Source organism: Methylobacterium sp. Leaf125 (genome assembly GCF_001423085.1).
Taxonomy (GTDB): Bacteria; Pseudomonadota; Alphaproteobacteria; order Rhizobiales; family Beijerinckiaceae; genus Methylobacterium.
The window spans coordinates 1-111,832 of sequence record NZ_LMNU01000003.1 but is presented as its reverse complement, the minus strand read 5'-3'; the positions used below and the strand labels follow the sequence as shown (position 1 = coordinate 111,832).

114 protein-coding genes, 2 tRNA genes, 2 pseudogenes and 1 riboswitch (1 of these 119 cut by a window edge) are annotated in these 111,832 nt (G+C 69.6%); of the genes and pseudogenes, 44 read left to right on the top strand and 74 right to left on the bottom strand.

All coding sequences use genetic code 11. From position 1 onward, the window contains the following. From ASF58_RS07050 to ASF58_RS07035, 4 genes are all read left to right on the top strand, one after another. On the top strand, positions 1–239 hold the 3' end of the coding sequence (locus ASF58_RS07050) for an ABC transporter permease (RefSeq protein ID WP_055949546.1). The gene continues 955 nt to the left of window position 1, outside the view; the window shows 239 of its 1,194 coding nt (coding positions 956–1,194); its start codon lies off the left edge, out of view; its stop codon occupies positions 237–239. Positions 240–362: 123 nt separating this feature from the next. Continuing rightward, positions 363–1,904, top strand: coding sequence for a phytoene desaturase family protein (gene crtI / locus ASF58_RS07045; protein ID WP_055949544.1), 1,542 nt, complete (start codon positions 363–365; stop codon positions 1,902–1,904). Between the two features lie 59 nt (positions 1,905–1,963). Further along, positions 1,964–2,716 carry a lysophospholipid acyltransferase family protein gene (locus ASF58_RS07040; RefSeq protein ID WP_055949541.1) on the top strand — a complete coding sequence of 251 codons (753 nt, stop codon included), beginning with the start codon at positions 1,964–1,966 and terminating at the stop codon, positions 2,714–2,716. After that, positions 2,716–3,846: a glycosyltransferase family 2 protein gene (locus ASF58_RS07035; RefSeq protein ID WP_055949538.1), complete on the top strand. Its 1,131-nt coding sequence runs from the start codon at positions 2,716–2,718 to the stop codon at positions 3,844–3,846. Before ASF58_RS07040 ends, ASF58_RS07035 begins: the two co-directional genes overlap by 1 nt. Here ASF58_RS07035 and cutA read toward each other — a convergent pair. After that, on the bottom strand, positions 3,825–4,157 hold the full coding sequence (gene cutA / locus ASF58_RS07030) for a divalent-cation tolerance protein CutA (protein WP_055949535.1): 333 nt from the start codon (positions 4,155–4,157) through the stop codon (positions 3,825–3,827). The two genes, ASF58_RS07035 and cutA, sit on opposite strands and share 22 nt — an antisense overlap. 160 nt (positions 4,158–4,317) lie before the next feature. On the opposite strand from cutA, the gene ASF58_RS07025 reads away from it, so the two are divergent. Continuing rightward, on the top strand, positions 4,318–5,088 hold the full coding sequence (locus ASF58_RS07025) for an NAD kinase (RefSeq protein ID WP_055949532.1): 771 nt from the start codon (positions 4,318–4,320) through the stop codon (positions 5,086–5,088). Between the two features lie 7 nt (positions 5,089–5,095). Here the strand turns inward: ASF58_RS07025 and ASF58_RS07020 are convergent, their stop codons facing one another. The 3 genes from ASF58_RS07020 to ASF58_RS07010 form a co-directional block, all read right to left on the bottom strand. After that, positions 5,096–6,787 carry a DUF2336 domain-containing protein gene (locus ASF58_RS07020; protein WP_055949528.1) on the bottom strand — a complete coding sequence of 564 codons (1,692 nt, stop codon included), beginning with the start codon at positions 6,785–6,787 and terminating at the stop codon, positions 5,096–5,098. Further along, positions 6,784–7,893 (bottom strand): hypothetical protein, encoded by a 1,110-nt coding sequence (locus tag ASF58_RS07015; RefSeq protein WP_055949525.1) that lies wholly within the window; start codon positions 7,891–7,893, stop codon positions 6,784–6,786. The genes ASF58_RS07020 and ASF58_RS07015 overlap by 4 nt, the downstream gene beginning before the upstream one ends. Before the next feature lie 103 nt (positions 7,894–7,996). Continuing rightward, the gene (locus tag ASF58_RS07010) at positions 7,997–8,470 is read right to left on the bottom strand and encodes a rhodanese-like domain-containing protein (RefSeq protein WP_082512884.1); all 474 of its coding nucleotides are present in this window, start codon (positions 8,468–8,470) and stop codon (positions 7,997–7,999) included. An 86-nt stretch (positions 8,471–8,556) separates the two neighbouring features. Between ASF58_RS07010 and ftrA the strand changes: the two genes are divergently transcribed. Next, complete coding sequence (ftrA, locus tag ASF58_RS07005) at positions 8,557–9,543, top strand: transcriptional regulator FtrA (protein WP_055949523.1); 987 nt, start codon at positions 8,557–8,559, stop codon at positions 9,541–9,543. 81 nt (positions 9,544–9,624) lie between these two features. Here ftrA and ASF58_RS07000 read toward each other — a convergent pair. From ASF58_RS07000 to ASF58_RS06985, 4 genes are all read right to left on the bottom strand, one after another. After that, positions 9,625–9,699: transfer RNA gene (locus tag ASF58_RS07000), tRNA-Gly, on the bottom strand. Positions 9,700–9,808: 109 nt separating this feature from the next. Continuing rightward, a tRNA-Gly gene (locus ASF58_RS06995) sits at positions 9,809–9,883 on the bottom strand. A gap of 135 nt (positions 9,884–10,018) precedes the next feature. After that, positions 10,019–10,495, bottom strand: coding sequence for an NUDIX domain-containing protein (locus tag ASF58_RS06990; protein ID WP_055949520.1), 477 nt, complete (start codon positions 10,493–10,495; stop codon positions 10,019–10,021). 5 nt (positions 10,496–10,500) lie between these two features. Then, entirely contained in the window at positions 10,501–11,199 is a 699-nt protein-coding gene (locus tag ASF58_RS06985) for a fumarylacetoacetate hydrolase family protein (RefSeq protein WP_055949517.1), read from the bottom strand. Positions 11,200–11,344: 145 nt separating this feature from the next. Between ASF58_RS06985 and ASF58_RS06980 the strand changes: the two genes are divergently transcribed. The 4 genes from ASF58_RS06980 to ASF58_RS06965 all read left to right on the top strand — a co-directional run bounded on the left by ASF58_RS06980 (position 11,345) and on the right by ASF58_RS06965 (position 16,059). Then, on the top strand, positions 11,345–12,829 hold the full coding sequence (locus tag ASF58_RS06980) for an FAD-binding oxidoreductase (protein WP_055949603.1): 1,485 nt from the start codon (positions 11,345–11,347) through the stop codon (positions 12,827–12,829). Between the two features lie 237 nt (positions 12,830–13,066). Then, entirely contained in the window at positions 13,067–13,360 is a 294-nt protein-coding gene (locus ASF58_RS06975; RefSeq protein ID WP_055949514.1) for a DUF2218 domain-containing protein, read from the top strand. Between the two features lie 192 nt (positions 13,361–13,552). After that, positions 13,553–14,764, top strand: coding sequence for an aminopeptidase (locus tag ASF58_RS06970; RefSeq protein ID WP_055949511.1), 1,212 nt, complete (start codon positions 13,553–13,555; stop codon positions 14,762–14,764). 419 nt (positions 14,765–15,183) lie between these two features. Continuing rightward, entirely contained in the window at positions 15,184–16,059 is an 876-nt protein-coding gene (locus tag ASF58_RS06965) for an outer membrane beta-barrel protein (protein WP_055949508.1), read from the top strand. A gap of 130 nt (positions 16,060–16,189) precedes the next feature. Here the strand turns inward: ASF58_RS06965 and ASF58_RS06960 are convergent, their stop codons facing one another. The 9 genes from ASF58_RS06960 to ASF58_RS06920 form a co-directional block, all read right to left on the bottom strand. Beyond that, positions 16,190–16,963, bottom strand: a complete 774-nt coding sequence (locus tag ASF58_RS06960; RefSeq protein ID WP_055949505.1) for a DUF1223 domain-containing protein — start codon at positions 16,961–16,963, stop codon at positions 16,190–16,192. 4 nt (positions 16,964–16,967) lie between these two features. Further along, positions 16,968–18,011 carry a lipid A biosynthesis lauroyl acyltransferase gene (locus tag ASF58_RS06955; protein ID WP_082512882.1) on the bottom strand — a complete coding sequence of 348 codons (1,044 nt, stop codon included), beginning with the start codon at positions 18,009–18,011 and terminating at the stop codon, positions 16,968–16,970. A 92-nt stretch (positions 18,012–18,103) separates the two neighbouring features. Further along, complete coding sequence (locus tag ASF58_RS06950; protein ID WP_055949503.1) at positions 18,104–19,126, bottom strand: zinc-binding dehydrogenase; 1,023 nt, start codon at positions 19,124–19,126, stop codon at positions 18,104–18,106. Between the two features lie 109 nt (positions 19,127–19,235). Then, positions 19,236–19,514 carry an SH3 domain-containing protein gene (locus tag ASF58_RS06945; protein WP_055949499.1) on the bottom strand — a complete coding sequence of 93 codons (279 nt, stop codon included), beginning with the start codon at positions 19,512–19,514 and terminating at the stop codon, positions 19,236–19,238. A gap of 13 nt (positions 19,515–19,527) precedes the next feature. Then, positions 19,528–20,307 carry an SDR family NAD(P)-dependent oxidoreductase gene (locus tag ASF58_RS06940; RefSeq protein ID WP_055949496.1) on the bottom strand — a complete coding sequence of 260 codons (780 nt, stop codon included), beginning with the start codon at positions 20,305–20,307 and terminating at the stop codon, positions 19,528–19,530. Next, a complete protein-coding gene (locus ASF58_RS06935; RefSeq protein WP_055949600.1) occupies positions 20,304–21,548 on the bottom strand; it encodes a beta-ketoacyl-ACP synthase in 1,245 nt (414 codons plus the stop codon). Before ASF58_RS06935 ends, ASF58_RS06940 begins: the two co-directional genes overlap by 4 nt. A 151-nt stretch (positions 21,549–21,699) precedes the next feature. Next, entirely contained in the window at positions 21,700–22,839 is a 1,140-nt protein-coding gene (locus ASF58_RS06930; RefSeq protein WP_055949493.1) for a beta-ketoacyl-ACP synthase, read from the bottom strand. A 77-nt stretch (positions 22,840–22,916) separates the two neighbouring features. Further along, a complete protein-coding gene (locus ASF58_RS06925; RefSeq protein ID WP_055949490.1) occupies positions 22,917–23,387 on the bottom strand; it encodes a 3-hydroxyacyl-ACP dehydratase FabZ family protein in 471 nt (156 codons plus the stop codon). A gap of 67 nt (positions 23,388–23,454) precedes the next feature. Beyond that, positions 23,455–23,757, bottom strand: a complete 303-nt coding sequence (locus ASF58_RS06920; protein WP_055949487.1) for an acyl carrier protein — start codon at positions 23,755–23,757, stop codon at positions 23,455–23,457. A gap of 298 nt (positions 23,758–24,055) precedes the next feature. Here ASF58_RS06920 and ASF58_RS06915 point away from each other — a divergent pair, with 298 nt between their 5' ends. Then, a complete protein-coding gene (locus tag ASF58_RS06915) occupies positions 24,056–25,219 on the top strand; it encodes an AI-2E family transporter (protein ID WP_082512880.1) in 1,164 nt (387 codons plus the stop codon). 64 nt (positions 25,220–25,283) lie between these two features. On the opposite strand, the gene ASF58_RS06910 is transcribed toward ASF58_RS06915, so the two are convergent. Together ASF58_RS06910 and ASF58_RS06905 are read right to left on the bottom strand one after the other, a co-directional pair. Further along, entirely contained in the window at positions 25,284–25,934 is a 651-nt protein-coding gene (locus ASF58_RS06910; protein WP_055949484.1) for a DUF1109 domain-containing protein, read from the bottom strand. Further along, entirely contained in the window at positions 25,931–26,485 is a 555-nt protein-coding gene (locus tag ASF58_RS06905; protein WP_055949483.1) for a sigma-70 family RNA polymerase sigma factor, read from the bottom strand. The genes ASF58_RS06910 and ASF58_RS06905 overlap by 4 nt, the downstream gene beginning before the upstream one ends. A gap of 573 nt (positions 26,486–27,058) precedes the next feature. Between ASF58_RS06905 and ASF58_RS06900 the strand changes: the two genes are divergently transcribed. The 7 genes from ASF58_RS06900 to ASF58_RS06870 all read left to right on the top strand — a co-directional run bounded on the left by ASF58_RS06900 (position 27,059) and on the right by ASF58_RS06870 (position 33,165). After that, on the top strand, positions 27,059–27,781 hold the full coding sequence (locus ASF58_RS06900) for a DUF2231 domain-containing protein (protein ID WP_055949480.1): 723 nt from the start codon (positions 27,059–27,061) through the stop codon (positions 27,779–27,781). Positions 27,782–27,948: 167 nt separating this feature from the next. Then, entirely contained in the window at positions 27,949–28,434 is a 486-nt protein-coding gene (locus ASF58_RS06895; protein WP_055949477.1) for a hypothetical protein, read from the top strand. Positions 28,435–28,596: 162 nt separating this feature from the next. Beyond that, positions 28,597–28,884 (top strand): hypothetical protein, encoded by a 288-nt coding sequence (locus ASF58_RS06890; RefSeq protein WP_055949474.1) that lies wholly within the window; start codon positions 28,597–28,599, stop codon positions 28,882–28,884. Positions 28,885–28,931: 47 nt separating this feature from the next. Continuing rightward, the gene (locus ASF58_RS06885; RefSeq protein WP_082512878.1) at positions 28,932–30,461 is read left to right on the top strand and encodes a TolC family protein; all 1,530 of its coding nucleotides are present in this window, start codon (positions 28,932–28,934) and stop codon (positions 30,459–30,461) included. A gap of 40 nt (positions 30,462–30,501) precedes the next feature. Further along, on the top strand, positions 30,502–31,920 hold the full coding sequence (locus tag ASF58_RS06880; protein ID WP_055949470.1) for a copper oxidase: 1,419 nt from the start codon (positions 30,502–30,504) through the stop codon (positions 31,918–31,920). A 163-nt stretch (positions 31,921–32,083) separates the two neighbouring features. Continuing rightward, positions 32,084–32,404 carry a copper-binding protein gene (locus ASF58_RS06875; protein ID WP_055949467.1) on the top strand — a complete coding sequence of 107 codons (321 nt, stop codon included), beginning with the start codon at positions 32,084–32,086 and terminating at the stop codon, positions 32,402–32,404. A 77-nt stretch (positions 32,405–32,481) separates the two neighbouring features. Then, complete coding sequence (locus ASF58_RS06870) at positions 32,482–33,165, top strand: copper-binding protein (RefSeq protein WP_055949465.1); 684 nt, start codon at positions 32,482–32,484, stop codon at positions 33,163–33,165. Between the two features lie 153 nt (positions 33,166–33,318). On the opposite strand, the gene gyrB is transcribed toward ASF58_RS06870, so the two are convergent. The 3 genes from gyrB to ASF58_RS06855 form a co-directional block, all read right to left on the bottom strand. Further along, a complete protein-coding gene (gyrB, locus tag ASF58_RS06865; protein ID WP_055949462.1) occupies positions 33,319–35,766 on the bottom strand; it encodes a DNA topoisomerase (ATP-hydrolyzing) subunit B in 2,448 nt (815 codons plus the stop codon). Between the two features lie 249 nt (positions 35,767–36,015). After that, on the bottom strand, positions 36,016–36,738 hold the full coding sequence (locus ASF58_RS06860; protein ID WP_055949460.1) for a hypothetical protein: 723 nt from the start codon (positions 36,736–36,738) through the stop codon (positions 36,016–36,018). Positions 36,739–36,995: 257 nt separating this feature from the next. After that, a complete protein-coding gene (locus ASF58_RS06855; RefSeq protein WP_055949457.1) occupies positions 36,996–37,640 on the bottom strand; it encodes an MBL fold metallo-hydrolase in 645 nt (214 codons plus the stop codon). Positions 37,641–38,005: 365 nt separating this feature from the next. Here ASF58_RS06855 and ASF58_RS06850 point away from each other — a divergent pair, with 365 nt between their 5' ends. Next, positions 38,006–39,640, top strand: coding sequence for an AarF/UbiB family protein (locus ASF58_RS06850; RefSeq protein ID WP_055949454.1), 1,635 nt, complete (start codon positions 38,006–38,008; stop codon positions 39,638–39,640). Between the two features lie 15 nt (positions 39,641–39,655). Here the strand turns inward: ASF58_RS06850 and ASF58_RS06845 are convergent, their stop codons facing one another. After that, the gene (locus tag ASF58_RS06845; protein ID WP_055949451.1) at positions 39,656–39,955 is read right to left on the bottom strand and encodes a HigA family addiction module antitoxin; all 300 of its coding nucleotides are present in this window, start codon (positions 39,953–39,955) and stop codon (positions 39,656–39,658) included. A 223-nt stretch (positions 39,956–40,178) separates the two neighbouring features. On the opposite strand from ASF58_RS06845, the gene ASF58_RS06840 reads away from it, so the two are divergent. Next, positions 40,179–40,439: a DUF3892 domain-containing protein gene (locus ASF58_RS06840; RefSeq protein ID WP_055949448.1), complete on the top strand. Its 261-nt coding sequence runs from the start codon at positions 40,179–40,181 to the stop codon at positions 40,437–40,439. A gap of 80 nt (positions 40,440–40,519) precedes the next feature. Here the strand turns inward: ASF58_RS06840 and ASF58_RS06835 are convergent. Beyond that, positions 40,520–42,187, bottom strand: a pseudogene (locus tag ASF58_RS06835) (alpha-amylase family protein). Positions 42,188–42,431: 244 nt separating this feature from the next. On the opposite strand from ASF58_RS06835, the gene ASF58_RS06830 reads away from it, so the two are divergent. From ASF58_RS06830 to ASF58_RS06820, 3 genes are all read left to right on the top strand, one after another. Then, entirely contained in the window at positions 42,432–45,563 is a 3,132-nt protein-coding gene (locus tag ASF58_RS06830) for a transglycosylase domain-containing protein (RefSeq protein WP_055949444.1), read from the top strand. An 84-nt stretch (positions 45,564–45,647) separates the two neighbouring features. After that, positions 45,648–46,175, top strand: coding sequence for an RES family NAD+ phosphorylase (locus tag ASF58_RS06825; protein ID WP_200930183.1), 528 nt, complete (start codon positions 45,648–45,650; stop codon positions 46,173–46,175). Positions 46,176–46,329: 154 nt separating this feature from the next. Beyond that, positions 46,330–47,448 (top strand): hypothetical protein, encoded by a 1,119-nt coding sequence (locus ASF58_RS06820; protein ID WP_244477210.1) that lies wholly within the window; start codon positions 46,330–46,332, stop codon positions 47,446–47,448. A gap of 528 nt (positions 47,449–47,976) precedes the next feature. Here the strand turns inward: ASF58_RS06820 and ASF58_RS06815 are convergent. Beyond that, positions 47,977–48,192 carry a hypothetical protein gene (locus ASF58_RS06815; RefSeq protein ID WP_055949441.1) on the bottom strand — a complete coding sequence of 72 codons (216 nt, stop codon included), beginning with the start codon at positions 48,190–48,192 and terminating at the stop codon, positions 47,977–47,979. 226 nt (positions 48,193–48,418) lie between these two features. Between ASF58_RS06815 and ASF58_RS06810 the strand changes: the two genes are divergently transcribed. From ASF58_RS06810 to ASF58_RS06790, 6 genes are all read left to right on the top strand, one after another. Continuing rightward, positions 48,419–48,670 carry a hypothetical protein gene (locus tag ASF58_RS06810; protein ID WP_055949438.1) on the top strand — a complete coding sequence of 84 codons (252 nt, stop codon included), beginning with the start codon at positions 48,419–48,421 and terminating at the stop codon, positions 48,668–48,670. Between the two features lie 193 nt (positions 48,671–48,863). Beyond that, complete coding sequence (locus ASF58_RS06805) at positions 48,864–49,673, top strand: Crp/Fnr family transcriptional regulator (protein ID WP_055949434.1); 810 nt, start codon at positions 48,864–48,866, stop codon at positions 49,671–49,673. 40 nt (positions 49,674–49,713) lie between these two features. Beyond that, complete coding sequence (locus ASF58_RS06800; RefSeq protein ID WP_082512877.1) at positions 49,714–52,080, top strand: PAS domain-containing protein; 2,367 nt, start codon at positions 49,714–49,716, stop codon at positions 52,078–52,080. Positions 52,081–52,166: 86 nt separating this feature from the next. Next, entirely contained in the window at positions 52,167–52,979 is an 813-nt protein-coding gene (locus ASF58_RS06795; protein WP_055949431.1) for a heme ABC transporter permease, read from the top strand. A gap of 64 nt (positions 52,980–53,043) precedes the next feature. Further along, the gene (ccmD, locus tag ASF58_RS24785) at positions 53,044–53,208 is read left to right on the top strand and encodes a heme exporter protein CcmD (protein WP_082512876.1); all 165 of its coding nucleotides are present in this window, start codon (positions 53,044–53,046) and stop codon (positions 53,206–53,208) included. 17 nt (positions 53,209–53,225) lie between these two features. Next, positions 53,226–53,816, top strand: coding sequence for a DsbE family thiol:disulfide interchange protein (locus ASF58_RS06790; RefSeq protein WP_055949428.1), 591 nt, complete (start codon positions 53,226–53,228; stop codon positions 53,814–53,816). Between the two features lie 17 nt (positions 53,817–53,833). Here the strand turns inward: ASF58_RS06790 and ASF58_RS06785 are convergent, their stop codons facing one another. Further along, entirely contained in the window at positions 53,834–54,550 is a 717-nt protein-coding gene (locus ASF58_RS06785; RefSeq protein WP_055949425.1) for a Crp/Fnr family transcriptional regulator, read from the bottom strand. A gap of 849 nt (positions 54,551–55,399) precedes the next feature. On the opposite strand from ASF58_RS06785, the gene ASF58_RS06780 reads away from it, so the two are divergent. Further along, on the top strand, positions 55,400–56,158 hold the full coding sequence (locus tag ASF58_RS06780) for a Crp/Fnr family transcriptional regulator (protein WP_348271570.1): 759 nt from the start codon (positions 55,400–55,402) through the stop codon (positions 56,156–56,158). Between the two features lie 25 nt (positions 56,159–56,183). Here ASF58_RS06780 and ASF58_RS06775 read toward each other — a convergent pair whose 3' ends face one another. Then, on the bottom strand, positions 56,184–56,801 hold the full coding sequence (locus tag ASF58_RS06775) for a septation protein A (protein WP_055949422.1): 618 nt from the start codon (positions 56,799–56,801) through the stop codon (positions 56,184–56,186). Between the two features lie 67 nt (positions 56,802–56,868). Continuing rightward, complete coding sequence (gene ftsY / locus ASF58_RS06770) at positions 56,869–58,302, bottom strand: signal recognition particle-docking protein FtsY (protein WP_055949418.1); 1,434 nt, start codon at positions 58,300–58,302, stop codon at positions 56,869–56,871. Positions 58,303–58,343: 41 nt separating this feature from the next. Here ftsY and ASF58_RS06765 point away from each other — a divergent pair, with 41 nt between their 5' ends. Next, a complete protein-coding gene (locus ASF58_RS06765) occupies positions 58,344–59,057 on the top strand; it encodes an RluA family pseudouridine synthase (RefSeq protein ID WP_055949415.1) in 714 nt (237 codons plus the stop codon). A 23-nt stretch (positions 59,058–59,080) separates the two neighbouring features. Here the strand turns inward: ASF58_RS06765 and mtaB are convergent, their stop codons facing one another. After that, a complete protein-coding gene (mtaB, locus tag ASF58_RS06760) occupies positions 59,081–60,325 on the bottom strand; it encodes a tRNA (N(6)-L-threonylcarbamoyladenosine(37)-C(2))-methylthiotransferase MtaB (protein WP_055949412.1) in 1,245 nt (414 codons plus the stop codon). Position 60,326: 1 nt separating this feature from the next. Continuing rightward, positions 60,327–61,220 (bottom strand): diaminopimelate epimerase, encoded by an 894-nt coding sequence (gene dapF, locus ASF58_RS06755; RefSeq protein ID WP_055949409.1) that lies wholly within the window; start codon positions 61,218–61,220, stop codon positions 60,327–60,329. A gap of 353 nt (positions 61,221–61,573) precedes the next feature. On the opposite strand from dapF, the gene ASF58_RS06750 reads away from it, so the two are divergent. Then, positions 61,574–62,245 (top strand): GyrI-like domain-containing protein, encoded by a 672-nt coding sequence (locus ASF58_RS06750; protein ID WP_244477211.1) that lies wholly within the window; start codon positions 61,574–61,576, stop codon positions 62,243–62,245. Between the two features lie 630 nt (positions 62,246–62,875). On the opposite strand, the gene ASF58_RS06745 is transcribed toward ASF58_RS06750, so the two are convergent. Beyond that, entirely contained in the window at positions 62,876–63,388 is a 513-nt protein-coding gene (locus tag ASF58_RS06745; RefSeq protein WP_055949407.1) for a methylated-DNA--[protein]-cysteine S-methyltransferase, read from the bottom strand. A gap of 462 nt (positions 63,389–63,850) precedes the next feature. Here ASF58_RS06745 and ASF58_RS06740 point away from each other — a divergent pair, with 462 nt between their 5' ends. Together ASF58_RS06740 and ASF58_RS06735 are read left to right on the top strand one after the other, a co-directional pair. Then, positions 63,851–64,777, top strand: coding sequence for a helix-turn-helix domain-containing protein (locus tag ASF58_RS06740; protein WP_162242032.1), 927 nt, complete (start codon positions 63,851–63,853; stop codon positions 64,775–64,777). A 347-nt stretch (positions 64,778–65,124) separates the two neighbouring features. Further along, the gene (locus tag ASF58_RS06735) at positions 65,125–65,661 is read left to right on the top strand and encodes a helix-turn-helix transcriptional regulator (protein ID WP_055949400.1); all 537 of its coding nucleotides are present in this window, start codon (positions 65,125–65,127) and stop codon (positions 65,659–65,661) included. Positions 65,662–65,676: 15 nt separating this feature from the next. Here the strand turns inward: ASF58_RS06735 and ASF58_RS06730 are convergent, their stop codons facing one another. The 5 genes from ASF58_RS06730 to gcvT all read right to left on the bottom strand — a co-directional run bounded on the left by ASF58_RS06730 (position 65,677) and on the right by gcvT (position 72,282). Continuing rightward, positions 65,677–66,909, bottom strand: a complete 1,233-nt coding sequence (locus ASF58_RS06730) for an endo alpha-1,4 polygalactosaminidase (protein ID WP_156375566.1) — start codon at positions 66,907–66,909, stop codon at positions 65,677–65,679. Between the two features lie 109 nt (positions 66,910–67,018). After that, positions 67,019–67,177, bottom strand: a complete 159-nt coding sequence (locus ASF58_RS06725; RefSeq protein ID WP_156375565.1) for a hypothetical protein — start codon at positions 67,175–67,177, stop codon at positions 67,019–67,021. Positions 67,178–67,722: 545 nt separating this feature from the next. Further along, complete coding sequence (gene gcvP, locus ASF58_RS06720) at positions 67,723–70,569, bottom strand: aminomethyl-transferring glycine dehydrogenase (RefSeq protein WP_055949390.1); 2,847 nt, start codon at positions 70,567–70,569, stop codon at positions 67,723–67,725. 175 nt (positions 70,570–70,744) lie between these two features. Beyond that, a complete protein-coding gene (gene gcvH, locus ASF58_RS06715) occupies positions 70,745–71,107 on the bottom strand; it encodes a glycine cleavage system protein GcvH (protein ID WP_055949387.1) in 363 nt (120 codons plus the stop codon). Between the two features lie 44 nt (positions 71,108–71,151). Continuing rightward, positions 71,152–72,282, bottom strand: a complete 1,131-nt coding sequence (gene gcvT, locus ASF58_RS06710; RefSeq protein ID WP_055949385.1) for a glycine cleavage system aminomethyltransferase GcvT — start codon at positions 72,280–72,282, stop codon at positions 71,152–71,154. 51 nt (positions 72,283–72,333) lie between these two features. Continuing rightward, positions 72,334–72,442, bottom strand: a riboswitch (glycine riboswitch). Between the two features lie 257 nt (positions 72,443–72,699). On the opposite strand from gcvT, the gene ASF58_RS06705 reads away from it, so the two are divergent. Both ASF58_RS06705 and trpS read left to right on the top strand, forming a co-directional pair. Next, entirely contained in the window at positions 72,700–73,506 is an 807-nt protein-coding gene (locus ASF58_RS06705) for a Fe-S cluster assembly protein HesB (RefSeq protein WP_055949382.1), read from the top strand. 157 nt (positions 73,507–73,663) lie between these two features. Further along, complete coding sequence (gene trpS, locus ASF58_RS06700) at positions 73,664–74,731, top strand: tryptophan--tRNA ligase (protein WP_055949379.1); 1,068 nt, start codon at positions 73,664–73,666, stop codon at positions 74,729–74,731. A 48-nt stretch (positions 74,732–74,779) separates the two neighbouring features. On the opposite strand, the gene ASF58_RS06695 is transcribed toward trpS, so the two are convergent. From ASF58_RS06695 to ASF58_RS06665, 7 genes are all read right to left on the bottom strand, one after another. Beyond that, complete coding sequence (locus ASF58_RS06695; protein WP_055949377.1) at positions 74,780–75,433, bottom strand: pyridoxamine 5'-phosphate oxidase family protein; 654 nt, start codon at positions 75,431–75,433, stop codon at positions 74,780–74,782. A 216-nt stretch (positions 75,434–75,649) separates the two neighbouring features. After that, positions 75,650–76,669 carry a ketol-acid reductoisomerase gene (ilvC, locus tag ASF58_RS06690; RefSeq protein WP_055949374.1) on the bottom strand — a complete coding sequence of 340 codons (1,020 nt, stop codon included), beginning with the start codon at positions 76,667–76,669 and terminating at the stop codon, positions 75,650–75,652. A gap of 26 nt (positions 76,670–76,695) precedes the next feature. After that, positions 76,696–77,343 carry a TetR/AcrR family transcriptional regulator gene (locus tag ASF58_RS06685; protein WP_055949371.1) on the bottom strand — a complete coding sequence of 216 codons (648 nt, stop codon included), beginning with the start codon at positions 77,341–77,343 and terminating at the stop codon, positions 76,696–76,698. Positions 77,344–77,431: 88 nt separating this feature from the next. Then, the gene (locus ASF58_RS06680; protein ID WP_055949368.1) at positions 77,432–78,070 is read right to left on the bottom strand and encodes a glutathione S-transferase family protein; all 639 of its coding nucleotides are present in this window, start codon (positions 78,068–78,070) and stop codon (positions 77,432–77,434) included. A 189-nt stretch (positions 78,071–78,259) separates the two neighbouring features. After that, positions 78,260–78,802, bottom strand: a complete 543-nt coding sequence (gene ilvN / locus ASF58_RS06675) for an acetolactate synthase small subunit (RefSeq protein WP_055949365.1) — start codon at positions 78,800–78,802, stop codon at positions 78,260–78,262. Positions 78,803–78,919: 117 nt separating this feature from the next. Further along, a complete protein-coding gene (locus tag ASF58_RS06670; protein ID WP_055949362.1) occupies positions 78,920–80,695 on the bottom strand; it encodes an acetolactate synthase 3 large subunit in 1,776 nt (591 codons plus the stop codon). A gap of 325 nt (positions 80,696–81,020) precedes the next feature. Next, positions 81,021–81,293 (bottom strand): PepSY domain-containing protein, encoded by a 273-nt coding sequence (locus ASF58_RS06665; RefSeq protein WP_055949359.1) that lies wholly within the window; start codon positions 81,291–81,293, stop codon positions 81,021–81,023. Positions 81,294–81,486: 193 nt separating this feature from the next. Here ASF58_RS06665 and ASF58_RS06660 point away from each other — a divergent pair, with 193 nt between their 5' ends. From ASF58_RS06660 to ASF58_RS06625, 8 genes are all read left to right on the top strand, one after another. Beyond that, a complete protein-coding gene (locus ASF58_RS06660) occupies positions 81,487–81,990 on the top strand; it encodes a chemotaxis protein CheW (RefSeq protein ID WP_055949582.1) in 504 nt (167 codons plus the stop codon). Between the two features lie 28 nt (positions 81,991–82,018). Further along, positions 82,019–83,512, top strand: coding sequence for a protein-glutamate O-methyltransferase CheR (locus ASF58_RS06655; RefSeq protein ID WP_055949579.1), 1,494 nt, complete (start codon positions 82,019–82,021; stop codon positions 83,510–83,512). Beyond that, positions 83,509–84,057 (top strand): chemotaxis protein CheW, encoded by a 549-nt coding sequence (locus tag ASF58_RS06650; RefSeq protein ID WP_055949356.1) that lies wholly within the window; start codon positions 83,509–83,511, stop codon positions 84,055–84,057. Before ASF58_RS06655 ends, ASF58_RS06650 begins: the two co-directional genes overlap by 4 nt. A 121-nt stretch (positions 84,058–84,178) precedes the next feature. Beyond that, a complete protein-coding gene (locus tag ASF58_RS06645) occupies positions 84,179–85,849 on the top strand; it encodes a methyl-accepting chemotaxis protein (RefSeq protein WP_055949353.1) in 1,671 nt (556 codons plus the stop codon). 120 nt (positions 85,850–85,969) lie between these two features. Then, entirely contained in the window at positions 85,970–88,189 is a 2,220-nt protein-coding gene (locus tag ASF58_RS06640) for a response regulator (RefSeq protein ID WP_055949350.1), read from the top strand. A 53-nt stretch (positions 88,190–88,242) separates the two neighbouring features. After that, the gene (gene cheB, locus ASF58_RS06635) at positions 88,243–89,286 is read left to right on the top strand and encodes a chemotaxis-specific protein-glutamate methyltransferase CheB (RefSeq protein ID WP_055949348.1); all 1,044 of its coding nucleotides are present in this window, start codon (positions 88,243–88,245) and stop codon (positions 89,284–89,286) included. Then, positions 89,283–90,989 (top strand): response regulator, encoded by a 1,707-nt coding sequence (locus ASF58_RS06630; RefSeq protein ID WP_055949345.1) that lies wholly within the window; start codon positions 89,283–89,285, stop codon positions 90,987–90,989. Before cheB ends, ASF58_RS06630 begins: the two co-directional genes overlap by 4 nt. A gap of 2 nt (positions 90,990–90,991) precedes the next feature. Further along, positions 90,992–92,848 (top strand): response regulator, encoded by a 1,857-nt coding sequence (locus ASF58_RS06625; protein WP_055949342.1) that lies wholly within the window; start codon positions 90,992–90,994, stop codon positions 92,846–92,848. 105 nt (positions 92,849–92,953) lie between these two features. Here the strand turns inward: ASF58_RS06625 and rplQ are convergent, their stop codons facing one another. From rplQ to tuf, 31 genes and pseudogenes are all read right to left on the bottom strand, one after another. Beyond that, entirely contained in the window at positions 92,954–93,364 is a 411-nt protein-coding gene (gene rplQ, locus ASF58_RS06620; RefSeq protein WP_055949338.1) for a 50S ribosomal protein L17, read from the bottom strand. 206 nt (positions 93,365–93,570) lie between these two features. Beyond that, a complete protein-coding gene (locus ASF58_RS06615; RefSeq protein WP_055949333.1) occupies positions 93,571–94,590 on the bottom strand; it encodes a DNA-directed RNA polymerase subunit alpha in 1,020 nt (339 codons plus the stop codon). Positions 94,591–94,710: 120 nt separating this feature from the next. After that, entirely contained in the window at positions 94,711–95,586 is an 876-nt protein-coding gene (locus tag ASF58_RS06610) for an MBL fold metallo-hydrolase (RefSeq protein ID WP_055949330.1), read from the bottom strand. A gap of 44 nt (positions 95,587–95,630) precedes the next feature. Beyond that, the gene (gene rpsK / locus ASF58_RS06605; protein ID WP_055949325.1) at positions 95,631–96,020 is read right to left on the bottom strand and encodes a 30S ribosomal protein S11; all 390 of its coding nucleotides are present in this window, start codon (positions 96,018–96,020) and stop codon (positions 95,631–95,633) included. Between the two features lie 170 nt (positions 96,021–96,190). Next, entirely contained in the window at positions 96,191–96,559 is a 369-nt protein-coding gene (gene rpsM / locus ASF58_RS06600) for a 30S ribosomal protein S13 (RefSeq protein ID WP_019904471.1), read from the bottom strand. Between the two features lie 246 nt (positions 96,560–96,805). Next, entirely contained in the window at positions 96,806–97,408 is a 603-nt protein-coding gene (locus ASF58_RS06595; protein WP_055949322.1) for an adenylate kinase, read from the bottom strand. Between the two features lie 113 nt (positions 97,409–97,521). Continuing rightward, a complete protein-coding gene (gene secY, locus ASF58_RS06590; RefSeq protein WP_055949319.1) occupies positions 97,522–98,859 on the bottom strand; it encodes a preprotein translocase subunit SecY in 1,338 nt (445 codons plus the stop codon). Between the two features lie 121 nt (positions 98,860–98,980). Next, positions 98,981–99,484, bottom strand: a complete 504-nt coding sequence (gene rplO / locus ASF58_RS06585) for a 50S ribosomal protein L15 (RefSeq protein WP_055949317.1) — start codon at positions 99,482–99,484, stop codon at positions 98,981–98,983. Positions 99,485–99,495: 11 nt separating this feature from the next. Next, complete coding sequence (rpmD, locus tag ASF58_RS06580; protein WP_055949314.1) at positions 99,496–99,687, bottom strand: 50S ribosomal protein L30; 192 nt, start codon at positions 99,685–99,687, stop codon at positions 99,496–99,498. 12 nt (positions 99,688–99,699) lie between these two features. Beyond that, on the bottom strand, positions 99,700–100,287 hold the full coding sequence (rpsE, locus tag ASF58_RS06575) for a 30S ribosomal protein S5 (protein ID WP_055949312.1): 588 nt from the start codon (positions 100,285–100,287) through the stop codon (positions 99,700–99,702). Between the two features lie 93 nt (positions 100,288–100,380). Next, positions 100,381–100,743 carry a 50S ribosomal protein L18 gene (gene rplR, locus ASF58_RS06570; protein ID WP_055949309.1) on the bottom strand — a complete coding sequence of 121 codons (363 nt, stop codon included), beginning with the start codon at positions 100,741–100,743 and terminating at the stop codon, positions 100,381–100,383. 12 nt (positions 100,744–100,755) lie between these two features. Then, entirely contained in the window at positions 100,756–101,289 is a 534-nt protein-coding gene (gene rplF / locus ASF58_RS06565) for a 50S ribosomal protein L6 (RefSeq protein WP_055949306.1), read from the bottom strand. Positions 101,290–101,313: 24 nt separating this feature from the next. Then, complete coding sequence (gene rpsH / locus ASF58_RS06560; protein ID WP_055881679.1) at positions 101,314–101,709, bottom strand: 30S ribosomal protein S8; 396 nt, start codon at positions 101,707–101,709, stop codon at positions 101,314–101,316. 12 nt (positions 101,710–101,721) lie between these two features. Further along, a complete protein-coding gene (rpsN, locus tag ASF58_RS06555; RefSeq protein ID WP_055949303.1) occupies positions 101,722–102,027 on the bottom strand; it encodes a 30S ribosomal protein S14 in 306 nt (101 codons plus the stop codon). A gap of 40 nt (positions 102,028–102,067) precedes the next feature. Beyond that, the gene (rplE, locus tag ASF58_RS06550; protein ID WP_055949300.1) at positions 102,068–102,634 is read right to left on the bottom strand and encodes a 50S ribosomal protein L5; all 567 of its coding nucleotides are present in this window, start codon (positions 102,632–102,634) and stop codon (positions 102,068–102,070) included. Then, positions 102,627–102,944, bottom strand: a complete 318-nt coding sequence (gene rplX / locus ASF58_RS06545; protein WP_055949297.1) for a 50S ribosomal protein L24 — start codon at positions 102,942–102,944, stop codon at positions 102,627–102,629. The genes rplE and rplX overlap by 8 nt, the downstream gene beginning before the upstream one ends. Further along, on the bottom strand, positions 102,944–103,312 hold the full coding sequence (rplN, locus tag ASF58_RS06540; RefSeq protein ID WP_055949294.1) for a 50S ribosomal protein L14: 369 nt from the start codon (positions 103,310–103,312) through the stop codon (positions 102,944–102,946). The genes rplX and rplN overlap by 1 nt, the downstream gene beginning before the upstream one ends. 237 nt (positions 103,313–103,549) lie before the next feature. After that, the gene (locus ASF58_RS06535; RefSeq protein ID WP_055949291.1) at positions 103,550–104,923 is read right to left on the bottom strand and encodes an ATP-binding protein; all 1,374 of its coding nucleotides are present in this window, start codon (positions 104,921–104,923) and stop codon (positions 103,550–103,552) included. A gap of 197 nt (positions 104,924–105,120) precedes the next feature. Beyond that, positions 105,121–105,381 (bottom strand): 30S ribosomal protein S17, encoded by a 261-nt coding sequence (rpsQ, locus tag ASF58_RS06530; protein WP_055949288.1) that lies wholly within the window; start codon positions 105,379–105,381, stop codon positions 105,121–105,123. Between the two features lie 10 nt (positions 105,382–105,391). Continuing rightward, positions 105,392–105,607, bottom strand: a complete 216-nt coding sequence (gene rpmC / locus ASF58_RS06525; RefSeq protein ID WP_018044221.1) for a 50S ribosomal protein L29 — start codon at positions 105,605–105,607, stop codon at positions 105,392–105,394. A 13-nt stretch (positions 105,608–105,620) separates the two neighbouring features. Next, positions 105,621–106,034, bottom strand: a complete 414-nt coding sequence (rplP, locus tag ASF58_RS06520) for a 50S ribosomal protein L16 (RefSeq protein WP_055949287.1) — start codon at positions 106,032–106,034, stop codon at positions 105,621–105,623. Positions 106,035–106,081: 47 nt separating this feature from the next. Then, the gene (gene rpsC / locus ASF58_RS06515) at positions 106,082–106,822 is read right to left on the bottom strand and encodes a 30S ribosomal protein S3 (protein ID WP_055949284.1); all 741 of its coding nucleotides are present in this window, start codon (positions 106,820–106,822) and stop codon (positions 106,082–106,084) included. A gap of 10 nt (positions 106,823–106,832) precedes the next feature. Beyond that, positions 106,833–107,219 carry a 50S ribosomal protein L22 gene (gene rplV, locus ASF58_RS06510; RefSeq protein ID WP_055949281.1) on the bottom strand — a complete coding sequence of 129 codons (387 nt, stop codon included), beginning with the start codon at positions 107,217–107,219 and terminating at the stop codon, positions 106,833–106,835. Between the two features lie 2 nt (positions 107,220–107,221). Next, the gene (rpsS, locus tag ASF58_RS06505) at positions 107,222–107,500 is read right to left on the bottom strand and encodes a 30S ribosomal protein S19 (RefSeq protein WP_055949278.1); all 279 of its coding nucleotides are present in this window, start codon (positions 107,498–107,500) and stop codon (positions 107,222–107,224) included. Positions 107,501–107,505: 5 nt separating this feature from the next. Next, positions 107,506–108,342: a 50S ribosomal protein L2 gene (gene rplB, locus ASF58_RS06500; protein WP_055949274.1), complete on the bottom strand. Its 837-nt coding sequence runs from the start codon at positions 108,340–108,342 to the stop codon at positions 107,506–107,508. Positions 108,343–108,369: 27 nt separating this feature from the next. After that, entirely contained in the window at positions 108,370–108,666 is a 297-nt protein-coding gene (locus tag ASF58_RS06495; protein ID WP_018044227.1) for a 50S ribosomal protein L23, read from the bottom strand. Next, positions 108,663–109,283: a 50S ribosomal protein L4 gene (gene rplD, locus ASF58_RS06490; RefSeq protein ID WP_055949267.1), complete on the bottom strand. Its 621-nt coding sequence runs from the start codon at positions 109,281–109,283 to the stop codon at positions 108,663–108,665. The genes ASF58_RS06495 and rplD overlap by 4 nt, the downstream gene beginning before the upstream one ends. Beyond that, the gene (gene rplC / locus ASF58_RS06485) at positions 109,283–110,023 is read right to left on the bottom strand and encodes a 50S ribosomal protein L3 (protein WP_055949264.1); all 741 of its coding nucleotides are present in this window, start codon (positions 110,021–110,023) and stop codon (positions 109,283–109,285) included. Before rplC ends, rplD begins: the two co-directional genes overlap by 1 nt. A gap of 50 nt (positions 110,024–110,073) precedes the next feature. After that, positions 110,074–110,382: a 30S ribosomal protein S10 gene (rpsJ, locus tag ASF58_RS06480; RefSeq protein ID WP_018044230.1), complete on the bottom strand. Its 309-nt coding sequence runs from the start codon at positions 110,380–110,382 to the stop codon at positions 110,074–110,076. 90 nt (positions 110,383–110,472) lie between these two features. After that, a pseudogene (locus ASF58_RS24780) lies at positions 110,473–110,633 on the bottom strand (hypothetical protein); the annotation flags it as partial. An 8-nt stretch (positions 110,634–110,641) separates the two neighbouring features. Continuing rightward, positions 110,642–111,832 (bottom strand): elongation factor Tu (gene tuf / locus ASF58_RS06475; protein WP_055949261.1); only part of this gene is annotated, 1,191 nt, incomplete at its 5' end.

The following is a 111,832-nucleotide window of genomic DNA, read 5'->3' as shown; positions in this document are numbered from 1 at the left end:
CCACCTTCGGCGTCCTCCTGCTGTCGGCGGTGGGCGGCAGCATGGTGCCCCGCTTCCTGATGCCGCCCTGGCTGCAGGAAGCCGGCTGGCTCACGCCCAACGCCTGGGCGATCGAGGCCTACCAGAACGCCCTCAGCGAGGGCTGGGCCGCCGCCTTCCCCGCCTGGGGCGTGATGGCCGCCGTCGCGGCGCTGGGGTTGGGGGTCGCGCTGGGGCTGGTGTCGCGGCGGACGACCTAGGACGGGACGGCAAAGACGGCGTTGGTCCGTGCCGCGACCGGTTAGCGCGTTGACCGCGCGGCCATCCGGTCTAGCTTCATGGCAGGGATGGGCTTTTGGACCGGCCCGGGGAGTGACACGAACATGCGGGCTGGGTCTTCGGTCGCCGTCGTCGGCGCAGGGTTGGGCGGCTTGGCGGCTGCCTGCGTGAGCGCCGCGCGCGGCCACAACGTCACGCTCTACGACAAGAACGACTGGCTCGGCGGCAAGGCCGCGGTCCTGCACGAGGGCGGCTTCCGCTTCGACATGGGGCCGACCATCCTCACCGTGCCGAAGGTGCTGGAGCGGATCTTCCAGGAGGCCGGGCGCAACATCCACGACTACCTGGACCTGCGCCGCCTCGATCCGCAATGGCGCTGCTTCTTCGACGACAACACCCATCTCGACCTGATGGCCGACGTGCCCACCATGGCCGCCGACATGGAGCGCTTCGCGCCCAACACCGGTGCCGGCGAAGGCTACAAGAAGTTCCTCGAGATCTCCGAGCACCTGCACGACGTCTCGAACAAGTTCTTCTTCTGGAAGCCGGTCGAGGACCTGTTCGACACGATCAACCTCCGCGCCAACATGAATCCCGGCACCCTGCGGGACGTGCTGTCCCTGCGCATGGGCTCGTCGGTGGCCGGCACCATCCGCTCGAAGGTGAAGGATGCGCGGCTCGCGCAGATGCTCGACCACTTCGTGCAATATGTCGGCTCCTCGCCCTACGGCGCTCCGGCCGTGCTCTGCGCCATCGCGCACATGCAGACGGCGGAGGGGGTCTGGTATCCGATGGGCGGCACCCGCGCGGTGGCCGAGGCCCTGACGAAGCTCGCCGGAGAACTCGGCGCCACCCTGCGGCCGGGCGACGAGGTCACCGGCCTCGCCATCGAGAAGGGGGCGGTCAAGGGCGTGCGGACCGCCTCCGGCGTCACCCCGTTCGACGCCGTGATCTCGAACATGGATTCGGTGCGCACCTACCGCGAGCTCGTCGGGGGCGACGTCGGCAAGTCCTACGAGAAGAAGAGCTTCGAGCCGGCCTGCTCCGGCGTGGTGCTCTATCTCGGGCTGAACAAGCGCTACGAGCACCTGAACCACCACGACTTCGTCTTCTCCCGCAACCCGGAGGAGGAATTCGACTACATCTACCACAAGGGCGAGCCGGCCCCGGACCCGACCGCCTACCTGGCGGCCCCCTCCTCCACCGACCCGTCGGTGGCGCCCGAGGGCGGCGAGGCCCTCTACGTCCTGGTTCACACCCCGTACCTGCGCCCGCACCACGACTGGTCGAAGATGTTCCCGGCCTACCGGCAGGTCATCCTCGACAAGCTCAAGCGCACGGCCAACATGCCCGACCTGGAGGAGCGCATCGTCGTCGAGCGCCACCTCACCCCGCAGGACATCCACGAGCGCTACAAGGTGCTCAACGGCGCGATCTACGGCCTTGCCTCCCACGGCAAGTTCATGGGCGCGTTCAAGCCGGGCAACCGCTCGCGGCAGGTGCGCGGCCTCTACCTCGCCGGCGGCGCGGCCCATCCGGGTCCCGGCATGCCGATGGTGATGATGTCGGGCTGGATCGCGGCGGATGCCCTCGACACCGATGCGCGGAGCGCCGGTGTCGGCGGGGAGGCGCGCGCCAGCGCCTGAAGGCCCGCCGCGTGTCCCGCGAGGACGGCCCCGCCCGATCGCCCGCCCTGTGGCGGTTCATGGTCGGGTACTTCGACCGCTACGTCCGACGCCACCTCAACGCCCTGCGGCTCGCCCGCTGGGGCGTGCCGGCCTGCGCCGACCATCCCGGTCCCGTGGTGGTCTACTGCAACCATCCGGCCTGGTGGGACGCCGCCGTGGTCATCCTCCTGGCCGGACGGCTGTTTCCGCGCCGCGAAAGCTACGCGCCCTTCGACGCGCGGATGCTGGAGAAGTACGCGGTCTTCGCCCGGATGGGGGCCTTCGCGGTGGACCTCGATTCGGCCCGCGGCGCGGCCCAGTTCCTCAGGGCGACGCGGCGCATCCTGGGGGCGCCGAACCGGATGATCTGGATCACCGCCCAGGGTCGCTTCCAGGACGTTCGCGCCCGGCCGCTGGGCCTGCGCGCCGGCGTCGGCCGGCTGCCCGAGATCGCGCCCGACGCGCTGTTCGTGCCGCTGGCTCTCGAATACGCCTTCTGGGAGGAGCGCGGCGGCGAGGCCTTCGCGGCCTTCGGAGCGCCGATCTCCGGCGCCGAGCTGCTGGCCCTGCCCCGGGCCGAGCGCCTCGCCCGGATGGAGGCGGACCTGACCGCCACCCTCGACCGGCTCAGTCTCGACGTAATCGCGCGCGCGGCCGACCGCTTCACGCCGCTCGCATCCGGTGCCAAGGGGATCGGCGGGATCTACGATCTCTGGCGGCGCCTCGGGGCCGTCGTCACGGGGCGGCGCTTCGAGCCGGCCCACCGCCAGAAGGGAGATCCGGTTCCGTGATGCTCGGTCTCGCGATCCTGGCCCTGGCCTGTGCGCTGCTGCCCGCCCTCGTCGCCTGGGTGAACCTCTCGATCCTGCGCACCCCCGAGCCGGACCTCGACGTCCGGGCCCGGGTCTCGGTGCTGATCCCGGCCCGCAACGAGGCTGCGGTGATCGCCACCACCGTGCGGGCCGCCCTGTCGAGCGCCGGCGTCGCCCTGGAGGTGCTCGTCGGCGACGACCATTCCACCGACGACACCGCCGCTATCGTGGCCGCCATCGCTGCCGAGGACCCGCGCCTGCGCCTCGTCCCGATCCCGCCCCTGCCCGAGGGCTGGACGGGCAAGAACCACGCCTGTGCGCGGCTGGCCGAGGCCGCGACAGGAACGCATCTCCTCTTCGTCGACGCCGATGTCAGCCTGGCGCCCGCCGCGGCGGCGGCGCTCGCCGCCCATGCGCGCCGGACCGAGAGCGCCCTGGTCAGCGGCGTGCCGCGCCAGCGCATGGGCTCGCTGGGCGAGCGCCTGACGGTGCCGATGATCAACTTCCTGCTCCTCGGCTACCTGCCGATGGCGATGATGCGGGCCTCCCCGCGCCCCAGCCTCGGCGCCGCCTGCGGCCAGCTCGTCCTCGTCGGACGCGAGGCCTACGCGGCCACCGGCGGGCACGGCGCCGTGCGCACCAGCCTGCACGACGGCGTCGTGCTGCCGCGCCGCTTCCGCCAGGCCGGCTACCGCACCGACCTCGTGGCCGGGCACGCCCTGGCGACCTGCCGGATGTATCGCGGCTTCGCGCAGAGCTGGGCCGGCTTCTCGAAGAACGCCCACGAGGGCATGGCGACCCCGCGGGCCCTGCCCGTCTGGACCCTGCTCCTGGTCGGGGGGCACGTCCTGCCCTGGCTTCTCCTCCTGGCGGCCCTGGTCGGCCTCGGATCCGGCCACGCCGCGTTCCTGGCCTTCGCCGCCGTCCTCGTCTCCCTGGCGACCCGGGCGGCGATCACCCTGATCACCCGCGAGCCCCTGGGGACGGTTCTGCTCCACCCGGCGACGGTGCTGGTCGCCCTGGCGATCCAGTGGACCGCCCTCCTGCGGCGCAAGGGCAGCGGCACGCCCCTGTGGAAGGGCCGGAGCTACCCGATCGGCGGCCCTTGAGTCTCCGCCGCGATCCAGGCCGCGGTGTCGGGGTCGGCCCCCGCCACCGGCAGGTGCAGGATGATCGGCGTCGCGTAGGGGTGGCGGGCCTTCAGGGCGGCGCCGAGGGCGTCGGCGAGGCTCTCGCGGCTCTTCAGGATCGCGACGACCTCCGAGCCCTGCTCCACCGCGCCCTTCCAGGCGTAGACCGAGAGCATTCCCGGCAGGACGTTGACGCAGGCCGCGAGGCGCAGCCGCACCAGCGCCTCTCCGACTTTCAGGGCGGTGCCGGCATCCGGGAAGGTGGTGTAGACGAGAAGCGGCCGCTCCATGCTATGGGTCTCCGACCAGGGCTCTGCCGCTCCACCGGCGGGAGCGGGCCGGCGGGGATGCCGGCAGGGCTGGAATCGAGACGCTGGCGCGAACGCTCCGCGTCGGCAAGGTGGTCGGCAAGGTGGTCGGCAAGGTGGTCGACAGGACGGATGTGAGCCCATGGCCCGGCGTTTCGAACGGCTTGCCTTCGTCGCGAGTCCCACGGAGGACGCCCGCCAGGCGGCCGCGACCCTGATGCGGCGCTACGACCACGTGCCGCCCGACGAGGCCGACGTGGTGGTGGCGCTGGGCGGCGACGGGCTGATGCTCCAGACCCTGCACCGCTTCATGCATGCCGGCACGCCGATCTACGGCATGAACCGCGGCACGGTCGGCTTCCTCATGAACGAGTTCCGCGAGGACGGGCTGATCGAGCGCCTGGAGAACACCAAGCGCAGCATCATCCACCCGCTGATGATGGAGGCCGTGGACACGGAGGGGCGCCGGCACCAGGCCCGCGCCCTGAACGAGGTCTACATGCTGCGCCAGACGCACCAGACCGCCAAGCTGCGTATCTCGATCGACGGCCATGTCCGCCTGCCGGAGCTCATCGCCGACGGCGTGCTCGCGGCGACCCCGGCCGGGTCCACCGCCTACAACCTGTCGGTGGGCGGCCCGATCCTGCCCCTCAACGCCCGGCTCCTGGCCCTGACGCCGATCTCGGCCTTCCGGCCCCGGCGCTGGCACGGGGCCCTGCTGCCGGACTACGCCCGCATCCTCATCGAGGTGCTGGACGCCGAGCACCGGCCGGTGGCGGCGGTGGCCGACCATACCGAGTTCCGGCGGGTCTGCACGGTGGAGACCTGGCTCGACCACGCCACCAACCTGACCCTGCTGCACGATCCCGGTCACAGCCTCGACGAGCGCATCCTGCGCGAGCAGTTCGGCTGAGCGCCCCTCAGGCGGCGAGGCGCGCCCGGTCCTCACGGTAGCGCGCGATCAGCGCCTCGGGGATCGCGTCGAGCACGACCTCGGTGGCGAGGGCACGGCTCCGGGCGCGGCTGCCCTCGAACTCGGCCAGCAGCGCGTCGGAGAGTCCGTCGAGGATCAGGCCCACCGGATCGGTGCGCGCCGTCACGACCTCCGTCGAAGCCTCGGCCGGCACCACGGCCAGGATCTCCGCGACCGCGGCGACCTCCGAATCCCCCGAGGCCGGCCGATTCGTCACGATGGGCAGGGCTTCCGCAGCGGGGTCGACGGCCACCGGAGCGGACGCGTCCGGGGTCACTTCCAGGGTTTCTTCCGAAGTCGCTTCCGAAGTCACTTCCGAGGTCGCTTGCAAAGCCTCCGGCGCCGCCGCGGCGACGATCTCGGCGACCGGTTCTGGGGCGGCGGCGGGGGCTGCCTCGAGGGCCTGCGGCGCGTCCCAGTCTGCGAGGACTTGGCGCTGGGCCTCGCGCCACTCGGCGTCGAGGATCTCGCGCTCGATCCGCAGGATCTCGCTGCGCTCGGCCTCGGCGGCGAGTTCGCGGGCGAGCACCCGGGCCTCGTCGCGGGCGGCCTCGGCCTCGAAGCGGGACAGCAGCGCCATGACGCTCTGGGCCTCCGCGAAGGGCATCGTCTCGCAGGCGGTCAGCGCCCGCTCGATCATCAGGCGCGACAGGCCCGCCCCGGCGCTGGCGATGGTGCCCGCCCCGGCCTCGCGCCAGGCCGACAGCGCGGCGCTGAAGGCCGGCAGCAGCACCGGCGGCAGGCCGGCCTTGCGGTGCAGGGCCGCGAAGGCGGCGGTCGAGGCATCGTGCATCAGGCCGGCCACCCGGCGGACGGGCAGGCCGGCGAGATCGGCCAGGGCCATCTCGGCGAAGGCCATGTTGCCGGACAGGATCGCCCGCAGCAGCAGGCCGGCATTGAGCTGGCCGCAGGCCTTCAGGTGGGCGACCAACCGGGCGAGGTCGACGGGATGGGCCTCGGCGCAGAAGGCCAGGGTCGTGCGCTCCTGCGCCTCGCGGCTGGCGCGCGCGCTGCGGGCCGGGGTGAGCCAGCCGGAGGAGACCGCGAAGGCGGAGAGCGATTCGGCGAGGCGCGTGGTCACGCTCTGGCGCACCTCGAGGGGCAGGTAGGGCCGGGCCAGGATCGCCTCGCGCAGGGCGGCCACGTCGCCGTGGCGCTCCACCATCCGCATCAGGCTGCCGGTGGTGATGTGGGCGCTGCGGTTCCGGGCGAGCACGACCAGGGCCTCGGGCTCCGCGATCTCGGCGAGCGCCCCGGCGACGGCCGGCGACAGGTCGATCCGGCTCGCGATGGCGCGGCGGGCGGCGAGGCACCCGATGGCGACGCCGTCGACGAGGTCGGCGTCGCTCAGCACGGGCGAGCGGGCCAGCACCAGGGTGGCGATCTCGGCCTGGTCGCCCGCCAGCGCCACGATCAGGGGACGCGGGGCGTTCGCGCAGGCGGCGCAGGCCTCCGCCAGGGCCCGGCGCACCAGGCTCGAGGGATCGTCCAGGAGGGCGAGGAGGGCGGCCTCCGCCTCCCAGGCGATATCCTCGCCGAGGCCGTCATAGAGGTAGGCGCGGGCCAGGGCACCCGCGGCCTCCGCCCGTCGCGCCGCGGAAGTGTGCTGCGTCCAGGCGAGGAACTGGCGGATGATCATGAGCCGCTCCGGATCGTGAAGAGGGACAGGTCGAGGGGGGCGCCGGGGCGGGCCGCCTGACTGGAAGCGCCGAACTCCGCCGGACGGCGGGGCGGCAGCGGGGCTCCGACCAGGGCCGTCGCGGCGGCCGGCACGGGGTTCGCAGCGGTCGCCGGTGCGACGGTGGCGGCGGGCGCGCTGCCGGTCACGCTCTCGGTGCCGTCCGAGCGCGGGAAGTAGGTCGGCGCCGCGCGGGCCGGCTCCGTCCGGCTCGCATCGGTTCCGGCGCTGCGCCCCTGCCAGAGGCGGGCGACTCCGGCCGAGACGCCGCCCTGCTGGCGCGGATCCGTCTGGAACATCGAGCGCAGGCCGCCCTCGTTGAGGGAGGCGTAGGCGGTGGTGCCCTCGGGCAGGGTGATCGTGGCGGCGGGCGTGGCCGGCGCCGGGCCGGTGCGGGCCGCGGCGAGGTGGGCGTAGAGTTCGGCCGCGCCGCGCGGGCGCCCGGTCTTGTCGTAGAACAGGCCGCGATTGGCGGCGGCCGCCTCCGGCATGTCGAGGGCGGCGGCCCGGGCCGGGCTCGCCTGCGCGGTGGCGATGAGGGCGGCGGCTCCGCGGGCGCCGAGGACGTGGGCGGCGTAGAGATCGCCGCCGGTGGGCTCGCGCCCGAGGGCGCCGCTCAGCGCTTCCCGGTTCTGCTCGGTCAGGGCGCCCGCCAGGGTGGCGGCGATCCGCGGATCGCGGCGCAGGTCGAGGATGGTCTGCTTGGCCGCCGGATCGCTCACCGCGTAGGTGCCGTCGGCGCTCCGGGTGATCGCGTCCGCGTAGGTCCCGAGGCCGAGGCGGGGACCGGCGGTCTTCAGGGTGCCGAGCCAGGTCTGCTCGATGAACTGGAACAGGCCGGTGGCCGAGGAGGTGCCGGCCTTGGCGGAGGGGTCGAGGGCGGATTCGCGCTGGGCCGTGGCCAGGAGATAGTCGAAGCCCGCGCCGGAGGTCTGCGCCCCGTCGCGGATCGCCTCGATGACCCCGCTCGACGCGCCCGTGCGCCCGGCGGCGCCGTCGCGCGTGCCCAGGTCCCGGCTGGCGCCGGGATCGCGGGCAGTGGCGGGGGGCGTGGTGAAGAGGAACATGGCCGTCCGGCTGGGGGCGGACCCAGGCGCCGCCCCGACGGCAACTTTGTTCTGCCTATGGTAAAGGAAGATTGAACACTGGCCTCGCGAACGATGGCCGATTTCAGGAATGGTCCCCGCCGGACTGGTCTTCACGCGGGAAGGCCAAGTCGCTCGTGGAATCCAAGTCGCTCGTGGAATCCAGGTCGCCCGCGAAAGCCAACCCCTCGTCGGCCCAGCCGGTCAGCACGCCGAGCATGAGCTTGACCGGCCGGCCGAGCTCGGCGAGCCGCAGGGCGGCCCGGTCGGCCCCGTTGCAATGGGGGCCGGCGCAGTAGACCACGAACAGCGTAGCGGCGGGCCAGGCGGCGAGGCGCTCGGCCGTGATCAGGTGGTGCGGCAGGTGCACGGCGCCCGGGATGTGCCGGCGCCGGAACGCCGCCGCCGACCCGACGGCGTGCAGCAGCACGAAGTCGGGCGGTCCGGCGCCCAGGGCGGCCGCCACGTCGGCGCAATCGGTCTCCAGTTCCAGGCGACGCCGGAAGTGAGCCCGCGCGATCGCGGGTGGGCAGGCGGGAATGGCGGTCACGGGGCTCATCGTCGGTCTCCATCGCAGGGGACGGCAGACCTACCAGCGGGCGCGCTGCTTGGCGGCGGCCTGGATTGCCGGTTAGCGTCGCGATCATGCCAAAGTCGCAGGCGCGCCTTTCCCCCGCCGACCGTCTCGTGGTGGTGCTGGCCTATGACGGTCTCTGCACCTTCGAGTTCGGCGTCGCCGTGGAGGTCTTCGGCCTGCCCCGCCCCGAGATGGGGCCGGACTGGTACCGCTTCGCCGTGGCCGGGCTCGATCCCGGGCCGCTGCGGGCCGAGGGCGGCGTGCGCCTCCTCGTCGATGGCGGGCTCGACCTCCTGGATCACGCCGGCACCATCGTGGTGCCGGGCTGGCGCGGTGCGGACAGGCCCGTTCCCCAGGCTCTCGCCACCGCCCTGCGGGCGGCCGCGGCCCGCGGGGCGCGCATCCTGTCGATCTGCTCCGGCGTCTTCGTGCTCGCGGCGGCGGGCCTCCTCGACGGGCGCCGTGCCACCACCCATTGGCGCCATGCCGCGGCCCTGGCCGCGCGCCATCCCGGCATCCGCTTCACCCCCGACGTCCTCTACGTGGACGAAGGTCCGATCCTGACCTCGGCCGGCTCGGCCGCCGGGATCGACCTCTGCCTGCACCTCGTGCGCCGCGACTTCGGGCCGGCCGCCGCCAATGCCGTCGCCCGGCGCCTCGTCGTGCCGCCGCACCGGGACGGCGGCCAGGCCCAGGTGGTGGCGGGTGCGGTGCCGACGCTCCACGAGGCGACGCGGATCGGGCCGCTGCTCGATGCCATGCGGGCGGCGCCGGCCCGCGACTGGCCGGTCGCCCATCTGGCGGCCCGTGCCGGCATGAGCCCGCGGACCCTGCTGCGCCGCTTCTCCGCCGCGACCGGCACGACGCCGGCCCGCTGGCTCCTCGACCTGCGCCTCGCCCGGGCCCGGGATCTGCTGGAGCAGGCGGACCCGCCGCTCCAGGCCGTCGCCGAGGCGGCGGGCTTCGCCACCGCCGCGACCCTGCGCCGGCATTTCCGCCGGCGCTACGCCGTGACGCCCGCGGCCTATCGGGCCGCCGCGCGGCCGCGGGACTGACGCCGCGTCGCCGGCAGGTGACCCGCCCACGAAAAAACGCCCCGGAGGGCGCTGGGTCGGTTCTGGCTGGGTTGGAAGATTTGGAGCGGGCGAAGGGATTCGAACCCTCGACCCCAACCTTGGCAAGGTTGTGCTCTACCCCTGAGCTACACCCGCTCACACCCGTCGTGGCGAAGGTGACCCTCGCGCCGGACGGTTCGTCGTCTCAACGAAGCAAAAAGCCGCCTTGCAGCGGCTGTCGCTCCGGTCGTCTCGTTCGGTCAATTGGAGCGGGCGAAGGGATTCGAACCCTCGACCCCAACCTTGGCAAGGTTGTGCTCTACCCCTGAGCTACACCCGCTCACAACTGCGCCGCTGGTGGGAAAGACCCGCCGGCGGCCCCGGACGGCGTCTCTAAACACCATTCCGCCGGGCGTTGCAAGCGCTGAATCCAGGCGCTCGCCCCGCGGGCCGTTTGCCGGCATCGCACCGCCCCTCAGGGCTGCCACTGCGCGGATGGGGGCAGGCCCTCGCGGATTTCGCGCAGGCGCGCGCGGGTGGCGGCGGTGGTCTCGGCCGGCAGCGCATCGAGGGGGAAGAAGCCACAGGCGGCGATCTCCCGGTCGGGCTGTTTCGGCGCCCGCACCGCGAAGGCGGCGGCCACGTAGAGGGCGACGTGGTCGCGCCCGGCTCCCGCGCGGCTGTGATAGAAGCCGTGCAGCCGCAGGGGCTGCTCGGGATCGACCACGATCTCGGCCTCCTCGCGGAACTCCCGCGCCATGGCCGTCACCGCGCTCTCGCCGGCCTCGATGCCGCCGCCGGGCAGGTGCCAGCCCGCCACGTAGGTGTGGCGGACGAGGCAGACCCGACCCTCGGCGTCGATGGCGACCCCGCGCACGCCCAGGGTCATGCCGCGCGTCGCCAGGGCGCCGTAGTGGATCAGGCGCCGCATCCAGGGGCGTTGCAGGAGCATGCGGCTCAGACGACGCGCAGGCGGATGGCGCCGAGGCCCTCGATGGCGGCCGTCATCGTCTCGCCGCGCCGGACGGCGCCGACGCCCGACGGGGTGCCGGTGAAGATGAGGTCGCCCGGGTGAAGCTCGAAATAGGTCGAGAGCAGCGCGACCTGCTCGGGGATCGACCAGATCATCTCGGAGAGGTCGCCGCGCTGGCGCTCGCCCGCGTCCAGCGCCAGGGTGATGGCGCCTTGCACCGGGTGGCCGATGGCCGAGGCCGGGTGCAGCGGCCCGATCGGCGCCGAGGCATCGGCGGACTTGGCGAGGTCCCAGGGGCGCGCCAGGCGCTTGGCCTCGTCCTGGACGTCGCGCCGGGTCATGTCGAGGCCGACGGCGTAGCCGTAGACGTGGTCGAGGGCGGAGGCCTCCGGGATGTCGCGGCCGCCCAACCCGAGGGCCGCCACCATCTCGACCTCGAAATGGTAGTTCTCGGTGCGCGGCGGATAGGGATGGTCGACGGCCGCCTCGCCGGTGACGATCTGCAGGGCGTCGGCGGGTTTCATGAAGAAGAACGGCGGCTCGCGGTCCGGGTCCTTGCCCATCTCGCGGGCGTGGGCCGCATAGTTGCGGCCGACGCAATAGACCCGGCGGACCGGGAAGAGGTCGTCGCTGCCGACGATCGGAAGGGCGGTGCGGGGCGGGTTCGGGATCACGGACAGCATGGGTCTCCAACCTCTTCATTCGGCGGATGCGGCGCGGCGCCCCGTCGCTCGCCCTGCACAGGACGCCGCGCCATCCCTATCATAGGCGGCAGGTCCGGCCGCGCCATCCCGCCGCGAGCCGAGGCCTGCCGTTGCGAGTTCCGTGGTGACCGACCCTTCCCGCCTGCTGGCGCAACTCGCCGCGCATCTCGGTGCCGCGCACGTCCTCACCGATCCGGCCGACCTCGCGCCCCATCTCGCCGAGACCCGGGGCCTGCGGCGCGGCCACGCCCTCGCGGTGGTGCGGCCCGCCGACACGGAGGAGGTCGCCTGCGTGGTGCGCGCCTGCGCCGAGGCGGGGGTGCCGGTGGTGGCGCAGGGCGGCAATACCGGGCATGTCGGCGGCGGCCTGCCGCAGGGGGGCATCGTCCTCTCCCTGGCGCGCCTGAACCGGCTGCGGGCGGTGGATCCCGTCAATGCCAGCATCACGGTGGAGGCCGGGATGGTGCTGGCCGACGTGCAGGCCGCCGCCGCGGAGGCCGGAATGCTGTTCCCGCTCTCCCTCGCCTCCGAGGGCTCCTGCCGCATCGGCGGCAACCTCTCCACCAATGCGGGGGGCACGGCGGTGCTCGCCTACGGCAATGCCCGCGACCTCGTCCTCGGGCTGGAGGTGGTGCTGGCGGATGGCCGGATCTGGAACGGGCTGAAGGGCCTGCGCAAGGACAATGCGGGCTACGACCTCAAGCACCTGTTCCTCGGTTCGGAGGGGACCCTCGGGCTGATCACGGCCGCGGTGCTGAAGCTCTCCCCCCGGCCCGCCTCGCGGGCCGTGGCCTTCGTCGGTCTCGCCTCGGCCGAGGTCGCCCTCGCCCTGTTCCGGAACCTGCGGGCGGAGGCCGGCCCGGCCCTGACCGCCTTCGAGTACATCGTGCCCTTCGGCCTGGAGATCGTGCTGCGCCACCGGACGGGAGCCCGCCGGCCCCTGGCCGGGGCGCACGCGGCCTACGCCCTGGTGGAAATCGCCACCACCCGCTCGGGCGAGGAGGCCGGCCTCCTGATGGAGGGGTTCCTCGCCGGGGCGCAGGAGGCGGGCCTCCTCGAGGATGCCGCCCTGGCGGCGAGCGAGGCCCAGGCAAACGCCTTCTGGGATCTGCGCGAGAGCCTCTCCGAGGTGCAGAAGGCCGAGGGCGCCTCGATCAAGCACGACGTCTCGGTGCCGCTCTCCCGCCTGCCCGCGTTCCTCGCCGAGGCGACGCGCGCCTGCGAGGCGGCGATGCCGGGCCTGCGGGTCTGCGCCTTCGGGCATTTCGGCGACGGCAATATCCACTTCAACCTGAGCCAGCCCGTGGGCATGGACCGCGCCGCGTTCCTCGCCCACTGGGAGCGCTTCAACCGCATCGTCCACGACATCGTCGCGGAGCTCGGCGGCTCGATCGCGGCCGAGCACGGCGTCGGCCTCCTGAAGCGCGACGAGCTGGCGCGCTACGCCGACCCGGTGGCCCTCGACCTGATGCGCAGCCTCAAGGCCGCCCTGGACCCGGGCAACGTCCTCAACCCGGGCAAAATTCTGACCCCGGCCACGATGGCCCGCGACCGGCCTGCCGACGAGGCCGCGTCATTCGGCTTTTCCGAAGGCTCAACAAAAATTTAGTCGGAACCGGGCCGGACGTGCCCGGATTGTTGTTGTGCGTCGCACAAAGCCTTGCCAGATTGTCGACGGCAATGCGCCATAAATCGGCTCCGCTGCGGGCGGACAAGGGTGCACGACACCGACGGACGGCTGGTTGCAGTGCGGTGGGTTAGCCCGGTCTTAACCCTTCCGCCCTCTCTTGAAGGAGAGAGAACAGATTAGACGTCGCGATCGAAGACCGAGCAGGAGACACGTTCGATGCCGACTTCCCAGGCGAGAGTTCCGACCGCCGAAGCGAGCCGCTACCTGAAGCAGCTCTGCCGCCACTGGAGCCACAAGTTCCCGGTGGAAGCCACCGACGATGCCGGCCGCGTGCCCTTCGGCGAGGACCGGGTCTGCACCTTCGAGGCCGGCCCCGACGCCCTACTGATGCGGGTCGCGACCCCCGATCCGGCCGCCCTGACGCGCCTGGAAAACGTGGTCTCCGACCACCTCCTGCGCTACGCCTTCCGCGAGCACCTCGGCGAGATCACCTGGTCCCGCGCCGCCTGAACCGACGCCGCGGCCGGCCCACCGGGCCTGCGTCCGCCGAGGGTTGACCTGCCGTCCCGAGACCTGATCTTGAGCGCACAGCGCTGAAGGCAGCATCGGGAGACAGGCATGGACGGGATTGCGCAGACAACCGCTGGGTCCACACCGACCAGGGCCGCGTCGCCGCACGGGGCGCAGCATGGCGAGCGCCTGATGCGCCTGGCCGAGGTCGCCGTGAAGGTCGGCCTGGGTCTCCGGCCCGGGCAGGAACTCGTGATCACCGCGCCCCTGGAGACGGTGCCGCTGGCCCGCCTGATCACCGAGCAGGCCTACAAGGCCGGTGCCTCCCTGGTGACCACTTTCTACACGGACGACGCCGCCACCCTGGCGCGCTTCGCCCACGCCCCCGAGGCGGCCTTCGACACCGCCGCCGGCTGGCTCTACAGCGGCATGGCCGAGGCCTACCGCAACGGCGCGGCCCGCCTCGCCATCGCGGGCGACGACCCCTCCCTCCTGGCCGGGCAGGACTCGGCCAAGGTGGCCCGCGCCAACCGCGCCCGGTCGAAGGCCTACGTGCCGGCCCTCGAGCTCATCGCCAACTTCTCCACCAACTGGACCATCGTCTCGGCGGCGACGACCCCCTGGGCCCGCACGGTGTTCCCCGACCTGCCGGAAGCCGAGGCCGTGTCCCGCCTGTGGGACGCGATCTTCGCGGCCTCGCGGGTGGACGGCCCCGACCCGGTGGCGGCCTGGGAGGCGCACAACGCCGCCCTGCACGCCCGCATGGACGCGCTCAACACCCATCGCTTCGCGGCCCTGCGCTTCTTCGGGCCCGGCACGGACCTCACCGTGGGCCTCGCCGACGACCACGAATGGTGCGGCGGCGCCTCGGCCTCCCGCAGCGGCATCGTCTGCAACGCCAACATCCCCACCGAGGAGGTGTTCACCACCCCGCACAAGGACCGGGTGGACGGCACCGTCACCAGCACCAAGCCGCTCTCCTACCAGGGCACCCTGATCGACGGCATCCAGGTGCGCTTCGAGAGCGGGCGCATCGTCGAGGCCACCGCCCGCACCGGCGGCGACGTGCTCGCCAAGGTGCTGGAGACCGACGAGGGCGCCCGTCGCCTCGGCGAGGTCGCCCTGGTGCCGGCCTCCTCGGCGATCTCCGCCTCGGGGCTGCTGTTCTACAACACCCTCTACGACGAGAACGCCGCGAGCCACATCGCCCTGGGCCAGGCCTATAGCAAGTGCTTCCGCAACGGCGGCGCGGATTTCAGCGAGGACGACCTCGCGGCGCGGGGCGCCAACCGCAGCCTGATCCACATCGACTGGATGATCGGCTCGAACCGGATCGACGTCGACGGGCTCTCCGCCGAGGGCCGGGCGATCCCGGTGATGCGCGCCGGCGAGTGGGTGGACTGACGCCGCCGGCGCCGCATCGCCCGCCGGCCCGATCCCACCAGCCATCCGTCCGCGTGCGCCCTCCCCCGTGTGACGGCGCACGCGGATCGCTGCCGTCAAATTGACGTGGGCAAATTTCCCACGCAAGTTCGGGACGTGGTCGCACCGGCCACGGACGCGCGACCGAACGTCCGACGGACATCCGCACAGACCCGCCGCCGCCCTCGGGTGGATCGACATCCGAGTCCGCCGGTCCCGGGTGTCCGGGGCCTAGGCGACGACCCGATCCCCGCCCCCCGTGCCTGCCGGCGCACGGATGCGGGGATCGGGCTGGGCGTATCCCGGTGAATCCGGGGCGCCCGCGGGATGTCCCGCACCGGTCTGCAGCTTGGAACCGTCGTTCGGGGTCGCCATCTCCCCAGGGAGACAACGAGGATCTCATGATCAAGCCCCTTCTCCTGGCCGGCCCGATGGCTGTCCTGCTCGCCGGAGCGGCCTCCGCCGCCGACCTCCCGCGCCGCGTCGCGCCGCCGGTCTTCACCACGGTTCCGGCCTTCAGCTGGACCGGGTTCTATGCGGGTCTCAACGCGGGCTACGGCTTCGATGCCAGCAGCAGCAGCGGCGCCACCGTGATCGGGACCAGCGCCGCTTCCGGCATCATCGCCAACGGCGCCGATCCGGGCCTCGTCGCCTTCAGCAACCGCAACGCCGACAACGGCTTCAGCGGGGGCGGACAGGTCGGCTACAACTATCAGTTCACGCCCGGCTCCGGCGTGGTGGCCGGCGTCGAGGCGGACGCCCAGTATCTCGGCTTCGGCAGCAACCGCAGCGCGGCGTCCTTCGTCGGCACGCCCAACCCGGACCTCACCTTCGTCAATCCGAACGGCCTGTCGACCCTCGACTACTTCGGCACCGTGCGCGGCCGCCTCGGCTACGCCTTCGACCGGACCCTGGTCTACGGCACCGGCGGCTTCGCCTATGGCGGCGGGGGCGGCTCCAGCGTCGGCCTGCCCAACCGCAGCAGCGACACCTTCCGCACCGGCTGGGCCGCGGGCGGCGGCGTCGAGTACGCCCTGCCCAGCGACTCGTTCCTGAACTTCTTCAAGTCCTCCGCCGTCACCGTGAAGATCGAGGGCCTCTATGTCAGCCTCGACCGCAACGGCACCAACGGCGTGTTCGCCTCTTCGAACGCCACGGGCGCCCAGTACAGCGTTTCCGGCACGGGTTATGCAGCCGCGACGGGCACGACCAGCCGTCGCTCCGACGAATTCGCCGTCGTGCGCGCCGGACTGAACTACAAGTTCGGGACGTACTGAGCCGTTGCCGGACCCGCTTTTGGCCTGAGCCTCCCCAGCCCGATCAGACTGGCCGCTCGGTCAAACGACGCCCCGGGAGCGATCCCGGGGCGCTGTCAGACGCTGTCCCGCTTCAGAAGCCCGGAGCGTTTCAGAAGCCGGGAGCCTTGGCGGCGCCGAGGATCCGGCTCGGGCGACCCTCGATGCCCCCCTGGAGCACGACGACGTAGGAATCGGCATCCGTCACCTGGGCCGCGTGGCGCGGCACCTCGAAATGGGCCGCATGACCCGCCCAGGGGCCGATCCGGTGCATCCCGCGCACGACGTTGATGTAGTCGAACACCTGTCCCTTGTTCTCGCCGCCGCCGATGGCGATGCGCCGCCGCCGCATCACGGGGAGAAGCCAGAGCTCGGCCTTGGTGTCCGGTCCGGTGCTCGCGCCGACATCGACGCAGATCCGGTCGCCCTCTTCCCAGCTCCGGACCGGCACCTGGATGGGGCTGGTCGCCCGGGCCCGGCGCAGGGCCCGTTCCAGGGAGTTGCGATCCGAGCGGATCATCGAGGGCTCGCCGTTGACGATGGCCTGGGGCGTGAAGACCTGTCGCTCGCCGCGCAGGGAGGCGTAGGCCCGCTGCCGCGCCGTGAAGGCGGGCTGGGCATAGACGTCCTTCCAGCCGAGATAGTCCCAGTAGGTGATGGGGAAGGTCAGGGCGATCACGCCGGGCTCCCGGGCGAACTCCCCGAGCACCCGCGAGGCCGGCTGACAGGAGGCGCAGCCCTGGCTCGTGTAGAGCTCGATCACCACCGGGGTGCGCTCGCCCGCCTGGACCTGGGTCGCACCCGCCGCCAGGGCCCCGGCGGCGACCAGGAGGGCGAGGTGCAGGCCGACGGTTCGGCGCGGAAGGGATGGGGCGGCGCGGCTCATGGGATCAGGATACCGTCGCCGGGCCATTCCCCGTCATCACGGTCGCTCGATCCTCCGGCGCGCCGGCCGGGGCCGCGGGACCCGGGACCGGCGCGGGTTTGGGCTGCGCCTTGGGCTTGGGCAGCATCGCGGGACGCCAGCGCCGGTGCATCCAGAGCCACTGGCCGGGATTTTCGCGGATCCAGCCCTCGATCACCCGGGTCATCGCCTGCATCGCCCCCTGCACGTCGATGGCGCCCGCGGCGTCGCGCGGCAGGTCGAGGGGCGGCGTCAGTTCGAGATGGAAGCGGGTCCCGTCGCGACGGATCACCCGCGCGCCGTGGACGGGACATTCGTAGTGGCGGGCGAGCTTGCCCAGGAGCGGATTGACCAGCACCGGCTTGCCGAAGAACTCCACCACGACGCCGCGGGTGAAGTGCTGGTCGATGAGCTGGCCGAGATGGCCGCCGCGCTCCACCACGCCCTGCATGGCGAAGACCGCGCCCTGCCCGGCCGCCGCCAGGCCCCCCATGGTCTGGCGCCGGACCTCCTGCACCAGGCGGGCGGAGGCCGCGTCGTTGGGCGGGCGGAAGATCGCGGTGGCGTCGAGGCCGAACTGGGCCGCGCAGATCGCCGGCAATTCCCAGTTCGCCAGGTGGGCGGAGAAGATCAGGCCCGGCTTCCCGTCGTCGCGCAGGTCGGCGAAATGCGTCTCGCCCGCCACCGTAATCCGGCCGCCCGCCGAGAGTTGGGCCGGATCGAGATCGAACAGCGTGTGGAGATGGGCGTATTCCGCCCCCGTGCGGCCGAGATTGTCCCAGGCTTCGCGGGCCAGGGCGCGGATCGCGGCCTCGTCCCGCTCGGGGAAGGCCGCGCGCAGATTGGCCGTCGCGATGCGGTGGGCCGGCAGGAAGGGGCCGATCGTCCGCACGACCCAGCCGCCGACCCGGCTCGCCCGCTCCGCCCCGAGGAGGCGCGCCAGCCAGAACAATCCCCGGATCAGGGGAATCATGGCGAGGCCGGCCAGCCGCGGCAGGTTACGCTTCAGGACGAGGGCAAGGCGAAGCAAAACGAATCCCGTGACGCGGGGCGTTCCGGCGACGACCCTGGGCCCTGGCATAATTCATTTTGGTTCGGGAGGGCACCCGTGTGCGCCGCAACTCAGAGCGTCACGAGGATCTTGCCGAACACCTTGCGGGATTCCAGGCGCTCCAGCCCTTGCGCGAAATCCGCCAGGGGCAGGATCGTGTCCACCACCGGGGTGATGCCCTGCGCCATCTTGGCCATGGCGTCCCGGATATTGGCCATCGAGCAGCCGAACGAGCCGGTGATGCGGTATTGCTGCTGGAACAGCTGCATCAGGTTCATGGTGGTCGAGACGCCCGAGGTGGAGCCGCAGGTCACGAGCCGTCCCCCGCGCTTGAGGCAGAGGAGCGAGCCGTTCCAGGTGTCGGGCCCGACATGCTCGAAGACCACGTCGACGCCCTTGCGCTTGGTCAGCCGCCGGACCTCGCCCTCGAAGCGCTCCGCGCGGTAGTTGATGACGTGGTCGGCGCCCAGCGCCTTGGCCTTCTCGCCCTTGGCGTCGTCGCCCACCGTGGTGAAGACCGTGCAGCCGATGGCCTTGGCCATCTTGATCGCCGCCGTGCCGATGCCGGACCCGCCGGCATGGACGAGGATGCTCTCGCCCGGCTCCAGGCGGGCGTTGTCGAACAGCATGTGCTGCACGGTGCCGAAGGCCACGGGGGCGCAGGCCGCATCGGTGAAGCTGACCCCGTCCGGCATCTTGATCACGAGGCGGGCCGGCATGGTCACCCGCTCGCGGGCGAAGCCGTCGATGTGGAAGCCCATTACGCCCGAGACGTCCTCGCAGAGGTTGTCGCGACCCTCGCGGCAGGCCTTGCACCGGCCGCAGGTCTGGGCGCCGTACATCGCCACCCGGTCGCCCTCGGCCAGGCCCGTGACACCCTCGCCCACGCAGACGATCTCGCCCGAGGCCTCGGCCCCGACCGCCAGGGGCAGCTTGCGCTTGGCGAAGGCCATGCCGCGGAAGCCCCAGACGTCGATGAAGTTCAGGCCCACCGCGCGCACGCGGATCTGGACCTCGCCGGGACCGGGGGCCGCGGGCTCCGCGACATCCTCGAGGCGCAGGTCGCGGTCACCGTGGAGTTGGAGGGATTGCATCGGGTTTGCTTCCGTTCGCGGGGCGCCGCGGATGCCCCCACAGGGGCTGGGCGTTCATGCGCCTCTCGCTATCCTTCGCGGGACGAGGCATCAACCCGGCGGGCCGCTCTCACTCCGGCGACAGGTAGCGCCGTCGGGCCCAGCCCAGGATCGGCCCGGCCTTGACCCGGCACCAGGTCAGCCCGCTCGGGGTCTCGGCGGTGCAGCCGAAGCCGCGCAGGCGCGCGCCCGGCGGGGCCTGGCCGAGGGCGGGCGCGGCGGCGTCCGGCGTCTCGCGGATGCTCAGGGTCTCGCCGCGCGGGAGCCCGTCGACCCGGAACGCGTCGGCCGCGGCGGCGGGGCCGGCGGCGAGGAGCAGGAGGACCAGCGCGGCGGGAATCGGGGACATGGTCGGTTCGGCCTCAGGAGCGATGGACGCCCATCATCGCGGTGAGGCCGCCATCGACCGGCAGCACCGCACCGGTGATGTAGGCGGCGCCCTCGCCCATCAGAAAGGCCGCGAGGGCGGCGACGTCCTCCGGCCGGGCGAAGCGGCCGGCGGGGATCTGGCGCTCCATGCCGGCCCGGTAGGCGGCGTAGGGGGCCATCATTCCGGTGTCGATGAAGCCCGGCGCGATCACGTTGACGGTGACGCCGCGCTTGGCCGATTCCACCGCCAAAGTGCGGCAATACGCGATGAGGGCACCCTTGGTGGCGGCGTAGGCGGCGTTGCCCGGGTTGGCCCGCAGGGCCGCCACCGAGCCGATGGCGACGATGCGTCCCGCGCGCGCGCGGGTCATGCCCCGGACCAGGGACTTGGCCAGGCGCGTCAGGGACCAGAAGTTCACCTGCATGGCGGCCTCGGCCCGGTCCTGATCCAGCATCGCCGCCAGGGCGTCGTAGGACTGGCCGGCATTGTGGACGAAGCCGTGGAAGCCGTCGCCGGCCTCGAGGTCCTCGCAGAACGCCTCGACGGCGGCGCGGTCGGCGAGATCCAGGGCCTGCGCGGAGATCGAGCGGCCGGGATGGGCCGCCGAGAGCTCCGCGACCAGCGCCTCGGCGGCCTCGGCGGAGGACCGGAAGGTGAAGGCGACGTCGTGGCCGGCGGCGACCAGCGCCCGCACGATGGCGGCACCGAGGCCGGAGGCGCCCCCGGTGACGAGGACGCGGCGGCCGGGCCCGGGGCTCAGGTCCGTCGTCATGCCGGCTCGTCCGCCAGCACGAGGCAGGTGTTCTGGCCGCCGAAGCCGAACGAGTTCGACAGCACCCGGCGCACCGGCACGTCCCGGGCCTCGGCCACGATGTCGAGGGGAATGGCGGGGTCGGGCACCGCGTAGTTGATGGTCGGCGGGATGCGCCCGTGCGCGATGGTGAGGAGCGCGATCACCGCCTCGACGGCGCCCGCGGCCGTGAGGGTGTGCCCGATCATCGACTTGTTGGACGAGACCGGCAGGGTGCGGATGCGGTCGCCGAACACGGCGGCGCAGCTCATCGCCTCCATCTTGTCGTTCTCCGGCGTCGAGGTGCCGTGGGCGTTCACGGTGTCGATGGCGTCGGGCGCCGTGTCGGCATCCGCCAGGGCGGCGCGGATCGCCGCGATGCCGGGGGCGCCGTCGGGGCTCGACCGGGTGCGGTGGAAGCCATCGCCCTTCTCGCCGCAGCCGAGCACGTAGCCGAGGATCTTCGCGCCGCGGGCGCGCGCCGCCTCCGCGTCCTCCAGGACGAGGGCGCCGGCCCCCTCGCCCATGACGAAGCCGTCGCGGTTCTTCGAGAACGGCTTCGAGGCGGCCTCGGGCGGGTCGTTCTGGGTGGAGAGGGCCGAGAGCAGCGAGAAGCGGATCAGGGATTCGGGGTTCACCGAGCCGTCGGTGCCGATGCAGAGGGCGGCCGCGACCTCGCCGCGCCGGATCGCCTCGACGCCGAGCTGGATCGCGGTGGCGCCGGACGAGCACGCGGTGGAGAGGGAGATCGGCGAGCCCTTGGTGCCGAAGCGGTCGGCGATGTGGTCGGCCACCGTGCCGAAGATGAACAGGTCGTGCCAGGGGTCGAAGCGCCGGCTCGCGGCGGCGCGCTGCAGGTCCGTATAGGTGATCGGGCCGGTCTGGCCGGAGGCCTCGGCCAGGGCCTGCCGCTGCGGCCACTCGATCTCCACCGGGGGGACGGCGATGAACAGGGCGCCGGGGAAGTCGCCGGGCCGGCCGAGGCCCGACTGCGCGATCGCCTCGTCGGCGGCGGCTTCGGCGAAGCGCTGCGACAGGGCCGGCGCCACCAGGGGGTCGGTGTCGAGGAAGTCGACGGTGCCGGCGATGCGGGTGCGCAGGCCCTCCGTGGGGAAGCGCCGGATGGCGTGGATGCCGGACCGGCCGGAGGTCAGCGCGGCCCAGTTGTCCGCCTGGCCCTGGCCGAGGGAGGTGACGATGCCGAGGCCGGTGACCGCCACCAGCGGCCGGCCTTTGGCGTCCCTGAGTTTGGCCTGCCGAAGGTTGGCCGCCGGTCCTTGGGCGTCCCCGACCTTGGCCTCACGGTGAGATTGGTTCGTCATCGCGCCGTCTTACACTCTTTTCGCCACCACCGGAGCCCGGGATCGCCCCGGGTCAGGCCGCCGTCACCCGGATCACGCCCTCGCCGCGGCGATGGCCCACCACCGTCACGGCGACCTCGCGCAGGCCCTTCTCGGCGACCAGCGCGGCCGCCAGGGCCGCGCCGAAGGGCGCCACCGTCTCGAGGGTGTGGCCGGTGAGATCGCCCAGAGCCGTCACGGGCACGCCCGGCGCCAGGCGCGCCAGGGCTGCGCCCTCCTCGGCCGTGACCGGGGCGACGCCGGTGGCACCGGCCAGGACGATCTCGGGTGCCTCGAGGCCCGTCGCCGCCCAGAGGGCCGCGATGCTGGCCTCGGTGCTGCCCTCCCTGCGCGTCGTGCGGTCGCTCGCCACCGGGCAGAGGCGGGCCAGCGCCCGGGCCCCGCGGGCGGCGGCGTGCTCGGCCGCCTCCAGCACCAGGAAGGCGGCGCCACTGCCGAGGATGAAGCCGGCCTCGTCCGCCGGGGTCCGGTCGAAGACCGGGCGGAAGTCGCGGGCGCGCAGGAAGCCGCCCATCTCGTGGATGACCATCACGTCGGGCCGCTCGGCGCTGTAGGAGCCCCCCACCAGCATGCAGTCCACCTGGCCGGAGGCGATCCGTGCCTGGGCGATGCGCAGGGCGTCGGTGCCCGCGGCCTCCTCGCCCATGAAGGTGCGGGACGCCCCCGTGACCCCGTGGACGATGCCGATATTGCCGGCGAGCAGGTTCGAGAGCTGGGCCAGGAACAGGGTCGGGCGCAGGTCGTTCTGCAGGTGCTCGTTGAGGTAGGCGCCCGGATCGGCGGCCTCCCGCAGGCCGGTCAGGATGGCGCCGTCCACCGCGGTGTCGCGCTCGCCGCCGCCGGCCGAGACCACGAGGTGCATGCGGCCCTTGAGGTCGGCATCCCCCTTGACCCCGGCGGAATCGAGGGCGAGCCCGGCGGCGTAGACGCCCAGGCGCTGCCAGGGCTCCATCTGGCGCTGGTCGGACTTCTTCGGGATCTGGCCGTCGAGGGCCAGGGGCGCCACCGGGTGCACCGTATACGGCGCGAAGGTCTCGGTGTCGGTGCGCGCCGGCGCACCCGCCCCGAGGGCCGCGAGATGCGCCGCGAGGCCCTCGCCCGCGCAGGAGACGAGGCCGATGCCGGTGACGACGACGTCGCGCGAACTGCTCATCTCACCCCGTCGCTCATCTCTGGACCCTCATCGCCTCAGACCCGGCCTCAGACTCGGCCGCAGGCGCGGCCGCACGGTCACGCGGGCTCGCCCGTGAGATCGAACAGGCCGATCTTCCGGGCCCGCTCGCGCATCGGCCCGTCGAGGCCGGCCGGGAACGGCATGGTGCGGAAGCGCAATTCGGCATTGGCCAGCGGCTTGCCGTCGTGCTGGATCGCCGCCTTCGTCACCGCGTAGCCCGAGCCGTCATGTTCGAGGCTGGCCGCGATCTGCAGTTCGGCGCCCGGGCCGACGAAGGACCGGAAGCGCGCCTTGTCGACCCCCATCAGGAACGGCATCTGCCGAAATCCCAGATGGGCGAGCACGAGGTAGCCCGAGGCCTGGGCCATGGTCTCGGTGAGCAGGACGCCCGGCACCAGCGGGTGGTCGGGGAAGTGCCCCTCGAAGACCGGGCTCTCCATCGGCACGCGGGCGAGGGCCTCGATGCGGCCGGCCTCGCGGTCGAAGCGGGTCACGGCGTCGATCATCTCGAAATATTCGAGGCGCATGGCGTCCTGGGTCCCGGGGGGCGAAGGGGCGGCGTCGGGCGCCCGGGGCTTCCCGGGCGGACCGGCTTCAGGCCTTGGCGGCCTTCTCGGCGACCAGGGCGTCGATGCGGGCGCAGAGGTTCTTCAGGACGAAGTACTCCTCGGCCGGCACCTTGCCCTCGTTGACCTCCTGGGTCCAACGCTCGAGGGGGAGCTTGATGCCGAAGGCCTTGTCCACCGCGAAGGCGATGTCGAGGAAGGCGAGCGAGTCGATCCCGAGATCGTCGATGGCGTGGCTCTCGGGGGTGATCGTGTCCCGCGGGATGTCGGCGGTGTCGGCGATGATGTCCGCGACGCGATCGAAGGTGGCGGTGTGGGTCTGGTCGGACATGCGTTCTCGCCGTGTGACTGGGTATCCCGCCGGATTCGGCCCGTGCCGATCGGGGGCCGGAGCGATCCGGCGCATGATGCCCGGTGCCCCCGGTCGCGCAGCATGCCCCGTGGGCCGGCGCTGCCGCCGCCCTGGACAGTGAAGGCGGTCCCTTACACGAGGGGGTCAGGAGGGGCAACCGTAGCCATCACGGCGTCGCGATCCGGCCGCCGCCTCCATTCCGATCCCGCGGCGATGGACTAGATGCAGGAGCAGGACGTGGTCGCCGCGGCCACGCCGCACGAGGTCGAACAACACGATGGTCCAGCTTCCCTCCGTGACGCCGGCCGGCACGCCGCCCGCGGGCGCGCCCGACCCGCGCCTGCTTCCCGATCATCCGCCGCGTGCGGGGACGCACCCGCTGTCGGGTTCGGCGCAGAGCCTCGCGCGCCTCGCCCTGTTCCTCGCCCTGGCGGGCCTCGGGATCTGGGTCCTGCACCACTTCATCCCGGCCCTGGTCTGGGCGGTGATCCTGGCGATCGCCCTCGGGCCCCTCTACGCCCGCGCCGAGCGGCGCTGGCCGCCGGGCCGGCACAACCTGCTGCTGCCGCTCCTCTTCACCGCGGCGGTGGCCCTGGTCTTCCTGATTCCCCTGGTGGTGCTGGGCGTGCAGGCGGCGCGGGAGGCCCACGACGTGGTCGCCTGGGCCCGCTCCTTCGAGAAGTCCGGCATCCCGGTGCCGGACTTCCTGGGCCACCTGCCCTTCGGCGCGGCGCAGGCGCAGGCCTGGTGGGGGGAGAACCTGAGCCACCCGGCCGCCGGCTCGGAGCTCCTGCACCGCTTCGACAATTCCTCGGTGATCGGGGTGACCCGCAGCCTCGGGGCGCAGATCGTCCGGCGCGTGGTGCTGTTCGGCTTCACCCTCGTGGCGCTGTTCTTCCTGTTCCGCGACGGCCGGGCGGTCGCCGCGCAGGTGCTGGCCGCCAGCGCCAAGCTGTTCGGCCCCCGCGGCGAGCGGGTGGCGCGACAGATGGTGGCCTCGGTCCACGGCACCGTGGACGGCCTGGTCCTGGTCGGCCTCGGCGAGGGCGTGCTCCTGGGGATCGTCTACTACTTCGCCGGCGTGCCGCACCCGGTGCTGCTCGGGGCCCTGACGGCGGTGGCGGCGATGATCCCGTTCGGGGCGCCCCTGGTCTTCGGCCTCGCGGCCGCGATCCTGCTCGCCAACGGCGCGGTGGTGCCGGCGGTGGTCGTGGTGGCGGCGGGCTTCGTCGTCACCTTCGTGGCGGACCACTTCGTGCGTCCGGTCCTGATCGGCGGCACCACGCGCCTGCCCTTCCTCTGGGTGCTGCTCGGCATCCTCGGCGGCGTCGAGACCTTCGGCCTCCTCGGGCTGTTCCTCGGCCCGGCCGTGATGGCGGCGCTGATCCTGCTCTGGCGGGACTTCACGCAGGGCGCGCCGATGGAGCCCGCGGGGGCCTGAGCCCGGGGACCTGAAGGCCGCCCCCATCGGATCGGGCCTGGGCGCGGGGACGCGCGGTGGACCGCTACCAGCGGAGGAGGCGCGGCCCCAGAACCGCTCCCGCGAGGGTGCACAGCGCGATCGTCCCGCCGTACCAGACGGCGACGAACGGGACGGTGTCGTCCATGCAGTGCAGCGAATAGCCGACGGCGCTCACGGCGCCGGCGGCGAGGCCCACCAGGGCGCCTGCCCGAACCAGGTCCGTCGGCGCCCCGAACCGGCGGACCGCCCAGGTCACGACGGCGAAGGGAACGACGGCGATCAGGGGAATCGAGACCAGGCATTCGAGCCAGGCATGGCCCGAGATTTGGCCGTGCCAGTGCGCGCGGGGCATCGTCGCCAGGCTGGCCCCGGCCAGCGCCGCCACCACGACGAACGGCAGGGCGGCGATCCCGAGATGGACGCGGCTCTCCCCGCCCGGACGGGCGACCCGGGCGAGATACCGGATCGCGAGGCCCCCGACCGCGGCCGCGAAGGCGAGCTTGAAGGCGAGGAACAGCAGCGGGCGGCCCTGCATCAGGCCGGGGCGGAGGCCGAGGACGGCGAGCGCCAGGCCGAGCGCACCCGCGGCCCCCACGGCCACGGCCAGTCCGAGCCGCCGGGTCATCCCGGAGCTCCGAACCGGTTCGCGCTCGAAGCTGCGTCCCAGGAGGCCGATGAGGTCGTCCGTCTTCATCGCACCGTGCCTCCGACGCGTTTCGCCAACGCCTTCAGGCCGCGATGGACGCTCACCTTGATCGCCGTTTCGGACATGCCGGCGCGCGCCGCGGCCTCGGCGGTGCTCAGGCCGTCGACCTTCGTCGACCGGATCGCGTTTCGCATCTTGAGCGGCAGGAGCGCGAGCAGGCGCTCGACATCGAGGGAGCTCTCCGCCGCGACGTGGTCGCCCTGGACCAGCAGCACGCCGGCATCCTCGACGGGGACGTTCGCCGCGGCCGAGCGCGTATGCCGAAGATGGTCGATCAGCTTGTAGCGGGCGATGGCGTGGATCCAGGGCGTCACCGGCTGCGTGACGTCATAGGTGTGCCGCCGCGTATGGATCACCATCAGGGTTTCCTGGACCAGGTCCTCCGCCTCGGTGTCCGCCCGCCCGGACCGAACCAGCTTGCCTTTGTAGTACGCGCGCAGGTGCGAACCGAGGCGCTCGAGGAAGCGCCGGTAATCGACGGCGCTCCCCGCGAGGCTGGCGACGAGCAGACCGCGCAGTTCGCGTTCCGCCGGGGACACGGCAGCGAGACGCGCGGACTCCCCACGAACGGCTTCATCCCGAGCCGGTTCATCCCGAGCCGATTCGCGGCCGCCGAGCGGAAGAACGAAGGCCCTCGCATCAGTCCCCACCCCGCAGACCTCCTCACGACCACGACGCGGTGCCGCCCGGGGGGGCATGTTCCGAGGGGGCATGTCCCGCGGCGCATGTCCCGCGGTGCATGTCGTCCGGCGATCCGCTTACCACGGCCGGCCCCTGAGTCGCGACACGGACGCGCTCCCACCGCTCGAACGGGATGTCCGCACGCGCGGCCCGAAAGGTTACTGCGCGCCCGGCATGCCCTCGCGTACAGGCATGTGCCGCGGGCGATTGCCAATCAGGGGTGGTATTCCTAAACCGCAGCCGGGTTCGGTCGGACGGGCGGGCAGGGCAACCTCGGAGCCCTGCCGCCGGGAGCTTCCGGATCCCGCGACAGGGCGTCGCCGACCGTCTCCGGGCAGGTGTCCTGTCCGATCCGGTGACGGCGTCGGCCTCGCGCCCGGCCGTCCAGCCATCGATTCTCCCACAGTGCAGCCCTGTCTTGGAGTGCAGCCATGATCGCGGTGATCCCGAACTGGCATCCGCTCGCGGTCCATTTCACGGTCGCTCTCCTCCTCACGAGCAGCGGCCTCTTCGCCCTCGGGACCGTGCTGGGCACGCGGCCGAGCGGCGGGGCGCTCACCACCACCGCCCGCTGGAACCTCGCGATCGGCATCGGGATCACGGTCGCGACCCTCGCCACGGGCTGGTGGGCCTACAACACGGTCGCGCACGACGCGGCCTCGCACCGGAACATGACGATCCACCTTCGCTGGGCCGTGGCCACCGCGCTGGTCTTTCTCGCCGCCGGGGGCGTCGCCTGGTCGGAGCGCCGGAAGCCCGCCGGAGCGGGCCTCGTGCTGCTGGTGTTGCTGGCGGGCGGTTCGGGTGCGCTCGCGGTGACCGGCTGGCTCGGCGGCGAGAACGTCTACCGCTACGGCCTCGGCGTCATGGCCCTCCCGAAATCGGGCGACCACGTCCATCCCGGCGGCGGCGACCATGGCGATGGGCAGGGCCACGCGCATGACGACCAGGCACATGAGGGCTCGGCGCATGAGGACCACGCGCATGGAGGCCCCGCACATGGAGGCCAAGCGCATGGAGGCCCCGCACATGACCACACTCCGACGGACGGCGCAGCCACGCCCGAGGCGGTGAGCGGGGCCGATCCGGTCCCGGCCCCGGCCCCGGCCTCACCTGCCACCCCGCCTGCCACCCCGCACGACCATACGCCTTGACCGTCCCGCCGCCCGCTGCGTCGCCCGACCGGCAGACCCCGTCCCGGAATCGGCTTATGGCAAAAACACAACACAGGGTTGTTTCGACGGATAATTGCAGCCTGGTGGATTGCCGGTCCCGCCGGCCCGTGGAATGGTTCGTCAACATTGGGCAGGAATCCTGATCAGTGGTCTTCGTGCGCACCGTGATGCTGGCCGTCCTCGCTTCGGCCTTGGCCTGGACCCTGGCTTGGGCCTTGCCCATCGCCCCGGGCGCGCCGTGCGCGATGGGCTCTCATGCCGCCACGGCCGACTACCGGGGCTCCGAGGCCGCCGCACCGAGGCCGCATGCCGATCACGGGCGGGCCTCGCTGGGGCCCGACACGCCGGACAGCGCGCCGCACGCCGCGCTCCAGGCGCCGTCGGAGGCCGGTCCGTCCGCGACCGCCGGCGATGACGATGACGATTGCCCGGGTCGCCCGCACCGTTCGAAGCGCCCGGCCTGCCCGTCGCCCTGCTGCCCCCTCGCCTGCCAGGCCGCGCTGCCGATGACGGCCTGGATCGGCACGCCCCTGGAGGGCGCGCCCGCCGACCCCGTGCTCATCGGACGGGCGGACGGGGCCGTCGCCGCGCCTCCGTTCCGGATCGAGCGACCGCCGAGGCTCGCGGCCTGACGCGCGGGCGGTCCTCGCCACCGCCGACGGCCGGTCCGGCAGGACGGCCCCCTCACCTCATCGCCTCGGTGCCCCGCTCGGGCGCGACCCCGTCGTCGGCATCGGCCGTGCGGCCGGCGGCGCCTCGTCCGCGGCCCTCCGCCTCAGTTCGGGAAAGACAAGATGTTCAAGTTGCCGAGACCGGCCGCGCTCGCGGCGGTCCTGCCGCTCGCCGGCTGCCTGCCCGCCCCCGTGCCCGTCGGGCTCGTCCTGCCCGCCGACCCGAACCTGACGGTCCCGCCCCCGCGCTACGCGAAGGCCACGCAGGGCGTGAAGGATTTCGGCGTGGTCGAGACCAAGGACTGGCGGGAGCTCAACCGGCAGGTGAACCCGCAGGCGGCGGGCGGCGGCAAAACCGACAGGCCGGGCATGACCGGCATGGGCGACAAGCGGGATGCGGGAGGCCGCTGATGGTCCGTCGCTGTAACCCGATCGATGCCCCGCCCGGACTTACCGGCATGGGACGCAACACGACCACGCCGGGAGAAGCCGGGACGACGGGGCGCACGCCGGGGGGCGCCGTCCGGGGGCGCCCCGGGCGTGTCGCCGGGAGATTGACCGGGATGGCCCTGCTGCTGGGCGTCTGCGCGAGCGTCTCGCCCGATGCTGGCGTGTCGGTCGCCCGCACCTACGCCGCGCTCGAACTCGGCAAGGACATCGTCAAAGCGAGCGACCAGGGAATCGCGCCGGGCGCGGAAGCCCGGGTGGAGGCGCTGCTGCGGCGTCCCCTCACGGCGGATGGCGCCGTCCAGGTCGCGCTCCTCAGGAACAGGGGCCTGCAGGCCGCCTTCAACGGCCTCGGAATCTCCGAGGCGCAGTACGTCCAGGCGACGCTGCCGCCGGCCCCGAGCGTCTCGATCACCCGATGGGGGCTCGGGTTCAACGCGGAGATCGAGCGCTCCGTGGCCGCCAGCGTGCTGGATCTGGCGACGTTGCCGGCCCGCGCCGAGATCGCCGGCCAGCGCTTCCGGGCCGACCAGTACAACGCGGCGAACGAGGTCCTGAAACTCGCCGGTGAGGCCAGGCGCCAGTTCTACCGCACTGTGGCGGCCAACCAGGCCGTCGCCTTCCTCGAACAGTCGCTGGCGGGCGCCGAATCCACCTCGATCCTGACCCAGCAACTGGGCGAGACGGGTGCGCTCGGCAAGCTGGAACAGGCGCGCGAGCATGCCTTCTACAGCGAGCTGGGGGCCCAGCTCGCGAAGGCGCGTGTCCAGCAGCGGGCGGAGCGGGAGCGCCTGACCCGCCTGCTCGGCCTCTGGGGCCGGGAGATCGATTTCCGCCTTCCGAAGGGCCTGCCCGCGCTGCCCAAGCGCCTCGTGGACGGGCGCGGCCTGGAGGGGGAGACGGTGCGGCGGCGGGCCGACGTGCAGGCCGCCCGCTTCGAACTGCAGTCGCTCGCCGGGCAGTTCGGCCTGGTCCAGGCCACCCGCTTCGTCAGCGTCTTCGACCTGGGTTTCGCCAACCAGTACGCCCGCTCGCGGACGTTCGAGGGCGGTGCGTCTCCGAAGGTCGACAAGGACAGCCTGAACGGGTTCTCGGCCGACCTGACCATCCCCCTCTATGATTTCGGCACGACGGCGGTTCAGGGCGCGCAGGAGAGCTATCTCGCCGCGGCGAACCGGCTGGCGGAGCGTGCGGTGAACGCGCGGTCCGAAGTCCGCGAGGCCTACCAGCGCTATCGCGGCCAGTACGACATCACCCGCCACTACCAGACGAGCGTCCTGCCCCTGCGCAGGACGATCCAGGACCAGGCCCTGCTTCAGTACAGCGGCATGCTCCTGGACGTCACGACGCTGATCATCGACGCCCGTGCCAGGATCCTGAGCAACATCCAGGCGATCGAGGCGCAGCGCGACTTCTGGATCGCGGCCACCGACCTCAAGGCGGCGACCGTCGGCGGCGGGTTCTCGGCGGAGACTTTCGGCGGCGAGGCCGCCGGCGGCACCCCGGGCGAGAGCCTCGCCGTCGGGACGCCCGGCGGTTGAGCCCCGCCGCCCCGCCGCCCCTGACATTCGGAGAAGCATCATGACCGACATCTCGCGCAGAGGAATCCTGGGAGCGGGCGGCCTCGTGCTCGCCGGCACGTCGCGGATCAGCGGACGGGCCGAGGCCGCGGGCCTGCCGGAGGCCCCGATCATGGACAAGGCGACGATGCAGCCGCCGCTCTATCCGACGAGCGGGCCGGACTACCAGCCGGTGGTGACGCTCAACGGCTGGACGCTGCCGTGGCGCATGCGCGGCGACTGGAAGGAGTTCCATCTGGTCGCCGAGCCGGTGGTGCGCGAGATGGCACCCGGCATGAGTGCGCGGCTCTGGGGCTATAACGGGCAATCGCCGGGCCCGACCCTCGAGGCGGTCGAGGGCGACAAGGTCCGCATCTTCGTCACCAACCGCCTGCCGGAGGCGACGGCCGTGCACTGGCACGGTCAGACGCTCCCCAACGGCATGGACGGGGTCGCCGGGCTGACCCAGCCCGGCATCCCGCCGGGCAAGACCTTCGTCTACGAGTTCATCCTGCGGCGCTCCGGCACCTTCATGTACCACCCGCACTCGGACGAGATGGTCCAGATGGCGATGGGCATGATGGGCTTCTTCGTCGTGCATCCGCGCGACCCGGCCGAGCGGCCGGTCGACCGCGACTTCGTCTGGATGCTGAACGCCTACGACATCGAGGCCGGGTCCTACGTGCCCAAGGTCAACACGATGCTCGACATGAACATGTGGTGCTTCAACAGCCGCGTGTGGCCCGGCATCGATCCCCTGGTCGTCCGCCAGGGCGACAAGGTCCGGATGCGCTTCGGCAACCTCACCATGACCAACCACCCGATCCACGTCCACGGCTGCGACTTCAAGGTCACCGGCACGGATGGCGGCTGGATCGACCCGCGCGCTCAGGTGCCGGAGGTGTCAGTCGACGTCGCGGTAGGACAGATGCGGGTCATCGAGTTCAACGCCGACAACCCGGGCGACTGGGCCCTGCACTGCCACAAGTCGCACCACACCATGAACGCGATGGGCCACTCGGTCCGGACGTATATCGGCGTCGACCTGAAGCGCACGGCCAAGCAGATCCGCGCGATCGCGCCCGGCTACATGCCGATGGGCTCCACGGGCGGCGGCATGATGACCGAGATGGAGATGCCGCTCCCGGAGAACACGCTGCCGATGATGACCGGCACCGGCCCGTTCGGCTCCGTCGAGATGGGCGGAATGTTCACGGTCCTGAAGGTGCGGCCCGGACTGGCGGCCGGCGATTATCGCGATCCGGGCTGGTACCAGCACCCGGAAGGCTCCGTGGCCTACGCCTGGACCGGCGATCCGATGCCCGAGCCGGCGCGCGCGCCGGACACGCCGAAGGGCCGGAAGGCGCGACAGACCGACCTCCGGGCCGTGGATCCGCGTACGCGGCGCACCGCGTCCCGTGCGGGCCGCCACGAGCCCTGACCGGGCGGCCGTGCGTCGCCCGCGCCCGCGGCCGGCCGCCCTGGGGCGGCCCGGGCAAACCCGTTCGGACCGGGCGCGATCCCGTCCGGAATCCACCACCCCGGTCGCCGCTCCGCCCGCGCGGGCCGGCCCGGCGCTTCGATCCTTTGAAGGAGAACCCACCATGAGACGCCAGATTTCAACACGCCAGATTTCGACACGCCAGATTTCGCGCGCCGTCCTCGCGACAGCCTTCCTGGCGGTCGCGATGCCCGCCTGGGCGCAATCCGTGAAGGGGACGGTGACCAAGCTCGATCCGGCCGCCGGCAAGGTGACCCTCGACCATGCCGCGATCCCGAAGCTCGACATGGACGCGATGACGATGGCGTACCGGGTCAAGGACCCGGCGATGCTCAAGGACCTCAAGGCCGGCGACGCGGTCGATTTCGAGATCGCCGAGACCGGCGGCGCCTACACCGTCACGCAGATCCGCAAGGCGAAGTAACGCCCCGGTCAGGGGCCCTCGCACACGGGCGAACCCGCCTCGGTGCGAGGGCCGTCGAGCCTTGAAATGGAGCAACGATGCGACGCTTGATCCTGTCCACCGCGCTCGCGACCGCCCTCGTCGGCGCGGTCGCGCCTCCCGCCGGTGCCCAGCCCGCCAAGGGCGCGCCCGCAGCCCTGGAGCGGGCGCGCGAGACGATGGCGACCCGGTTCCGGGACACGAAGCTGACCGGCGACCCGGACCGGGATTTCGCCGCCTTGCTGATCGCCAGCTTCGAGGAGACGCTGTTCCTCGCCCAGACGGAGCTCGACTACGGCGGCGACCCGGAGCTGCGCGCGGTCGCCCGGAAGATCCAGGACGAGCAACAGGCGCGGATCGACGCCCTGAAGCAGTGGCAGCTCCACCGTCGCGAGGCGGGCGAGCGGGCGCAGCCCGACCCGATGCCGTCGGGCGAAGGCCCCCCCGACCGGCCGGCTGAGGCGGCGGCGACCAAGACCCAGCCCGCATCGCCCCCCGCACCGGCGGCTTCCGCGAACGCGCCCCTCGTGGCCGCGACGGTGAAGAAGGTGGACGCCGCCGCCGGCAAGGTCACCCTCGACCACGCGGCCATCCCCAATCTCGGGATGGACGCCATGACGATGGCCTACCGGGTGCAGGACCCGGCCCTGCTCAAGGGCCTCACGCCGGGCGAGGCGGTGCGGTTCTCCGCCGAGCGCCTCAACGGGTCCCTCGCGGTGACGCGGATCCAGAAGGCGCGGTGAGCGCCGGGGGCGGACGCCCCCCGGCGGCCCGGTGGCGGCGAACCGTCCCGGGTCCCGCCCCAGCGGCCGGTGCTCCGAGGCTGTCCCGACGTCGCCGCCGGGGTCCAGTCCTCGCTCGCGGAAGGACCGGCCCGGGACCGCGGTCCGCCCGCCTCAGACGTCGAGGTTGGCGACGCTGAGGGCGTTGTCCTGGATGAACTCGCGGCGGGGTTCGACCACGTCGCCCATCAGCTTCACGAACAGGTCGTCGGCGTCCTGGGTGTCCTTGACCCGGACCTGCAGCAGCGAGCGCACGTCGCGGTCGAGGGTGGTTTCCCAGAGCTGCTGGGCGGTCATCTCGCCGAGGCCCTTGTAGCGTTGGAGCTGCAGGCCCTTGCGGCCGAAGGCCATCACCGCCTCGAACAGGCCGACGGGCCCGTGCAGGGTGGTCTCGTCGCCCTTGCGTGCGTAGGTGACGGGCTGGTCGTAGATCTCGCGCAGGGCCTCCGCCCGGTCGGCGAGGCGGCGTGCCTCCTGGGAGGCCAGGAGCGAGGCGTCCAGGGTCGCCACCTGACGCACGCCGCGCAGGGTGCGGCTGAGGACGTAGCCGCCCTCCGCCACGGAGCCTTCCCAGCCGCGCTCGATGTCGTCGGCGATCCGGTCCATGCGCCGGGCGACCTCCTCGGCCAGTCCCTCGGCCTCGGCCTGGGCCTCGTCGACATTGGCCCGGAAGGCGCCGGCGATCAGGGCCTGCTCGACCACGGCGCGGTCGTAGCGGGTGTGGAGCGCCTGCATCAGGCTGCGGAACTGGCGGGCCTCCTCCACCAGGGACTTCAGCTGCGCGCCGCCGAACTCGGTGCCGGAGGCGAGGCGCAGCACGGCGCCCTCGACGCCGGCGTCGATGAGGTAGTCCTCCAGCGCCCGCTCGTCCTTGAGGTAGAGCGCCGACTTGCCCTTGGCGGCTTTGTAGAGGGGCGGCTGGGCGATGTAGAGGTGTCCGCGCTCGATCACCTCCGGCATCTGCCGGAAGAAGAACGTCAGCAGCAGGGTGCGGATGTGCGAGCCGTCCACGTCGGCATCCGTCATGATGATGATGCGGTGGTAGCGGAGCTTCTCGGGGTTGAAGCCCTCGCGGTCCGTGGACGAGCGGCCGATGCCGGCGCCCAGGGCCGTGATCAGCGTGCCGATCTCGGCCGAGGACAGCATCCGGTCGGCGCGCACCCGCTCGACGTTGAGGATTTTTCCACGCAACGGCAGAACGGCCTGGAAGGTGCGGTCGCGGCCCTGCTTGGCCGAGCCGCCGGCGGAATCCCCCTCCACCAGCAGGATCTCGCACTTCGAGGGATCGCGCTCCTGGCAATCGGCGAGCTTGCCCGGCAGCGAGGCGATGTCGAGGACGCCCTTGCGGGTCACGGTCTCGCGGGCCTTGCGCGCCGCCTCGCGGGCGGAGGCCGCCATGATGACCTTGGCCATCACCGATCGAGCCAGCGCCGGGTTCTCCTCCAGCCAGTTCGAGAGGCCCTCGTTGAGGACGTTCTCCACGGCCGGGCGCACCTCGGAGGAGACGAGCTTGTCCTTCGTCTGCGAGGAGAATTTCGGGTCCGGCACCTGCACCGAGATGACGGCGGTGAGGCCCTCGCGGCAATCCTCGCCGGTGAGCGAGATCTTTTCGCGCTTGGCGATGCCCGAGGACTCGGAATAGCCGGTGATCTGCCGGGTCAGGGCCGCGCGGAAGCCGGCCATGTGGGTGCCGCCGTCGCGCTGCGGGATGTTGTTGGTGAAGGGCAGCACGGTCTCGTTGAACGAGTCGTTCCACCACAGGGCGACCTCGACGCGGATGTTGTCGCGCTCGGCCCGCACCATCACGGGCTTCTGCATGCCCTCGATGGGTTTGCGCGAGCGGTCGAGGTAGCGCACGAACGCCTCGATGCCGCCCTCGTAGAACAGCTCCTCGCGCTTGTGCTCGGCGTGGCGCGCGTCGGTGAGCACGATGCGCACGCCGGAATTCAGGAAGGCGAGCTCGCGCAGACGCTTCTCCAGCGTCGCGTAGTCGAACTCGATCATCGTGAAGGTTTCGGTCGAGGGCAGGAACGACACCTCGGTGCCGCGCCGGCCGTTGCCGTCGCCCACGATCACCAGGGGCGAGACCGCGTCGCCGTGGCGGAACTCCATCGCGTGCTCCTGGCCGTTGCGCCAGATGCGTAGGCGGAGCCATTGCGAGAGGGCGTTGACCACGGAGACGCCGACGCCGTGCAGGCCGCCGGAGACCTTGTAGGAGTTCTGGTCGAACTTTCCGCCCGCGTGCAGCTGGGTCATGATGACCTCGGCCGCCGAGACCCCCTCCTCCTTGTGGATGTCGGTGGGGATGCCGCGGCCGTTGTCGGAGACCGTGACGGAGCCGTCGGCGTTCAGCGTGACGGTGACGAGGTCCGCGTGACCCGCGAGCGCCTCGTCGATGGCGTTGTCGACCACCTCGTAGACCATGTGGTGCAGGCCCGAGCCGTCGTCGGTGTCGCCGATATACATGCCGGGGCGCTTGCGCACCGCGTCGAGGCCCTTGAGGACCCGGATGGATTCCGCGCCGTAGGCATCGGCGGCGATGTTATGGGAGTTGTCGGACATGAACTTCCTCGGGCAGGCGGGCATTCAGGCCGGGCTTGCCGGCCCGGGCGGGGCTTGCCGGCCCAGGCCGGGCCCCCGCCACCTGCAATTCTTCTTGACCTACGCAATATAAGCATTTCGGCCGGAAAATGCATCTTTTCCAGGCCGTTTGGGGTTTGCGGAGACCCGATCATGGGGCGTCTCCCTTAACCACGCGTCAAGGGCGTAGCCCCACCTGCGCCGCTGTCCGGATCGGACGCCGATCGACGATCAGTCCGGCACTCGGCGGGCATCGACGAGGCTCAGGCTCAGGTCCGGTCGACCGCGTTCGGCCAATCCCGCCGCCAGGACGTCGTGGTCGAAGTGAGGGTGGGGGAAACTGCCGGCAGCCGGGCGGAAGGTCACCTCCCGTCCAGCGCGTCCCTGGCTGTCCCCGGTGCACCGCAGGGGCGCCACGGGATCACCGTGGGCGAAGTCGATCGCATAGGCCTGACCGGCGTGCCAGATCCGGAGGCCGAACTGCTCCGAGAGGACGTTGACAAACGCGACGCTGATCCGCGCCGTGTCACCCAGCCCGGGCGGCCCATCGTAGCGCGGCGGCTCCAAAATGCCCGGCGGTTCCAAGATGCCCGGCGGTTCCGAGACGCTCGCTTGGCCTGTGCGACGGCCACGGGCCTGGCTCTCCAGGATCGTCAGCCGTGTCTCGATCGCCGAGACGCCCGTCGCGGGGTCGCGTTCGAGAGGATCTGCGGCGCCGTTGTCCGAGATCGTGACCGAGCCGTCCCGGTTCAGGGTGACGGCCACCCGATCCGCCCCGGCCTGATCGAGGGCGTCATCGACGACGACGAAGACCAGATTGTGCAGACCCGTGCCGTCATCCGTCGCGCCCACGTACAGCGACGGTCGCCAGCGGACGGGGTCGAGCCCCCACATGATCTGGATCGGATCCGTGAAGAAGTCATCCGGCGATAAGGGTCGACGTTTGTCGCTCATGGGTTTGCCTCCGCCCGGGAGTTGCGAACAAGGTCTCGCCGGGGTGGGAGCTTGCCGGAAAGACGACGAACCAAAACGAACAGGGAGAAAGACACTAAAACGGCGAGACGGATCGGGACGGCTGCCGGTGTCCCGTTGTCGGTGCCCCCGCTCCGAGGTTCCTGTTCCCCGCAGAGCCAAGCCCCTTGCGAAGCCCCTTGCAAGGCCCTTTGCAAGAGCAAAATCCCATGCAAGAGCGCGGCCTCAATCCTGCAGGCTCACTCCTGCAGGAACGGGTTCGACACGCGCTCCTCGCCGAGCGTGCTGGTGGGGCCGTGGCCGGGGATGAAGGCGACGTCGTCGCCCAGCGGCAGGACCTTCTCCTTGATCGCCCGGATCAGCTGCTCGTGGCTGCCGCCGGGCAGGTCGGTGCGCCCGACCGAGCCCTTGAACACCACGTCGCCCACCAGGGCGAAGCGCGCGTCGCGGCTCATAAAGACCACGCTGCCGGGGGAGTGGCCGGGGGCGTGCAGGATGTCGAAGGCCAGGCCGCCGACCTCGACTTGGTCGCCGTCGGTGAGCCAGCGGTCCGGCGTTACGGCCCGGGCGGCGTCGATCCCGTAAGTGGCGCCGGTCTCCGGCAGGCTGTCGAGGAGGTAGCGGTCGGCCTCGTGCGGGCCCTCGATCGGCACGCCGAGCCGGTCCCGCAGCTCGGCCGCGCCGCCGGCATGGTCGATATGCCCGTGGGTCAGCAGGATCTTCTCGATGGTGATGCCCTGGGCGGCGATCGCCGCCTCGATCCGGTCGAGGTCGCCGCCCGGATCGACCACGGCGCCGACCTTGGTCTCGTCCGACCAGATCAGGGTGCAGTTCTGCTGAAAGGGAGTCACCGGAATGATTCCGGCGCGGGGCGTACCTGGCATCGCTGCTCTCGCGGGATGGCGCCGCGGCGGCGCGGACGGGCCGCCCGCCCCGGCAGGGGGTTGGCGCCGCTGCGGCGCCGGTGGGCCTGTCTAGCCCGAGATCGGCGCGGGCGCGAATCCGCCACGCCCGGGGCGGTCCCGGGCGTGGCGGCTCCGAGATCGCGGTCCTCGGGGCGCGGCTTCCCGGTCCCGGCTTCCAGGTCCGGGCTTCCAGGTCTCCGCTTCCCGGTCCCGGCCCCCATGTCGCGCCCCCATGGTCAAACTTCGGCCTCGCCACGGGCCTAACGGAGCCTTAACCACGGTCCGGCCGCACGCCTCGCCGGGCGAGCCACCGTCCCCCTTCCCCATCCGGGCCCCTTGCGCACATGCTGAAAACCGCCTTCGTCGCCGCACGGGACCGGCAGCGCCTCGGGGAGATCGCGTCCGTCCTCATCGGCTTCGGCGTCACCAAGGTGGTCGAGCGCCTCGGCCTCGCTCAGGTGGCGCGCCTCGCCAAGCGCCGGACGCCGCAGGTGGACATCGCCCGCCTGTCGCAGCCCCAGCGCGTGCGCCGGGCGATCGAGACCCTGGGGCCGACCTTCGTCAAGCTCGGGCAGATCCTGGCGAGCCGCCCCGATCTCCTGACGCCGGAATGGACCGAGGAGCTGGAGAAGCTCCACAGCCAGGTCTCGCCGATCCCGTGGGAGCGCATCCGGCCCCAGCTCGAGGAGGATCTCGGGGCGCCGCCCGCGGAGATCTTCGCCGAGTTCGACACCACGCCGCTGGCCGCCGCCTCCATCGCCCAGGTCTACCGCGCCCGCCTGCAGACCGGCGAGGAGGTGGTGGTGAAGGTGCTGCGCCCGGGCCTGCGCAAGACCATCGAGGCGGACCTGCGCCTGATGGGCCACGCCACCCGCATCGTCGTGGACGAGTGGCCGGAATTCGGGCGCTACCAGCCCCAGGAGCAGATGCGCCACCTCGCCAGCGGCCTCTACGGCGAGCTCGACCTCATCAACGAGGCGCGCAACTGCGAGACCATCGCGGCGATCTTCGCCGACCGCGACGACATCGTGGTGCCCAAGATCCACTGGGAATGGACCTCCGAGCGGGTGCTCGTGCAGGAATTCGTGCACGGCATCCCGCCCAACGACCATGCCCGCCTGGACGCCGCCGGCTACGACAAGGTGCTGCTCGCCCAGAAGGGCACCGACGCCTTCCTGCAGATGGCCCTGATCGAGGGCGTGTTCCACGCCGACCCGCATCCCGGCAACATGCTGATCATGCCGGACAACCGGATCGGCTTCATCGATTTCGGCATCATCGGGCGCCTGTCCCAGCGTCGGCGGACCCAGCTCCTGATGCTGATCGGCGCGATGCTCAAGGAGGATTCCGACGGGCTGATGGCGGTGCTCCTCGACTGGAGCGGCTCGAGCAACCCGGACCTGACCAAGCTGGAGGCCTCGTCGCAGGCCTTCGTCGCCCGGCACACCGGCGCGACCCTCGATTTCGGAGCGCTGCTCACCGACTTCATGACCATGGCCCGCGAGAACGACCTCGCCATGCCCACCGACCTCGCCATCCTGTTCAAGGGGCTGGTGACGGCCGACGGCGTGATGCGCCAGCTCGACCCCGGCTTCGACCTGTTCTCGGCCGCCGGCCCCACCGTGAAGCGCAAGCTCGCCTCGCAGTTCTCGATCAAGGGCCTGACCCGCAAGGTCGAGGCGGTGGGCGCCGGCCTGTTCGGCGCGGCCTCCGAGCTGCCGACCCTGATCCACCTGATGCTGGTGCGCCTGAAGCAGGGCCGCGTCACCGTCGAGATCGAGCTGAAGGGCATCGAGAAGCTCACCCGCGGCATCGAGCGCGCCGCCGCCCGCATCGCGGTGGCGCTCATCGTCGCCGCCTTCGCGACCCAGCTCGCTCCCCGCTTCATGGACCTCGGCACGCCCGCCTTCATCACCGTCGGTGCGGTGGTCTGCGTGATCGGGATCGGCTGGCTCGTGCTGCTGGGCCGCAACAAGTAACGGGTCGGGCGATCCTCAGGACGTCGCGGCGGGTTCGGCCGCGCGGGGGCGGACGCCGGAGTCATCCACCGTCGCCCGCGCCTTCGACAGGTCGTGGGCGTTCTGGAGGTTGAGCCAGAATTGCGGTGCCGTCCCGAAGCGGACGCCGAGCCGGATCGCGGTATCGGCGGTGATGCCACGCCGCCCGCGGATGATTTCGGAGACGCGATTGGCCGGGACCCCGATTTCCGCCGCGAACTGCCGGGCGGAGAGGTCGAGCGGCGTCAGGTATTCCTCCACGAGGATTTCGCCGGGATGGGTGCGAATGCGGGCCATGGTCGATCGCCCGTGCGGTCTCGCGATCCTGTCCTCGGTCCTGATGTTTGAAAATGCCTGCCGCGGAACAGCAGAGGGTCTGCCAGTGGCGACGCCCGCGAACCGGAGGACAGGGTGTCGAAAACGCTCAGCGGATCGTTTCTATGAGGTTGTAAAGTTCGCGCTGTAAATTACCTGAAGTTGGTAAGCCCGCGTGGGCTGCGAACGGAAGGAAGCGTGCACCATGGCTGATCGCGCGGTCAGGAAGATCGGAAAGAACGCTCAGGGCGACATCACGACGTTGTGTAACGACGGCGACGCGTGGTCGCCGCGTCGGAAGCCCGATGCCATCAACGACATCGAGTCCGGGCTTCATACCTATCATGTGCCCTGGATCAACGGACGGACCGAGATCCGCGTCGTCCAGGGGCCGAACGGCAAGTACCTGCGGACGGACCGCGATACGACGACCCGAAACAACCTGGACGATCTTCCGGATTGCTGATCCGGTTCAGGGTCCAGGCGCGACCCCCGTTGCGGCCCGGCTCCCGGCGGGGCCGCCGTCCCGGTGCCTTCGCAGCCGGCTCACCCCACCCGCCGCTTCAGCGGGGCGTCGAGGCCGCCGACGCGGAACCAGTGGTAGCCGTAGCGCTCCATCATCAGGCAGTGGCGGCCCTCCGCGTCCGCCTCGCAGCGGCGGCCGGTGAGGAGGTCGACGAGGATCCGGCCCTCCGGCCCCTCGACGCCGGCCGAGAGTTCGATCTCCATCGGCGTGCCCGCGAGGTTGTGCACGCAGAGCACGGAATTTCCCTCCCAGTCGTAGCGGATCGCCAGGATCGCCGGCGAGGCGGTCTCGATCACCGCGAAGTCGCCTCAGCCGATCTCCGGCACCTCCTTGCGGGTGCGGATCACGCTCTCCATCCAGTTCAGGAGCGAGCCGCGGTCGTGGCGCTGGCTGGCCACGTTGACGTGGTCGAAGCCGTAGGCGCCGTGGTCGATCACCGGCAGGGTCGGGGTCTCGCTCTTGGTGAAGCCGCCCTGGGCCTCGCCGCTCCACTGCATCGGCGTGCGGGCGCAGTCCCGCTCCTTGAGCGTGAGGTCGTCGCCCATGCCGATCTCGTCGCCGTAGCGCAGGACCGGCGTGCCCGGGAGGGTGAACATCAGGGAATAGGCGAGCTCGATGCGCTGCTGGTCGCCCCCGAGCATCGGGGCGAGGCGGCGCCGGATGCCGCGGTCGTAGAGCTGCATCCCCTTCTCGGGCCCGAAGGCGGAGAACACCGCCTGGCGCTGCGCCTCGGTGAGGCGGCCGAGGTCGAGCTCGTCGTGGTTGCGCAGGAACACCGCCCACTGGGCCGAATCCGGCCGGTTCCAGGTCTTGCGCATGGCCTTGGCCAGGGGGCGCCCGTCGCCGGCGGCGAGGCCGTAGAACAGGGCCTGGTTGACCTGGAAGTTGAACAGCATGTGCAGCCGGTCGGCGTCGTCGCCGAAATATTCGAGATCCTTCTTGGGCAGGATGTTGGCCTCGCCCAGGATGATGGCGTCGCCCTGGCGCCATTGCAGGAACTCGCGGAAGTCGCGGAGCATGTCGAACTGCTCGTCGGGCTCGCCGGTGACCTCCGGCCCCTTCTTGGCGATGACGAACGGCACCGCGTCCATGCGGAAGCCCGAGACGCCGAGCTGGATCCAGAAGCCCATGATCTTCTGGATCTCGGCCTGCACCGCCGGATGGGCGGTGTTGAGGTCCGGCTGGAACGGCATGAAGCGGTGGAAGTAGTAGGCCCCCGCCTTGGCGTCGCGGGTCCAGGTCGTGGTCTGGACGCCGGGAAACACCATGCCCTCGTCGGCGTGGGGCGGCCGGGTCTTCGACCAGACGTACCAGTCCCGGTAGGGCGAATCCGGGTCCGCGCGGGCGGACTGGAACCAGGGATGCTGGTCCGAGGTGTGGTTGACCACGAGGTCGATCAGGACGCGCAGGCCCCGCTGCTTGGCCGCGTGGGTGAAGGCGACGAAGTCGCCGAGCGAGCCGTAATCCGGGTCGACGCCATAATAGTCAGAGATGTCGTAGCCGCCGTCGCGCTTCGGCGAGGGCTGGAACGGCATCAGCCAGATCGCCGTGATGCCCATGCCCTGCAGGTAGTCGAGCCGGCGCTCCAGCCCGGCGAAGTCGCCGATGCCGTCGCCGTTGCCGTCGAGGAAGGTCCGGACCGAAAGGCAGTAGACGACGGCGTTCTTGTACCAGAGGTCCTTGATCATGCCGGCATCCCCGGGGGCGGGCGCCCCGGGCCACAACGCGGCCCCGCGGGAAAGCGTTGCCGTGAGCGTGACCGTTCGCATGACCGGGCGCATCGCCAGCGGGCGCGACGCCCCAAGCGTGGCCGCGTCGTCCTTAAATCAGCCGCCTTGTGCAGCGCATCTGCCACGCTCCGGCGCGCGGCCTCGGCTATGACCCGTGCGGACCCAGTCCCGTGACGACCCAACCTCCGGTATCCCGGCCCGCATGAACATCATCCTGATCAAGCTGTTCGCCACGGCGCTGACGCTCAGTCAGGTCACGACGCGGCCGGATGCGGTGAAGACGCAGTTCGATCCCGTGACCGACAAGGCCCAGGTGGTGCAGATCCTGCGGGACGGCTGCGCCCACATGCGCAAGGCCTTCGACATCGAGGACATCAACCTCGACGAGCTGATCTCCACGGCCATGGAGGACCCGAGCGCGGTGGCGGGCGCCAGCGCCCCCAAGATCCTGCACGGCCTCGACATCGGCGAGCTCAACGTCAGCTACCGCCAGTTCTGCAAGGGCGAGACGCCCAAGGACTCGCCCTTCGACGCGGCCGAGGTCATCGCCTTCTACAACAAGGCGGTGGCCGACCTGCCCTCGGCCGAGGCCCTGAAGGAGCGCAAGCTCCCCGGCGCCAGCCTCATCCTCGACGGCGCGGGCAAGCGCTACGCCGAGGCCTTCGAGGCCAATGGCCGGCGCCTGAGCGTGCCCATCGCCGAGGTGCCGGCGATGGTGCAGAAGGCCTTCGTGGCGGCCGAGGACAAGCGTTTCGAGACCCACCGGGGCATCGACGAGCGCGGGGTGATCCGCGCCTTCATCGGCAACCTCGCCTCCCCGGGCCGCCCGGCCGGCGGCTCCACCATCACCCAGCAGGTGGTCAAGAACCTCTCGGTCGGCGACGACGTCACCTACGAGCGCAAGATCCGCGAGATGATCGTGGCCTCCCGCCTGGAGCACATCCTGGGCAAGCCGCAGATCCTGGAGCTCTATCTCAACGGCATCTATCTCGGCCGGGGCGCCTACGGCATCGAGATGGCGGCGCGCAGCTACTTCGGCAAATCGGTGGGCCAGCTCACCGTGCCGGAGGCCGCGCTGCTGGCCGGCATGCCCAAGGGCCCGAACTTCTACAATCCCGACAAGTACCCCGACCGGGCCCGCGAGCGCCGGGCCTACGTGCTGGCGCGCATGAAGGAAGAGGGCGTCATCACCGAGGCGCAGCTCGGCGAGGCCGCCAACGCGCCCCTCGGCCTGAAGCCGATCGACGCGGTCCGGCGCGATTCCGGCTTCTACTTCGTCGACCACCTGGCCCGGGAGGTGCGCACCTTCGCGGGCGTCGACTCCCTCACCGCCGCCAGCCACGTGGTGCGCTCCACCCTCAATGCGGGCCTGCAAACCGCCACGGAGGCCGCCCTGCAGGAGGGCCTCTCCACCTACGAGCGCGCCACCGGGCGCGCCCGCTACGAGGGGCCGGAGCTCAACCTCGCCGACGCCGTGCGCAAGCTCGAGGCGGCGGTGCCCGCCGCCGAGGCCTCGCCCCTCGGCGTGCCCCTCCTCACGGGCGATTCGGTCAAGCCGGCTCCCGGTCCGAAGCCGGATTCTTCCCCGAAGCCGGATTCTTCCCCGAAATCCGATTCGGCCGCGAAGCCGGCCCCGAAGACGAAGGCCGAGCGCAGGGCCGCGGCCGCCGCCGACAAGGCGGCGGAGCAGGCCGCCCCCAAGGTCGAGCGCCCGAAGCCGGCCTGGCAGCGGGCGCTGGAGACCGCCCGCCCGGTCCTCTACGACGTGCACTGGCCGCTGGCCGTGGTCCTCGACACCGGACGCGGCGGCACCGCGAAGGTCGGCCTCGCCGACGGCCGCACCGCCAGCCTCGAGCCGGGCCCGGCCCGCGGGAAGCTCCAGCCCTACGACGTGGTCCGGGTGAAGCTGCGCGATCCCGGCGCGAAGGTGCCGCGCGCCGACCTGCGGGTGCGCCCCGGCGTCCAGGGCGCCGCCCTGGTGCTGGAGAACCGGACCGGGCGCATCCTCGCCATGGCGGGCGGCTTCTCCTATCCGGTGAGCCAGCTCAACCGCGTCACCCAGACCGTGCGCCAGCCGGGCTCGACCCTGAAGCCCCTCACCTACCTCGCCGCGCTCAATGCCGGCCTGCAGCCCAACACCCTGGTGATGGATTCCGCCATCACCCTGCCGCCCATCGGCGGCGTCGGCGATTCCTGGTCGCCGAAGAACTACGAGGGCTCGGGGGCCGGGGCCACGACCCTGCGCCGGGGGCTGGAATTCTCCAAGAACCTCGTCACCGCCCGCCTGCTCCAGGGCGGCATCGCCGACAAGGCGCCGGCCAGCCTGCAGAAGGTCTGCGACCTCGCCCTGGAGGCGCAGATCTACGCCGCGTGCGAGCGCTACTATCCCTTCGTGCTCGGCGCCCAGCCGGTGCGGATGGTGGACCTGGCGGCGTTCTACGCCGCGGTGGCCAACGAGGGCGCCCGCCCGGCGCCCTACGCGCTGGAAGCCGTCGAGCGCGACGGCAAGACCCTCTATACCCGCGAGGCCCGGGCCCCGACCCGGATCGGCTCGGCCGACCGGGTGGCGTTCTACCAGCTCAAGACCATGCTGCAGGGGGTGACGAACCACGGCACGGCGGCGGCGCTGAGCCGGTTCTCGTCCTCCATCGCGGGCAAGACCGGAACCTCCGAGAACGAGAACGACGCCTGGTTCGCCGGCTTCACCAACGAGATCACCATCGTGGTCTGGGTCGGCTACGACAATGCCGACGGCACCCGCCGGACCCTCGGACACGGACAGACCGGAGGCCACCTCGCGGTGCCCATCGCCGGCACCATCCTCCAGGCGGCCTGGGCCAACGGCGTGCCGCGCACGTCCCTGGCCCCGCCCTCCCCGGAGGCGCGCCAGGACCTGCTCGAGGCCAGCATCGATCCGCGCAGCGGCCAGCGCGTCGACGGCGGCGGGTTCCAGGAGCATTTCCGGATCAAGGACGGCCGGATGGCCGACACCCAGTACAAGCTGCTGCCGCGCGAGACCCGGACCGCCATGCGGCCCGATCCCGAGGATGGCGACCTCGGCGCCGAGGACGAGGCCCCCGACGTGGCGGGCGGCCTGTTCGGCGGCCTCGACGGCAGCAGACGGGCGCAGCCCGATTACGATTCGCACCGGGGGCAGCCCGAGGCCGATCTGCTCGATCCCTACGGCGCGCGCCGCAACCGCCGGGCCCAGTCCGAGACCTACCAGCCCTGGCCGGGCACGCAGCGCTCGCCCTTCGGCGACGACGAGGAGGTCCGGCCGCGCCAGCGCCGCCGCGATCCCGACTACCTGTTCGGCGACGAGCCGCGCTTCTAGGGCATGCGGCGCCGTGAGACGCCCGCGGGCGACATCCGAGGTGCGTGGCACGGCGCCGGGGCCGATGCGGAGGAGGCCGGCGCCATGCTGACGCCCATGTCCCAGGGCCGGTTTGCCGATCCGCCCCCGCCCGAACTCCGCCCGGGCCGCGACGGCCATTGCGCGGTGGCGGGCACCTTCTACCGGGCCGTGGCCCCGGCCCATGCGGCGGCGCTGTCCGGGTCGCACCGGGCCGGGCGCTATTCGCGGCCGGGCCAGCCCACGCTGTATCTCAGCGCCTCGCGGGCCGGGGTCGACGCGGCGATGCGCGCCCACACCACCGCGACCGATCCGGCGAAGGTGGTTCTCACCCTCCGGGTCGAGGCCGACGCCCTGTTCGACCTGCGCGCCGCCGAGGCCGTTGAACGCGTGCGGCGGGCCGCCGGCGCGCCGTTCGGCGACTGGCAGCAGGATCTCGCCGACGGGCGCGAGCCCTCGTCCTGGCGCGCCCGCGACTGGATCGCCGCCCAGGGCGCGCAGGGCCTGATCGATCCATCCCGCCGGGCGCCGGGCCTGTGGCACCTCGTGCTGTTTCACTGGAACGTCACAGGTGCGCCGCAGGTGTGCCGGTGACGGCCCGGCCGGGCGCGCCGGCCGCCTGCCCCTGATTCGACGGATCGCCGGCCGAGACCGGGGCGCGCGCCCACATCCTTCCCCGACTCCCGTCCTTCCCCGACTCCCATTCTTCCCCCGACCCAGATCCCTCCCCGACTTTCGAGGCCCCGACGTGACCAGGCAGATTTCGCAAGCGCCGCTCTCCCGCAGCCGCAGGCCCACGACCCTTCTCGCCGCCCCCGTCCTGACCCTGGCCCTGGCCCTCGCGGGCGGCACCCTCCCGCCGGCCCGTGCCCAGGAGGGCATCAAGCTGCAGCCGCCCGCGAGCCCGGCGGTGTCGGAGCGGATCAAGGACGTGCCGGCCATCGAGGCGGCCGGCGTCACCGGCCTGAAGCCCGGCACCATCCTGTTCACCGACCATCGCGACGATCCGACCAAGCCGGAGAGCGGCCTCGTGCCCTATCTCGACTGGGGCAAGCTGCGCCCCGGCGAGCGCGCGGCTCTGGCCCCGCACCCGACCTATGCCGAGCCCGACTACGTGCAGACCCTGAACGGGGTGGCCAAGCGCCGGCACGAGACCCTGAAGGTCTACGTGGCGCAGGGGCGCTTCGTGGTGGCGAAGGCCCCGGAGAGCATCGACCTCTCCGCCTACGCCACCCTCGGCTTCGTCGCGAAGATGGACCCGGTGATCAAGCACAAGGCCCTGAACGCGGCCGACGCCACGCCGAACAAGGACCCGGCGGCGGCCTTCGCCAAGCGGCCGGACCGGCCCTGGTGCGAGGTCGGCACGACCTGCATCGAGTCGCGCTACGACCTGGAGGGCAAGCTGCCGCTCGGCGTGAAGCTCGCCAACCGGCTGGAGGACGGGGCCTCGAAGAAGATCGCCGAGTTCGTCTCGTTCCAGAGCGAACTGCGCACCCTGCCCCCGGCGGAGATCGCGGCCCTGGGCAACCTCACCAAGCTCGACACGCCGGTGACCGGCGGGCTGGAGCAGACGATCTTCTGGGTCAACCAGATCCTGCGCTTCGGCAAGTTCCTGGCGGTGTTCCAGCCGATGCCGGGCGATCCCGGCAAGACCGTGGTGACCACCTACATGGCCCTGGCGATCAAGGGCGACGTCCTCGACCGCAAGCAGGAATACGCCCGCGTGCCGGTGCTCAAGAACCTGCTGCCGGCCCAGGTGCTGATGGGCAACTCGTCCTTCAACACCGGCACCTCGATCAGCGCCGGCCTGCCGACCTACGCCCGCAACCGCATGATCGCCTTCGCGGACGCGCTGGCGAAGAACTGAGGGCGGGGCCTGGGGCACGCGCCCCCCGGCGGATCCCGGGCCGGCCCGAGATCCGTTGCGCTCGTGGGACGGCGTTGAAGGCGGAGAGGCTTGGGCGCCCCCGACCGTCGGAGGCCAGCGGAGCCACCGGAAGCCCGCGGAGCCACCCCCCGCGCCGAGCCTCGTCCCCCGACGGGGAGAGGGACACGCCCTCCGTCCAAGCCGGGCGACGCTGATCCGCTCCGGCTTCCCGGGGGGGGGATGGCAAGCGACAGCGCATCGTCGTTCCGAGGCGCCGTCGGCGCGCCCGGACTCCAGAGCCGCCAACGCTGTCACATCTTGCGCCACCTGCGCGCCTGGATCCCGGGCGCCGCTGCGCGGCCCCGGGATGGCGGGGTGGGACGGATACCGTTTCGCCGCGCGAAGCGGTCTCCGCGTGTCAACCCGGGTGGACGCCGTCGCGTCGCTCAGGTCCTCGCGTGGAGGACGGCGTCACGCCCACGCCCCTCCCCCATCCGGGGAAGGGACGCACCGGGGGACGCTGCCGGCTCAGTTGCCGCGGAAGGCGATCGAAGGCATCGACGGCTGGGTGTACTGGCGGTTGACGTCGCGGCGGGTCTGGGTGCCGTTGGTGTTGCTGGACTGGCGATAGTTGCTGGTGTCGAAGGCGTCCGAGAGACCGCTGCGGCCGCTCGGGCTGTCGCTGTTGCAGGCGCAGAGGCCGCCCAGGAGGGTGGCGGCGAGGGCGAGGGAAGCGAGGCGCATCGGGGCGGATCCTGTGGCGAAAGCAGCGCCTGTGGTGCTGCCCCGGCCCCGCGCCCGTCAAGCGCAAGGCTAACGAATCGTCGCCGGTTCCTGCCGTACTGATGTTGCCGTGCCACGAAAATGCTCACCACCTCGGCAAGGAAGCGGCGGTTCGGGGGGTGAAGATGGGGAATCGCGGCGCGGGCAGGCTGGCGCTTTGCCCGCGAACACGCGAGACATGGTGTCAATGAGCAACGTCGTTCCCTTCCTCCGCCGCCCCGCCGCTCCGCCGGTCGTCATCAGCGACGTGGTGGCGGTCGCCGACGATCTCTTCGCGCTCCTGGAGCAGCTGGAGCTCGTGAGCGCCCGGGCCGCCGCCATGGGACGCCCGGCCCGCGAGGTCGAGCGCACGGTCCAGAACCTCCTCGACGCCGTGACGGCCGTGGAGCGGGCCCTCGACTGTATCGGCGAGGGCGACGAGGCCGGCCAGGCGCGCTGAAAGCCGGTCCGCAGCGGCTTTCCCGTCCGGGTCTCTAGCGCGAATGCACGAATCGCCCCGTTGACGGCACGCGTCCACTGGAGTTCCCATCAAAACGACAAATTTGTCTCAGCAAATGTCTACTTGTAGACAGACGGATGCGACGGCTCTGCGCTAGAGGCCTGAGAGACAGACGGTGAACACAGCGCACGGCATGGGCCCGGCCTCCGATCGACCTACGGGCAACCTTCTCCTCGACGGCCTCCGGCCCGAGGATCGCGCGCTGCTCGAGCCCTTCCTCGACCCCCTGCCGCGGGAGCGCGGCGAGTCCCTGTTCGAGGCCGGCAGCGACGTCACCTCCATCGCCTTTCCGTGCCGGCAGGCGGTGGTCACCCTCATCGTCGCCATGCGCGACGGCCGCAGCGCCGAGGTCGCCACGGTGGGTCGCGAGGGCGCGGTGGGCGGCGTCGTCAGCAGCGGCTTCCTGCCCGCCTCCACCAACGCCGTCGTCCAGATCGGCGGACCGATCCTGCGCATGGACGCCCTGCGCCTCCAGGAGGCCAAGCGGGTCTCCCCGGCCCTGCGCAACCTGTTCACCCGCTACGCCGACTGCCTGCTCGCCCAGGTCCTGCAATCGGTGGCGTGCAACGCCCTGCACCCGATCGAATCGCGCTGCCTGCGCTGGCTCCTGACCCTGCAGGACCGCATCGGCACCGACGTCCTGCCGGTGACCCACGAGCTGCTCGCCACCATGCTGGGCGTGCAGCGGACCTACCTCACCCGGATCCTGCGGGCGCTGCAGCAGCAGGGCCTGATCGAGGTCGGGCGCGGCCGCATCACCGTCCGCAACCGCGTGCTGGCGGAGACCGCCGCCTGCGAGTGCCACGGCGTCGTGCGGAGGCACTACGAGACGGTGCTCGGCGCGGTCTACGATCCCGGCGGCGGCCTCGTGGCGGTGGAGCCGCCCCCCGACCGGCGGGAGACGGACGCGCCGCGCGAACTCGCGACGTCCGAACCGGCCTGACCCTCCCCTCCGCAGAGCTCCGCTTCCCCGCCTGCCCCCGATGACGCAGCCCGCCGCAAACCAGCAGCCTGGCCAGGCCCCGGACGAGCCGCCCCCGGCCGCCGGGGACCGGACGGCTGCGGGCGCGCCGGGCTTCGACGCGGCAAGTGGTCCCCCGAGTGATTCCGCAAGCGATACCGCAAGCGATCCCACAGGTGATCCCGCGGATGCGGCGCTGCTCCTGCGTCTCGCCGCGGAGTCGGCCGGCCTCGGCCTGTTCACCTACGACCCCGCCACCCGGACCCTCCGGTGCGACGCCGGATTCCGGAGCCTGCTCGGCCTCGCCGCGCCGGGGCCGGTCGCCGACGCGGACACCGTCCTCGCGGCCCTCGACCCCGAGGATCGCGCCGCGCTGGACGCGGCGTTCTGCGCCGCCCTCGCTCCGGCAGGGTCCGGGACGCTGGACTGCACGGTCCGGCGCGTGACCTCGACACGACCGCGTTGGATACGGGCGCGGGCGCGACGCGTGGTCGACCAGGGCCGCGCGGCCCGCCTGGTCGGCACGATGCAGGACGTCACCGAGGCGCGGGCGGCCGACATCGCCGCACGCGCCACCAACGACGCCATCCGCGACTGGGACCTCGCCACCGGCGTCGTGCTGTGGAATCCCGCCCTGACCACCGCCTACGGCTGGGCGCCGTCGGAGGTGGGACCGACCAGCGCCTGGTGGCTCGCCCGGATCCACCCGGACGATCGCCCCGGCGTCGAGGCCGCTCTGGGCGCCGCCCTCGCGGGCGGCGTCGAGGCCTGGAGCCAGGAGTACCGCTTCCGGCGCGCCGACGGCACCTACGCGGAGGTCCTCGACCGCGGCGCCCTGGTCCGCGACGCGGACGGAATCCCCCTGCGCATGAGCGCCGCGCTGCTCGACCTGACAGAGCGCAACCGCGTCGGCGCGCAGTTCCGGGCGGTGTTCCAGGGCGCCAATATCGGCATCGTCCAGTTCGATCCGCGGACCGTGCGCGCCTTCGCGGTGAACGCCAAGCTGTGCGAGATCTGGGGGGCGCCGGAATCCGAGATCCTCGGCCATTCCCTCGCCCGCTGGACACCGCCCGAGGACGACGACGACCGGGCGGGGCTGCACGAGCGCCTCGCGACTGGGGAGACCCTGCAGCTCCGCCTGGAGAAGCGCTACCGCCGCATGGACGGGCGCATCATCTGGGCGCGGGTCAACCTGGTCTCACAGCGCCTGGGCGGCGACGTCCACGCCACGGCGATGATCGAGGACATCACCGAGGAGAAGCGCGCCGATGCCCGCCGCGAGGCGCTGATCGCCCTCGGCGACCGCCTGCGCGACCTGCACACGCACGCCGACGTGGTCGCCGCTACGGCCGAGAGCCTGGGGCGGACCCTCCTGGTCGCCCGGGCGGGCTATGCCCAGGTCGACCCCGGCGGTCAGATCGCATCGCTGAATCCCGACTGGACCGCCGAGGGGGACGCGGATGCGACCCACGCCGTCGGCCTGCCGACCGCGTCCCGGTCGACCCTGGCGGCGAGCGTCGGCCGTCTGGGCCGCGGCGACGTCATCAGCGTGGCCGATATCGCCGCAACGCCCGAGCGCGTCGACGACCCGGAGGGCTATGCCCGGCTCGGGATGCGCGCCGTGATCAAGGTGCCGGTTCTCCGCCGGGGCCGCCTCGTGGGCATTCTCTACGTCCTCGATCGCCATCCCCGCGATTGGAGTGCCGGCGAGATCACGTTCGCACGCGAAGTGGCGGAGCGCGCCTGGGGCGGTCTCACCCGCGTCGAAGCCGACGAACAGCAGCGTACGTTGAACCGGGAACTGAGCCACCGCCTCAAGAACACCCTCGCGATGGTCCAGGCCATCGCCTCGCAGACCCTGCGCAACGTCACCGATATCGAGGCCGCCAAGGAAGCCCTGGCGGCCCGTCTCATCGCCCTCGGCAAGGCACACGACATCCTGCTCGCCGGGGTGCACGAGAGCGCCGAGATGGAGGCGGTGATGCGCGGCGCCCTCTCGATTCACGACGATCGGCAGCCCGGGCGCTTTGCATTCGCGGGCCCTGCGGTCCTTCTCGGCTCGAAGGCGGCCCTGGCCCTCGCGCTGATGCTGCACGAGTTGGCGACCAACGCCGCCAAGTACGGTGCGCTCTCGGTTCCCGATGGACGGGTCAACCTTCACTGGAGCCTCGACCAGGATCGAACCACGGGTGGGACGATGGTCCGTCTGATCTGGTCCGAAGCGGATGGGCCGATGGTCACACCGCCCACGCACAAGGGGTTCGGGTCGCGACTGATCGAGCGCGGCCTCGTCGGTGCCGTCGGCGGCACGATCGCGCTGGACTACCATCCCACCGGTCTCGTCTGCAGCGTGGCAGCACCCCTGGAAGGCTTCCAGTCCAGTGGCTGATCGCCCGAGGACGTGACCGGGTCTCGCCTCCTGCGCGTAACCCACGCATTGCCGCTGCACCGCACCCTGGGCTAGAGGGCGAGACCATGTGGACACGCCTCGCCCATCCCGGTCACTTCCTGCGCTGGACCCAGCCCGTGATGCCCTGGCTTGCCGGGCTGTCGGGTCTGCTCCTCGTGGTCGGTCTGTATCTCACCTGGTTCGTCGTGCCGCCCGATTACCAGCAGGGCGAGACCGTACGGATCATGTACATCCATGTGCCGGCGGCCTGGCTCGGCGTCTTCTTCTACGGCGCCATGGCGATCTCGGCCATCGGAACCCTCGTCTGGCGTCACCCCCTGGCCGATGTCGCCCAGCGCGCCGCCGCGCCGATCGGGGCGGCCTTCACGCTCATCTGCCTCGTGACCGGATCTCTGTGGGGCAAGCCCATGTGGGGCACCTACTGGGTCTGGGATGCGCGCCTGACCTCGATGCTCGTGCTGTTCCTGATCTATTGCGGGATCATCGCCCTGTGGCGGACGATCGAGGATCCGAGCCGGGCCGCGCGTGCCATCGCCATCCTGACCCTGGTTGGCGCGGTGAATCTGCCGATCATCAAGTTCTCGGTGAACTGGTGGTCGACCTTGCACCAGCCGGCGTCGATCATGCGCATGGGCGGATCGTCCATCGACCCCAGCATGCTCTACCCGCTGCTCGAGATGATCCTCGCTTTCACGATCCTCGGCGTCACGCTGCACCTCCAGGCTATGCGCACCGAGATCTTGCGGCGCCGAATTCGGGCCTTGACCCTGCGGGAAGCCGAACGCCTCGATGCCGGCCCGTCGTCCGCACGTGGGGTGTCGATGAGCCAGGGGGCGATGGGGCAAGCGCCGATCGGTCGGGCGGTTCAGAGCCTGTGAGCGCCGCATCGATGTGGGCAGCAGGGACAGGCACCCCGGAAATCTCACTCGTGAAGTTTTGTCCATGACCCTTGGCCAGCACGCCGGCTACATCCTGGGGGCCTATGCCTTCACCGCGCTGGTGGTTGGTGGGCTGACTCTTCATGCGGTGCGCGATCAACGCTCTCGGAAGCGAGAACTGGATCGCCTGCAGGGTGAGGTGAAAGACGGTCGGGGAGGCCGCGCGTGAGCACGCCCGAATCCTCGATGCAAAGTCCGGAACCAGTCCGGCGTTCGCTGTTGGTCATCCTGCCGCTCGTCACGTTCGCAGTCCTTGCTGGGATCTTCTTTCTTCGCCTGCGCTCGGGTGCCGATCCCGCGGCCATCCCCTCGGCGCTGATCGGCAAGCCGGCGCCGACCTTCGCCCTGCCGGCGATGCCGGGCTTGGTTGCACAGGGCGCGCTCGTTCCCGGCCTCTCTCATGCCAATCTTCTGGGCAAGGTCACGGTGGTCAATTTCTGGGCTTCATGGTGCGCTCCCTGCCAGATCGAGCACCCCCAGCTCATGCGACTGGCGCGGGAGCCTGGCGTCCACTTGGTCGGCATCGACTACAAGGACACGCCGGAGAATGGGCGCCGTTTCCTGACCCGGAACGGTGTTCCCTTCCAGGCCGTGGGGCTCGATACGGAGGGACGCACCGGCATCGATTTCGGTGTCTACGGAGTTCCCGAGACCTTCATCATCGGACCGGATGGCACCATTCGGGACAAGCTGGTGGGAATCCTGACCCCGGAGAGCTATCCCGGTGTGCTCGACAAGATTCGATCCATCGGATCGGCGGCCTCCGCCCCGCGATGACCTGACCCGACGGACGCTCAGCGCCTGGCCCAGAGGAGGCGGCGATATTCCGTCTCAGGCACGCCGTAGCTGTCCCCCGCCGCGGCCTTGAGCTTGTCCCGGTCCAACACCTGAACGTGCGAGCGCCGAGCCTTGATCATCCCGGCGCCCTCCAGGCTGTGGATCGCCGTCGTCACGCCGGGGCGGCGCACGCCGAGCATCGTCGAGAGGAACTCGTGTGTGACGGGGAACTCGTCTCCGTCCACCCGATCGTGGCACATTAGAAGCCAGCGGGCGAGGCGCTCCTCCAAGGTATGACTGCCGTTGGACAGCGCGGTCCCAGCGGTCTGCAAATGGGCCACATAGGCGTAATGCGCGAAGATCCCCCTCAGGAGTCGCCGCTCCTCGATGAGGCGCCGGAATGCCGTGGCTTCGACCCGGACGGCATCCCCCTCGATTTGCACGAAGGTCTCATGGGGCGTCCGGTCGACATCAAGCAGTAGCGGGACCCCGACAATTCCTTCAGGACCGGTGATGCACACCTCGATCCGCCGGCCCTCGGGCGTAGCGGCAACCTCCGAGCCGATACCCGATTCTAAGAAATAGACGTGCGTGATCGATTTGTTGGCGGCGATCAGGATGTCTCGGCGCCCCAGCGCCACGCCCTCCGCAACGGATTGGATCGCCTCATAATCATCAGGGCTGAGGATGCTGAGGAGGTGATTTCGAACGTATCGCTGTGACGGCACCGGCATGAAACGTAGCGGCTCGATAGAGCAGCTATCGAACGTCTTGCTGCTCGGACAGGGGGACAGACGTCTCTCATAGCCGGATCTAGGTCTTAAGGAACTGCATCAGAGGGTGTCTGTACTATGTCGTACAATTTGCTGGCTAGGCTATGTCTGCCCCTGCTCCGAAATGTACGCTATCGTACGGTTGAAAATGCGATCTCGAGTAAGACTCGACCGGATGGATCCGTAACTTCGAAGCTGCGGCACTCCCAGATTTTGGGATCACCATAGGTCTCTGGGCGCCTGCGAATGTCGTGAACGGTGCGCTCGACGAGATCGCGTACCTCAGGCAAGCCCGGTAAGACATCGCCTTCGGGATCAAAGATCAATGTATCTCGGTCCCGGATATTTAGGAAGTACTGGGGCATGGCGGATTCATCCGGTGATTACCTGAGGGAACCGCACCATGCGAAGCTTGAACGGCGCCGCAAGGTGCTTGTTCTTGTAAGGGGGGTTCCCCCCTCTTAGGCGATCGTCTCCAGGCCTCTTCGTACGTGTGGCTACAGCGAAGGGTAGCTGGACAACAGATCTTTATTCTTGTTCGTCACTGCTGGATTGGCTCTCCATAATCTCACCTACCAGAACGGCAATCAAGGATAGAACACTATTTCAATCGGTTGTGATTATATATTTCTAACAAAATTTATATTAAAAAAGATATAGATCGCTATCTCATATCACAAGGGGAGTTTGTGTCTTTCTAGATAAGTTCTTGGTCTGATAACGGACCGAAATACAACTCGTTGTTATCTTCACAATGCAGCATCGATATGGCATGTCCACTTTGTCGCCCAAGTTAAGTACGGGCTGCGGGTGACCTTGCGTTCGCACTCCCGCTTTTTGATTGCCGGGGTTGTGACGTCTATCATTGTTCAATCAGAGGTTCGTAACCGCCTCCTTCGCGCGTTGCCGCCATCCGAGTTCGAGCGACTTCGATCATCGCTGGTTCGTTGCTCATTCGAGCAGGGAGCCTTGCTCGAAGTCCCTGGCGAGCCGATTGCGGCCGTACATTTCCCGGAGCCGGGCATGATCTCCGTGATCGCTCACGCGTCCGACGGCGTACAATCAGAGGCTGGGATCGTCGGGCCAGAGGGTATGATCGGCATCGCCTTGCTCAACGGGGTCGATAGCGCGCCGCACAGCGCTCTCGTTCAGGTGCCGTGCCGGACCCTGCGCATCGACGCGGATGCATTCCGGACGGCACTGTCCGAGAGCCGGGCTCTGCACGCCTACTTCCTGCGCTACGCTCAGTTCTACGCCGTGCAACTGGCTCAAGCCGGTCTCTGCAATGCGCATTTCACTATCGAGCAACGCCTCGCCCGCTGGCTGCTGATGTGTCACGACCGGGCCGACCGGGAGGATTTGCCGCTGACCCATGAGACGCTCTCACTGATGCTCGGCGTCCGGCGTGTAGGCGTGACGACCGGGCTGCGCGTGCTCGAACTCGCCGGCGCCCTGAAGATGCGCAGGGGCGGCATCGGAATCCGTGATCGTGTTGCACTTCTCGCTGTCGCCGGGGCATCCTACGGCGTTCCTGAGGCCGAGTATGCCCGCATCATCGGCGCAGCTTGAGGAACGCCGTCAGCTTCGCGCGATATCAAGAGGAACTGCTATCAGGCTCTTTGCGCTCATGGCGCAGAAGAAGCGGTGTCTGGGCCAACGCGAAGGCGATAGTCAGCGGCATGATGCCGAAAACCTTGAAGCTGACCCAGAAATCTTCCGTCTGAGTCCGCCAGACGACCTCGTTGATCACTGCCAGGAAAAGGAAGAACACCCCCCAGCGGAAGGTCAGCTTGCGCCATCCATCCTCCGTAAGGGCGAACATCGAATCCAGTACGACCGAGAGCAGGGACTTGCCGAAGGCGAGGCCGCCCAGCAGCACGACGCCGAACAGCGTGTTCACGATAGTCGGCTTCATCATGATGAAGGTCTTGTCCTGTAGCGCCAGGGTCAATCCTCCGAACACGATCACCACCACACCCGAAACCAGGGGCATGATCGGCAGGCGCCGCATCAGCGCATAATGGACCGCGAGAGCCGCCACGGTTGCGGCGATGAAGATGCCAGTCGCCACAAACAGCTTCTGATCCGGATGGACGCCCAGGCGTTCAGCGTAGGCGTTGCCGAAGAAGAAGACCATCAGCGGCCCGAGCTCGAGGGCGAGCTTCAGGAACGGGGGGAGATGTCGGTGCGGGGGAATGGCTTCAATCTGCATGGTGTCCGTCATATAGGGTTGCGGGTGACGGCCTGCCGCGACACGGCGCTTCAGGGTGCGTGCCGTCTCACCCGGCGTCCAGTCCTGCGATGGCCCGGGCGAAGTCTCGGGCAGCGAAGGGCTCCAGGTCCTCCACGCCCTCACCGACGCCGATGAAGTGCACCGGCAGGCCAAACTTGGCGGCGAGTGCCACCAGGATGCCGCCGCGAGCCGTGCCGTCGAGCTTGGTCATGACGAGGCCGGTCACGTTCGCTGCCTTCGAGAACAGCTCGACTTGGCTCAGTGCGTTTTGACCCACGGTGGCGTCGAGCACGAGGAGCACTGCGTGGGGTGCTTGCGGGTCGATCTTGCGGATCACCCGAAGAATCTTTTCCAGCTCCGCCATCAAGCCCGCCTTGTTCTGCAGCCGGCCCGCCGTGTCGATGAGGAGCACGTCGCTCCCTTGCGCCTTGGCGGCTTCGTAAGCGTCAAAGGCGAGGCCCGCGGCGTCCGCGCCCTGCGCTCGGGCGATGACGGGCGTCTGCGTGCGCTGGCCCCAGACCTTGAGCTGCTCGATCGCCGCAGCGCGGAAGGTATCGCCCGCGGCCAGCATCAGGGAGTGCCCTTCTGCCTTGAGCTTCAGTGCGAGCTTGCCGATGGTGGTGGTCTTGCCCGCGCCGTTGACCCCGATCATCAGGATCACGAAAGGCTTCTTCGAGGTATCAATGCGAAAGGGAATCGCCACGGGAGCGAGCGCGCGCTCCACCTCCGCCGCCAAGATCTCGCGGACCGCATCCGGAGAAATACCCTTCTCGTAGCGGCCCTTGCCTACGGCCTCCGAGATCCGGGTTGCCGTCTCGATGCCGAAATCTGCCTGGATCAGGGCGTCCTCGAGCTCCTCCAGAGTGTCGGCGTCGAGCTTGCGCTTGGTGAACAGGCCGGTGACGCGCTCGGTCAGGGCCGAGGAGGTCCGCTTCATGCCTCCCGTCAGGCGGCTCCACCAGCCGCGGGTCGGTTCTTCCGAAGCCGCGTCGGGCTCTGGCATGAAAATCTGAGTCGAGACTTCCGGCTCGAGCTCGGGACGTGGTGCGAGTGGGACTGCCTGTGCCGGCTCGGGTGCGAAGGCTTGGCTCGTTGTGTCGGCGGCCTCGGCTCCCCGTGCGGGATCGTCGCCGGCCGTGCCGGCGGGCGGACGCTCCTCCGCGCCCTCCACGGGCTGGAGGTCTGCGCCCTCGAGTTCGTCCGGGATCGCATTCTTGTCCGGTGTCCCTTCGCCCGGCTCACTGGGCGGTGGCGGTACGTGGGAGATGTCCGTCGCGGCCGTGGCGAAATCGGGTTGACCCTCGGACAGCGATGCGGGGGAGTCCACGGGCAGCGCGGCCGGTTCGACCACCGGCTCGACGATGGTCTTTGCGACCGGTTTGGGATCCGGCGGTTGAACCGGCACCGGGGCGGGCCGCTCCTCCTCCTTGGTGCCGAACATCTTGCGCAGCAGCCAGCCCGGCCTCTTGTCTTCGCTCATTCCCGCTTGCTCCCCGGACCCGGCATGGTTAGCGCAGGGCCATGCCCCCAGCCGATGCCCTCGTAACAGACATAGGCGCGCGCCTCCTCTACCGCGATGCCCTTATGCTCGTCATCGACAAGCCGGCGGGTTTGCCGGTCCATCCTGGCCCCAAAGGCGGCGAGACTCTCACCGATCATCTCGACGCTCTGCGCTTCGGTCTGCCTCGCCGGCCTGAGGCAGCCCATCGCCTCGATCGCGATACCTCGGGCTGCCTCGTCCTCGGACGCCACGCCAAGGCCCTTGCGCGCTTGAACAAGCTCTTTGCCGCGAGCGGCACGGTCGAGAAAACCTACTGGGCCCTGGTCGAGGGCGAGCCAGAGGTGGAGGCCGGCGAGATCGCCCTGCCCCTGGCGCGTCGCTCCGACGATCCCCGCTCCTGGTGGATGAAGGTCGACCCGGCGGGCGATAACGCCCTCACCCGCTTCGCGGTCCTCGGGCGCGGCGGCGGCCTGACCTGGCTCGCCCTCTCGCCGGTTACCGGGCGGACGCATCAGCTGCGCGTCCACTGCGCCGCGATGGGCTTTCCCATCCTCGGCGACCCGATCTACGGCACCGCCCCCCGCAGCGGCGGCCCGGGCCTCCAGCTGCATGCCCGTGTGCTCACTCTCCCGCTCTATCCAAAGAAGCCCCCGATCCGGATCGAGGCGCCGGCGCCAGGGCATATGCAGGTGGGATTGGCAGGGTGCGGGTATCGGGGAACCGACAGCGCTTAGACGACCGATCGGCCGCGATCCGCTCAGGCGGCGATGAGCGCCCGTCCGTCGTGCCCGACAATCGTCACGTCGGTGAAGAGTCCGGGCGGTGTCTCGGGCGGGAGCCGGACTGGCGTGAAGGCGTCCGTGCGGCCGAGGCCGCCCCGCTCCGTGAGCACCCGGCGGGTCTGGCCCACCTCGCCGGCGAGATGGGCCGCGAGGGCGGCGTCGCCGGCAGCCCGCAGGCGCGCGGCGCGATCACGGATGACGTCGCCGGGTACAGGTGGCATCCGGGCGGCCGGAGTGCCGGGGCGGGCGGAATACGGGAAGACGTGGAGATGCGTCAGGCCGCACTCGGCCACGAGGTCGAGGGAGCGGGCGAACTGCGCGTCGGTCTCGGTGGGGAAGCCCGCGATCAGGTCGGCCCCGAAGACGGCGCCGGGGCGCAAGGCCTTGACCGTGTTGCAGAATCTAATCGCGTCGGCGCGGGCGTGACGCCGCTTCATCCGCTTCAGGATGAGGTCGTCGCCGGCCTGGAGGGAGAGATGGAAATGCGGCATCAGCCGCGCCTCGCCGGCAATGGCCGCCATGAGTGCCGCGTCGGCCTCGATGGAATCGATGGAGGAGAGGCGCAGCCGGGCGAGGCCGGGGACCTGCGCGAGGATAGTCTGTATCAGGTATCCCAGGCTCGGGGTCGCGTCGAGGTCGCGCCCATAGGCGGTCAGGTCGACTCCGGTGAGCACCACCTCGTGTCCGCCGGACTCGACGATGCGCGCGATTTGGTCGACCACGTCCCGCAAGGGCACGGAGCGCGAGTTTCCGCGCCCAAAGGGGATGACGCAGAAGGTGCAGCGATGATCGCAGCCGTTCTGGACGGGGATGAAGGCGCGGGTCTGGCCGGCGATGCCGGTGATCCGGGTCGGCGTGGCGCGGCGTACCGCCATGATGTCGTCGACGGCGGTCCGTGCCTCCGGACAACTGGGAGCGGACCAGGTCTCGGCCCGGCCCTTGGCGTCGTTGCCGACGAGGCGCGCCACCTCCGGCATGGCCGCGTAGGCGTCGGTCTCCACCTGGGCGCCGCAGCCGGTGACCACGATCTCGGCGCCGGGGCGTTCGCGGGCGAGCTTGCGGATCGCCTTGCGGGCCTGGCGACCGGCCTCGGCGGTCACCGCGCAGGTGTTGACGATGACGAGGTCCGCGGACGTCGCCGCCGCAGCCGCGTGCCCGCGCATCACCTCGGATTCGACGGTGTTGAGGCGACAGCCGAAGGTCAGTGTCTCGACCGTCATCTCAGGCGGCGTCTTCGGCCGAGAAGATCTCCGGCGGGAAGCTGCCGTCCCATTCCAGTGCCACCGGGCCGGTCATCAGAACGTGGTCGTCGGCGCGCCATTCGATGACGAGGTCGCCGCCGGGCAGGCTCACGGTGGCGCCGCGACCGATCATTCGCAGGCGCGAGGCGGCTACCACGGTGGCGCAGGCGGCAGTGCCGCAGGCCTGGGTCAAGCCTGCGCCCCGTTCCCAGACCCGCAGCTTGATCCGGTCCGGCCCCAGCACCTGGGCGACCGAGATGTTGGCGCGGTCCGGAAAGATCGGGTGGTTCTCCAGCATCGGGCCCATGCGGGCGAGGTCGTAGGTGTCGGGATCGCGATCCACGAAGAACACTGCGTGCGGGTTGCCCATGTTCACGACGCTCGGCGAGTGCAGCACCGGATCGTCGATCGGACCGATCTGGAGTTCGATCCGGCGGGTGTCCTGGAAAGGCTCGGCCAGGGGAATCTCGGTCCAGGCGAGCTTCGGCCGGCCCATGTCGACAGTGAAGGAGCGCTCGGCGACGCGCTTGACGCCCACGAGCCCGCCGCGGGTCTCGAGGAGGAGCCGGCCGCTCTCGGCCGGCCGGGCCATGGCGGGGTCGTCGAGCATCGCGTAGGCGACGCAGCGGGTGCCATTGCCGCAGGCGCCGGCTTCCGAACCATCGGTGTTGTAGATCCGCAAGGACGCATCGGTGCCCGGCGTACGGGTATCGTGGATCACCATGAGCTGGTCGAACTGCGCCCGGGGATACGCCGCGATGGCACGCGCCTCCCCGGCCGAGACCTGCGTCTGCGTGCCGCGCAGGTCCAGCACCACGATCTGGTTTCCGGCTCCATGCATCTTCAGGAACCGTCGATGGGCAAGCTCGCTCATGCCGCCTTGTCTCTGTGTCGTGCGTCCGGGATGTTCGAGATGGCGCAGGTCGACGGACCCCCGCGAGGGCGACCGGCCCTGGTGGGGCTATAGGCCAAAGCGTCCGCGCACGCACGGGCCTCGAGCGGCGTGGCTGCGTTGCAGAAGCGCCGCGCTTCATCCGCTTCGTGCGGCGCGGCACCCGGGACGTCTCGCCCGAGGCGGGTATCGCGCCTAGGTTCTCCGTACGGGCCCAGGGGTGTGCGATTCGACGTGCCCCGCGCCGATCCGGAGCCACCGCCTTGACCCGCCCCAGCTTCTTGACCCGCCCCAGCTTCAAGTCGCTCGCCACGGTGCTCGCCGGGTGCGTCGCGCTGTCGACGGCCTGCGCCGCGAACCCGGCCCAGGCGCAGGCGGTCACGCCCCCGGCGGCGGCCAACCCGCTGCCGACCACCACCAACCCCGATCCGAAGACGCCGGGCACGGCGGACATCCCGGTGCCGGCCCAGGCCGGGACGGCCCCCTCCGTCACGCCGCCGGCCGGCCCGCGGCAGACCCTGGTGGCGACCCCCGGCGACGCCAACGACGTCGACGAGGTCTCGCTGCCCGCGAAGCCCGCGGCGATCCTCGCCGGGCGGACGAAGTGGGAGGAGGCGGTACCGAGTCTCAAGGCCGCGTTCCAGCGCATCGAGGCCGATCTCGCCAAGGCCGGCATTCAGGCCGTGGGCCGGCCGATCGCGGTCTTTGCCAAGACCGACGACGACGGCTTCCAGTACGATGCGATGATCCCGATCGCTGCGATGCCGGACTCCAAGCCGGCCGAGGCCGACGGCCTGCGCTTCGGCACCACGCCGAGTGGCCGCGCCCTCCGGTTCCCGCACAAGGGTTCCTACGACGAGATCGACGGCACCTACGAGACCCTGACCGCCTACCTGGATGCCAAGGACATCGTCGTGCAGGATAAGTTCATTGAGGAATACGTCACGGACCTGAACGACAAGGCCGACGAGAAGCTCGACGTGAACATCTACGCCCTGCCGAAGTAGCAGGCAGGCGATGATGTCGCCGACCGGCGAGCCCACGTAGCGCACCACGAGGATGAAGCCGGATCGGATGGCGCTGCCGCTGCCGACGAGGGCGATGTCGGTGATGAGTGCCGCGATAGTCCCGAACAGGGCGAGCGTCTTCGCGCGGCGCGAGAGCCCGAAGAGCGTCGGTCTCGACCTCCGTTCTCAGTAGCCAGGATGCGGTGGCGGCCGAGTCGCTCGATCCGTGCGATCGGCGCGGTGAGGAGGATCCCGACGAGGTCCTGGCTCAGGGTGGCGTTGCTGCAGCGGCCGGCCAGGGCGCTGCCAAGGCCGGGAATCAGGCTTCGGCGATACTGAGCACCCCGAGCTCCGGAAAGATCCCCGGGGAGTCGTCCGTCGGCCCGCGTTCGACGTCGATCGCGGCGCTGACTTTCGCCAGCATTGCAGCGATCGCGACTCCACACACGGCTTCGACGGCCGACGTGATCCCTACCAGGGGCGGGGCCGGCCGCAGGAGCCAGATGGCATCCCGGCCGAGTCGTTTGTGTCCAGCCCTGGGTTGCCTGTTCGAGACTTCATCTCGGACGTGGGCGTGAGGGCAGTTCCGGTGTGCAGCGCCGACCGACCTCCTCGCTGAGGCGGGCAGCCTCAGAACAGGCCGGGCTGCTCGGGCGGTTCGGTGCGCGAGCCCCCCTCCAGGGCCAGCAGGAAGCGCTTGATGTCGAGGCCGCCGCCAAAGCCCGTCAGGGCTCCGCCGGCACCGATGACCCGGTGGCACGGCACGACGATCGGCAGGGGATTGGCGCCGTTGGCCGCTCCCACGGCGCGGCTGGCGCCGGGCCGCCCGATTCGGCGGGCGAGTTCGCCGTAGCTGATCGTTTCCCCCGGCGGGATCTCGGTGAGAGCCTGCCAGACCGCGTGTTGGAACGGAGTGCCCCGCGGTGCGAGGGCGAGATCGAAGCGGGTGAGGCACCCGTCGAAGTACGCTTCGAGCTGCGCGCGCGCCGGAGCGAAGGCGGTGTCATCGCGGTACCAGTCCGGCCCCGGCGTCACCGCGCCCTTGCCGCGCGGAAACCCGATGCAGGCGAGGCGTTCATCCGGTCCGGCGAGGACCAGCGGACCGATGGGGGTCGACAGGATCGTGTAGCGTGTTGCTGGCATGGCGAGGCTCGTCAGCGAGGGGCCTGACCTTCGCTCTCTTTCCGGTCAGATTTCGAGGATCGTCGGTTCTTCGATTGGGAATGCGCCAGGCCGCTTGTCCGGCGACCGGACCCTTGTGCCGGGCGGACGCAAAGGCTCGCTGGAAAATTCAGGCATATTCTGCCGATGACCTGCAACTAATTACCGTAATAAACAACTCAAGGTTTTGGATCGATACTGATCTTTCTGGAGTTGATCGATCTGTCCGATTCACCATTCCGGTGGATTTTGCGCAAATCATTTGCATAACGGAAAAAACCTCGCCTTACAGGGACGGCATCCTGGCGCGCATCCTGACAAGACGGAGCGCTGGAGGAGGCTGCTGATGGCAGGCGCATCGGACAAGTTGCAATGACGGGTCATCCGCGTCCCGATCCGGTCATCTGGCGCTCCCAGGGACGGTTCGTTGCCAGTATCGCATCGATGCGACAACTCCAGCTGTTCAACGATCGCGGCGGACTCGCAATCGGTTTCGACGTCCTGCGTTCGACCATGCCCGACATCGCGATCGCCGGCAGTCAGAACGAGGCCTTCAGCCTGTGGGAGACCCGCTCGTCCAGCGGCTTCGTGACGAAACCCAAGTTCAACGCGCAGCTGATCACGATCCGCTTCGTGACGAGCGGTCACGTCATCTATCGGCGCCGGTCCGGAGACGTCGACGGCGTTCCGACGCATGCGACCCTCGTCAACTTCAGCGACCTGCGGGAGGTCCAGGCCTTCGGCGCGTTCGGTGCGATCAGCGGGACGTTCAGCGTCGAGGCGCTGATGGCCGCCCAAGTGGCCCTGACGGGCATCCGCGATGGTACCCTTCCGGACCTCGCGCCCACGGCTCCCGTGGCGACCCCTGCCATGATGGCCCTGTTTCTCACCCTGCAGCGGGTTCAGCAGCAGATCCAGGGACTCGACAGCCATGACGACCTGACCTTCCCGCTCCTGAAGGAGGTCCTGAGCTACCAGCTGCTGTCGGCTTGGCCCCGGCGCGTCGCCCCTGCTCCATCCCAGGCGCAAGACATCCCCTCCCGCAGCCTCGGGCGGGCGCTTGACTACATCGCGGCGAATCTCTCGCGGGCCCTGACCCTGGCCGACATCGCGGCAGTGGCGGGGATCAGCGTCCGCTCGCTTCAGGACCGATTTCGCCGTGACCTCGGGCGTACGCCCGTTCAGGTGATCCTCGAGCTCCGGCTGGCGCAAGCCCACCGGGACCTGATGTCCCCCACCAGGGCGTCCCTCTCGATCGCCGACATCGCCCGCTCCTGGGGCTTCGTCCATATGGGCGATTTCGGCCAGCGCTACCGTCGCCAGTACGGTCGCACGCCGACGGAAACCCGCCGCGCCAGCCGCGCCGTCTGAGGCGTTCGGACCGGCCCGGCACCGTTGCGGGGCGCCGAGAATGCTCGGCCCTCGCCAACGATCGGATCGGCGTCGGAGCGTTTCTATCGGGATTGCGCGCGACCGTATCACGATTGCGATGATTTGACAGTTTCTGTCATTTGACAGAATTTGAGTAAGCGTCGCTTTGCCGGAAAGAATATTTCCAAAAGTGCGATCAATCTGCGGGGCGGACTTCAAGTGCCTGGCGGGAGATTTATCGGTCTATCGCGGCAATGATGGTTGTATCTCTTTTGCAGCAGAGTGCCGACGGTGCAGCCTCTCTTTATTCAAACCTCTCCCGATGTTGCAATCACACGTGTCGCCAGATGCCGTATACTGAACCCACGCTTGCCTGGCTGGAAAACCTCAACCGGGATCGGACCGTCGCACCGCGAGCCTTCGCCGAAGGCGCCGGCTCGGCCACGGCGGACGCGCAGCCGACCTCGTTCGACACTGCCGATACGACGGGCCTCGAGGACGAATTGCAGAAGCGTCTCGGCCAGATCGTGTTCTCGACCCTCTGCGAGAAGCTCGGCCGATCGGCCCTGCTGTCGGTGGAGAGTGACCTCGCCGCGACCGGGAGCCTGACGCCCGATCATCTCCGGGCCGCGCGTGCCCTGCTCAACTGGTCCATGTCCGATCTTGCCCTGAAGAGCGGCCTCTCGATCTCGACGATCAAGCGCATCGAGTTGGAACCGCAGGACGTCACTCGGCGCAGCTACCGCCTCGTGGTCGACACCCTGCGGGGCGGGGGCATCCGCTTCGTCACCCTCGAGGGCGGCACGATCGCGGTGGCCAAGGCAAGCCGGGCCGCCCCGCCGGCGTCCGCGCTTCTGCCGCAGATTCCCGGCCACGCGGGCTGACGGGCGGCGTCCCGCTCAGAACAGCGGGATGTCGTGATGGCTGAGCCCCGAATGTGGGGTGTGATGGGGGGCGACGTCGAGGTGCGCGCCGGAATCGGTCCCGGTCGCATGATCGCCGGCCTCAGGCAGACTGGGCTCCGGAGCGTCGGCCATCGTGGCCATGGCCTCGACGCGCAGGCCGGCGGCCGAATCGCCTGCTCCTTGGCCGCCGTCTGCGAATACGAAGCTGTCGGCACCGGCTTCGCTCGCGATCGGGTGGTGGCCATGGCTGACCGCGTGGTCCCCGTACCCCTGGTGCCGAGCGGCGTACTGGTCGGGTCCGACCGTCGTGGCGGTGCCGTCCTGATCACCCGGTGTCGTGGCGGGTGGCGGCGTGAGCGGTGTGGGCTCGGGCAGAGCCGCCGCGCCGTCGCGTCCGTCATCGTGCAGGAGGCCGTCATCGTGCATGATCTGGCCCGGGAGAACGCCCTCGGTGTCGACGCCGATGAGATCCAGCTTGGCGACGTAGCTTCCCAGCCCGGCCGCCTCGGCCTGGGCGTGGACATCGGCGACCTTCTGCGCGCCGGTCACGTACTCGATCGCAACGACGTCCTTGCCGGCATCCTGGGCGATCTTCAGCTGGTCGAGGCTCGCCTGCGTCTCGGCGGTAGGCTGCTTCGCGGAACCGTCATCGTTGTAGAACAGGTTCTCCTTGAACAACCCGTCGATGCTGTCGACGTAGGCTCTGTCCGTCAGCAGGTCCTCCGCTCCGTTGACCCAGACCTTGAACGTCGGAGCTTGCGCCTTGGCATAGACGCTCAGCTCCTGGACGAGCGTCCGCATCGCACCGGCGGCGTCGCCCCCGGGCGCATGCGCCTGGGACCAGGGCAGTTGGAACGCATCGACCACGTCGAAGTAGATCCCGTCATAGCCCGCCTTCACCATCCGATCGATGGAGGCTTCGGCGAGCCCTTTCCACTCCGGCGTCCAGTAGGCGACCTCGAAATCGCCCGCCCAGTTCGGGTCCTCGGGTCCGAGCGCTTCGCTCGGGATCGAGGCGAAGTAATCCCGGTAGGCCTCGGCCTCCCCGAGGCTGAAATAGCCCAGGAGCAGGGCCTGGCCCGGGCCGCCGCCCATCTGCTTCACCTCGGCCGGCGTGAACATCTGTCCGTCATCGGTGTAGACCTCGACCACCTTCACGTCGAACGGCGCGGCCGCGATCACCGCGGGATCGACGCCTTGCAGGACATACATCGCCGTCTTGGGCATCTCCGTGCCTCCCATGGTGTTTCTGTGCTTTTGGATGGGTGATGAGTCGGGGCCTGCGCGGGCCGGGACCCGTCGGGTCTCGCGGGCCGTGCGCCCTGTGACCGGCGCCCTAGTCGGTGGGGGCCAGATCGTCCGCGGACCAGGTCTCACGGATGTTGCCCACGTCGATCTCGTAGGCTTCTCCGAGATTCCAGACGCCGACGACGGCGCCGACGCGGCCGTCGGGCAGGCGCACCAAGTCGAGGTGGATGAAGGGGGAAGGGGTCACGGGCACATCCTCCAGCGTCTTCGCCAACGGAGTGCGCCGTCTTCGAACCCGAATATCAGTTCATGCGGCGCAACCGGGGCGATCAATACGACTGACAATTGATGTAGATATTTTTTCCTGCCGTATTGAATTGGTTTTAATCTTAGACGTTTATGGGATTGACGTCAAAGCACGCTGATCTACGGCGCCGAACCGGGGGCGGATGGCTGCGCTTCGGCGCATCCGGCCGCGGCGTGCCGCCAAGGCGGTTCGGACCGGCGGGAATGGACCACGTGGGGAGCCAGGATGTATTCCACAGCGATCAACAGCAGCGTTGCTTGCTGATCTTTGTAAGGCCAAGTTCCAGCCACAATCTTCAAGAAGTCTACGGCTCCTGCTATTTCTGCGGAGGCGGTCATGACAGTGACGATCTTTGATCCTCTGACCGGGAAGATGGTGACGATCACGCTGCCCGACTGGCGATAGGCCGAGGGCTGTGCCGCGCGGGCATCACGCGTAAGGGGACGCTCCCGTCCCGCGTGGGCCGGGAGCGCGATGCACGGGCCCTACTCCGCCGCCTCGCCGTAGGACTCCACCGGCGGACAGGCGCAGACGAGGTTGCGGTCGCCGTAGGCGTTGTCGACCCGGTTGATCGGGGGCCAGTACTTGTCCATCCCCAGGCTTCCGCTTGGGAAACAGGCCGCTTCGCGGGAATAGGGGCGTTCCCAGGCGCCCACGAGGTCCCGCACCGTGTGGGGGGCGTGCTTCAGGGGGTTGTTGGCCCGGTCCATCCGCCCGTCCTCGATGGCACGGATCTCCTCGCGGATCGCCAGCAGGGCGTCGCAGAAGCGGTCGATCTCGCCCTTGGTCTCGGATTCGGTGGGCTCGATCATCAGGGTGCCGGCCACCGGCCAGGACATGGTCGGCGGGTGGAAGCCGCAATCGATCAGGCGCTTGGCGATGTCGTCGACGCTGACGCCGGCACTCTTCTGGAACGGGCGCACGTCGATGATGCACTCATGCGCCACCCTGCCCTGCGCGCCGGAATACAGCACCGGGTAGGCCCCCTTCAGACGGGCCGCGACGTAGTTGGCATTAAGGATGGCGATGCGGGTCGCCTGGGTGAGGCCGCGCCCGCCCATGAGCAGGCAGTAGCTCCACGAGATCGGCAGGATCGAGGCCGAGCCGTAGGGCGCCGCCGAGACCGCCCCCGCCTCCCCCGTGCGCGGGTCGGTGGGCAGGAACGGGATCAGGTGCGCCTTCACGCCGATCGGACCCATGCCGGGGCCTCCCCCGCCGTGGGGGATGCAGAAGGTCTTGTGCAGGTTGAGATGGCTGACGTCGGCCCCGATATCGCCGGGGCGGGCGAGGCCCACCAGGGCGTTCAGGTTGGCCCCGTCGAGGTAGACCTGTCCGCCGTGGCCGTGGACGATGTCGCAGATCGCGCGGACCTGCACCTCGAACACCCCATGGGTCGACGGATAGGTGATCATGCAGGCGGCGAGCTTCTCGGAATGCTGCTCGGCCTTCCGCCGGAAATCGTCGAGGTCGACATTGCCTTGCGCGTCGGCCCCCACGACCACGACGCTCATGCCGCACATTTGCGCCGAGGCCGGGTTGGTGCCGTGAGCCGAGGACGGGATCAGGCAGACGGTCCGGTGCACGTCGCCCCGCGACAGGTGATAGGCCCGGATCGCCAGGAGTCCGGCATACTCGCCCTGGGCACCCGAATTCGGCTGCATCGAGATCGCGTCGTAGCCGGTGATGGCGCAGAGCTTGTCGGACAGATCGTCGATGAGCTCCCGGTAGCCAAGGGCTTGGTCCGCCGGGACGAAGGGATGGATCTCCGAGAATTCCGGCCAGGAGATCGGCAGCATCTCGGCGGTGGCATTGAGCTTCATCGTGCAGGAGCCCAGCGGAATCATCGCACGATCGAGCGCCAGATCCCGGTCGGCGAGACGGCGCATGTAGCGCGTCATCTCGCTCTCGGCCCGGTTCATGTGGAAGATCGGATGGGTCAGGTAGGGCGAGGTCCGCACCAGCCCGGCGGGCAGACGGTTCTCCGGCCAGGCCTCGTCGTAGGCCGGGTCCGTCGCCCCGAAGGCGCGCCAGACGGCCTGGAGAATGTCGGGCCGGGTGCGCTCGTCCACCGTGATACCGACGCGGTCGTCGCCCACCTTGCGCAGGTTGACGCCGTTGGCCACCGCCTGTCCGAGGATCAGGCCCTGGAAGGCCCCGACCCGGACGGTGATCGTGTCGAAGAAGTGCTCCGGCTCCACCGTGAAGCCGAGGGCCTCGAGCCCGGCGGCGAGACGCACGGCGTCGCGATGGACCCGAGCCGCGATCGCCTTCAGTCCGCGCGGGCCGTGGAACACCGCGTACATGCCGGCGATGACCGCGAGCAGCACCTGCGCGGTGCAGATGTTCGACGTCGCCTTCTCGCGGCGGATGTGCTGCTCGCGCGTCTGGAGCGCGAGGCGGTAGGCGCGGTTGCCGCGGGCATCCACCGAGACGCCGACGAGGCGACCCGGCAGGGTGCGCTTGTGGGCATCGCGGGTGGCCATGTAGGCCGCGTGCGGGCCGCCATAGCCCATCGGCACGCCGTAGCGCTGCATCGAGCCGATGGCGATGTCCGCGCCCATCTCACCCGGCGATTTCAGGAGCGTCAGCGCCAGCGGGTCCGCCGCCACCACCGCGACCGCCCCGGCCGCGTGCAGGTCGGCGATGGGCTGGGTCAGGTCGCGGATCCCGCCGCAGACGCCGGGATACTGGAAGATCGCACCGAAGACCTGGGCGGGATCGAGGTCCTTGGCCGGATCGCCGACCACGACGGTCCAGCCCAGCGGCGCGGCGCGGGTGCGCAGCACCGCGATGGTCTGGGGCAGGCACTCGGCATCGACGAAGAAGGCGGTCTTTGCATTGCCGGAGATCCGTTGGGCCATGCCCATGGCTTCCGCCGCTGCGGTGGCCTCGTCGAGCAACGAGGCGTTCGCGATGTCGAGGCCGGTCAGGTCGCAGACCAGGGTCTGGAAGTTCAGGAGCGCCTCGAGCCGGCCCTGGCTGATCTCCGGCTGATAGGGCGAGTAGGCGGTGTACCAGGCGGGGTTCTCGAAGATGTTGCGCTGGATCACCGGCGGCATGGTGGTGCCGTGGTAGCCCTGCCCGATCAGCGAGACGAGGAGCCGGTTCTTGTCGGCGATGCCCCGCATGTGCTCGATCACCCGACGCTCCGTCATGGCGACCCCGAAATCGAGGCGCTCGCCCTGCCGGATGTCGGCCGGCAGGGTCTCGTCCATCAGGGCCGGCAGGCTCTCGGCGCCGACGACGCCGAGCATCGTCTCGATTTCCTGCGTCGTCGGGCCGATGTGGCGGCGGTTGGCGAAGTCGTAGGGGTCGTAGCGGTCGGTGGTCATGGGGGGACCTCGGATGTCGCCGGTGCGGGAATGGGATCGCGCTTCCCTCCCCCCTCATGGGGAAGGGATCGAGAGTGGGGCCGCCGGGTGATCCTCGATCACCGGGAGGCCGCGGGCGTCGGCCCTGCCTGTCCGGACGGGGGCAGGCGCCGCTCCGCGGATCGGAGGGGCGGCGCTACTTCGCGAATTCGGCGTAGGCGGCCTCGTCCATCAGCCCGTCGAGGCTGGCCGGATCGTCGAGGCGGATGCGGTAGAGCCAGCCTGCGCCCTGCGGGTCTGTGCCCACGCTGGATGGGTCGGTCACGGCCACCTCGTTGACCGCGATGACCTCGCCGGAGACCGGCGCATAGACATCCGAGGCCGCCTTGACGGATTCGACCACCGCCGCGGCCTCGCCCTTGGTCAGCTTCGCGCCCACCTTCGGCAGCTCGATGAAGACGAGGTCCCCGAGCTGTTCGGCGGCGTGGGTGGTGATACCCACCGTGGCGACCTCGCCGGTGCAGTCCAGCCACTCGTGCTCGTCCGTGAACTTCCGCATCGCACTCTCCTGGTTGTTGGCAAAGGGGGTTGGAGCGGGCCCGATCAGGCGCGCTTGAAGCCTGCGGGAACGAAGGGCAGGGCCGCGACCGCGACGGCGAGGCGCTTGCCCCGCACTTCGGCGAAGACGCGGGTGCCGGGGGCAGCGAGCGCGGCCGGCAGGTAGCCCATGGCGATGGGGGCCTGCAGGCTGGGTCCGAAACCGCCGGAGGTCACTTGGCCGACCGCCGTGCCGGTCTCGTCGGCGAACAGCGGCGCGCCCGCCCGCACGGGGGTGGGCCCCTCGGGACGCAGGCCGACGCGCTTGCGGCTCGGGCCGTCCTCCAGGGCGGAGAGGATGCGCGCAGCACCGGGAAAGCCGCCGGCCCGGACCCCGCCGCGCCGGCGCACTCTCGGAATGGCCCAGGACAGCCCGGCCTCCACCGGGTCGGTGCCCGGGTCGATGTCGTTGCCGTGCAGGCACAGCCCCGCTTCCAAGCGCAGGGAATCGCGGGCGCCGAGTCCGATCGGCAGCACGGCCGGATCGGCCAGCAGCGCTTCGGCCAGGGCCTCGGCCTTGTCCTCGGGGATCGAGATCTCGAAGCCGTCCTCACCGGTATAGCCGGAGCGGGTGACGATGGCGGAGGCACCCAGCAGCCCGAGCATCCGCACGTCCATGAAGCGCATTGCGGCTACCTCCGGTGCGAGGCGCGTCAGGGCTGCCTCGGCGCCCGGCCCCTGCAGGGCGACGAGGGCGCGGGCCAGCACCGTGACCGTGCAGGCGTCGGCGAGATGCGCACGGAGATAGGCCTCGTCAGCGACCTTGTTGGCGGCGTTGACCACGAGGACGAGGCTGTCGCCGCAATGGGCGACCATGAGGTCGTCGCGGATGCCGCCCGATGCATCGAGGAGGAGCCCGTAGCGCTGGCGGCCCGGCTTCAGGCCGAGCACATCGATGGGCAGGAGGGTCTCGAGGGCGCGCGCCACGTCGTCGACATCGCCCGAGCGCGGGGTGAGCCGGATTTGACCCATATGCGAGACGTCGAACAGCCCGGCCTCGGCCCGCGTGTGCAGGTGCTCCTTGAGCAGGCCCGCCGGGTACTGCACCGGCATGGCGTAGCCCGCGAAGGGGACCATGCGGCCGCCGTGACGCAGGTGCAGGGCATGGAGGGGCGTGCAGGCAACATCGGGGGACATCGGATTACTCCACGACAAACAGCCTCCGGAAGCTCGACTGAGCGTTTCCGGCTGCCCCCATCTGTCGCGGTTACCTGAGAGCTTCTCCCCGACCGCTGCTGCGGTCCGGGATTTCTCCTTCGGTGGACGCCATCAGGCGCCTCTCTCCAGATTGTCCAACGGTACGGTGATTGTGCCTGAGAGTTTCCGGGGGTGGTTGCTCCGTCGGCGCCATGGTTCGAAAGTTTCTGCGTGTGAAACGCTCGACCTGGGCTCTCCCGTATCGTCCTTGATGACCCCGTCAGGGTTTCACATCGCACTGCGTCAGGCAAGGCGCCCTGCCCGGCCGGTGCGTTACGCTTTCGCCGATCCGTCAGTCCGAGCACGATCCGCGACCGCACTCGGGAACCGCGGCGTCTCCGATCGGATTCCCCCGATATGCCGATCGCACCCGGACGAGACCTTCCCGAACACGATCTCGCCGGGCCCCGCCCCCGCCGGGGCCGCGTCCCGAAGCCGGGCTCAGCCGCGATCGACCCAGCCCTGACCGACAAGGCGCTGGCGATCCACGCGCGCCTCTGCCCGGTCTATGGCTGCCCGATCCCCTACTTCCACAGCCTCGACCCGTTGAGCGAACTCGTCTCCTCGCTGCTCTCCCACCGGACCCGCAACGCCGAGTCCGGCCGGGCCTTCAAGGCCCTCCGGGCGCGCTATCCCGACTGGGACCAGATGCTGGCTGCCCCCGTCTCCGACATCGAGGCGACCATCGCGGGGGTGACCTGGCCCGAACTGAAGGCGCCGCGGCTCCAGGCGATTCTCTCCGCCGTGCAGGCGCGCCACGGCGCACTGAATCTCGACTTCTTGAAGGATATGGCGGTGGAGGAGGCCCGGGCTTGGCTCGAGGCGATTCCCGGGGTCGGGCCGAAGACGAGTGCGGCAGTGCTCTCCTTCAGTATTCTGCGGATACCGGCCCTGCCGGTGGACAGCCACCACCACCGGGTTGCCCAGCGCACCGGACTCATCGGTCCCCGCGTCGATGTCGGGCCGTCCCACCCGATCCTGCGGGCGCAACTGCCGGCGGACTGGAGTGCACAGGCGCTCTACGACAACCATGAAGTGCTGATGCTGCACGGGCAGAAGGTTTGCCACCACCGCAATCCCGCCTGCACCCGCTGCGTGCTTCTCGACCTCTGCCCCGAAGGACAGGCGCGGACGGGGAGCGGGGGCGCGATCCGCGAGCCGTAACGGCTCCGCCCGGCTCGTCGCGACGATCCTGCGCGATTGTCGGAGGGTTTCGTGGAGCCTTGACCGGTTCCGGCATGGCGTCCAGAAACCGGCGCTCGGCTGCACGGGATTTCGTCCGCGGCCGCTCTCCCTCAATTCGCACGAGGACCCCGCCGCGATGACCGCGTTCAAGGAACTGGTGTTCTCGGGCGTACAGCCGACCGGGAACCTGCATCTCGGCAACTATCTCGGCGCCATCAAGCGCTTCGTCGAGATGCAGGCGCGCGATGCGCAGTGCCTTTACTGCGTCGTCGACCTGCACGCGATCACCCTGTGGCAGGACCCGGCTGCGCTGAAGGGCCAGATCCGCGAGGTCACCGCCGCCTTCCTCGCCGCCGGCATCGACCCGAAGCGCTCGATCGTCTTCAACCAGAGTCAGGTGCCCCAGCACGCCGAACTCGCCTGGATCTTCAACTGCGTCGCGCGGCTGGGCTGGCTCAACCGCATGACCCAGTTCAAGGACAAGGCCGGCAAGGACCGGGAGAACGCCTCGATCGGGCTCTACGATTATCCCGTGCTGATGGCGGCCGACATCCTGGCCTACCGCGCCACCCACGTGCCGGTGGGCGAGGACCAGAAGCAGCACCTCGAGTTGACCCGCGACATCGCCCAGAAGTTCAACAACGACTTTTCGCAGTCGATCGCCGCCCACGGGCACGACGAAGGGGCCGGTTTCTTTCCTGTCACCGAGCCCCTAATCGGCGGGCCGGCGGCGCGCGTCATGAGCTTGCGCGACGGGACCAAGAAGATGTCGAAGTCGGACGCCTCCGACAATTCGCGGATCAACCTGACGGACGATGCCGACGCCATCGCGGCCAAGGTGCGCAAAGCTAAGACCGACCCCGACGCCCTCCCCTCCGAGGTGGCGGGCCTGGCCGGGCGCCCCGAGGCGGACAATCTGGTGGGCATCTTCGCGGCCCTGAAGGATGTCACGCGCGAGGAGGTCCTGCGCGACTTCGGCGGCGCCCAGTTCTCGGCCTTCAAGGGCGCCCTGGTCGAGCTCGCCGTCGAGACCCTGGCGCCGCTGGGCGCCGAGATGAAGCGCCTCGTGTCCGATCTGGCAGAGATCGACGCGGTGCTGGCCGACGGTGCCGAGCGCGCCGAGGCCATCGCGGCCCCGACTCTCGACGCCGTCAAGGACATCGTCGGATTCGTCCGCCGGGGACCGCGCCTGCGGATGGTGTGAGGAGACGCGGCCCTTCCCCACGCGCGGGAAAGGGCCGCTCGGGAGGCGTCAGCTCTCGCCGCGGGCGACCCGGGCCTCGTACTCGGGCAGCTCGATCTGGCCCTCCCGCGCGACGCGGGCCTTGTCCGCCTCGGGGATGACGTCGGCGACCATGTCGAGACGCTTCCAGAGGGCGAGCGGCGTCTCCTTGTCGGGGGTGGGCACGTACCGGTTCTGCGCCACCTTCTGGTACTTGTGGATGTAGCGCGGGCAGTTGACCCAGGCCTTCGTCACCTCGACGCGGACGAGGTACTTGGCCTCCGTGTACTCGGCCATCAGGGGATCGTCGCGCAGCATCCGGGCATGGCCCTGGACGCGGACCCTGTGCGGGGTCTCGAAGTCGATGAACAGCAGGCCGACCTTGGACTGCCCCTCGATGTTGCCCATCGAGTACCACATGCCGTTGCCGTCGAAGCCCGGGAACACCAGCGTGTTGCCCGCGATCACCTTCACGAAGCCGGGGCTACCACCCTTGTAGGAAACGGTCGGCATGCCGTCGGGATCGACGGTGGAGAGAAAGAACATGTCTCGGCTGCCGATGAAGGCGGCCTCGGTCTCACCGATCTTGTCCTGGACCCAGCCCGTGTCCAGGCGCTCGGCGAGCTTGACGGTGTTGAACTCTTCCTGCAGCGCGCGATGCGCGTCGGAGTAGAGCGATGCCATGGGGGTCCTCCGCGTTTCGGCTGCTCTCATCCGGGCGGCCGTTGCCCGGGATGATCGCGGGAAACCTGTCGGAGCACAACAGGCGCCGCCGCTTCGTCGCGTCCGAGGGGGCGTGCCGTGGCCCCGGTTCGCGCATGAAAAAACCGGCGCCGCTCTCGCGACGCCGGCTTCATCCCTCAGAGGAGACCGGGCGACGCCGGTCTCCTCCATCCCGACTCAGTTCTTGGACTTGTCGACGAGGGCCTTCTCGGAGATCCACGGCATCATGCCGCGCAGCTTGGCGCCGACTTCCTCGATCGGGTGGGCGGCGAGCTTGGCACGGGTGGCCTTGAACGAGGTCTGGCCGACCTTGTTCTCGAGCATCCAATCGCGGGTGAACTTACCCGACTGGATGTCGTTGAGGACGCGCTTCATCTCGGCCTTGGTCTCCGGCGTGACGATGCGGGGACCCGTGACGTACTCGCCGTACTCCGCGGTGTTCGAGATCGAGTAGTTCATGTTGGCGATGCCGCCCTCGTAGATGAGGTCGACGATGAGCTTCACCTCGTGCAGGCACTCGAAATAGGCCATCTCCGGGGCGTAACCGCCCTCGACCAGGGTCTCGAAGCCGGCCTTGATCAGCTCGACGAGACCGCCGCAGAGCACGGCCTGCTCGCCGAACAGGTCGGTCTCGCACTCTTCCTTGAAGGTGGTCTCGATGATGCCGGCGCGGCCGCCGCCATTGGCCGAGGCGTAGGACAGGCCGAGGTCGTGGGCGTTGCCCGAGGCGTCCTGCGCGATGGCGATCAGGGTCGGCACGCCGCCGCCCTTCAGATACTCGCCGCGCACGGTGTGGCCGGGGCCCTTCGGCGCGACCATGAGCACGTCGAGGTCCTTGCGGGGCTCGATGAGGTTGAAGTGGACGTTGAGGCCGTGGGCGAACAGGAGGGCGGCGCCCTGCTTCATGTTCGGCTCGAGGGACTCCTTGTAGATGTCGCCCTGGAGCTCGTCCGGGGTCAGCATCATGACGACGTCGGCCTGCTTGGCGGCCTCGGCCACCGACATCACCGTGAAGCCCTCGTGCTCCGCCTTCTTGGCGGTGGCCGAGCCCTCGCGCAGCGCGATGACGATGCCCTTGACGCCGGAATCGCGCAGGTTGAGCGCGTGGGCATGGCCCTGGCTGCCGTAGCCGACGATGACGACCTTCTTGCCCTTGATCAGGTTGAGGTCGGCGTCACGATCGTAATAGACCCGCATGGGTTGGTTCCTCTTCTCGTGGGGTGTCAGGGTCGGGCCTGGCCGTAGAGGGCCAGGAACTGATCGACGGCGCGGGCCGCGTCGCGTCGGATCTCGGCGGCGTCGAGGTCGAGCGCGTCGCCGAGAAGGAGTCTGATCTGAATGTCGCGCCCGACCAGACCCAGGAAGGTCCGGAAGGCCGTCTCGCTATCCTCGAAGGCCAGGAACCCGGCCGTGCGTCCCGCCTCGAGCACGGGCTTGACCCGCCCGCCGATGGCCAGCCGCCCGTTCGCCAGCACGATGCCACCGAGGTTGCTCTTGCGCGAGCCGGCATGCGCGATGGCGATGCGGTTGAGAACCACTGAAGTGCGGCCCGCGATGACGTCGAGCCAGGTCACCGCGAAGTCGAGCAGGCGGTCGCGCAGGGTGGCCGCGTCGAGGGCGCTCTTGGCGTCGCGCCCCGCATGGACCCGCGAGGCCTGCCAGCGCACCGTGGCGGTGAGGAGACCGTCCCGGTCCCCGAACCACTTGTAGAGCGTTTCCTTCGAGCAACTGGCGCGGCGCGCCACCGCATCCATGGTGAGCTGGTCGCCTTCCTCGACGAGCAGGGCGAGCACGGCATCGAGCACCGCCTGCTGGCGGGCCGAAGGTGCATCGTGCACCGTCTCGTCAGAAGGGGCCGAACTCGGGGTCATGCTTCCTGTGCGCCAGTACCGTACCGTACGGTACGCGGTTCCGTAAGCCGATTCGGTCACCTGAGCAAGGGGCGCGCCTCGCCGAACCTTACGCGGGCAGTTTGAGGCCTTCGCGGGCGAAGACCGACTGCACGGCGGGGCGCGCGGCCATGGCCCGGGCATGGGCCGTCCAGGCGGGGAAGCGCTCGGCCATGTCGAAGCCCAGCGCCGGACCCCGACCCCAGGTCCAGAACAGCAGAAGATAGGGATCCGCGACGCTGTAGGTCTCACCGAGAGCCCAGCCGCCGTTGGAGAGCTTGACCTCGGTCATCGTGAACAGGTCGCCGCAGGTCTCGGCCCCCTTGGCCTGGATGCCGGGGAAGGCCGATTCGTCGTTCGTGTAGCGTTCGGCCCGGCGGATATGCGCGTAGGCGATGTGGTGGCCCGTGGAGAGCCAGCCGAGCCATTCGTCGACCCGTGCCTGGTCGCGCGGATCCTGCGGCCAGAGGCCGGCTCCAGGGTGCATCCGCGCGATGTGGCGCAGGATCGCGGTGTTCTCGGTGAGCACCCAATCGCCCTCTACGAGGGCCGGTACGCGGCCGCGCTCGTTGACGGCGAGGTAGCCGGGCGCCCGCTGGTCGCCCTTGGCAAGGTCGAGCCGCACCGTCTCGTAGGGCGCGCCGGTCTCCTCGAGGGCGATGTGGGAGGCGAGCGAGCAGGCGCCCGGAGCGTAGTAGAGAATGGTCATAGAAGCTCCGGGTCGTTGCAGGTGATGCCGATCGGGGTCGCGAACGTCCCGGGGCCTTGGGACAGGGCGAAGTTCGGTACCGAGGCGATCGGCGGGACAAAGCGCCCGTCCTCCGATCCCGTTCGGGCCCTGTCCGCACGCTTCCGCTTCGGCGCAGACCGCCGTCTGGCGGCGGTCTGCAGCCGGGATTTACATCGGCTCGGCGCCGCGTCCCATCGCGGCGATGCCGGTGCGGGAGATCTCCACGAGGCCGATCACCGTCATCAGGCTGATGAAGCGATCGATCTCCTCGGTGGTGCCGGTGACTTCGAACACGAAGGAGTTCAGGGTCGCATCCAGGGTCTTGGCGCCGAAGGCCGCCGCGAGGGTCAGCGATTCGGTGCGGTGCTCCCCGGTGCCCGCCACCTTGACGAGACAGAGTTCGCGCTCGAGGGCCTTGCCCTGGAGCGTGAGGTCGACGACCCGATGCACAGGCACGAGGCGGTCGAGCTGCGCCTTGATCTGCTGAATCACCGCGTCGGTTCCGGCGGTGACGATGGTGATGCGGGAGAGGTGGCGCGCCACCTCGGTCTCCGACACGGTCAGGCTCTCGATGTTGTAGCCCCGTCCCGAGAACATGCCCGAGATCCGGGCGAGCACGCCGGGCTCGTTATCGACGATGACGGCCAGGGTGTGCCGGTTGATCGGCTCGACCCGGCCGGCATCGGGATAGTGCGTGTTCATGGCGTTCATGGTGTGCCCCGGATCTTCGTCTGCGATGGCGTGTCGTGGGTGGCCCGGCGGGGCCGATCGGAGAGGGACCGGGCGCGGCCGCGCCCGGTCCGAATGTGTCAGGATGGGTCCGGAGGCTCAGACCAGCATCTTGCCCTCTTCCGAGATGACGTCACCGATCTCGACCCCGGTCTCGCCGAGGTAGTCGGACAGCAGCATCTCGTTGTGCGCCTTGCCCGACGGGATCATCGGGAAGCAGTTCTCCTTCTTGTCGACGACGCAGTCGAAGACGACGGGGCCGTCATAGTCGAGCATCTCGGCGATCGCGGCGTCGAGGTCGCCCGGCTTCTCGCAGCGGATGCCCTTGGCGCCGTAGGCTTCGGCCAGCTTCACGAAGTCCGGCAGGCTCTCGGAGTAGCTCTGCGAGTAGCGCGAGCCATGCAACAGCTCCTGCCACTGGCGCACCATGCCCATGTACTCGTTGTTCAGGATGAAGATCTTGACCGGGAGGCGGTACTGAACCGCGGTGGACAGCTCCTGCATGTTCATCAGGATCGAAGCCTCGCCGGCGATGTCGATGACGAGCCCGTCCGGGTGGGCGAGCTGCGTTCCGATGGCCGCCGGCAGGCCGTAGCCCATGGTGCCGAGGCCGCCGGAGGTCATCCAGCGATTCGGCTCGTCGAACTTGAAGTACTGCGCCGCCCACATCTGGTGCTGGCCGACCTCGGTGGTGACGTAGGTTTCGCGGTCCTTGCAGGCCTCGTAGAGGCGCTGGACGGCGTATTGCGGCTTGATGATCGTGCCCGACGGCCAGTAGGCGAGGCAGTCGCGCGCCTTCCAGGTGCGGATCTTGGTCCACCAATCCTCCATGCGGGCCTTGTCCGGCTGGCGCGGCAGCGCCGTCCAGGCAGACAGCATGTCCTCGAGCACCGAGCCGCAATCGCCGACGATCCCGACATCGACCTTGACGACCTTGTTGATCGAGGACGCATCGATATCGATGTGGATCTTCTTCGAGAACGGCGCGAAGGCGTCGAGGCGGCCGGTGATGCGGTCGTCGAAGCGCGCACCGATGCAGACCATGACGTCGCACTCATGCATCGCCAGGTTCGCCTCGTACGTCCCGTGCATGCCGAGCATGCCGAGGAACTTCTCGTCCGAGGCCGGGAAGGCGCCCAGGCCCATCAGGGTCGAGGTCACGGGGAAGCCGGTCTCGGCGGCGAGCTTGCGCAGCAGGGCCGAGGCGTGCGGACCGGCATTGATGACGCCGCCGCCGGTGTAGAGGATCGGCCGACGGGCCGAGGCCATCAGCTCGACGGCCGCCTGGATCTGGGCCGCATCGCCCTTGAAAGCCGGCTTGTAGGTCTTGTGGCCGTTCTGGGTGGGGCGCTCGTAGACGCCGGACGCGAACTGCACGTCCTTCGGCAGGTCGATGACGACCGGGCCGGGTCGGCCGTTCGCGGCGACGTAGAACGCCTCGTGCAGGATGCGCGGCAGGTCGTCGATCGATTTGACCAGATAGTTGTGCTTCGTGCAGTGGCGCGTGATGCCGACCGTGTCGCACTCCTGGAAGGCGTCCGTGCCGATCAGGTGCGTGGGAACCTGGCCGGTGATGCAGACCAGCGGGATCGAATCGAGCAGCGCGTCGGTCAGGCCGGTGATGATGTTGGTGGCGCCGGGGCCCGAGGTGACCAGGACGCAGCCGACCTTGCCGGATGAGCGCGCATAGCCCTCGGCCGCATGGACGGCGCCCTGCTCATGGCGCACCAGGATGTGCTTGAGAGTCTCCTGGTGGAAGAGCGCGTCGTAGATCGGCAGCACCGCGCCGCCGGGATACCCGAACAGCGTGTCGACACCCTGATCCTGAAACGCCCGGATGACCATTTCGGCCCCGGTCATGACCTCGCCGCCCATCGTCCTGCTCCTTGAAACTCTGTGTGCTGTACGTGTCGTCCGGCGCGTCGCGGCAATAAAAAAGGGCCCCGAGGGACCCTGCATGCGCCACCATTCGGATCGCGGACCCTGCTGTCAGGTCCGCCCCGTCGGTGGCGCTTCCGTTACGATAAGGATGGCACGCATCGCGTCTTCGTCCGCCTCGTTCGTCCGCCCGACAGGGCGAATCGAAAATCGTGAGGGGTGTCTTACCGAAGGCGGCGACACCGGTCAACGCCGAGACGCACGATCTTGCCGGTACAGGCGTCGCACATCCCCAGACGACAGGCGCCGGACGCGGACCGAATTACTCGACCGGAACTTCCCCCAGAATGGCGCCGGTCTTCGGGTCCGCATCAAATCGCATGCGTCGTCCGTCCTTGATCCCCTCGCCGTCCCAGTGGCCGTCATCGGCTTCGAGCTTGGTGATCTCGCTGTAGCCTGCGCTCTTCAGGGCCTGCTTCGTCTGGGCCGGCGTGAGCCAATCGGCCCCCGGAACCTCCGCCCGCGCCATTCCGGAAACTGCCAGAAGGACGATGGTCAGGGCAGCGGCACGGCGGGGATGGGCGGTTCGGGGCATGCGAAGACTCCTGAGGCAGGACGGCCCCGTGGGCGCAGGCGCGCGGGGTTCGCTGAAGTTAGGGCGAATGGCCGGCGCCGCGAGGGCGCGACCTCGGTCGGGGCACGGATTCGTGTTTGCCCCGCGCGGCATCGCCGTCCTATCACATGCGAGGTCCGGGATCGGATCACGCCCGATTCCGCCCGTGAGGACCCTGCCCCTGTCCGAAACCAGCGCTTTCCTCCTCTTGGACGTGGCGGGCGTCGCCTGCGCGCTTGCGCGGACGTCGGTGAGCGAGGTGCTGCCGCTGCCGGACCTGCACGCCCCGCCGGCCGGGGGTGGGCCGCTTGCGGGGTTCCTCAATCTCGGGGGCAGCCCGGTGCCCGTGGTTGACCTTGCCCGGCTTCTCGGTCTGAGCACGAACGCCGCGCGTCGGGATGCCGGCGACGCCTACCAGCACATTCTCCTCGATGCGCCGCGGGGCACCGGCTTCCTGGTCGACCGTGTCGCGGACCTGATCACCGTCGAGGACGCGGCGCTGCGTCCGGTCGCGGCCGAGCGGACGCTTAACGGCTGCGTCGTCGCCGAGATCGCCCGGGATGACGGGCTGGTTCACGTGCTCGGCCTGGCACACCTTCTGTCGGCGGAGGAACGGGCGCGCCTGTCGGCCCTGACCGATGCGGCCGCCGAGCGCCTCGCCGCCCTATCGGCCGCCTGACCCGGCCGGCACCCGCCATGCAGCACCCATGACGCGTCCGCCGCGCTCCGGCCCAGAGGTCGATCCGGGCTTTCCGGCCCTTAAGGCCCGGATCATCGCCCGCACCGGTCACCATTACTACGCCGACAAGGACGACCTCCTGTTCGACCGCCTGCGCAAGCGCTTCCGCGCGCTCGGGCTCGCGGATGCGACGGCCTACGCCGCCTGCCTCGACGACCGCCTGACCGGCGGCCCGGAATGGGCCGCGCTGGAGGCCGAGATCACCATCGGCGAAACCTTTTTCTTCCGCTACGCCGAGCAGTTCGCGGCCCTGCGCACCACCATCCTGCCCGCGCTGATCGCCGCCCGCGCCTCCGAGCGCACCCTGCGGGTCTGGAGCGCCGGCTGCTCTACCGGGGCCGAGCCCTACTCGATCGCCATCCTGCTGCACGAACTCCTGGGAACCGCCCTGCCGGAGTGGCGGATCGCGATCCTGGGCACCGACATCAGCACGGCCGCCCTCGAGACCGCGCGGGCGGGGATCTATGGTCGCTGGGCCCTCCGGACCCTGCCCCCCGGCGAGCGCCTGCGCTACTTCGTGCCGGGCCCGGCCGTCGCGGGGCCGGGCCGCGACGGTACCTATGCCCTGCGGCTGGAATTCCGCCGGATGGTGCGCTTCGAGCGGCGCAACCTGATGGACCTTCTCGACGTCCGTGCCGCCCCGCCCGTGGCGGAGTTCGACCTTATCCTCTGTCGCAACGTGCTCATCTACTTCGAGGCCGAGATCGTCCTAGGAATCGTGCGCGCCCTCGGCCGGCGCCTGACGCCCGAGGGCTGGCTCCTGATCGGGCATGCCGAGCCGAACCCGGCCATCGCGGCGATGCTGGAGCCCGTGAACCTGCCCGGAACCGTCGCCTATCGGCCACGGGGCGCCAGCCCCCCGGTCCCTCCGCCGACGCCCTGGATCCCGGAATTCATTCCCGAACCCATCCCGGTCGCTCCGCCGGTGCCCGTCTTCGAGGGGCCGGAGGCGGCCGAGCGCGACGCGTCCAAATCCACCCTGGTGGACTCCACCCTGACCGACGTCCTCGCGCCGCACGGCGCGGATGCTGTCGAGCCCCCGGACGATACGGTCCGGCCGGACGATCTGACCCGCATCCGAGCCCTGGCCGATGCGGGCGAGACCGCGGAGGCCTGGCGGGCGATTCGGGCGGCGATCCGCACGGCGCCGACCGATCCCGTGCTGCACTACTATGACGGCCTCCTCGCCCACAGCCTCGGGCGCGAGGCCGAGGCCGAGCGGGCCTGGCGGGGCGCGCTCTACCTCGACCGCACTTTCGTGATGGCGCATTACCAGCTCGGCCTGCTGATGATCGGCCTCGGACGGCGGGCCGACGCGGCGCGGGCCCTCGACAACGCCATCCGTCTGGCCCAATCCCTGGCGCCGGATGCGGTGGTGGCCGAGGGCGACGGGCTCGGCCCGCACGAGATCGCGCGCAGCGCCGCCCTTGCCCGTGCCGGCGTGACAGGAGAAGGGCCGTGACGCAGACTTGGGCCGAAGCCTCCGCCGCGCGCACGCAGGCCCTGCGTGCCGAGCGCTCCCGCCTGCTGGCGAGGCGTGGACGGGGAACGGCGGAGACGGCCGGACCGACGCGGGCCTATCTCGTCTGTGCCTGTGGCAACGACCGCTTCGCCCTTGCCCTCGCCCAGGTGGCACAGGTGCTGCCCGCCCGGCCGGTGACCCCCCTGCCCGGCGCCCCAGCGGCGATCCTCGGACTCATCGCCATCTCCGGCCGCGTCGTCAGCCTGATCGCCCTCGCCCAAGCCCTCGGACGCGCCGCCGCGGCGGCCAGCGACGAGGGCCACGTCGTCCTGCTGCGGGGCGCGGGCGTACCGGTGGCGCTCGCCGTCGATCGCGTGCTCGGTGTGGCCGACATCGCCGAGACGACGGACGTTCCGGCCCTGTCCGAGGCGGGTTTGAGCCCGGAGGCGGTTTCGGGCTATGCCCCGCCCGGTGCCGGACCGGATGGGGAACCCGGGTTCGTCGTCGTCGATCTGCCGCGCCTCCTGCGGCGGTACCTGCCGTGACTGTGTCTGCCGTGAGCGTTTCTGCCTCGCCGCCGCTCGGGCGGTGAGACGACTCGAACTGCCGAGGCCCGGGGTGCCCTGACCCGCGTCTCGGTCGATTTCCCGGAGCCTGGAGCCCCTCGTGTCGATCTCGATCGGAAAACGCATCCTCCTCGGCTTCGTCGCCATCACCATCGTCATCGTGGCGCTTGGCTTCTACGCCCTCGGGCAGATCGGCGTGGTGCGCGACACGACCGACGGCATCGTCACCCGCGACCTCACGGTGGCGCGCCAGCTCGACGATCTCGCCAACAAGGCCCGGGACATGGGCCTCCAGCGCCGCAACGCCATCATCGCGCTGCTGATGCGGGCGCGGGGCGGCCCGGAGCGGGATGACGGTTCGGCCTCCTGGCGCCGGTCCGCCACCGAGGCCGAGGCGATCCTTGCCGAACTCGTGCGCGCGACGGACGGCTACCGGGCCCGGTCGGTCTCGGAGGAGCGCAGCCTCGCTTGGCGCAAGGTGAATGCCATCGCCATCGAGGCCGTGGGCGAACTGCGCGAGTTGCGCAGCGCGAGCGAGGCGCAACTCGCCTTGATCGCCGCCAAGGACGTGGAGGGTGTCGAGGCCCGCAACGACGCGCTGAACCGAAGCCAGGACATGTTCCTCAGCGACATCGAGCGCACCCGCAGCGCCCTCGACGAGGGTATCGCCGCCGGCCAGCGCGGCGTCGCCGATCTCTACGAGCGCAGCCGCCTCTCCATCCTGCTCACGCTGGGTGCCTGCATCGTTCTCAGCATCCTCATCACCCTGCTGATCAGCCGGGCCGTGGTACGACCCCTCGAGGAGGTGATGGCCTTCGCGGAGCGGGTCGGCGAGGGCGACCTCTCGGGGACCCTCGAGGCGCGGGGCAAGGACGAGATCGGTCGTCTCGGGCGCACCCTGAACCGCATGGTGGCCGGCCTCGCCGACCTCGCCCGGACCAACCGGGCCGCGACCTCCGACCTCAACGCGGCGGCGGCCGAGATCCGCGCCTCCGCCCAGGAGCAGGCCGCCAGCGTCGAGGAGCAGTTCGCCGCCGTGCAGGAGACCGCCGCCACGGTCGACGAGATCACGCATTCCGGTGCGCAGATCGGCAAGCGGGCCGGCGAGGTCATCGCCACCGCCCAGTCGACGGCCCAGACCTCCCGGGCCGGCCTGCGCGCCGTGGCCGACACCGCCCGGGCGATGGACTCGATCCGCGAGCAGGCCGAGGCGGTGGCCGGCAACATCGTCGCCCTCTCCGAGAAGACCCAGGCGATCGGCGACATCATCACCACCGTCAACGACATCTCGGAGCGCACCCATCTCCTGGCGCTGAACGCCGCCATCGAGGCGGCAGCGGCCGGTGAGAGTGGGCGCAGCTTCGCGGTGGTCGCCTCGGAGATGAAGCTCCTGGCCGACCAGGCCAAGGCGGCCACCGGGCAGGTCCGGACGATCCTCGGCGAGATCCAGCGCGGCATCAACACCTCGGTCATGCTCACCGAGGAGGCGGTCAAGCGCGCCGCCACGGGCAAGGCCCGCTCCGACACCACCCAGCGGACCATCGAGGAGATTACCGCCCGGGTCGAGGAGAGCGTCCAGACCTTCCAGCAGATCGTCGCCTCGACGAACCAGCAGCAGCTCGGCATCGAGCAGGTGATGGGCGCCCTCCAGAACATTCGCCAGGCGAGCCAGCAGACGGCGGCCGGTACCCGGGAGGTCGAGGCGGCCTCCGCCAATCTCACCGAACTCGCCCAGGCGCTGATGACGCTCGCCGAGCGCTACCGGCACTGAGAGGAACCCCGCGTTTCCGGGCGCTCCGGTCTCGCAGGGGATGCATGATGCACGAATGGCTTCGCGCGAGTTCCGGACGTTCGGACTTCGCCGTAACCCAGGGGCGGCCTTAGGCGACGGATGGACATTCGCCAGCTTCTACTCGCGGCGTTCGAGGTCGAGCACCGCGAGCACATCGATGCGATCCGCGCCGCCCTCGGGGGCGAGGACGGCGAGCACGTGCCCGATTGGAACGACGTCTTCCGGCGGGCGCACAGCCTGAAGGGCGCCTCCCGGGCCGTCGACCTGCCGGCGGTGGAGGCCGTCGCCCATCGCCTGGAGACCCTGTTCGAGCGCGTGGTGGCGCAGGAGGTCGGGCTCTCGCAGACCGCCACAGCCGCCGTCCACCTTGCCCTCGACCGGATCGAGGCCTACGTCGCCGGGCTGACCGATGGGATAGGCCCGGACATGCCCGCCGATGCCCTCGCGGCCCTGGATCGCGCCCTCGATCCGAGCGCGGCCACGCCACCCGAGTCGGATCGGGAGCTGGCCCAGGCCCCGGCCGCCGAGCCTGCCGCGCCCACCGCTCCGGCTCCGAAATCCGCACCGCCCGAGACGCCCACCGACGTCGCCCAGACGCTCCTGCGGGTGCCCGCGGACGCCGTCGAAGCGCTGACACGGGCCACGCACGAACTGACCAGTGCCCTCGGGGGCGAGGCCGTTCTGGCTGACGGTATCGCCCGCCTGGGTCGCCGGGCCGCCGATCTTGCCCGTCTCGCCGAGCGCCGGCGCGGTGCCCGCGGATCGGAGCCGGACCTCGATGCGCGGGCCCTGGAGACCGGGCTCCTCGCCCTGGCGCGCGATGCCGCGGACCTTGCGCGGGTTCGCAGCGCCCTCGCGTCTTCCATCGAGGGCGCCATGACGCGGGTCGCCGGCGAGGCCGAGCGCTTGGCCCTGGTCCCGGCGGAGACCGCGTTCGGGGGATTCGCGCGGGCCCTGCGCGACCATGCGCGCGAGGCTGACCGCGCCATCACGGTGACCGCGCGCGGCCTCGACCTGCCGGTCGATCGCGGGATGCTCCAGGTCCTCAAGGACCCGGTCCTGCACGCCCTGCGCAATGCCCTGAGTCATGGGGCCGAACCCCCCGAGACGCGCCGGCGCCTCGGCAAGACCGATGCCCTGGCGATCGGCCTCGACGTCGAGGTCCAGGGGGGGCGCCTGGTCGTCCGGGTCCACGATGACGGACGTGGGCCTGACCTCGCCGCGATCGCCGAAACCGCCCGGCGCCGGGGCCTGCTCGCGGCCGATGCCGATCCCGGGCCGGAAGCGCTGCTCGCCCTGGTCTTCGAGCCCGGCTTCTCCACCGCCTCCGCCGTCGACACCCTCTCGGGACGCGGCATCGGTCTCTCGGTGGTGGCGGACGCGGCGCGCCGGCTCGGCGGCACGGTTCGCCTCCTGCCGCGGAGCCCCTACGGGACTGAGCTCGTCATGGCGCTGCCGCTCTCGGCGGCTCGCCGGGCGATGCTCCTCGTCCGGGCGGGCGGGATGACCTACGCGCTCCCGAGCGCTTCGGCCGAGCGCCTGCTGCGCCTGGAGCGCGGTGACCTCGCGCAGGTCATGGGTCGCACCGTTGCGCGGGTGGAGATCGGCGGAGACCCCGTCAGCGTGCCGGTGCTGGACCTGGCAGGCCTTCTCGGGCTGCCGGCCCGCGCAGAGGAGGCCGACGCCACCTGCCCGGCGATCCTTCTCCGTGGCAACGGGCGCCGTTGTGTCCTCGCCGTCGACGCGTTGTCCGATGTGACCACCCTGCGGGTGTTGCCGGCCCCACCGATCGGGACCGATCCGCGGTTGATCACCGGAACCGTGATCCTGCCGGGGGACCGGCCCGCTCTCGTCCTTGATGCCGAGGGGCTGGTCGCACGGGCGGGCGAGGCCGGCTCGGCCGCGGCACCGCAACCCACAGGCAGCCGCGGAACGATCGCGCAGGCGCCACGTTCGACGATCCTCGTGGTGGACGATTCCATCACCACGCGAACCTTGGAGAAGGGTATCTTGGAGGCGGCAGGATACCGCGTCGTCGTCTGTGTCGACGGCCAGGATGCGCTCGACCGCCTGCGGGCGGGCATCGAACCGGTGGATCTTGTCGTCGCCGACGTGGAGATGCCACGTCTCGACGGCTTCGGATTGCTGAAGGCCCTGCGCGCCGAGGAGGCCTTCGCACAGCTGCCGATCATCCTGATGACCTCGCGCGGCGATGCCGAGGACGTGGCCCGCGGCCTCGACCTCGGAGCGGACGCCTATCTCACGAAGCAGACCTTCGACCAGCGCAAGCTCCTCGACACCATCGGGCAATTGCTGTGACCGGACACGAGCGGGACGGAACGACGCCGGGGGTGCCCGCGCGGGTGCGGGTGATGCTGGTCGAGGATTCCCTCGTGGTGCGCCAGCTGCTGATCCATATCGTCGGCCGGGATCCGCGACTGGAAGTCGTGGCGGCCGTGGCCTCCGGCGAGGAGGCTCTGGCGACGATCGGCCAGGTCCGCCCGGACGTCGTCTCGATGGATATCCGTTTGCCGGGAATCGATGGCCTGGAGACGACGCGGCGGATCATGGCCGAGCGCCCGACCCCGATCGTGGTCATCGCCGACGCGATCGAGGATTCCTCTCTGCGCATCTCAATGAACGCCCTGCGAGCCGGGGCGCTTTCGGTGGTAGAGAAGCCGGTGGCCACCACCAATGCCGGCTACGACGCCGCTGCCAGCGAGATCTGCACGCAGCTGCGCATCATGGCCGCCGTGCCGGTGATCCGGCGCCGGCCGATCGGCTCGGAATGGGCCGGTCGCGTCGCTGCGCCGCCGCCGTTGGCCGCCGCCCTCAAGGTGCCCGAATCCGCCAGCGTCCTGGCCATCGCCGCATCGACCGGTGGGCCGCCTGCCCTCGCTCGGGTCATTGGAGCGCTGCCGGCAAGTTTCCCCATTCCGGTCCTGGTCGTCCAACACATGGGTCCCGCCTTCATGGAGGGGTTCGCCACTTGGCTGAACGGGGTCGTCGGGCTGCCGGTCTCCGTGGCCCGCGAGGGTGAGCGGGCCGAGGCTGGCCGCGTCTACGTGGCGCCGGGGGACCGGCACCTGGAGCTCGGCGGCGGCGGCCACCTGCGCATCACCGATGTCGCTCCCGTGGGTGGCCAGCGACCGGCCGCCACCGCATTGTTCCGCTCGGTCGCCCGGTATGCCGGGGCCCGCGGCATCGGCGTCCTGCTCACCGGGATGGGCGAGGACGGAGCCCTCGGCCTCCTCGACATGCGCCGGGCCGGAGGGCTCACCGTCGCCGAGGACGAGAGCACCGCAGTGGTGTTCGGCATGCCGGCGGCCGCGATCCGCCTCGCGGCCGCCGGGACCGTGCTGCCCCTGGACCGGATCGCCGCCCATCTCGCCCGCGTCGCGGAGGCCGCGCCGTGACCGAGGCCATCCCGCCCCGCCTCCTCCTCGTCGAGGATTCCGAGACCCAGGCCCTGGAACTGCGGCTGCTGCTCGAGTCGAAGGGCTTCGCGGTCGAGCGCTGCGCCACCGCCGAGGCGGCCCTCGACCATCTCAACACCCGCCTGCCCGATCTCGTGGTGGCGGACCATCATCTTCCCGGCATGAACGGTGATGAGTTCGCCCGCCAGCTCCGGCTCTCGCTCCGCACCCGCGCGCTCCCCCTCCTGATGCTCACCGGCGCCCGCGACGGCGAGCGCCAGGGCCTGGAGAGCGGCGCCGATGCCTACGTGGCGAAATCCGCCGATCGCGACCTCCTCGTGCTGCGCATCCGGGCTCTCCTGCGCGAGCGCATGGGCGGCAGCGACGGGCCCGGCGTCTCCGCCTTCCGCCGGGGGCGGGTCCTCGTGGTCGATGCCAGCGCCACCTACCGGACTTTCCTCGCCGGGCTCCTCGCCCACGAGGGGCAGGAGGTCACCACCGCGGACAGCCACGCGGCCGCCATCGCGGCTCTGGAGGCAGAGGGCGCTGCCTTCGACTGCGTGACGATCGACCTCCTCGCCACGACCTATGACGGCCTCGCCCTCTGCCGGGCGATCAGCGACCACCGCAATGCCGGACTGGCGGGCCGGGAGGCCGGCGCCCCCACCTTTCAGGTGGTCGGCATCGCCGGCTCCAACCCGGCCAAGGACTTCCTGGTGGAGGCCTTCGCCGCGGGCGCCGATGACGTGGTCTCGAAATCCGACGGCGAAATCCTGGTGATGCGGGTGCGCAGCCTGGTGCGCCGCAAGCTCTTGGAAGAGGACAATCGCCGCATCGCGGGCGAATTCGGCGCCCGTGAGCGGGCCCTGGAGCGGGCCCGGGCCGAGGCCGAGGCGGCGGAGGCACGTGCCGCCCTGGCTGGGGCCCTGGAGCAGGCCAACGCGGACCTCGCCACCGCCAACCGCAAGCTCACCGACGCGCAGGCCAAGCTCGTCCAGGCGGCCAAGATGGCCTCCCTCGGCGAACTGGTGGCTGGCATCGCCCACGAGATCAACAACCCCCTCGCCTTCATCCTCGCCCACCAGGGCACGGTGGAGCGCATCCTCGGCGAGGTCGCGGCGGCGCCGGATTCGCCCGACAGCCCGCGCCGGCTCAAGAAGTGCGGTGACCGGGTCGGGGCCATGCGCATGGGCCTGACTCGCATCCAGGACCTCGTCCTCAACCTGCGCAAGTTCTCCCGCCTCGACGAGGGCGAGCGCACCCTGGTCCACGTGCCCGAGGCGATCGAGACGGTGCTCGCCTTGATCCAGCACAAGCTCGGCGACCGAATCGCGGTGCTGCGGGATTTCTCGGGCCGGCCGGAGATCCATTGCACGCCCGCCCTCCTGAACCAGGTCGTCATGAACATCCTCGGCAATGCCGCGGACGCGATGCCCGAATCCGGCACCATCACCATCGAGACCCGCGGCCTCCCCGACACCGACCTCATCCGGATCAGCGACACCGGCCCCGGCATCCCCGAGACGCTGCGCGAGAAGATCTTCGAGCCGTTCTTCACCACGAAACCCGTCGGGTCCGGCACAGGCCTCGGCCTCGCGATTGCCTACAGTGTCGTGCAGGCGCATAGCGGCACGCTCAGCGTCGAGGCCGCTCCCGGAGGTGGGGCCTGTTTCGTCATCGGCATCCCACGGCAGACGGGTTGAGCATGTCACAGGGCACGATCCTCGCCGTCGACGACGAACCCGACATCCTCATCGCCCTCGAGGACCTCTTCGAGGACCAGTACCGCGTTCTCACCACGACGAAGCCGGCCGAGGCGCTGCAGATCCTGGCCGGCAACCCGGACATCGCCGTGATCCTCTCGGATCAGCGCATGCCGGGCATGACTGGCGACGCCATGCTGGCCGAGGCACGCAAGGTTCACGACGCCCAGGCCATCCTGCTCACCGGCTACGCCGACATGAGCGCGGTGGTGGCGGCCCTGAACCAGGGCGGCATTACCGGCTACGCCACCAAGCCCTGGGATGCGAACCTGCTGCGCAACACCGTGCGCCAAGCCTTCGAGCGGCATCAGCTCGGACGGGACCTCTCGACGGAGCGGGCGCTGCTGCGCGGCCTCCTGGACAATGCCGAGGATGCGATCTCCTTCAAGGATGCGGAGGGGCGCTTCGTGCGCCTCAACGCCCGCAAGGCCGCGGGTCTCGGTGGAGACGTCGCCGGCTGCCTCGGACGCACCGAGGATGCGATCCTGGGCGACGGCGCGGCCATCGGCAGTGCGGATGCCGCCGTGATCGCCGCCGGCGAGCCGAGCGACAGTCTGGTCGCCGAGGGGGCGACCGGAGCCGAGCGCTGGCGCCACGTGACCCGCGTGCCGATCCGCGACGCGGCGGGCGAGATCACCCACCTTGCCACCATCGAGCGCGACGTCACCGACCAGAAGTCCCTGGAGGCGCGCCTTCGGCAGTCGGACAAGATGCAGGCGTTGGGGACCCTGGCCGGCGGCATCGCCCACGACTTCAACAACCTGCTGATGGCGATCCTCGGCAGCCTCGAACTCGTGGCGCCGAAGGTCGCCGACCAGCCACGGGTCCAGCGCCTCGTCGGCAACGCGATGCAGGCGGCCCAGCGCGGCGCCTCCCTGACCAAGCGCCTCCTCAGCTTCAGCCGCTCCCGCGACCTGCGCCCCCGCGCCGTCGACGTGAACGGACTCATCACCGGGATGCATGATCTGCTGGCGGGCAGCCTCGGCGGTCTCGTCACCGTCGAGACGACCCTCGCCCCCGAGGCACCGGCCGCCTGCGTCGATCCGGACCAACTCGAACTCGCGATCCTCAACCTCTGCATCAATGCCCGCGACGCCATGCCGGAAGGTGGCCGCATCGTCGTCGCAACCCGCAGCTTCGCGCTGGACGACGATCCGGACTTGCCGACCGGCGCCTATTTGTCCGTCGAGATCAGCGATGCAGGCAGTGGCATCGCCCCGGAGATCCTCACGCGGGTCTGCGAGCCATTCTTCACCACCAAGGCGGTGGGCCAGGGGACGGGCCTCGGCCTCGCCATGGTCTTCGGCCTCGCCCAGCAATCCCACGGGCGGCTGCGCATCGAGAGTGCACCGGGTGAAGGCACCCGCGTTCAGATCATCTTACCGCGGGTCGAAGCCACAGATCTCGACGAGGTCGCGGTGCCGGGCGCCGCGCTGCCCGCCGCCCGAGCGGCGCGCATCCTTGTCGTCGACGACGACCCGGAGGTCCGGCACGTGACGGCCTCGTTCCTGTCGAGCTTCGGCTACAGCGAGCGCGAGGCCAGCGACGGCTCCACCGCCCTGTCGCTGATGGAACAGGGGACCTTCGACCTCGTCGTCGCCGATCTGGCGATGCCGGGCATGACCGGCGTGGAGTTCGCCGAGATCGTGCGTGCGCGCTGGTCCGACGTGCCCGTGCTGATCGTCACCGGCCATGCCGAGGCGATCCCGATCCCGCCTGACCTCCCGGTGCTGCGCAAGCCCTTCGAATCCGCTGATCTTGCAGCGGAAGTCTCGCGACTCCTCGACCGGGCTGCCTGACGCGGCGGACATGGCAGCGGGAGATCGCTTTGGAGAGGGCTCACTCCGGCCAACAAAAAAGGCGGCCCGGAGGCCGCCCTCTTCATCGTCGGACGGAGGCGAGGCTTACGCCGCGTCGTCCACCAACACGGGGCCGGAATCCTTACCGCGCGCGTCGACGTCACGGTCGACGAACTCGATGACCGCCAGGGGGGCGTTGTCGCCGTAGCGGAAGCCGGCCTTCATGATGCGGCAGTAGCCGCCCGGACGGGTGTTGTAGCGCGGGCCGATCACGGCGAAGAGCTTGCGGACCATGGCCTCGTCGCGGATCTGCGACATGGCGAGGCGGCGGGCGTGCAGGCTGTCGGTCTTGCCGAGGGTGATCAGCTTCTCGATGACCGGACGCAGATCCTTGGCCTTCGGCAGGGTGGTGACGATCTGCTCGTGCTTGATCAGCGCGGCCGACATGTTCGCGAACATCGCCTTGCGGTGCTCGGTGGTGCGGTTGAAACGACGACCGCGAAATCCATGACGCATGATGGCTATCCTTGGTTGATGGCCGCCGTGCCACGGTACGGCCAAGCGCCCCTCCGAAATGGTCTTCGGGGCTGTTCATTCCGCATGACCCCGCGGCGGGATTCGTTCTGGGCGTCCGCGTCGCGCGGACCCCCCGCAATGCCAGCCGGACGCGGCAACGGCACGAGGCCATCGCCGCATCCGGCTGGGGCGGATGCGCCGTGCGCCTAGTAGTGCTCTTCGAAGCGCTTGGCGAGGTCCTCGATGTTCTCCGGCGGCCAGCCGGGGATGTCCATGCCGAGGTGGAGGCCCATCGCGGCCAGCACTTCCTTGATCTCGTTGAGCGACTTGCGGCCGAAGTTCGGGGTGCGCAGCATCTCGCCCTCGGACTTCTGGATGAGGTCGCCGATGTAGACGATGTTGTCGTTCTTCAAGCAGTTCGCCGAACGCACCGAGAGCTCGAGCTCGTCGACCTTCTTGAGCAGGGCCGGGTTGAAGGGGAGCTGCGGCGCGAGCGGCTGCGCCTCCTCCTTGCGGGGCTCCTCGAAGTTCACGAACACCTGGAGCTGGTCTTGGATGATGCGCGCGGCGTAGGCCAGGGCATCCTCCGGCGACACGGCGCCGTTGGTCTCGATCGTCATCGTCAGCTTGTCCTTGTCGAGATCCTGGCCCTCGCGGGTGGTCTCGATGCGGTAGGACACCTTGGTGACGGGCGAGAACAGGGCGTCGACCGGGATCAAGCCGATCGGCGCATCCTCGGGACGGTTCCGCTCGGCCGGGACGTAGCCCTTGCCGGTGGCGACCGTGAACTCCATCCGGATCTCGGCGCCGTCATCCAGCGTGCAGATCACGAGGTCGGGGTTCAGGATCTGAACGTCGCCCACCGTGCCGATGTCGCCGGCGGTGACGACGCCGGGACCGGTCTTGCGCAGGGTCAGGCGCTTGGGGGCCTCGGTCTGCGAGCGGATGGCGATCGTCTTGATGTTGAGGACGATGTCGGTGACGTCCTCGCGCACGCCGGGGATCGACGAAAATTCGTGCAGCACGCCGTCGATCTGGACCGAGGTCACGGCCGCGCCCTGGAGCGAGGACAGCAGCACGCGGCGGAGCGAGTTGCCGAGCGTGGTGCCGAAGCCGCGCTCGAGGGGCTCGGCGACGACGGTGGCGACCCGCTTGGGGTCGTGCCCGGTCGAGACCTGGAGCTTGTTCGGCTTGATGAGCTCTTGCCAGTTCTTCTGAATGACCACGATGCTACCTCTCGCAAGATCGGCGCGGGCCACATGGGTGGTCCACGCATTGCCCGTCGACACCGCGCCATCGGCGCCCGGCGGGCTGGAAACTGTTGCGTCCGCGTCAGGCGCGAACCGTTACTGGGCCGCGACCCAGAGCTCCGGAACGAAGCTGTAGGCGGCCCCGTCCCGGGCGACGTAGCCCAGGGCCGGAAACTCCAGATGGGCACCCGTCACGAAGGTTCGGTCACCCGAAACGGCGTCGAGCATCCGGCGACGCACGGCGCGTGCCTGATCCCCGTCGAGGTCGAAGACCATACCGGCTTCCGGCTGCTTGAACTGGATCGCCGGCAGGTGAATGATGTCCGCCCACATCAAAAGCGACGCGTCGCCCGACGTGATGCGGTAGCCGGTATGGCCCGGCGTATGGCCCGGCAGGGGAATCGCCTCGATCCCCGCTGCCACGCTGCCGCTCGTGACCGTGCGCAGACGTCCGCCGTAAGGCGCGGTCGCCTGGCGGGCCATCTCGAAATAGGGCTTCGCGCCGTCCGGCGCCCGTGACAGCGCGCCGTCGTCGAGCCAGTGCGCCGCTTCGTCGGCATGAACCACGAGTTCGGCATTCGGGTAGGCCGCCGAACCGTCATCCCGGATCAGCCCACCGGCATGGTCGGGATGCAGATGCGTGAGCAGGACCGTCTCGATGCTGTCCGGCGAAACGCCGGCCGCGGCGAGAGCCGCTGGAACGCCACCGAGGGACGGGCCACCGAAATGGCCCATCCCGCTGTCGATGAGGAGCGGCTTGCGCCCCGGACCCGTGATCAGGAATGCGTTGAGCGTGATCCGGGGATCCTGCGCGCGAAAGCCGGCGGCCTGTAAGGCGCCGGCCTCCGCACGATCGATCCCGGTGACGAGATCCAGCGAACCCTGAAGGTAGCCGTCATTCATCACCGTGACCGTCAGGTCACCCAAGCTCCACCGCAGCACACCCGGAAGCGGATTCTGAGCATTCGACACGCGCGTCTCCGTAACAGGCCCCAAAGGTTCGCGTTGGTCGTGCCTCAGACGCGACGACGCTTGCGCGGGCGGCAGCCGTTGTGCGGGATCGACGTCACGTCACGGATCGACGTCACGGTGAAGCCGGCGGCCTGGAGCGCGCGCAGCGCTGATTCACGACCCGAACCCGGACCGGACACTTCGACCTCGAGGGTGCGCATGCCGTGCTCGGCAGCCTTGCGGGCGGCATCCTCAGCGGCAACCTGGGCGGCGTAGGGGGTCGACTTGCGCGAACCCTTGAAGCCCATGGCACCGGCGGACGACCACGAGATGGTGTTGCCCTGGGCGTCGGTGATGGTGACCATCGTGTTGTTGAACGACGCGTTCACGTGCGCGACGCCCGAGACGATGTTCTTGCGTTCGCGGCGACGGACGCGGGTGGTTTCCTTGGCCATGTGTTCTCTTGTCCTTCAGGCGCGCCCGTCATTCCAGGCGCTCGGGAGTCTTCTCGGATGCCGCCGGCACGGATTTGGAACACCGTGCCGCGACGTAGGACTTGGCGCACAGGGATCCTGGCGCCGACGTCAGGAGACCGCCCGAAGAGCGGTCTCCCGGTTCGGATCGATTACTTCTTCTTGCCGGCGATCGGCTTGGACTTGCCCTTGCGGGTGCGCGCGTTGGTGTGCGTGCGCTGGCCGCGGACCGGCAGGTTGCGGCGATGGCGCAGACCGCGGTAGCAGCCGAGATCCATCAGGCGCTTGATGTTCATCGAGACTTCGCGGCGCAGATCGCCCTCGACGATGTAATCGCGGTCGATGGTCTCGCGGATCGACAGCACCTCGGCGTCGGTCAGCTGATTCACGCGACGCTCGGCCGGGATCCCGACCTTGCCGGTGATCTCTTCAGCCTTCTTGGGGCCGATGCCGTGAATGTACTGCAGCGCGATGACGACGCGCTTATTGGTCGGAATGTTAACGCCAGCGATACGAGCCAAGGTGTCTCTCCATGGGGCGCCGGACCTGAGGCCGGGCCGGGTGTCACGCGCGTCCGGTGGAGACCGGCCCCTGCGCGCCGTTCAAAACGACAAATCGGCCCGCATCGACCCCTGAGAGGCGATCCGGACCCACTTCCTCTGAACGAAGACCGGCCCACTAGCGCGGGCCGGGGGATGTGTCAACCCGGGTCGCTCAATCAACCCGCAAAGGTCACGGGCCGGAGGCCGGACCGTCGGCTTGATCGATCAGGACTCCGCCGAAGCGGTGTGCCGGTCGAGGATCGCCACCAGATCCTCCGTGACGGCGTCGACCGGCTTCATGCCGTCGATGGTCTGCAGCAGCCCGGTGCCGGCATAGTAGTCGGACAGGGGCGCGGTCTGCTTGCGATAGGCGTCGAGGCGAGTCTTGAAGACCTCGGGCGTGTCGTCCTTCCGCACCGGCTGACCGCGGGCTGCGGTCTCCTCGGCACGCTTGGCGATGCGGCCGACCAGGGCCTCCTCGTCCACGACGAACTCGATGACGGTGTCGAGGGCGATTCCCTTTTGCGACAGCATGGCATCGAGGGCCTTCGCCTGCTCCACCGTGCGCGGGAAGCCGTCGAGGATGAAGCCCGGCTTGGCATCCGCCTCTTCGATGCGGTCAGCGACGATCCCAACCACGATGGCGTCGGACACCAGGCCACCCGATTCCATCACGCTCTTGGCCTGCAGGCCGACCGGCGTACCGGCGGCGACGGCCGCCCGTAGCATGTCGCCGGTGGAGAGCTGAGGAATGCCGTAGCGTGCTACGATCCGCTCGGACTGCGTCCCCTTCCCCGCGCCGGGCGGCCCAAGCAGGATGATGCGCATGGTGTCGTTTCCTCAGGTCCGTTCTGCTTGGATATCCGGCGATCCTGCGAAACGCCGGGTCTCGGAATTCTAGCAAGGGTTGCGGTGCGCTTGAAGCCCGCACCGCATCGCCCTCAACGTCGGCGGGTCGCCCCACGCAGCTTGGCCTTCTTGACGAGGCCTTCGTATTGATGGGCCATCAGGTGCCCGTGGATCTGCGCCACCGTATCCATCGTCACCGAGACCACGATGAGCAGGGAGGTGCCGCCGAAGCCGATGGCCGCCGAGGAATACGATGCCAGGATCTCGGGCACCAGACAGACGAAAGTCAGGTACAGCGCCCCGATCAGGGTGATGCGGGTCAGGACCTTGTCGATGAAGGCCGCCGTGCGCTCGCCCGGGCGGATGCCGGGAATGAAGCCGCCGTGCTTCTTCAGATTGTCGGCCGTCTCCTCCGGGTTGAAGACCACCGCGGTGTAGAAGAACGCGAAGAAGATAATCAGGGCGGCGTAGAGGACCATGTAGAGCGGCCGGCCGTGGCCGATATAGGTCGTGATCGTCGCCAGGACGCCGGTGCCGCCGTTGTTGGCCGAGAAGCTCGCCACGGTGGCGGGCAGGAGCAGCAGCGACGAGGCGAAGATCGGCGGGATGACGCCGGCGGTGTTAAGCTTCAGCGGCAGGAACGAGGTCTGGCCCTCGTACATGCGGTTGCCGACCTGGCGCTTCGGATAGTTGATCAGCAGCCGGCGCTGGGCGCGCTCCATGAACACGATGAAGTAGACGAGCGCGACGGCGGCCACGCCCATGCCGAGGATGACGGCTGAAGAGAGCGCGCCGGTGCGGCTGAGCTCCAGGGCGCCGACGATCGCCACCGGCAGGTGGGCCACGATGCCGGCGAAGATGATCAGCGAGGAGCCGTTGCCGATGCCCCGCGAGGTGATCTGCTCGCCGATCCACATCAGGAACAGCGTACCGCCGGTCAGGGTGATGACCGTGGACAGGATGAAGAAGGGACCGGGTTCGATCGCGGCGCTCGACCCTTGGAGGCCGAAGGCGATGCCCCAGGACTGAACCAGCGCCAGCACCACCGTGAGGTAGCGGGTGTACTGGTTGATGACCTTGCGGCCCGATTCACCCTCCTTCTTCAGCGTCTCGAGGCTCGGGATCACCGAGGTCAGGAGCTGGATGATGATGGAGGCCGAGATGTACGGCATGATGTTGAGCGCGAAGATCGCCATGCGCTCGACGGCACCACCGGAGAACATGTTGAACAGCCCGAGCACGCCGCCCGACTGCTGCTGGAAGTTCCGCGCGAACTGCTCCGGGTCGATGCCCGGGATCGGGATATAGGTCCCGAGACGGAACACGATCAGCGCGCCCAGTGTGAACCAGATGCGCTTCTTGAGCTCGTCGGCCTTGGCGATGGCCCCGAAATTGAGGTTCGCGGCAAGCTGCTCGGCGGCTGAGGCCATGGCACCGGTTCCTGATATCGATCCGCACGGGAGCCGAAGCTCCCCATAAACTGATACGGCGGCCACGCGCGAGGTTGCACGGGCCGCCGCTCAGAGCTTCGACTTAAAGTCTGGCGTTGGGCTACGCAACCACGCGGGCGGGCTTGCCCCGGGTGGAGACGCCGTCGCCATACGTCACGGCGACCGAGCCGCCAGCCTTCTCGACACCCTCGATCGCCGACTTCGACGCACGGGTGACCTCGAAGGTCAGCTTGGTGGTGAGCTCGCCGACGCCGAGGAGCTTCACGCCGTCACGGGCGCGGGCGCAGATGCCGGCGGCGATCAGGGTCTCGACGGTGACGGTGGCGCCCGCCTCGATGCGGCCGGCATCGACAGCCTGCTGGACGCGGCCGAGGTTCACCTCGTTCAGGTCCGTCGAGTACAGGTTGTTGAAGCCGCGCTTCGGAAGGCGACGATGCAGCGGCATCTGGCCACCCTCGAAGCCCTTGATGGAGACGCCGGTGCGGGCCTTCTGACCCTTCACGCCGCGTCCTGCGGTCTTGCCCTTGCCGGAGCCGATGCCCCGTCCGACGCGCATCCGGTTCTTGGTGGCGCCGTCGTTGTCGCGGAGTTCATTCAGTTTCATGATGCCCTCCCTCAGGCCGCGTCGCCAAGGACGCGCACGAGGTGCTGCACCTTGCGGATCATGCCGCGCACGGAGGGGGTATCCTCCAGCTCGGAAACCCGGTGCAGCTTGTTGAGCTTGAGGCCGATCAGCGTCGCGCGCTGGTCGCCTTCGCGGCGGATCGGCGAACCGATCTGCTCGATGCGGAGAGTCTTCTGTGCCATTGGACCCTCCCCTTACGCGACGGCGGCTTCGGACATGTCGGACGGATCGGCGTCGCGGCGACGGGCCTGGAGGGCCGACACCTTGAGACCGCGACGGGCCGCGACGGAGCGCGGGCTGTCCTCGTTCTTGAGCGCCTCGAAGGTGGCGCGCACGAGATTGTAGGGGTTCGAGGAGCCGAGGCTCTTGGCCACCACGTCCTGCATGCCCAGCGTCTCGAAGACGGCGCGCATCGGGCCGCCGGCGATGATACCGGTGCCCTGGGGAGCGGCGCGGAGGATGACCTTGCCGGCGCCATGACGACCGTAGACGTCGTGGTGCAGGGTGCGGCCCTCGCGAAGCGCCACGCGGACCAGACCGCGCTTGGCGGCTTCCGTCGCCTTGCGGATCGCCTCGGGAACCTCACGGGCCTTGCCGTGGCCGAAGCCGACGCGGCCCTTCTGGTCGCCAACGACGACGAGGGCTGCGAAGCCGAAGCGACGGCCGCCCTTCACCACCTTGGCGACGCGGTTGATGTGGACGAGCTTGTCCACGAACTCGCTGTCGCGCTCCTCGCGCTCATCGCGGCGGCCGCGGCCCCCGCCTTCACGTTCACGTGCCATACTGAATATCCATCTCACTGACGCGGGTGGCGGACCCGCTCGCTTGAATCGTCCGGAACGGAGGGCGGCCTGTGCCGCCCTCCTCCGCCAGTCTTAGAACTCGAGGCCACCCTCGCGGGCGGCGTCGGCGAGCGCCTTGACGCGCCCGTGGTAGAGGTAGCCCGAGCGATCGAAGATCACCTGGGTGACGCCCGCAGCCTTGGCGCGCTCGGCGACGAGCTTGCCGACGGCCTGGGCGGCCGAGACGTCCGCACCGGTCTTGAGATCGGTGCGCAGATCCTTCTCGAGGCTCGAAGCCGACGCGAGCGTCTTGCCCGCCGCGTCGTCGATGACCTGAACGTAGATCTGCTTCGAGGAACGGAACACCGAGAGCCGGGGCCGTCCATTGGCCGCCGCCCGCAGCGCGCGGCGCACACGCGCCTTGCGGCGGTCGAGTGCATCGATTTTGCGTGACATGTTCGGCGGCCCTTACTTCTTCTTGCCTTCCTTGCGGAAGATGAACTCTCCCGCGTACTTCACGCCCTTGCCCTTGTAGGGCTCAGGGCCGCGATAGTCGCGGATCTCGGCGGCCACCTGGCCGACCACCTGCCGGTCGATGCCGGAGATGACGATCTCGGTGGGCTTCGGCACCGCGATCGTGATCCCTGCCGGGATCTCGTACTCGATGTCGTGGCTGTAGCCGAGCGAGAGCTTCAGAGCCTTGCCGGCCATCGCGGCGCGGTAGCCCACGCCGGTGATCTCGAGCTTCTTCTCGAAGCCCTTGGAGACGCCCTCGACGAGGTTCGCCACCTGAGCGCGGGAGGTGCCCCAGAGCGAGCGGGCCTCCTTGGTCTGGTTCTTGGGCTGCACCGAGACGGCGCCGTCCTCGAACTTCACGTCGACCACGTTGGGAACGACGTACTGGAGCTCGCCCTTGGAGCCCTTCATCTTCACCGTTTGACCGGTCACCGTGGCCGTCACGCCGGACGGGACGGGAACGGGCTTCTTGCCTACGCGAGACATCGCCTTATTCCTCCAAGTCCGAGATCAGAACACCTTGCAGAGCACTTCGCCGCCGACGTTGCGCTCGCGCGCCTCGTGGTCGGCCATGACGCCCTGCGGGGTGGACACGATGGTGACGCCGAGGCCGTCGGCGACGCGCGGAAGCTCGCCCACCGACGAGTAGACGCGGCGGCCGGGCTTCGACACGCGCTGGATCGAGCGGATGACGGGCTGGCCGTCGTAGTACTTCAGCTCGATCGCGAACTCGGTCCGGCCGTTGCCGTAATCCGTGGTCGCGTAGTCGCGGATGTAGCCCTCGGACTTGAGGACGTCGAGCACGCTGGCCCGCAGGCGGGAGCCGGGCGTCTGAACGACGTTGCGGCGGCGCTGCTGACCGTTGCGGATGCGGGTGAGCATATCACCCACGGGATCGTTGACCATGGTGGTTGCTCCTTACCAGCTCGACTTGACGAGACCGGGGATCAGACCCTGGTTGCCGAGTTCGCGCAGCGCGATGCGCGAGATGCCCATCTTGCGATAGAAGGCGCGCGGACGGCCGGTCATGCCGCAACGGTTGCGGACGCGGGTGGGGGACGAGTTGCGGGGCAGTTCCGCGAGCTTGAGGCGCGCCTCGAAGCGCTCCTCCATCTCGAGGGACTCGTCATTCGCCGTGGCAAGCAGCGCCTTGCGCTTGGGAGCGTAGAGCTTCACCAGCGCTTCGCGGTGCTTGTTCTTCTCGATCGAGCTTTTCTTTGCCATTTCTCTCTCCGGTGTCCGCGTATGAAACCCTAGCGGGGGCTCACTGCCGGAACGGGAATCGGAACTGCGTGAGGAGCGCGCGCGCCTCAGCATCGGTGCGGGCGGTCGTCTGGATGACGATGTCCATGCCCCAGGTGGCCTCGGCCTTGTCGTACGAAATCTCCGGGAACACGAGGTGCTCCTTCAGACCCAGGGCGTAGTTGCCGTTGCCGTCGAAGGAGCGCGGGTTCAGGCCACGGAAATCGCGGACGCGCGGGAGCGCGATCGTGATCAGGCGATCCATGAACTCGTACATGCGCTGCTTGCGCAGCGTGACCTTGCAGCCGATCGGCATGCCTTCGCGGACCTTGAAGGTCGCGATGGCCTTGCGGGCTCGGGTGATGACCGGCTTCTGGCCGGCGATCAGCGCCAGATCGCCGGCAGCGACGGTGGCCTTCTTGGAATCGGCGGTCGACTCGCCGACGCCCATGTTGATCACGATCTTCTCGATGACCGGAACCTGCATGGGGTTCTTGTAGCCGAACTCTTCGATCAGCTTCTGGCGCACCACTTCGTCGTAGTGCTTGCGCAGGCGCGGGGTGTACCCGTCAGTGTTCTTCTCAGCCATCGATCAGATCCCCCGAGCGCTTGGCGAACCGGACTTTGCGGCCGTCGTCGAGAATGCGGAAACCAACGCGCGTGGGCTGACCATCCTTCGGGTCGGCGACAGCGATGTTGGAGAGGTGAATCGCAGCTTCCTTCGAGACGATGCCGCCTTCCTGGTTCTGCGTCTGCTTCTGGTGCTTCTTCACCAGGTTGATGCCGCGAACGAACGCGCGATCTTCCTTCGGGAGCACCTGGATGACCTCGCCAGAGCGACCCTTGTCACGACCGGTAAGGACGACGACCTTGTCGCCTTTCTTGACCTTGGCGGCCATCACAGCACCTCCGGCGCGAGCGAGATGATCTTCATGTGGTTGCGGGCGCGCAGCTCGCGCGGCACCGGTCCGAAGATGCGGGTGCCGATCGGCTCCTTCTGATTGTTGATCAGAACGGCTGCGTTCTTGTCGAAGCGGATCACCGAACCGTCGGGACGCTTCACTTCCTTGGCGGTGCGCACGACGACCGCCTTCATGACGTCGCCCTTCTTCACGCGACCCCGGGGAATTGCTTCCTTGACCGAGACCACGATGATGTCGCCGACACCGGCGTATTTACGCTTCGACCCGCCCAGAACCTTGATGCACATCACGCGGCGCGCACCAGAGTTGTCGGCGACGTCCAGATTCGTCTGCATCTGGATCACGGGCAGTGACCTTTCCTTGTTTCAGGCGGGTTTCCGCACGCGGACGGTATTGTCCGGCGGACGACGCCTGATGGGGATCTGATGTCCCCGGCTCATGTAAAGCACCGCGCAATCGGTGTTTGACACACCGGCGCGGCTGCCGCGTACGAAGGGTGCGAGCACCCCTCTCAAATGTCGCGAAGGCACGCCGGATACACCAGGGCGTGGTTCTGTGCAAGGGTCAATTGCCGACCCGGCTCAGAGATCGGCGCTTCGCCCGCCCGACGCTGCCATGCGCAGATCCGGCCGGCGCGCCGGAACGTCGGCGAGTTCGACCACACCCCGATCGAGGCGGGCCTGGCTGTCGATCGCCTCGCCGAGGACGACGGCCACGCTGCGGCGGGTGATCCGATTCCCCATCTCGGTGGTCAAGGCTGCGAGGGCGAGCCGATAGACCATTTCCTTCAGATAGGCCGCACTTGCGCCCTCAGTGCGCGCGACGATTTCCGGAAGGGCCCCAGGGTCGAAGATCAGGGACGCGCCGTACAGGGTGACCAGGCGGGCACGGCACGAGGCATCCGGGCAGGCAATCTCGATCGCCACGTCGATCCGCCCCGGCTGCGAGATCAGGGCCGGGTCGATATTCCGCGGATGAGTCGCAGTGAAGAGGAACAGGATATCTGCGTCGGCCTCGAGGCCTTCCATCTCGCTCAGCAGGCTCTGAAGTCCGCCCGTCTCGGTCGAGCCCTTGGAAGCCTGTCGATCCCGAGCGAACCGGTCGACGTTCTCGAGGACCACCAGGCTGGGCTGGAAGCTCCGCGCAAGCTGCAACTGCTCGGCCACGCAGCGCCCACCATCGGGCGTCACCAAGACGGTCGTGCGATCGGGCAGGTTCGACGAGACGTAGCGGGTAACGTGGGTCTTTCCGTTACCGGGAGGTCCGTAGAGCAGCAGGCCCCGGCAGGTCGATTGCCCGAAACGCCTGAGATCTCCGCGATGGCGATCGAATGCGAAGACGTGATGATCGAGTCGCGCCATCGTCGGGTCGTCGAGAATGACCTGGGCCCGCGTCACCGACTTCGACCGGCGGACACGCATTCCCGCTTCCGACGGGGGATCGAGCATGACGACCTTGCCACGATAGCGCGTCGATCCAGCCGCGGCGTCCTGGATCGACGAGAGGAAGTCGCGGGCGAATCCGATGGACCTCGCATCGGGCAGCGTCGCCACTTCGAGCCGCACGACGCGCCCCTCCTGCGCGGACGATGACCGGGAGAGCAAGACGGCCGCTGGACGGTTCGAGATCCGGAACAGCCACAAGGCATTGCTCAGCGCCCTGAAAGACTCCGCATCGCCGAGATCGAAATCATGGAACTCGGGGGGCGCGATCGCGACCGGCCGCGCCGCACAGCGTACCAGGAGGCTGGAGATCGTCAGGGGCTCGCGCAGCTCAGGTTGGTGAAGACCGGTGCGCACGACATTGAGCCGCGACAGCATTCCGAGAGCTGCAGCCTGGATGTCCGGCAACAGGTGCAGACCGAAGCTGCGCTGGCTGGCGACGATGCCGTCGATTTCGCGGGCGCCGAAGAACGCGGCGAGAAGTCCGCAGGCACTGTTCAGGCTGTCCGCCACGCGACCATCCCCCTCGTCTCGCACCCAAGGTTAAGAGGACCGCCTGGACACGGCGGATCCTCGAATCCTCTGTCGAACGAAATCAGGATTCTGGTAGCGACCACCCGAAACGACTTGGGTTCGGCACACCGATGCGGAGCAGGCACAAAAAAACGGGCGCAGAACCCTGCGCCCGTCTCCTCGACCGTGCATGACGATCAAGCTTCGGCGGAGACCGCTTCCGAGCTGGCGCCCTCGACGAGCTTCCAGGTCTTGGTCTTCGAGAACGGACGGCACTCCTCGATCGACACGGTCTGACCGACCTTGGCGACGTTGGCTTCGTCGTGGGCGTGGTAGTTCTTCGAGCGACGGACGGTCTTCTTCATCACCGGATGGGTGAAGCGACGCTCCACCTTCACGACGATGGTCTTCTCGCCCTTGTCGCTGACGACGACGCCCTGCAATACGCGCTTCGGCATGATGTACTCCTCAGGCCTGCGCCGACTTCAGCGTCTTCTGACGCTGAAGCGTACGAACGCGGGCGATATCGCGGCGGACTTCGCGGACGCGCGCGACGTTCTCGAGCTGGCCGGTGGCGCCCTGGAAGCGCAGATTGAACTGCTCCTTCTTCAGGTTCAGCAACTCATCGTTCAGCTGATCGGGCGACAGGGCGGCCAGATCCGACTGTCTCTGCGACGACTTCATGATCCCCTCCCTCTCAATCAGCGATGCGCTGAACGACGCGCGTGCGGATCGGGAGCTTCGCCGCGCCGAGGCGCAGGGCCTCCTTCGCAACGTCCTCGGCCACGCCGTCGACTTCGAACATGATACGTCCGGGATGCACACGGGCAGCCCAGAACTCGGGTGCACCCTTACCGGAGCCCATGCGGACTTCGGTGGGCTTGGCGGTGACCGGCACATCCGGGAAGATCCGGATCCAGACGCGGCCTTGGCGCTTCATCTCACGCGTGATCGCGCGGCGAGCCGCCTCGATCTGGCGAGCGGTGATGCGCTCGGGCTCGACGGCCTTCAGGCCGAAGGTCCCGAAGTTGAGGTCGAAGCCGCCCTTGGCCGCACCGTGGATGCGACCCTTGAACTGCTTACGGAACCTGGTCTTCTTGGGTTGCAACATGGCAGCCTCTCAACACCTTTCTGGGTGACGGGGTCACGAACGCGCCGTTAGGCGTGCTCGCGCCGGCCGCGCTCGCGGCCACCCTCACCATCGCGCTCGCGACGGCCGCCCGAACGGCCACCCTCTTCCTGCGCCTTCTTGTCCTGTGCCATCGGGTCGTGCTCGAGGATCTCGCCCTTGAACACCCACACCTTGATGCCGCACGTCCCGTAAGTCGTGAAGGCCGTCGCAACGCCGTAGTCGACGTCGGCACGGAGGGTGTGCAGAGGGACGCGACCCTCGCGGTACCACTCTTGGCGAGCGATCTCGGCGCCGCCGAGACGGCCCGAGCAGTTGATGCGGATGCCCTCGGCACCCAGACGCATCGCCGACTGAACGGCGCGCTTCATGGCACGGCGGAACGCGACGCGACGCTCGAGCTGCTGGGCAATCGAGTCGGCCACGAGGGTGGCATCGATCTCGGGCTTGCGCACCTCGACGATGTTGATCGTCACGTCGGCCTTGGTGAGCGTACCGACCAGCTTACGCAGCTTCTCGATATCCGCGCCCTTCTTGCCGATGACCACGCCCGGACGACCCGAGTGGATGGTGACGCGGCACTTCCGGTGCGGACGCTCGATCACGATCTTCGAGACGGCGGCCTGCTTGAGTTGCTTCATGAGGGCGGCGCGGATCGCGACGTCCTCGTGCATCAGTTTCGCGTATTCACCCTTCTGGGCGAACCAGCGGGAGTCCCAGGTCCGGTTGATACCGAGCCGAAGACCGATCGGATTGACTTTCTGGCCCATCAGGTCCTCCTCACGCCGCTTCGGCGGTCGGGACTTCGCGCACCACGATGGTGAGGTTCGCGAAGGGCTTCAGGATACGGGCGCCGCGGCCACGCGCACGGGCGTGGAACCGCTTCAGCACCAGCGCCTTGCCGACGAACGCCTGGGACACGACGAGATCGTCGACGTCCAGGTTATGGTTGTTCTCGGCATTGGCGATGGCGCTCTCGAGGCACTTCTTGACCTCGCGGGCGATCCGCTTGCGGGAGAACTCGAGATCGGCGAGAGCCGAGTCGACCTTCTTGCCGCGAATGAGCTGCGCGACGAGATTGAGCTTCTGGGGGCTGACGCGCAGCATGCGCGCGACGGCCTGAGCCTCGTTCTCGGGGAGCGCGCGGGGAGTGGCGGGCTTGCCCATGATCAGCGCCTCTTCGACTTCTTGTCGGCTGCGTGACCGTGGAAGGTGCGGGTCGGCGAGAACTCGCCGAACTTGTGGCCGACCATTTCCTCGGAGACGTACACCGGGATGTGCTTCTGCCCGTTGTGCACACCGAAGGTGAGCCCGACGAACTGCGGCAGGATCGTGGAGCGGCGGCTCCAGATCTTGATGACTTCGTTACGGCTGGAACCGCGAGCGGCTTCAGCCTTCTTGAGGAGGTAGCCGTCGATGAACGGCCCCTTCCAGAGCGAGCGTGCCATGGGCGTTACTTCTTACGGTTATGACGGCTGGACAGGATGAAGACGTCGGTCCGCTTGTTCGAGCGGGTCTTCTTCCCCTTCGTGGGAACGCCCCAGGGCGTGACCGGGTTACGGCCGCCGGAGGTACGTCCCTCACCGCCGCCGTGCGGATGGTCGACCGGGTTCATGGCGACGCCGCGCACGTGCGGGCGCTTGCCGAGCCAGCGGTTGCGGCCGGCCTTGCCGAGCGAGATGTTCATGTGGTCCGGGTTCGAGACCGCACCGACGCTGGCGAAGCACTGACCGTGGACCAGGCGCTGTTCGCCCGAGTTCAGGCGCAGCGTGACGTAGCCCTGATCGCGGCCGACGATCTGGGCGTAGTTGCCGGCGGAGCGGGCAATGGCGCCGCCCTTGCCGATCTTGAGCTCGACGTTGTGGACGATCGTGCCCACGGGCATGTTGCCGACCGGACCGGCATTGCCGGGCTTGATGTCGACCTGCTCGGCCGCGATCACCTTGTCGCCCGGCGACAGGCGCTGCGGAGCCAGGATGTAGCTCTGCGTGCCGTCGGGGAAGGCGATCAGCGCGATGAATGCGGTCCGGTTCGGATCGTACTCGATCCGCTCGACCGTGGCGGACACGCCCATCTGCTCGCGACGCTTGAAGTCCACGTTGCGGAGCGTGCGCTTGTGACCGCCGCCGCGGAAGCGGACCGTGATGCGGCCGAGGTTGTTGCGGCCGCCGGACGACGACTTGCCCTCGGTGAGCTTCTTGACCGGCTTGCCCTTGTAGAGCTCACGGCGGTCGACGAGCACGAGCTGGCGAAGGCTCGGCGTGACCGGTTTGAATGTCTTCAAGGCCATCGGTGGTAATCCTTAACCCGACTTGTCTCAGAGGCCGGTCGTGACGTCGATCGTCTCACCCTCGGCGAGGGTCACGATCGCTTTCTTCACGTCCGAACGCTGTCCGCGAAGTCCGCGGAAGATCTTCTTCTTGCCCTTGGTGACGAGCGTGTTCACGCCCGTGACCTTGACGTCGAACAGCTTCTCGACCGCTTCCTTGATCTGCGGCTTGGTCGCCTTCGGGGAAACCCGGAACACGACCTTGTTCTGTTCGGTGAGGTTCGTCGCCTTCTCGGTGATGACCGGGGAGACGATGATATCGTAGTGGCGCGGATCGGCACTCATTGAAAACGCGCCTCCAGCGCATCGATCGCTGCGCGGGTCAGCACGAGCTTCTCGCGACGCAGGATGTCGTACACGTTGATGCCCTGGATCGGCAGCACGTCGATCTGCGGGATGTTGCGGGCGGCGCGTGCGAAGTTCACGTCCACCTCGGCACCGCCGATGATCAGGGCGCTGGACAGGCCCATCTTCTCGAAGCGCTCGACGAGCGCCTTGGTCTTGCCCTCGGCGAGCTTCACGTCGTCGACGATGATGAGGGTCGAGTCCTTCACCTTCGCGGAGAGCGCGTGCTTCAGGGCGAGCGCACGGACCTTCTTGGGCAGATCGTGAGCGTGGCTGCGCACGACCGGACCGAAGGCGCGTCCACCACCGCGGAACTGCGGGGCCGAGGCTGCGCCGTGACGCGCGTTACCGGTGCCCTTCTGCTTATACAGCTTCTTGCGCGTCCGGTTCACATCCGAGCGGTTCTTGACCGCATGGGTGCCGGCCTGACGCTTGGCGAGCTGCCAGCGCACCATGCGCTGGAGCAGATCGGCACGGGGCTCGAGACCGAAGATGGTCTCGTCCAGGTCGACGGAACCGGCACCGGCGCCATCGAGCGTGGTGATATCGAGCTTCATCACGCGTTCTCCTCGGAAGCGGGAGCCTCGGGAGCCGGCGCCTCGGTGGCGGGAGCGGAAGCGCCCTGCTCACGGAACTTGCCAGGCTGCGGAACGTCCGCGGGGAGCTTGCGCTTCACCGCGTCGCGGATCTGGATCCAGCCGCCGGCGACACCCGGAACGGCGCCCTCGACGAGGATGAGGCCGCGCTCAGGATCCGTACGCACGACGCGCAGGTTCTGGGTCGTGACCCGATCGACGCCCATGTGACCGGGCATCTTCTTGTTCTTGAAGGTCTTGCCCGGATCCTGACGGCCACCGGTCGAACCGATCGAGCGGTGCGAGATGGACACGCCGTGGGTGGCGCGCAGACCGCCGAAGTTCCAGCGCTTCATACCGCCGGCGAACCCCTTACCCGTGGTGGTGCCCGTCACGTCGACGAACTGGCCCGGGATGAAGTGATCGGCGGTGATCTCGGCGCCGACCGGGATCAGCTTGTCCTCGGACACGCGGAACTCGGCGAGCTTTTGCTTGGGCTCGACCTTGGCGACCGCGAACCGGCCGCGCTCGGCAGCCGACACGTTCTTCACCTTGGCTTTGCCGACGCCGACCTGAAGGGCGACGTAGCCGTTCTTCTCGACGGTACGGTGGGCAACCACCTGGCATTGATCGATTTTGAGCACTGTGACGGGGACATGTTCGCCTGCATCCGTAAAGATGCGGGTCATGCCGACCTTCTGTGCGATGACGCCTGAGCGCATAGGTGTCTCCCTCGCGCGATTCTACGGTAAGCTCTAAATCCCCGCGGGACTTAGAGCTTGATCTCCACGTCCACGCCGGCGGCGAGGTCGAGCTTCATCAGCGCGTCCACGGTCTGGGGCGTCGGATCGACGATATCGAGGACGCGCTTGTGGGTGCGCATCTCGAACTGCTCGCGCGACTTCTTGTCGATGTGCGGCGAGCGGTTGACGGTGAACTTCTCGATATGCGTCGGCAGCGGGATGGGACCACGGATGGTGGCGCCGGTGCGCTTGGCCGTCGAGACGATCTCGCGGGTCGACGCATCGAGGATGCGATGGTCGAACGCCTTGAGGCGGATACGAATATTCTGACCGTTCATGACCTGAAACCTTGGCGGGGCGATGGTGGGGCGGGCGCGAGGACCCGCCCCTCAATCGTTCCCTGCAGACGTGACCGTTGGGACGGACGATTACTCGTTGATGGCGGCGACGACGCCGGCGCCGACGGTGCGTCCGCCTTCACGGATGGCGAAGCGCAGCTTCTCTTCCATGGCCACCGGCACGATCAGGGTGACGTCCATGGTCACGCTGGCATCGAAGCTCGCAGAGACGTTGCCAGCCAAACCGGTATNCGGACGATTACTCGTTGATGGCGGCGACGACGCCGGCGCCGACGGTGCGTCCGCCTTCACGGATGGCGAAGCGCAGCTTCTCTTCCATGGCCACCGGCACGATCAGGGTGACGTCCATGGTCACGCTGTCGCCGGGCATCACCATCTCGGTGCCCTCGGGCAGCACGCACACGCCGGTCACGTCCGTGGTGCGGAAGTAGAACTGCGGGCGGTAGTTGGTGAAGAACGGCGTGTGGCGGCCGCCCTCCTCCTTGGTCAGGATGTAGGCCTCGGCCTTGAACTTGGTGTGGGGCTTGACCGAGCCGGGCTTGCACACGACCTGGCCGCGCTCCACGTCCTCGCGCTTGGTGCCGCGCAGCAGCACGCCGACGTTGTCGCCGGCCTGGCCCTGGTCGAGCAGCTTGCGGAACATCTCGACGCCCGTGACCGTCGTGGTCTGGGTGTCGCGGATGCCCACGATCTCCACCGTCTCGCCGACCTTGACGATGCCGCGCTCGACGCGACCCGTCACCACCGTGCCGCGGCCCGAGATCGAGAACACGTCCTCGATGGGCATCAGGAACGGCTTGTCGATCGGACGCTCCGGCTGCGGGATGTAGGCATCCACGCTCGCCATCAGCGCCAGCACGGCGTCGTGGCCGATCGCCTTGTCGCCATTGTCCAGCGCCACCTTGGCCGAGCCCTTGGTGATCGGGATGTCGTCGCCCGGGAAGTCATACTTCGAGAGGAGCTCGCGCACCTCCATCTCCACGAGCTCGAGGAGCTCGGCGTCGTCCACCAGATCGACCTTGTTCAGGAACACCACCAGGGCCGGCACGCCGACCTGACGGGCCAGCAGGATGTGCTCGCGGGTCTGCGGCATCGGGCCGTCGGCCGCCGACACCACCAGGATCGCGCCGTCCATCTGCGCCGCGCCCGTGATCATGTTCTTCACGTAGTCGGCGTGACCGGGGCAATCCACGTGCGCGTAGTGCCGGTTCGTGGTCTCGTACTCCACGTGCGCCGTCGAGATCGTGATCCCGCGCGCCTTCTCCTCAGGCGCCTTGTCGATCTGGTCGTACGCCGTGAACGTCGCCCCGCCCGTCTCGGCCAAAACCTTCGTGATCGCCGCCGTCAACGACGTCTTGCCGTGATCCACGTGACCAATCGTGCCAATGTTGCAGTGCGGCTTCGTACGCGCGAATTTCTCTTTGGCCAT

Coding starts and splice junctions, on each gene's coding strand:
- crtI (WP_055949544.1), top strand. CDS start 363: ATGCGGGCTGGGTCTTCGGTCGCCGTCGTCGGCGCAGGGTTGGGCGGC.
- ASF58_RS07040 (WP_055949541.1), top strand. CDS start 1,964: ATGGTCGGGTACTTCGACCGCTACGTCCGACGCCACCTCAACGCCCTG.
- ASF58_RS07035 (WP_055949538.1), top strand. CDS start 2,716: ATGCTCGGTCTCGCGATCCTGGCCCTGGCCTGTGCGCTGCTGCCCGCC.
- cutA (WP_055949535.1), bottom strand. CDS start 4,157: ATGGAGCGGCCGCTTCTCGTCTACACCACCTTCCCGGATGCCGGCACC.
- ASF58_RS07025 (WP_055949532.1), top strand. CDS start 4,318: ATGGCCCGGCGTTTCGAACGGCTTGCCTTCGTCGCGAGTCCCACGGAG.
- ASF58_RS07020 (WP_055949528.1), bottom strand. CDS start 6,787: ATGATCATCCGCCAGTTCCTCGCCTGGACGCAGCACACTTCCGCGGCG.
- ASF58_RS07015 (WP_055949525.1), bottom strand. CDS start 7,893: ATGTTCCTCTTCACCACGCCCCCCGCCACTGCCCGCGATCCCGGCGCC.
- ASF58_RS07010 (WP_082512884.1), bottom strand. CDS start 8,470: ATGAGCCCCGTGACCGCCATTCCCGCCTGCCCACCCGCGATCGCGCGG.
- ftrA (WP_055949523.1), top strand. CDS start 8,557: ATGCCAAAGTCGCAGGCGCGCCTTTCCCCCGCCGACCGTCTCGTGGTG.
- ASF58_RS06990 (WP_055949520.1), bottom strand. CDS start 10,495: ATGCTCCTGCAACGCCCCTGGATGCGGCGCCTGATCCACTACGGCGCC.
- ASF58_RS06985 (WP_055949517.1), bottom strand. CDS start 11,199: ATGCTGTCCGTGATCCCGAACCCGCCCCGCACCGCCCTTCCGATCGTC.
- ASF58_RS06975 (WP_055949514.1), top strand. CDS start 13,067: ATGCCGACTTCCCAGGCGAGAGTTCCGACCGCCGAAGCGAGCCGCTAC.
- ASF58_RS06970 (WP_055949511.1), top strand. CDS start 13,553: ATGCGCCTGGCCGAGGTCGCCGTGAAGGTCGGCCTGGGTCTCCGGCCC.
- ASF58_RS06965 (WP_055949508.1), top strand. CDS start 15,184: ATGATCAAGCCCCTTCTCCTGGCCGGCCCGATGGCTGTCCTGCTCGCC.
- ASF58_RS06960 (WP_055949505.1), bottom strand. CDS start 16,963: ATGAGCCGCGCCGCCCCATCCCTTCCGCGCCGAACCGTCGGCCTGCAC.
- ASF58_RS06950 (WP_055949503.1), bottom strand. CDS start 19,126: ATGCAATCCCTCCAACTCCACGGTGACCGCGACCTGCGCCTCGAGGAT.
- ASF58_RS06945 (WP_055949499.1), bottom strand. CDS start 19,514: ATGTCCCCGATTCCCGCCGCGCTGGTCCTCCTGCTCCTCGCCGCCGGC.
- ASF58_RS06940 (WP_055949496.1), bottom strand. CDS start 20,307: ATGACGACGGACCTGAGCCCCGGGCCCGGCCGCCGCGTCCTCGTCACC.
- ASF58_RS06930 (WP_055949493.1), bottom strand. CDS start 22,839: ATGAGCAGTTCGCGCGACGTCGTCGTCACCGGCATCGGCCTCGTCTCC.
- ASF58_RS06925 (WP_055949490.1), bottom strand. CDS start 23,387: ATGCGCCTCGAATATTTCGAGATGATCGACGCCGTGACCCGCTTCGAC.
- ASF58_RS06920 (WP_055949487.1), bottom strand. CDS start 23,757: ATGTCCGACCAGACCCACACCGCCACCTTCGATCGCGTCGCGGACATC.
- ASF58_RS06915 (WP_082512880.1), top strand. CDS start 24,056: ATGGTCCAGCTTCCCTCCGTGACGCCGGCCGGCACGCCGCCCGCGGGC.
- ASF58_RS06910 (WP_055949484.1), bottom strand. CDS start 25,934: ATGAAGACGGACGACCTCATCGGCCTCCTGGGACGCAGCTTCGAGCGC.
- ASF58_RS06900 (WP_055949480.1), top strand. CDS start 27,059: ATGATCGCGGTGATCCCGAACTGGCATCCGCTCGCGGTCCATTTCACG.
- ASF58_RS06890 (WP_055949474.1), top strand. CDS start 28,597: ATGTTCAAGTTGCCGAGACCGGCCGCGCTCGCGGCGGTCCTGCCGCTC.
- ASF58_RS06885 (WP_082512878.1), top strand. CDS start 28,932: ATGGGACGCAACACGACCACGCCGGGAGAAGCCGGGACGACGGGGCGC.
- ASF58_RS06880 (WP_055949470.1), top strand. CDS start 30,502: ATGACCGACATCTCGCGCAGAGGAATCCTGGGAGCGGGCGGCCTCGTG.
- ASF58_RS06875 (WP_055949467.1), top strand. CDS start 32,084: ATGAGACGCCAGATTTCAACACGCCAGATTTCGACACGCCAGATTTCG.
- ASF58_RS06870 (WP_055949465.1), top strand. CDS start 32,482: ATGCGACGCTTGATCCTGTCCACCGCGCTCGCGACCGCCCTCGTCGGC.
- gyrB (WP_055949462.1), bottom strand. CDS start 35,766: ATGTCCGACAACTCCCATAACATCGCCGCCGATGCCTACGGCGCGGAA.
- ASF58_RS06860 (WP_055949460.1), bottom strand. CDS start 36,738: ATGAGCGACAAACGTCGACCCTTATCGCCGGATGACTTCTTCACGGAT.
- ASF58_RS06855 (WP_055949457.1), bottom strand. CDS start 37,640: ATGCCAGGTACGCCCCGCGCCGGAATCATTCCGGTGACTCCCTTTCAG.
- ASF58_RS06850 (WP_055949454.1), top strand. CDS start 38,006: ATGCTGAAAACCGCCTTCGTCGCCGCACGGGACCGGCAGCGCCTCGGG.
- ASF58_RS06845 (WP_055949451.1), bottom strand. CDS start 39,955: ATGGCCCGCATTCGCACCCATCCCGGCGAAATCCTCGTGGAGGAATAC.
- ASF58_RS06840 (WP_055949448.1), top strand. CDS start 40,179: ATGGCTGATCGCGCGGTCAGGAAGATCGGAAAGAACGCTCAGGGCGAC.
- ASF58_RS06830 (WP_055949444.1), top strand. CDS start 42,432: ATGAACATCATCCTGATCAAGCTGTTCGCCACGGCGCTGACGCTCAGT.
- ASF58_RS06825 (WP_200930183.1), top strand. CDS start 45,648: ATGCTGACGCCCATGTCCCAGGGCCGGTTTGCCGATCCGCCCCCGCCC.
- ASF58_RS06815 (WP_055949441.1), bottom strand. CDS start 48,192: ATGCGCCTCGCTTCCCTCGCCCTCGCCGCCACCCTCCTGGGCGGCCTC.
- ASF58_RS06810 (WP_055949438.1), top strand. CDS start 48,419: ATGAGCAACGTCGTTCCCTTCCTCCGCCGCCCCGCCGCTCCGCCGGTC.
- ASF58_RS06805 (WP_055949434.1), top strand. CDS start 48,864: ATGGGCCCGGCCTCCGATCGACCTACGGGCAACCTTCTCCTCGACGGC.
- ASF58_RS06800 (WP_082512877.1), top strand. CDS start 49,714: ATGACGCAGCCCGCCGCAAACCAGCAGCCTGGCCAGGCCCCGGACGAG.
- ASF58_RS06795 (WP_055949431.1), top strand. CDS start 52,167: ATGTGGACACGCCTCGCCCATCCCGGTCACTTCCTGCGCTGGACCCAG.
- ccmD (WP_082512876.1), top strand. CDS start 53,044: ATGACCCTTGGCCAGCACGCCGGCTACATCCTGGGGGCCTATGCCTTC.
- ASF58_RS06790 (WP_055949428.1), top strand. CDS start 53,226: ATGCAAAGTCCGGAACCAGTCCGGCGTTCGCTGTTGGTCATCCTGCCG.
- ASF58_RS06785 (WP_055949425.1), bottom strand. CDS start 54,550: ATGCCGGTGCCGTCACAGCGATACGTTCGAAATCACCTCCTCAGCATC.
- ASF58_RS06775 (WP_055949422.1), bottom strand. CDS start 56,801: ATGCAGATTGAAGCCATTCCCCCGCACCGACATCTCCCCCCGTTCCTG.
- ftsY (WP_055949418.1), bottom strand. CDS start 58,302: ATGAGCGAAGACAAGAGGCCGGGCTGGCTGCTGCGCAAGATGTTCGGC.
- ASF58_RS06765 (WP_055949415.1), top strand. CDS start 58,344: ATGCCCCCAGCCGATGCCCTCGTAACAGACATAGGCGCGCGCCTCCTC.
- mtaB (WP_055949412.1), bottom strand. CDS start 60,325: ATGACGGTCGAGACACTGACCTTCGGCTGTCGCCTCAACACCGTCGAA.
- dapF (WP_055949409.1), bottom strand. CDS start 61,220: ATGAGCGAGCTTGCCCATCGACGGTTCCTGAAGATGCATGGAGCCGGA.
- ASF58_RS06745 (WP_055949407.1), bottom strand. CDS start 63,388: ATGCCAGCAACACGCTACACGATCCTGTCGACCCCCATCGGTCCGCTG.
- ASF58_RS06740 (WP_162242032.1), top strand. CDS start 63,851: ATGCGACAACTCCAGCTGTTCAACGATCGCGGCGGACTCGCAATCGGT.
- ASF58_RS06735 (WP_055949400.1), top strand. CDS start 65,125: ATGCCGTATACTGAACCCACGCTTGCCTGGCTGGAAAACCTCAACCGG.
- ASF58_RS06730 (WP_156375566.1), bottom strand. CDS start 66,909: ATGCCCAAGACGGCGATGTATGTCCTGCAAGGCGTCGATCCCGCGGTG.
- gcvP (WP_055949390.1), bottom strand. CDS start 70,569: ATGACCACCGACCGCTACGACCCCTACGACTTCGCCAACCGCCGCCAC.
- gcvH (WP_055949387.1), bottom strand. CDS start 71,107: ATGCGGAAGTTCACGGACGAGCACGAGTGGCTGGACTGCACCGGCGAG.
- gcvT (WP_055949385.1), bottom strand. CDS start 72,282: ATGTCCCCCGATGTTGCCTGCACGCCCCTCCATGCCCTGCACCTGCGT.
- ASF58_RS06705 (WP_055949382.1), top strand. CDS start 72,700: ATGCCGATCGCACCCGGACGAGACCTTCCCGAACACGATCTCGCCGGG.
- trpS (WP_055949379.1), top strand. CDS start 73,664: ATGACCGCGTTCAAGGAACTGGTGTTCTCGGGCGTACAGCCGACCGGG.
- ASF58_RS06695 (WP_055949377.1), bottom strand. CDS start 75,433: ATGGCATCGCTCTACTCCGACGCGCATCGCGCGCTGCAGGAAGAGTTC.
- ilvC (WP_055949374.1), bottom strand. CDS start 76,669: ATGCGGGTCTATTACGATCGTGACGCCGACCTCAACCTGATCAAGGGC.
- ASF58_RS06685 (WP_055949371.1), bottom strand. CDS start 77,343: ATGACCCCGAGTTCGGCCCCTTCTGACGAGACGGTGCACGATGCACCT.
- ASF58_RS06680 (WP_055949368.1), bottom strand. CDS start 78,070: ATGACCATTCTCTACTACGCTCCGGGCGCCTGCTCGCTCGCCTCCCAC.
- ilvN (WP_055949365.1), bottom strand. CDS start 78,802: ATGAACGCCATGAACACGCACTATCCCGATGCCGGCCGGGTCGAGCCG.
- ASF58_RS06670 (WP_055949362.1), bottom strand. CDS start 80,695: ATGGGCGGCGAGGTCATGACCGGGGCCGAAATGGTCATCCGGGCGTTT.
- ASF58_RS06665 (WP_055949359.1), bottom strand. CDS start 81,293: ATGCCCCGAACCGCCCATCCCCGCCGTGCCGCTGCCCTGACCATCGTC.
- ASF58_RS06655 (WP_055949579.1), top strand. CDS start 82,019: ATGACGCGTCCGCCGCGCTCCGGCCCAGAGGTCGATCCGGGCTTTCCG.
- ASF58_RS06640 (WP_055949350.1), top strand. CDS start 85,970: ATGGACATTCGCCAGCTTCTACTCGCGGCGTTCGAGGTCGAGCACCGC.
- cheB (WP_055949348.1), top strand. CDS start 88,243: ATGCTGGTCGAGGATTCCCTCGTGGTGCGCCAGCTGCTGATCCATATC.
- ASF58_RS06625 (WP_055949342.1), top strand. CDS start 90,992: ATGTCACAGGGCACGATCCTCGCCGTCGACGACGAACCCGACATCCTC.
- rplQ (WP_055949338.1), bottom strand. CDS start 93,364: ATGCGTCATGGATTTCGCGGTCGTCGTTTCAACCGCACCACCGAGCAC.
- rpsK (WP_055949325.1), bottom strand. CDS start 96,020: ATGGCCAAGGAAACCACCCGCGTCCGTCGCCGCGAACGCAAGAACATC.
- ASF58_RS06595 (WP_055949322.1), bottom strand. CDS start 97,408: ATGCGCATCATCCTGCTTGGGCCGCCCGGCGCGGGGAAGGGGACGCAG.
- secY (WP_055949319.1), bottom strand. CDS start 98,859: ATGGCCTCAGCCGCCGAGCAGCTTGCCGCGAACCTCAATTTCGGGGCC.
- rplO (WP_055949317.1), bottom strand. CDS start 99,484: ATGAAACTGAATGAACTCCGCGACAACGACGGCGCCACCAAGAACCGG.
- rpmD (WP_055949314.1), bottom strand. CDS start 99,687: ATGGCACAGAAGACTCTCCGCATCGAGCAGATCGGTTCGCCGATCCGC.
- rpsE (WP_055949312.1), bottom strand. CDS start 100,287: ATGGCACGTGAACGTGAAGGCGGGGGCCGCGGCCGCCGCGATGAGCGC.
- rplR (WP_055949309.1), bottom strand. CDS start 100,743: ATGTCACGCAAAATCGATGCACTCGACCGCCGCAAGGCGCGTGTGCGC.
- rplF (WP_055949306.1), bottom strand. CDS start 101,289: ATGTCTCGCGTAGGCAAGAAGCCCGTTCCCGTCCCGTCCGGCGTGACG.
- rpsH (WP_055881679.1), bottom strand. CDS start 101,709: ATGGTCAACGATCCCGTGGGTGATATGCTCACCCGCATCCGCAACGGT.
- rpsN (WP_055949303.1), bottom strand. CDS start 102,027: ATGGCAAAGAAAAGCTCGATCGAGAAGAACAAGCACCGCGAAGCGCTG.
- rplE (WP_055949300.1), bottom strand. CDS start 102,634: ATGGCTGAGAAGAACACTGACGGGTACACCCCGCGCCTGCGCAAGCAC.
- rplX (WP_055949297.1), bottom strand. CDS start 102,944: ATGGCCGCCAAGGTCAAGAAAGGCGACAAGGTCGTCGTCCTTACCGGT.
- rpsQ (WP_055949288.1), bottom strand. CDS start 105,381: ATGCCGAAGCGCGTATTGCAGGGCGTCGTCGTCAGCGACAAGGGCGAG.
- rpmC (WP_018044221.1), bottom strand. CDS start 105,607: ATGAAGTCGTCGCAGAGACAGTCGGATCTGGCCGCCCTGTCGCCCGAT.
- rplP (WP_055949287.1), bottom strand. CDS start 106,034: ATGTTGCAACCCAAGAAGACCAGGTTCCGTAAGCAGTTCAAGGGTCGC.
- rpsC (WP_055949284.1), bottom strand. CDS start 106,822: ATGGGCCAGAAAGTCAATCCGATCGGTCTTCGGCTCGGTATCAACCGG.
- rplV (WP_055949281.1), bottom strand. CDS start 107,219: ATGGGCAAGCCCGCCACTCCCCGCGCGCTCCCCGAGAACGAGGCTCAG.
- rpsS (WP_055949278.1), bottom strand. CDS start 107,500: ATGGCACGCTCGCTCTGGAAGGGGCCGTTCATCGACGGCTACCTCCTC.
- rplB (WP_055949274.1), bottom strand. CDS start 108,342: ATGGCCTTGAAGACATTCAAACCGGTCACGCCGAGCCTTCGCCAGCTC.
- ASF58_RS06495 (WP_018044227.1), bottom strand. CDS start 108,666: ATGAGTGCCGATCCGCGCCACTACGATATCATCGTCTCCCCGGTCATC.
- rplD (WP_055949267.1), bottom strand. CDS start 109,283: ATGAAGCTCGATATCACCACGCTCGATGGCGCCGGTGCCGGTTCCGTC.
- rplC (WP_055949264.1), bottom strand. CDS start 110,023: ATGCGCTCAGGCGTCATCGCACAGAAGGTCGGCATGACCCGCATCTTT.
- rpsJ (WP_018044230.1), bottom strand. CDS start 110,382: ATGAACGGTCAGAATATTCGTATCCGCCTCAAGGCGTTCGACCATCGC.